Annotated in this window: 97 protein-coding genes and 3 pseudogenes (1 of these 100 running past the window's edge); 44 read left to right on the top strand and 56 right to left on the bottom strand. The window is 41.7% G+C overall.

Features of this window, described 5'->3' with window-relative positions:
* The first annotated feature begins 345 nt into the window (after positions 1–345).
* Together V7K45_RS30490 and dnaN are read left to right on the top strand one after the other, a co-directional pair.
* Entirely contained in the window at positions 346–660 is a 315-nt protein-coding gene (locus tag V7K45_RS30490) for a hypothetical protein (RefSeq protein WP_335009352.1), read from the top strand.
* A 43-nt stretch (positions 661–703) separates the two neighbouring features.
* The gene (gene dnaN / locus V7K45_RS30495; RefSeq protein ID WP_335009354.1) at positions 704–1,867 is read left to right on the top strand and encodes a DNA polymerase III subunit beta; all 1,164 of its coding nucleotides are present in this window, start codon (positions 704–706) and stop codon (positions 1,865–1,867) included.
* Positions 1,868–2,305: 438 nt separating this feature from the next.
* Here the strand turns inward: dnaN and V7K45_RS30500 are convergent, their stop codons facing one another.
* A complete protein-coding gene (locus tag V7K45_RS30500) occupies positions 2,306–2,836 on the bottom strand; it encodes a hypothetical protein (protein ID WP_335009356.1) in 531 nt (176 codons plus the stop codon).
* A 638-nt stretch (positions 2,837–3,474) separates the two neighbouring features.
* On the opposite strand from V7K45_RS30500, the gene V7K45_RS30505 reads away from it, so the two are divergent.
* The 4 genes from V7K45_RS30505 (at position 3,475) to V7K45_RS30520 (ending at position 10,007) form a co-directional block, all read left to right on the top strand.
* Positions 3,475–4,740 (top strand): AAA-like domain-containing protein, encoded by a 1,266-nt coding sequence (locus V7K45_RS30505; protein WP_335009358.1) that lies wholly within the window; start codon positions 3,475–3,477, stop codon positions 4,738–4,740.
* Positions 4,741–4,999: 259 nt separating this feature from the next.
* A complete protein-coding gene (locus V7K45_RS30510) occupies positions 5,000–5,977 on the top strand; it encodes an ABC transporter substrate-binding protein (protein WP_335009360.1) in 978 nt (325 codons plus the stop codon).
* Positions 5,978–5,986: 9 nt separating this feature from the next.
* Positions 5,987–8,650 carry a hybrid sensor histidine kinase/response regulator gene (locus tag V7K45_RS30515; protein WP_335009362.1) on the top strand — a complete coding sequence of 888 codons (2,664 nt, stop codon included), beginning with the start codon at positions 5,987–5,989 and terminating at the stop codon, positions 8,648–8,650.
* Positions 8,640–10,007 carry a diguanylate cyclase domain-containing protein gene (locus tag V7K45_RS30520; protein ID WP_335009364.1) on the top strand — a complete coding sequence of 456 codons (1,368 nt, stop codon included), beginning with the start codon at positions 8,640–8,642 and terminating at the stop codon, positions 10,005–10,007. Before V7K45_RS30515 ends, V7K45_RS30520 begins: the two co-directional genes overlap by 11 nt.
* A 78-nt stretch (positions 10,008–10,085) precedes the next feature.
* On the opposite strand, the gene aat is transcribed toward V7K45_RS30520, so the two are convergent.
* On the bottom strand, positions 10,086–10,661 hold the full coding sequence (aat, locus tag V7K45_RS30525) for a leucyl/phenylalanyl-tRNA--protein transferase (protein WP_335009366.1): 576 nt from the start codon (positions 10,659–10,661) through the stop codon (positions 10,086–10,088).
* 102 nt (positions 10,662–10,763) lie between these two features.
* On the opposite strand from aat, the gene V7K45_RS30530 reads away from it, so the two are divergent.
* Positions 10,764–11,093: a hypothetical protein gene (locus tag V7K45_RS30530; RefSeq protein WP_012410384.1), complete on the top strand. Its 330-nt coding sequence runs from the start codon at positions 10,764–10,766 to the stop codon at positions 11,091–11,093.
* Between the two features lie 76 nt (positions 11,094–11,169).
* Here V7K45_RS30530 and rpsN read toward each other — a convergent pair whose 3' ends face one another.
* The 5 genes from rpsN to V7K45_RS30555 all read right to left on the bottom strand — a co-directional run bounded on the left by rpsN (position 11,170) and on the right by V7K45_RS30555 (position 16,015).
* Positions 11,170–11,472, bottom strand: a complete 303-nt coding sequence (gene rpsN, locus V7K45_RS30535; protein WP_190939279.1) for a 30S ribosomal protein S14 — start codon at positions 11,470–11,472, stop codon at positions 11,170–11,172.
* 75 nt (positions 11,473–11,547) lie between these two features.
* Entirely contained in the window at positions 11,548–12,237 is a 690-nt protein-coding gene (gene nth / locus V7K45_RS30540; RefSeq protein WP_335009368.1) for an endonuclease III, read from the bottom strand.
* The gene (gene rseP / locus V7K45_RS30545) at positions 12,213–13,313 is read right to left on the bottom strand and encodes an RIP metalloprotease RseP (RefSeq protein ID WP_335009370.1); all 1,101 of its coding nucleotides are present in this window, start codon (positions 13,311–13,313) and stop codon (positions 12,213–12,215) included. Before rseP ends, nth begins: the two co-directional genes overlap by 25 nt.
* A gap of 311 nt (positions 13,314–13,624) precedes the next feature.
* Positions 13,625–14,905, bottom strand: a complete 1,281-nt coding sequence (gene serS / locus V7K45_RS30550; RefSeq protein ID WP_335009372.1) for a serine--tRNA ligase — start codon at positions 14,903–14,905, stop codon at positions 13,625–13,627.
* A gap of 531 nt (positions 14,906–15,436) precedes the next feature.
* Positions 15,437–16,015: a DUF3611 family protein gene (locus tag V7K45_RS30555; protein ID WP_292730500.1), complete on the bottom strand. Its 579-nt coding sequence runs from the start codon at positions 16,013–16,015 to the stop codon at positions 15,437–15,439.
* Between the two features lie 597 nt (positions 16,016–16,612).
* On the opposite strand from V7K45_RS30555, the gene V7K45_RS30560 reads away from it, so the two are divergent.
* Positions 16,613–16,960, top strand: a complete 348-nt coding sequence (locus V7K45_RS30560) for a PadR family transcriptional regulator (RefSeq protein WP_335009374.1) — start codon at positions 16,613–16,615, stop codon at positions 16,958–16,960.
* A 52-nt stretch (positions 16,961–17,012) separates the two neighbouring features.
* Positions 17,013–17,543 carry a cofactor assembly of complex C subunit B gene (locus V7K45_RS30565; RefSeq protein ID WP_335009376.1) on the top strand — a complete coding sequence of 177 codons (531 nt, stop codon included), beginning with the start codon at positions 17,013–17,015 and terminating at the stop codon, positions 17,541–17,543.
* 451 nt (positions 17,544–17,994) lie between these two features.
* Here V7K45_RS30565 and V7K45_RS30570 read toward each other — a convergent pair whose 3' ends face one another.
* The gene (locus tag V7K45_RS30570) at positions 17,995–18,315 is read right to left on the bottom strand and encodes a DUF3155 domain-containing protein (protein WP_335009516.1); all 321 of its coding nucleotides are present in this window, start codon (positions 18,313–18,315) and stop codon (positions 17,995–17,997) included.
* A gap of 287 nt (positions 18,316–18,602) precedes the next feature.
* Here V7K45_RS30570 and V7K45_RS30575 point away from each other — a divergent pair, with 287 nt between their 5' ends.
* Entirely contained in the window at positions 18,603–19,958 is a 1,356-nt protein-coding gene (locus V7K45_RS30575; RefSeq protein WP_335009378.1) for a sensor histidine kinase, read from the top strand.
* Between the two features lie 43 nt (positions 19,959–20,001).
* On the opposite strand, the pseudogene V7K45_RS30580 reads toward V7K45_RS30575, so the two are convergent.
* The 4 genes and pseudogenes from V7K45_RS30580 to V7K45_RS30595 form a co-directional block, all read right to left on the bottom strand.
* A pseudogene (locus tag V7K45_RS30580) lies at positions 20,002–20,133 on the bottom strand (transposase domain-containing protein); the annotation flags it as partial.
* Positions 20,134–20,280: 147 nt separating this feature from the next.
* Complete coding sequence (locus V7K45_RS30585) at positions 20,281–21,168, bottom strand: aldo/keto reductase family oxidoreductase (protein WP_335009380.1); 888 nt, start codon at positions 21,166–21,168, stop codon at positions 20,281–20,283.
* 129 nt (positions 21,169–21,297) lie between these two features.
* Complete coding sequence (locus V7K45_RS30590) at positions 21,298–22,137, bottom strand: SDR family oxidoreductase (RefSeq protein ID WP_335009381.1); 840 nt, start codon at positions 22,135–22,137, stop codon at positions 21,298–21,300.
* 7 nt (positions 22,138–22,144) lie between these two features.
* Positions 22,145–23,110 carry a quinone oxidoreductase family protein gene (locus V7K45_RS30595; RefSeq protein ID WP_335009383.1) on the bottom strand — a complete coding sequence of 322 codons (966 nt, stop codon included), beginning with the start codon at positions 23,108–23,110 and terminating at the stop codon, positions 22,145–22,147.
* Between the two features lie 358 nt (positions 23,111–23,468).
* Between V7K45_RS30595 and V7K45_RS30600 the strand changes: the two genes are divergently transcribed.
* Complete coding sequence (locus V7K45_RS30600) at positions 23,469–24,326, top strand: AraC family transcriptional regulator (protein ID WP_335009385.1); 858 nt, start codon at positions 23,469–23,471, stop codon at positions 24,324–24,326.
* 310 nt (positions 24,327–24,636) lie between these two features.
* Here V7K45_RS30600 and V7K45_RS30605 read toward each other — a convergent pair whose 3' ends face one another.
* The 4 genes and pseudogenes from V7K45_RS30605 to V7K45_RS30620 all read right to left on the bottom strand — a co-directional run bounded on the left by V7K45_RS30605 (position 24,637) and on the right by V7K45_RS30620 (position 32,017).
* Complete coding sequence (locus tag V7K45_RS30605) at positions 24,637–25,878, bottom strand: S-layer homology domain-containing protein (protein ID WP_335009387.1); 1,242 nt, start codon at positions 25,876–25,878, stop codon at positions 24,637–24,639.
* Positions 25,879–26,295: 417 nt separating this feature from the next.
* A pseudogene (locus V7K45_RS30610) lies at positions 26,296–26,925 on the bottom strand (S-layer homology domain-containing protein); the annotation flags it as partial.
* Positions 26,926–28,568: 1,643 nt separating this feature from the next.
* Entirely contained in the window at positions 28,569–29,291 is a 723-nt protein-coding gene (locus tag V7K45_RS30615) for a conjugal transfer protein TrbI (RefSeq protein WP_335009388.1), read from the bottom strand.
* A gap of 401 nt (positions 29,292–29,692) precedes the next feature.
* A complete protein-coding gene (locus V7K45_RS30620) occupies positions 29,693–32,017 on the bottom strand; it encodes an NACHT domain-containing NTPase (RefSeq protein WP_335009390.1) in 2,325 nt (774 codons plus the stop codon).
* Between the two features lie 162 nt (positions 32,018–32,179).
* Between V7K45_RS30620 and V7K45_RS30625 the strand changes: the two genes are divergently transcribed.
* Together V7K45_RS30625 and V7K45_RS30630 are read left to right on the top strand one after the other, a co-directional pair.
* Positions 32,180–32,374 (top strand): hypothetical protein, encoded by a 195-nt coding sequence (locus tag V7K45_RS30625; RefSeq protein ID WP_335009392.1) that lies wholly within the window; start codon positions 32,180–32,182, stop codon positions 32,372–32,374.
* 354 nt (positions 32,375–32,728) lie between these two features.
* On the top strand, positions 32,729–35,755 hold the full coding sequence (locus V7K45_RS30630; protein ID WP_335009394.1) for an SMC family ATPase: 3,027 nt from the start codon (positions 32,729–32,731) through the stop codon (positions 35,753–35,755).
* 63 nt (positions 35,756–35,818) lie between these two features.
* On the opposite strand, the gene V7K45_RS30635 is transcribed toward V7K45_RS30630, so the two are convergent.
* From V7K45_RS30635 to V7K45_RS30680, 10 genes are all read right to left on the bottom strand, one after another.
* On the bottom strand, positions 35,819–37,231 hold the full coding sequence (locus tag V7K45_RS30635) for a peptidoglycan-binding domain-containing protein (RefSeq protein ID WP_335009396.1): 1,413 nt from the start codon (positions 37,229–37,231) through the stop codon (positions 35,819–35,821).
* Positions 37,232–37,454: 223 nt separating this feature from the next.
* Complete coding sequence (locus V7K45_RS30640; protein WP_335009518.1) at positions 37,455–37,964, bottom strand: SH3 domain-containing protein; 510 nt, start codon at positions 37,962–37,964, stop codon at positions 37,455–37,457.
* A 415-nt stretch (positions 37,965–38,379) separates the two neighbouring features.
* Complete coding sequence (locus tag V7K45_RS30645; protein ID WP_335009398.1) at positions 38,380–39,891, bottom strand: AAA family ATPase; 1,512 nt, start codon at positions 39,889–39,891, stop codon at positions 38,380–38,382.
* A gap of 285 nt (positions 39,892–40,176) precedes the next feature.
* Positions 40,177–40,695, bottom strand: coding sequence for a YceD family protein (locus tag V7K45_RS30650; RefSeq protein WP_335009400.1), 519 nt, complete (start codon positions 40,693–40,695; stop codon positions 40,177–40,179).
* Positions 40,696–40,849: 154 nt separating this feature from the next.
* Positions 40,850–41,377 carry a Jag family protein gene (locus tag V7K45_RS30655; protein ID WP_289798073.1) on the bottom strand — a complete coding sequence of 176 codons (528 nt, stop codon included), beginning with the start codon at positions 41,375–41,377 and terminating at the stop codon, positions 40,850–40,852.
* Entirely contained in the window at positions 41,374–42,525 is a 1,152-nt protein-coding gene (gene yidC, locus V7K45_RS30660; RefSeq protein WP_335009403.1) for a membrane protein insertase YidC, read from the bottom strand. Before yidC ends, V7K45_RS30655 begins: the two co-directional genes overlap by 4 nt.
* A 196-nt stretch (positions 42,526–42,721) precedes the next feature.
* Entirely contained in the window at positions 42,722–43,114 is a 393-nt protein-coding gene (locus tag V7K45_RS30665) for a PH domain-containing protein (protein WP_335009405.1), read from the bottom strand.
* Positions 43,101–43,523: a ribonuclease P protein component gene (gene rnpA, locus V7K45_RS30670; protein WP_335009407.1), complete on the bottom strand. Its 423-nt coding sequence runs from the start codon at positions 43,521–43,523 to the stop codon at positions 43,101–43,103. The genes V7K45_RS30665 and rnpA overlap by 14 nt, the downstream gene beginning before the upstream one ends.
* Before the next feature lie 25 nt (positions 43,524–43,548).
* Complete coding sequence (gene rpmH, locus V7K45_RS30675; RefSeq protein WP_084227158.1) at positions 43,549–43,683, bottom strand: 50S ribosomal protein L34; 135 nt, start codon at positions 43,681–43,683, stop codon at positions 43,549–43,551.
* A 106-nt stretch (positions 43,684–43,789) separates the two neighbouring features.
* A complete protein-coding gene (locus V7K45_RS30680; RefSeq protein WP_289798079.1) occupies positions 43,790–44,302 on the bottom strand; it encodes a DUF2808 domain-containing protein in 513 nt (170 codons plus the stop codon).
* Positions 44,303–45,070: 768 nt separating this feature from the next.
* Here V7K45_RS30680 and V7K45_RS30685 point away from each other — a divergent pair.
* The 4 genes from V7K45_RS30685 (at position 45,071) to V7K45_RS30700 (ending at position 50,213) form a co-directional block, all read left to right on the top strand.
* A complete protein-coding gene (locus V7K45_RS30685; RefSeq protein ID WP_335009409.1) occupies positions 45,071–46,243 on the top strand; it encodes a Re/Si-specific NAD(P)(+) transhydrogenase subunit alpha in 1,173 nt (390 codons plus the stop codon).
* Between the two features lie 167 nt (positions 46,244–46,410).
* On the top strand, positions 46,411–46,704 hold the full coding sequence (locus tag V7K45_RS30690; protein ID WP_109009004.1) for an NAD(P) transhydrogenase subunit alpha: 294 nt from the start codon (positions 46,411–46,413) through the stop codon (positions 46,702–46,704).
* Positions 46,701–48,107 (top strand): NAD(P)(+) transhydrogenase (Re/Si-specific) subunit beta, encoded by a 1,407-nt coding sequence (locus V7K45_RS30695; RefSeq protein WP_335009411.1) that lies wholly within the window; start codon positions 46,701–46,703, stop codon positions 48,105–48,107. The genes V7K45_RS30690 and V7K45_RS30695 overlap by 4 nt, the downstream gene beginning before the upstream one ends.
* Positions 48,108–48,311: 204 nt before the next feature.
* A complete protein-coding gene (locus V7K45_RS30700) occupies positions 48,312–50,213 on the top strand; it encodes a pentapeptide repeat-containing protein (RefSeq protein WP_335009413.1) in 1,902 nt (633 codons plus the stop codon).
* A gap of 161 nt (positions 50,214–50,374) precedes the next feature.
* Here the strand turns inward: V7K45_RS30700 and V7K45_RS30705 are convergent, their stop codons facing one another.
* The 6 genes from V7K45_RS30705 to petN all read right to left on the bottom strand — a co-directional run bounded on the left by V7K45_RS30705 (position 50,375) and on the right by petN (position 55,168).
* Positions 50,375–50,824, bottom strand: a complete 450-nt coding sequence (locus tag V7K45_RS30705; protein WP_335009415.1) for a type II toxin-antitoxin system VapC family toxin — start codon at positions 50,822–50,824, stop codon at positions 50,375–50,377.
* A complete protein-coding gene (locus tag V7K45_RS30710; protein ID WP_334779745.1) occupies positions 50,821–51,099 on the bottom strand; it encodes a hypothetical protein in 279 nt (92 codons plus the stop codon). Before V7K45_RS30710 ends, V7K45_RS30705 begins: the two co-directional genes overlap by 4 nt.
* 58 nt (positions 51,100–51,157) lie before the next feature.
* Positions 51,158–51,289 carry a hypothetical protein gene (locus V7K45_RS30715; RefSeq protein ID WP_335009417.1) on the bottom strand — a complete coding sequence of 44 codons (132 nt, stop codon included), beginning with the start codon at positions 51,287–51,289 and terminating at the stop codon, positions 51,158–51,160.
* 318 nt (positions 51,290–51,607) lie between these two features.
* Entirely contained in the window at positions 51,608–54,757 is a 3,150-nt protein-coding gene (locus V7K45_RS30720; protein WP_335009419.1) for a GAF domain-containing protein, read from the bottom strand.
* Positions 54,758–54,909: 152 nt separating this feature from the next.
* Entirely contained in the window at positions 54,910–55,071 is a 162-nt protein-coding gene (locus V7K45_RS30725) for a hypothetical protein (protein WP_094350864.1), read from the bottom strand.
* Positions 55,072–55,078: 7 nt separating this feature from the next.
* Positions 55,079–55,168 carry a cytochrome b6-f complex subunit PetN gene (petN, locus tag V7K45_RS30730; RefSeq protein WP_012408302.1) on the bottom strand — a complete coding sequence of 30 codons (90 nt, stop codon included), beginning with the start codon at positions 55,166–55,168 and terminating at the stop codon, positions 55,079–55,081.
* 278 nt (positions 55,169–55,446) lie between these two features.
* Between petN and V7K45_RS30735 the strand changes: the two genes are divergently transcribed.
* The 4 genes from V7K45_RS30735 to V7K45_RS30750 all read left to right on the top strand — a co-directional run bounded on the left by V7K45_RS30735 (position 55,447) and on the right by V7K45_RS30750 (position 59,929).
* Positions 55,447–57,333, top strand: coding sequence for an ATP-binding protein (locus tag V7K45_RS30735; RefSeq protein WP_335009421.1), 1,887 nt, complete (start codon positions 55,447–55,449; stop codon positions 57,331–57,333).
* Between the two features lie 30 nt (positions 57,334–57,363).
* Positions 57,364–58,626 (top strand): sensor histidine kinase, encoded by a 1,263-nt coding sequence (locus V7K45_RS30740; RefSeq protein ID WP_335009423.1) that lies wholly within the window; start codon positions 57,364–57,366, stop codon positions 58,624–58,626.
* Between the two features lie 126 nt (positions 58,627–58,752).
* Entirely contained in the window at positions 58,753–59,187 is a 435-nt protein-coding gene (locus V7K45_RS30745; protein ID WP_335009520.1) for a hypothetical protein, read from the top strand.
* Between the two features lie 187 nt (positions 59,188–59,374).
* Positions 59,375–59,929 (top strand): 3'-5' exonuclease, encoded by a 555-nt coding sequence (locus V7K45_RS30750; RefSeq protein ID WP_335009425.1) that lies wholly within the window; start codon positions 59,375–59,377, stop codon positions 59,927–59,929.
* Positions 59,930–60,294: 365 nt separating this feature from the next.
* On the opposite strand, the gene V7K45_RS30755 is transcribed toward V7K45_RS30750, so the two are convergent.
* The 4 genes from V7K45_RS30755 to V7K45_RS30770 form a co-directional block, all read right to left on the bottom strand.
* Positions 60,295–61,659 (bottom strand): hypothetical protein, encoded by a 1,365-nt coding sequence (locus V7K45_RS30755; protein WP_335009427.1) that lies wholly within the window; start codon positions 61,657–61,659, stop codon positions 60,295–60,297.
* Positions 61,660–61,767: 108 nt separating this feature from the next.
* Entirely contained in the window at positions 61,768–62,472 is a 705-nt protein-coding gene (locus V7K45_RS30760) for a hypothetical protein (RefSeq protein WP_335009429.1), read from the bottom strand.
* Between the two features lie 1,266 nt (positions 62,473–63,738).
* The gene (locus V7K45_RS30765) at positions 63,739–64,011 is read right to left on the bottom strand and encodes a GlsB/YeaQ/YmgE family stress response membrane protein (RefSeq protein ID WP_104909288.1); all 273 of its coding nucleotides are present in this window, start codon (positions 64,009–64,011) and stop codon (positions 63,739–63,741) included.
* A gap of 428 nt (positions 64,012–64,439) precedes the next feature.
* Entirely contained in the window at positions 64,440–64,940 is a 501-nt protein-coding gene (locus tag V7K45_RS30770) for a DUF4174 domain-containing protein (protein ID WP_335009431.1), read from the bottom strand.
* 34 nt (positions 64,941–64,974) lie between these two features.
* Between V7K45_RS30770 and V7K45_RS30775 the strand changes: the two genes are divergently transcribed.
* Positions 64,975–65,172, top strand: a complete 198-nt coding sequence (locus tag V7K45_RS30775) for a hypothetical protein (RefSeq protein ID WP_335009433.1) — start codon at positions 64,975–64,977, stop codon at positions 65,170–65,172.
* A gap of 171 nt (positions 65,173–65,343) precedes the next feature.
* On the opposite strand, the gene V7K45_RS30780 is transcribed toward V7K45_RS30775, so the two are convergent.
* Positions 65,344–66,324 carry an aldo/keto reductase gene (locus V7K45_RS30780; RefSeq protein ID WP_335009435.1) on the bottom strand — a complete coding sequence of 327 codons (981 nt, stop codon included), beginning with the start codon at positions 66,322–66,324 and terminating at the stop codon, positions 65,344–65,346.
* Positions 66,325–66,635: 311 nt separating this feature from the next.
* Positions 66,636–66,782, bottom strand: coding sequence for a hypothetical protein (locus V7K45_RS30785; protein ID WP_335009437.1), 147 nt, complete (start codon positions 66,780–66,782; stop codon positions 66,636–66,638).
* 272 nt (positions 66,783–67,054) lie between these two features.
* On the opposite strand from V7K45_RS30785, the gene V7K45_RS30790 reads away from it, so the two are divergent.
* A complete protein-coding gene (locus V7K45_RS30790) occupies positions 67,055–67,237 on the top strand; it encodes a hypothetical protein (RefSeq protein ID WP_335009439.1) in 183 nt (60 codons plus the stop codon).
* An 81-nt stretch (positions 67,238–67,318) separates the two neighbouring features.
* Here V7K45_RS30790 and V7K45_RS30795 read toward each other — a convergent pair whose 3' ends face one another.
* Positions 67,319–67,507, bottom strand: a complete 189-nt coding sequence (locus tag V7K45_RS30795) for a hypothetical protein (RefSeq protein ID WP_335009441.1) — start codon at positions 67,505–67,507, stop codon at positions 67,319–67,321.
* A gap of 422 nt (positions 67,508–67,929) precedes the next feature.
* Here V7K45_RS30795 and V7K45_RS30800 point away from each other — a divergent pair, with 422 nt between their 5' ends.
* From V7K45_RS30800 to V7K45_RS30810, 3 genes are all read left to right on the top strand, one after another.
* Positions 67,930–68,166 carry a hypothetical protein gene (locus V7K45_RS30800; protein ID WP_335009443.1) on the top strand — a complete coding sequence of 79 codons (237 nt, stop codon included), beginning with the start codon at positions 67,930–67,932 and terminating at the stop codon, positions 68,164–68,166.
* 152 nt (positions 68,167–68,318) lie between these two features.
* Complete coding sequence (locus V7K45_RS30805; RefSeq protein WP_335009445.1) at positions 68,319–69,602, top strand: MFS transporter; 1,284 nt, start codon at positions 68,319–68,321, stop codon at positions 69,600–69,602.
* A gap of 299 nt (positions 69,603–69,901) precedes the next feature.
* Positions 69,902–71,002 carry an alpha/beta fold hydrolase gene (locus V7K45_RS30810; protein ID WP_335009447.1) on the top strand — a complete coding sequence of 367 codons (1,101 nt, stop codon included), beginning with the start codon at positions 69,902–69,904 and terminating at the stop codon, positions 71,000–71,002.
* A gap of 386 nt (positions 71,003–71,388) precedes the next feature.
* On the opposite strand, the gene V7K45_RS30815 is transcribed toward V7K45_RS30810, so the two are convergent.
* Positions 71,389–72,918 (bottom strand): glycosyltransferase, encoded by a 1,530-nt coding sequence (locus V7K45_RS30815; RefSeq protein ID WP_335009449.1) that lies wholly within the window; start codon positions 72,916–72,918, stop codon positions 71,389–71,391.
* A 726-nt stretch (positions 72,919–73,644) separates the two neighbouring features.
* Between V7K45_RS30815 and V7K45_RS30820 the strand changes: the two genes are divergently transcribed.
* Together V7K45_RS30820 and V7K45_RS30825 are read left to right on the top strand one after the other, a co-directional pair.
* Positions 73,645–73,986, top strand: a complete 342-nt coding sequence (locus tag V7K45_RS30820) for a GFA family protein (protein WP_335009522.1) — start codon at positions 73,645–73,647, stop codon at positions 73,984–73,986.
* Between the two features lie 258 nt (positions 73,987–74,244).
* The gene (locus V7K45_RS30825; protein WP_335009451.1) at positions 74,245–74,517 is read left to right on the top strand and encodes a Precorrin-3B methylase; all 273 of its coding nucleotides are present in this window, start codon (positions 74,245–74,247) and stop codon (positions 74,515–74,517) included.
* 8 nt (positions 74,518–74,525) lie between these two features.
* On the opposite strand, the gene V7K45_RS30830 is transcribed toward V7K45_RS30825, so the two are convergent.
* A complete protein-coding gene (locus V7K45_RS30830) occupies positions 74,526–74,987 on the bottom strand; it encodes a DUF3592 domain-containing protein (protein WP_335009453.1) in 462 nt (153 codons plus the stop codon).
* A gap of 408 nt (positions 74,988–75,395) precedes the next feature.
* On the opposite strand from V7K45_RS30830, the gene V7K45_RS30835 reads away from it, so the two are divergent.
* Positions 75,396–77,660: a glycoside hydrolase family 10 protein gene (locus V7K45_RS30835; RefSeq protein ID WP_335009455.1), complete on the top strand. Its 2,265-nt coding sequence runs from the start codon at positions 75,396–75,398 to the stop codon at positions 77,658–77,660.
* A gap of 174 nt (positions 77,661–77,834) precedes the next feature.
* Here the strand turns inward: V7K45_RS30835 and V7K45_RS30840 are convergent, their stop codons facing one another.
* The 7 genes and pseudogenes from V7K45_RS30840 to V7K45_RS30875 all read right to left on the bottom strand — a co-directional run bounded on the left by V7K45_RS30840 (position 77,835) and on the right by V7K45_RS30875 (position 83,917).
* The gene (locus V7K45_RS30840; RefSeq protein ID WP_335009457.1) at positions 77,835–78,476 is read right to left on the bottom strand and encodes a DUF938 domain-containing protein; all 642 of its coding nucleotides are present in this window, start codon (positions 78,474–78,476) and stop codon (positions 77,835–77,837) included.
* Complete coding sequence (locus tag V7K45_RS30845) at positions 78,430–78,642, bottom strand: hypothetical protein (RefSeq protein ID WP_335009459.1); 213 nt, start codon at positions 78,640–78,642, stop codon at positions 78,430–78,432. Before V7K45_RS30845 ends, V7K45_RS30840 begins: the two co-directional genes overlap by 47 nt.
* Before the next feature lie 616 nt (positions 78,643–79,258).
* Positions 79,259–79,726, bottom strand: a complete 468-nt coding sequence (locus V7K45_RS30850) for a hypothetical protein (protein ID WP_335009461.1) — start codon at positions 79,724–79,726, stop codon at positions 79,259–79,261.
* Positions 79,727–79,829: 103 nt separating this feature from the next.
* Entirely contained in the window at positions 79,830–80,132 is a 303-nt protein-coding gene (locus tag V7K45_RS30855; RefSeq protein ID WP_335009463.1) for a hypothetical protein, read from the bottom strand.
* A 605-nt stretch (positions 80,133–80,737) separates the two neighbouring features.
* Positions 80,738–82,141, bottom strand: a complete 1,404-nt coding sequence (locus V7K45_RS30860) for a glycoside hydrolase 100 family protein (RefSeq protein WP_335009465.1) — start codon at positions 82,139–82,141, stop codon at positions 80,738–80,740.
* Positions 82,142–82,212: 71 nt separating this feature from the next.
* Positions 82,213–83,124 (bottom strand): annotated as a pseudogene (locus V7K45_RS33140) (SDR family oxidoreductase).
* A gap of 370 nt (positions 83,125–83,494) precedes the next feature.
* Positions 83,495–83,917 (bottom strand): hypothetical protein, encoded by a 423-nt coding sequence (locus V7K45_RS30875; RefSeq protein WP_442942080.1) that lies wholly within the window; start codon positions 83,915–83,917, stop codon positions 83,495–83,497.
* 492 nt (positions 83,918–84,409) lie between these two features.
* On the opposite strand from V7K45_RS30875, the gene V7K45_RS30880 reads away from it, so the two are divergent.
* Entirely contained in the window at positions 84,410–86,554 is a 2,145-nt protein-coding gene (locus V7K45_RS30880) for a hypothetical protein (protein ID WP_335009467.1), read from the top strand.
* A 293-nt stretch (positions 86,555–86,847) separates the two neighbouring features.
* Here V7K45_RS30880 and V7K45_RS30885 read toward each other — a convergent pair whose 3' ends face one another.
* On the bottom strand, positions 86,848–88,356 hold the full coding sequence (locus V7K45_RS30885; RefSeq protein WP_335009469.1) for a UbiD family decarboxylase: 1,509 nt from the start codon (positions 88,354–88,356) through the stop codon (positions 86,848–86,850).
* Between the two features lie 357 nt (positions 88,357–88,713).
* Here V7K45_RS30885 and V7K45_RS30890 point away from each other — a divergent pair, with 357 nt between their 5' ends.
* The 3 genes from V7K45_RS30890 (at position 88,714) to V7K45_RS30900 (ending at position 93,857) form a co-directional block, all read left to right on the top strand.
* Positions 88,714–89,184 carry an NADAR family protein gene (locus V7K45_RS30890; RefSeq protein WP_335009471.1) on the top strand — a complete coding sequence of 157 codons (471 nt, stop codon included), beginning with the start codon at positions 88,714–88,716 and terminating at the stop codon, positions 89,182–89,184.
* A gap of 549 nt (positions 89,185–89,733) precedes the next feature.
* Entirely contained in the window at positions 89,734–92,475 is a 2,742-nt protein-coding gene (locus V7K45_RS30895) for a GAF domain-containing sensor histidine kinase (RefSeq protein ID WP_335009473.1), read from the top strand.
* Positions 92,476–93,086: 611 nt separating this feature from the next.
* Positions 93,087–93,857: a hypothetical protein gene (locus V7K45_RS30900; RefSeq protein ID WP_335009475.1), complete on the top strand. Its 771-nt coding sequence runs from the start codon at positions 93,087–93,089 to the stop codon at positions 93,855–93,857.
* Between the two features lie 139 nt (positions 93,858–93,996).
* Here V7K45_RS30900 and V7K45_RS30905 read toward each other — a convergent pair whose 3' ends face one another.
* Positions 93,997–94,857 carry a phosphate/phosphite/phosphonate ABC transporter substrate-binding protein gene (locus V7K45_RS30905; RefSeq protein WP_335009479.1) on the bottom strand — a complete coding sequence of 287 codons (861 nt, stop codon included), beginning with the start codon at positions 94,855–94,857 and terminating at the stop codon, positions 93,997–93,999.
* Positions 94,858–95,038: 181 nt separating this feature from the next.
* On the opposite strand from V7K45_RS30905, the gene V7K45_RS30910 reads away from it, so the two are divergent.
* Complete coding sequence (locus V7K45_RS30910; protein WP_335009481.1) at positions 95,039–95,947, top strand: c-type heme family protein; 909 nt, start codon at positions 95,039–95,041, stop codon at positions 95,945–95,947.
* Positions 95,948–95,956: 9 nt separating this feature from the next.
* Here the strand turns inward: V7K45_RS30910 and V7K45_RS30915 are convergent, their stop codons facing one another.
* Both V7K45_RS30915 and V7K45_RS30920 read right to left on the bottom strand, forming a co-directional pair.
* Positions 95,957–97,417 (bottom strand): serine/threonine-protein kinase, encoded by a 1,461-nt coding sequence (locus V7K45_RS30915; RefSeq protein ID WP_335009483.1) that lies wholly within the window; start codon positions 97,415–97,417, stop codon positions 95,957–95,959.
* Positions 97,418–97,582: 165 nt separating this feature from the next.
* Entirely contained in the window at positions 97,583–97,909 is a 327-nt protein-coding gene (locus V7K45_RS30920) for a DUF4278 domain-containing protein (protein ID WP_335009485.1), read from the bottom strand.
* 348 nt (positions 97,910–98,257) lie between these two features.
* Here V7K45_RS30920 and V7K45_RS30925 point away from each other — a divergent pair, with 348 nt between their 5' ends.
* Positions 98,258–98,512, top strand: a complete 255-nt coding sequence (locus V7K45_RS30925) for a hypothetical protein (RefSeq protein ID WP_190728057.1) — start codon at positions 98,258–98,260, stop codon at positions 98,510–98,512.
* A 3-nt stretch (positions 98,513–98,515) separates the two neighbouring features.
* Positions 98,516–99,775 (top strand): murein transglycosylase A, encoded by a 1,260-nt coding sequence (gene mltA / locus V7K45_RS30930; protein WP_335009526.1) that lies wholly within the window; start codon positions 98,516–98,518, stop codon positions 99,773–99,775.
* Between the two features lie 57 nt (positions 99,776–99,832).
* Here mltA and V7K45_RS30935 read toward each other — a convergent pair whose 3' ends face one another.
* Both V7K45_RS30935 and V7K45_RS30940 read right to left on the bottom strand, forming a co-directional pair.
* On the bottom strand, positions 99,833–100,702 hold the full coding sequence (locus V7K45_RS30935) for a DUF5895 domain-containing protein (protein ID WP_335009487.1): 870 nt from the start codon (positions 100,700–100,702) through the stop codon (positions 99,833–99,835).
* Positions 100,703–100,957: 255 nt separating this feature from the next.
* The gene (locus V7K45_RS30940) at positions 100,958–101,650 is read right to left on the bottom strand and encodes a haloacid dehalogenase type II (RefSeq protein WP_335009489.1); all 693 of its coding nucleotides are present in this window, start codon (positions 101,648–101,650) and stop codon (positions 100,958–100,960) included.
* A 352-nt stretch (positions 101,651–102,002) separates the two neighbouring features.
* Here V7K45_RS30940 and V7K45_RS30945 point away from each other — a divergent pair, with 352 nt between their 5' ends.
* From V7K45_RS30945 to V7K45_RS30960, 4 genes are read left to right on the top strand one after another with little or no spacing between them, the layout of a single operon-like run.
* Positions 102,003–103,757 (top strand): ScyA-related TPP-binding enzyme, encoded by a 1,755-nt coding sequence (locus V7K45_RS30945; protein ID WP_335009491.1) that lies wholly within the window; start codon positions 102,003–102,005, stop codon positions 103,755–103,757.
* Positions 103,758–103,770: 13 nt separating this feature from the next.
* Positions 103,771–104,910, top strand: coding sequence for a 3-oxoacyl-ACP synthase III family protein (locus V7K45_RS30950; RefSeq protein ID WP_335009493.1), 1,140 nt, complete (start codon positions 103,771–103,773; stop codon positions 104,908–104,910).
* Positions 104,911–104,950: 40 nt separating this feature from the next.
* Positions 104,951–105,955, top strand: coding sequence for an SGNH/GDSL hydrolase family protein (locus V7K45_RS30955; protein WP_335009495.1), 1,005 nt, complete (start codon positions 104,951–104,953; stop codon positions 105,953–105,955).
* Positions 105,952–106,707 (top strand): SDR family oxidoreductase, encoded by a 756-nt coding sequence (locus tag V7K45_RS30960; RefSeq protein ID WP_335009496.1) that lies wholly within the window; start codon positions 105,952–105,954, stop codon positions 106,705–106,707. The genes V7K45_RS30955 and V7K45_RS30960 overlap by 4 nt, the downstream gene beginning before the upstream one ends.
* Positions 106,708–106,819: 112 nt before the next feature.
* On the opposite strand, the gene V7K45_RS30965 is transcribed toward V7K45_RS30960, so the two are convergent.
* Positions 106,820–110,395: an NB-ARC domain-containing protein gene (locus V7K45_RS30965; RefSeq protein WP_335009498.1), complete on the bottom strand. Its 3,576-nt coding sequence runs from the start codon at positions 110,393–110,395 to the stop codon at positions 106,820–106,822.
* Positions 110,396–110,833: 438 nt separating this feature from the next.
* Here V7K45_RS30965 and V7K45_RS30970 point away from each other — a divergent pair, with 438 nt between their 5' ends.
* Positions 110,834–111,013: a CopG family transcriptional regulator gene (locus tag V7K45_RS30970; RefSeq protein ID WP_335009500.1), complete on the top strand. Its 180-nt coding sequence runs from the start codon at positions 110,834–110,836 to the stop codon at positions 111,011–111,013.
* A 495-nt stretch (positions 111,014–111,508) separates the two neighbouring features.
* On the opposite strand, the gene V7K45_RS30975 is transcribed toward V7K45_RS30970, so the two are convergent.
* Positions 111,509–111,655 carry a ribbon-helix-helix protein, CopG family gene (locus V7K45_RS30975; RefSeq protein ID WP_094348756.1) on the bottom strand — a complete coding sequence of 49 codons (147 nt, stop codon included), beginning with the start codon at positions 111,653–111,655 and terminating at the stop codon, positions 111,509–111,511.
* 1,029 nt (positions 111,656–112,684) lie between these two features.
* Between V7K45_RS30975 and V7K45_RS30980 the strand changes: the two genes are divergently transcribed.
* From V7K45_RS30980 to V7K45_RS30990, 3 genes are all read left to right on the top strand, one after another.
* Positions 112,685–113,185 carry a fatty acid hydroxylase gene (locus tag V7K45_RS30980; RefSeq protein ID WP_335009502.1) on the top strand — a complete coding sequence of 167 codons (501 nt, stop codon included), beginning with the start codon at positions 112,685–112,687 and terminating at the stop codon, positions 113,183–113,185.
* A 443-nt stretch (positions 113,186–113,628) separates the two neighbouring features.
* Positions 113,629–113,766 (top strand): hypothetical protein, encoded by a 138-nt coding sequence (locus tag V7K45_RS30985; RefSeq protein WP_335009504.1) that lies wholly within the window; start codon positions 113,629–113,631, stop codon positions 113,764–113,766.
* Positions 113,753–115,343, top strand: the 5' portion of a protein-coding gene (locus V7K45_RS30990; protein WP_335009506.1) for a GAF domain-containing sensor histidine kinase. 389 nt of this gene lie beyond the right edge of the window; only the first 1,591 of its 1,980 coding nucleotides appear in the window; its start codon is at positions 113,753–113,755; its stop codon lies beyond the right edge, outside the window. The genes V7K45_RS30985 and V7K45_RS30990 overlap by 14 nt, the downstream gene beginning before the upstream one ends.

Here is a 115,343-nt window from a genome sequence, read left to right on the forward strand (position 1 = left end):
TCTTATACATGGAAGAACATGTGTTGCAAAGTATTAAGCCTTTGCAGCAATTGCTTATATAATTTTTGGAAATACTTAAGCCTTTCTTATACATGGAAGAACATGTGTTGCAAAGTATTAAGCCTTTGCAGCAATTGCTTATATAATTTTTGGAAATACTTAAGCCTTTCTTATACATGAAAGAACATGTGTTGCAAAGGTTTAAATTATTACAGCCTGAAGCGTAAGAGCGTAGGCGTAGCCCATCGTAGACATCGCTTTTGCCTGTTGTCTAACAATAGAATCTTCCCTTGAACCCTGTTAACGCGATAAATGAAGTCCTGTTGGTATTAAAGCAGATAATTTATGACAGCCAGAGAGCAACTTATTCAGGAAATTGAGCAGGTTTCAGATTCTCTAGTGGAAGAAGTGTTAAACTTCTTGCTATTCATAAAAGGTAGACAGGATCGGAAAAATACATCTGATGATGAGAAAAGCCAGCCATCTGAGCAAAGCATTCTAGAGTGTATGGGAGGAATTCCCCAACATTTGCTCAGTGTTGGTAATTTATCAGACCGAGATGTTTGGAGAGGGGTTATTGCATCGCAGATAAAGCAGAGCCACCAAGCCGTTTCCTCAAATTTTTTACCCCTAAGCAACTTCGTCCGCGATCGCCTATAAACATAAGGATGTTAGGATATCTTTCACTAGCTGCATCTGACTTATGAAATTAGTTTGCTCCCAAAGCGATCTCAGTACAAACCTCTCACTCGTTAGTCGTGCAGTACCTTCACGGCCAACTCATCCAGTACTTGCCAATGTGCTGTTACAAGCGGATGCTGAAACTAACCAAGTAAGCTTAACAGCCTTCGATCTCAGTTTGGGAATCCGCACCAGCTTTAACGCAGAGGTATGGCAAAGTGGTGCGATCGCACTTCCTGCTAAGTTACTTGTAGACATCACCTCTCGTCTTCCAGAAGGCGAAATTACTTTAGACGATGAATCAGCCGTGACAGGTGCAACATCCGGTGGAGAAGGGTTAATTGTCACACTCACACCCAAGAGTGGACATTACCAAGTCCGAGCAATGGGGCCGGAAGAATTTCCCGAACTACCTATAATTGAAAATACAGAAGTAATCCATCTCACCACTACCGCATTAATTGAAGGATTACGCGGTTCATTGTTTGCTACAAGTGCTGATGAAACCAAGCAAGTACTCACGGGAGTGCATTTAACAGTTAAACAAGACACCCTAGAATTTGCAGCTACCGACGGACATCGCCTCGCAGTCGTAGAAACTAGCAACGAACGTCCTCTAGGCGGAACTACTCAACTAGAAGTGACAGTACCAGCGAGAGCATTACGCGAACTTCAACGAATGTTAGCTCATAGCGCCTCATCAGATGAACCTGTAGCTTTATATTTCGATCAAGGTCAAGTGGTGTTTGCATGGCAAAATCAACGCTTGACTAGTCGTACATTAGAAGGGCAATATCCTGCTTATCGACAATTAATTCCGCGCCAATTTGAGCGACAAGTGACAATTGAACGGCGACAATTTGTCAGCACTTTGGAACGGATTGCTGTGTTAGCCGATCAAAAAAATAATATTGTCAAACTCAGTATTGATAGCGAAGCTCAAGAAATTACTTTATCATGTGAGGCTCAAGATGTGGGCAGTGGTAGAGAGTCGATGCCTGCACAAATTTCTGGGGAAAATATTGAAATTGCTTTTAACATTAAATATTTGATGGAAGGCTTGAAAGAGTTACCATCTTCAGAAATTCAAATGCATTTAAATCAAAGCCTAACTCCAGTAATTTTTACACCATTGGGGGGTTTGAAAATGACCTATTTAGCTATGCCAGTACAACTTAGAAGTTAAAAAGAGTCAAATTATCTTATACGAATGGCACGCTTGTAAAGCCCAAAGACTTATACCATTTTGGATTTTAGATTTTAGATTTTGGATTGTGAAACATCCATTTGATAAGTGTTTCAGTTTCCCATCTGTCGCAATCATTATTCAAATTGGTATTAGTTGTATCCTTGTTCCTAGTCTCCAGGCTAGGAACGAGTTCCGAGAGGCTTTGCCTCTTGTCAAGCTCTGGAGGCGGAGCCTCCCAGAATGGGTTCCCAGCCTTCAGGCTGGGAACCAGTCAGAAAGCACTTGCAAGAGACTTCATAAGCTGCGCTCACAATGAAAATGTCTTTTCCTCCTGCCTTCTGCCTCCTGCCCCCTGCCTCCTGCCTTAAAATAAGGCAGGTCTAATGAACTACTTGACGATATGCTTTACCAGTGCGAGTTCCGACTCTTTGATCTCTACTTAACTGGAATAACTTCAAATTGGAAAGTACCGATCAAACGGTTATCAATATAGACTTCTATTCTATGCTTACCAACTGGATCGCCAGGAGCGATTGTCCAAAAATTCTCAATTACACCTTCTGGAGCCGACTGTGTGCGCCGTGTTACAGATGTCTTGCCGTCTGCTGATATTGAAAAATCTTCACCATTATCTGTACCCCAAGTTTCTGGAGGTTTTGGTAAATACAAGACTTCACGCCATTTCACTTCACCTTGGTAGTTTTTGAGTTTAATCCGCCACCCGTAGGTGTTTCCTTCCTGAAGTGGCACTCTTGTTGTCTGGAAAATGGTAACGTTTCCTTTGGAGTCAACTCTCTTCAGACCAAACTCGGTGTTACTGACAGTAATTTGTTTTGCATTCGTTGGCGCCGGAGATGATATGGCATTTTCTACCAAAACAGAAGTAGCGTTGATTGGCTTAGAACCGATGACCCCAGCTATTAGCCAAAAAGCAGCTAGCACAGCAGTAGTAGTCCAAATTCTCATTAGTATGGTTTTCCTGTCAGACTTTTGGTACTTATTCAAGTAATCTGCCATGTTTTCCGGGTCAAGGTTAGCGATGGTTAGATAAGTTTTGGGAAAAGGTTAAAGGGTAAGGGGAAAAGGGAAAAAACCTTTAACCATTACCCGAATGGCACTAAGTTAAAATACAGCCTTTGCCCCAACTGGTTCCCAGCCTGGAGGCTCCGCCTCCATAGCTTGACAAGAAGCAAAGCCTCTCGGAACTCGTTCCTAGTCTCCAGGCTAGGAACGAGGATACAACTAAGTCTTTGGACTTTACAAGCGTGCCATTCATCCTTAGAGGTTGTTTGAAAAGGGTCAGTTCGAGCCTTAAATGCAACTCAGAAAAGCGATCGCAAGTCCCCAACCCTCACTATATCGTTCAACTTCTTGATAGCCAGAGTAGTCAAATATACCTTGGATGACTTTTCAAACATCCTTTTACCCTTTTCCCCTTAACCGAGAAGTATTGGCATCGCATTTACTGCATACCCATTCCTCACCGTCTTACTCTACAAGACACTTCCCGAAGGGGATAGTGTGGCATGGATATAGTATTCTAAATCCTGAATTCTGAATTCTGACTCCTTCTTTATCTCCTCCTTTTTAATCACACTTTGCCCATGAGATACCAAGTTGGCGGTAGCCTCCACAGCGACGATCCCACTTATGTTGTGCGTCAAGCAGACGAAAAACTTTATAACAGTTTGAAAGGTGGCGATTTTTGCTACGTCTTCAATTCTCGCCAAATGGGTAAATCATCCCTACTACAGCGAATAAGTCATCGTCTCAAGTCAGAAGGCTATAAATGTGTTTACTTAGACGTAACGCAATTGGTTAGTGAAGAAACCACATCAGCACAGTGGTATAAAGGAATTATTGTCAGCATTTTCTACGGGTTAAATCTGGCGGAACACGTCAACTTTAAGCAATGGTGGAATATGCAAATAGGTCTGTCTCCTGTACAAAAACTACACCACTTTGTTGAAGAAATATTGTTGCCAAATGTCAATAGTCATTGTGAAGGAAACGGCGAAGCTAAAGGCATTTTCATTTTAATTGATGAAATTGATAGTTTGCTGAGTTTGAATTTTCCGGTCAATGACTTTTTTGCTTGGATTCGTCATTGCTACAATCAGCAGGCACACGATCCGAATTTTCAACGTCTGGGATTTGCATTGTTTGGAGTCGCCAGCCCATCTGATTTAATTGCTGACAAACACCCAACACCTTTTAACATTGGGACAGCTATTGAGTTATATGGCTTTCGATTGCATGAAGCTAGCCCATTGCTAAATGGGTTACAAGGAGCAATCAGTCAACCAGAAGTTGTGCTGCAAGAGGTAATTTATTGGACAGGGGGACAACCGTTTCTCACTCAAAAACTTTGTCAGTTAATTCTCCAAACTGCCTTAAAGACATCAGAGCGGAAAATTTTTCTACCCCCAAAAACTGAGGCCTATTGGGTAGAAGAATTGGTGCGATCGCAGATTATCCAAGACTGGGAATCACAAGATGAACCCGAACACCTCCGCACGATTCGCGATCGCCTACTTTTCAACCAACAACAAGCCGGACGGTTGCTGAGTCTTTATCAGCAGGTATTGCAAGCACAGGAAATAGAAGATGGGGGGATGGGGGGACGGGGAGACGCAAAAAGGAAAGACACTAGCGACTTTTTGCTTTTACCTCCAATATCTCCCGTGGCTACCGATGATAGTCGAGAACAGACGGAGCTTTTACTATCGGGATTGGTTGAGAAGTACAACGGCTATCTCAGAATTAAAAATCCCATTTACCGACATATTTTCAATACTGAATGGGTATTAAAGCAGTTAGACAATAGACTTCTTGGCATTGTAGGGACAAGGGGAAGGGGTAAAGGGTAAGGGGGAAAGGGGAAGGGGTAAAGGGTAAAGGTTTTGTTTGTATTTCACTCTTACCCTTTAACATGAGTCCCTTTTCCCTAAGAGTGCAAAAATATATTTTTGCAACAGACTCCACGAGCTGCGCTCACAAGGAACAATGAAAAAAAAAATCATGTTGGAACGATTTTGCGTACTTTCAGCCTCTATTTTCAAGGCAGGTCTAATTAGTCTGTTTAGCTGAATCTTTGATTAACAATAATTAAAAACCATCAAAAATTCTATGCTTAAACTACTCAGATCCATTAGCATTTTCCTCATTACCGCCTGTTTACTACTTGCTTGTAATACTTCAGCACCAACTGAAGTAAAACGCCCTCCCTTGAAAGTGATATTTGGATCTTTTGTTGGAGAGCTTCCAGGTATCATTGCTCAAGAAAAAGGATTCTTCAAAGCCCAAGGGGTAGATGTAGAACTAATTCATACACAATACACCCAATTGGAACAAGCAAACTTCAATGCAGGTAAGTATGATGGGATTACATCGTCCTTGGGAATTTTTATCATCTTGAGTGCCATAAATCCAGATATACAATGCCCGATCGTTATAGATGAATCAATAGGAGCGGATGTGGTAGTCGCCCAATCAAAAATTAAAACTGTCGCTGACTTGAAAGGTAAAAAGCTGGGTGTAAATCTAGGCGGTTTTAGCGAAGTTTTCGTGACTAAAATGTTGAAAACTGCCAATTTAACCAGTGATGATGTGAACTTAGTTCAATTAGAGGCTTCAGAAATTCCTCAACGCTTGAAAAATAATACGATTCAAGCCGGACACACTTGGCAACCCTATCTCTCTGAAGCGATGAAATTAGGAGGAAATATCCTATTTACTAGCAAGCAAACCCCTGGCTTGATTTTAGATTTGATTATCTTTCGCGGTGAGACAATCCGCGATCGCCCCGAAGACATTCGTGCATTTGTGCGAGGATGGCTGCAAGCCTCAACCTACTGGAAAGCAAATGTTGAGGAAGGAAAAGCGATCGTCAGCAAAGCGTTAAAAATTCCGTTCGATACTCTCTCTCTAGAGGGAATAAACCTAACTGATTTAGGTGAAAATCAAAAATATTTTCAATCTAGCAACCCTAACTCCATTGATAAAACTGCCAAGATATATGCAGACTTTTTTATTCGCTCTGGAAACATTATGCGTATTCCTGAACTAAAAAGTTTGTTTAATTCTTCCTTCTTGAATCCCCCCTAGTTTGAAGCCATGCAGCACTCGTTTTTGGGCGGCATCCGTACAAAATTAATCGCCTCGTTTTTGGTTGTTGCTTTGATTCCGTTGCTGTTATTGGCATTTGTCAACAAACAGACAACTGAAAAAGCACTAACTGACAACGCCCGACAGGCCCTATCTGCGGCGGCTAACGAAACCGCTAACAGAATAGATGCCTTTATTGATGGAAATCTCAATGCCGTGCGCGTAGAGGCGATTTTACCAGGTTTGGCGCGCTACCTCAGCCTAACTCCAAAACAGCGAGACGACAGCCCCGAAATGCAATTGGCGACAGAAACATTAATTCGTCTCAGTCGCAAAGATATGCTCAATATTCTCTCTTATGCTTTGCTCGACTTAAACGGTAAAAATGTATTGGATACACGTACACTGAACATTGGCAAAGATGAATCAGTTCAAGATTATTTTAAAAAACCGCTAAAAACTGGTTTCTCCTTTGTTTCTAGCATGAAGCGATCGCCGACAATTCCCGATCTTATTACCCTCTTTTTTAGTAGTCCGGTTCGCAATGCCAAGGGAGATATATTAGGTATATTGCGTGTTTCATATAATGCGACTGTTGTTCAGCAGTTAGTAACTCGACAAACCGAACGGGCTGGGGCAAAATCTTTTGCGATTCTTTTAGATGACAATAATATTTATCTGGCACATAGCACTGCACCAGAACTGCTTTTTAAATCAATTGTGCCTCTGCCTGATGATGTTGTAACTCAACTGCAACAGGAAGGTCGTTTGGCTGATTCTTCTGTCAAAGAATTGGCAACTAATGAGTCAAAGCTTAAACAAGCATTGGATAATAAACAGTCGTATTTAATTGCATCCTTAGAAGCAACAGGCGATCGGGTTAATTTAATTGCGATCGCTCGTTTGCAATATAAACCTTGGTCTGTGTTGTTTGCCCGACCCCTTGCCGTTGCCCTAGCACCTGTAGAAAAGCAAATTCGGAACACAATTTTTGTATTTGCATTTATCGCTGGAGTAGTGACAATCATTGCTTTTGCTATTGGGCAACTGCTAACAAAGCCAATAATTCACCTTACCAATATAGTTTTCCAGTTTACCGCAGGTAACTTAGATATCCGTGCCAAAAATAAATCAAAAGACGAAATAGGTCAACTAGCAAAATCGTTTAATAACATGGCACTTCAGTTACAAACATCTTTGGAAACTTTGGAACAACGAGTACAGGAGAGAACAGCAGAGTTAGCCATTGCTAAAGACAAAGCCGAAGTAGCAAATCAAGCTAAAAGTTTATTTATTGCGAATATGAGTCATGAGTTGCGATCGCCCCTCAATGCTGTTCTAGGTTTTTCTCAATTAATGTTACGCGCTAAAAACTTGCCTGCCGAGCATTATGAAAATGCCGGGATCATTTATCATAGTGGTGATTATTTACTAACGCTCATTAATAATATTCTCGATTTATCAAAAATAGAAGCTGGTAAAACTACTCTTAATCCTAGAGACTTTGACCTGTATCGCTTGCTAGATGATTTAGAAGATATGCTACATTTACAGGCAAGTAATCAAGGCTTAAATTTAATATTTCAACGTAGTGAAAATGTCCCATGCTATATTTGCACAGATGAGGTAAAACTCCGGCAAGTATTAATTAATTTGATTACTAATGCCATTAAGTTTACTCAACAAGGAACAATTAGTTTAACAGTAAATAATACTAGTGAAGAAATTACAGATATTTTCACTCTTGATTTTCAAGTCTGTGATACAGGAGTGGGGATTGCAGCCGCAGAATTACCCAAAATTTTTAATGCTTTTTCTCAAGCACAAGCTGGAAAAGAATCTCAAGAAGGAACGGGTTTAGGTTTAGCAATTAGTCACAAGTTTATTCAGTTAATGGGAGGAGATATTTCTGTTGAAAGTAAATTAGGAGTCGGGACAACTTTTAAATTTTATATTCAAGCAAAATTAGGTCAACCAACCAATAAAAATACTTTAGAAATACATCCAAAAGTAGTAGAACTTGCACCAGGACAACCTATATATAAACTATTAATAGTAGATGATAAACCTATTAATCGCCAATTATTAATTAAACTTTTACAACCGTTAGGGTTTGAGATGAAAGAAGCTAGTAATGGCAAAGAAGCGATCGCTATTTGGAATGAATGGGAACCCCACCTGATTTGGATGGATATGCGAATGCCCGTCATGGACGGTTACGAAGCTACAAAATATATCAAGTCCACTACAAAGGGGAATGCTACAGCTATAATTGCTCTGACGGCAAGTGTTTTAGAAGAAGAGAAAGCGATCGTTCTTTCAGCCGGATGTGATGACTTTCTCCGCAAACCTTTTGCAGAACATACAATTTTTGACACACTAGCTAAACATCTTGGTGTCAAATATATATTTGCTAAAAATAATTATTCAAATTGGGAATATACAGAAAAAAATCCTTTAACATCCAACAATCTAATTTGTATGTCTCAAGAATGGATTAATCAATTCTATGAAGCTGCTTTAGAAGCAAATACTAATCGGGTCATGGAATTAATTAGAGATATTCCCAAAACAGAAACTTTTTTAATTCAATCTTTAACAAAACTTGCTCGAAAATTTGAATTTGAGGAATTGGTTGATTTAGCCGAACCCCTGAGAAGCAATGAATCTTAATTCTGATAAAGAAAATAAAGGTAATATTCTCCTAGTAGATGACAGTCCCAAGAATTTACATTTATTAAGTGATTTTCTGGTCAAACTCGGCTACACTGTTCGTAGTGTCACAAGTGGACGGATGGCACTAAAAACAGTAAAGGCAAAGCGACCAGACATCATTCTTTTAGATATCAAGATGCCAGAAATGGATGGCTATCAAGTGTGTAGAACTCTGAAAGCCGATGAATTTCTCCGCACCATTCCTGTTATTTTTATTAGTGCTTTAGATGATGTGTTCGATAAAGTGATAGCCTTTGAGTCAGGGGGCATAGACTACATCACCAAACCCTTTCAGATGGAAGAAGTTGTAGCGCGTCTAGAAAATCAGTTAACCATTCAACGCCAGCAACGGCTTCTAGAACAAGAAAATATTAAGCGTAGGGAAACAGAAGAGATACTGTATCATTCCAGGGCAATGCTAGCCAGTATTTTGAATAGTTCGCTAGATGGTATAGCCGCTATGCAAGCTGTCCGCAACCCTGTAACTGGAGACATTGAGGATTTTCGTTGCTTAGTTATCAATCCTGTCATTGCTAGAGCCTTCGGAAGCAAATGTGAAGAGATGATTGGCAAATTACTATTCAAAGAATTCTTAGCTCATCTTGAACCAGAACTCTTTAATCACTTTGTTAATCTTGTCGAAACGGGGGAAGCTTTAAAACGAGATTTCTACCATCCATTAGGCAATTCTTGCTGGTATCACTTTGTTGCAGTCAAACTAGATGATGGTTTTGCTATTACCATACGCGACATCACTGGACGAAAACAAATTGAATTGGCTCTCCAAGATGCAAATCAGAAACTAGAACAACTGGCAAATTTAGATAGCTTGACTCAGGTGGCTAACCGTCGTTGCTTTGATGCACGACTAGAAGCAGAATGGAGACGCCTTGCACGAGAACAACAACCCCTGTCACTGATTATGTTTGACGTTGATAAATTCAAACTTTACAACGATTGCTATGGTCATCTTGCAGGCGATGATTGTCTAATAAGGATAGCGCAAACAGTGCAACAGACAATTCGTCGTCCTGCCGATTTAGTGGCGCGTTACGGTGGAGAAGAATTTTTGGTACTCTTGCCCAATACTGAGTTAGCGGGAGCGAATAAAGTAGGGGAAAGTATTCGGCAAGCAATTCATGCTCTGGCTATTCCCCATGTACACTCTGATGTCAAGAATATTATCACCGTTAGTTTAGGAATTACCTCTCGCATACCTATTTGGGACATCAAGCCAGATACACTCATTGCCTCAGCAGATAAAGCACTGTACAATGCCAAACAAAATGGGCGCGATCGCTATTGTAATGATTGAAACATTTTTTATGGCAATACCTTCATTTCCGCCATGACTACATCAGTTACAATCACATCCGAGGCCTTTTTTCTCAAATTAGACTAACTTACAAGCACGTTGCAACGCTTGCTCAAGTAAAGATTGATATTCTTTATCCTCAACCCGATAAGCGCCAAACCTTTCCAAATGGGGATTCATCATTTGGGCATCAAAAAACACAAATTTCCTTTGACGCAATCTTTCCACCAACTTTACCATCGCTACCTTTGAGCCTTCGGGAATGCGGTAAAACATTGACTCGCCAATAAAAGCCCCACCAATCACAATCCCTAAAATTCCCCCGGCTAATTCGTCACCCTGCCAAGTTTCAAAACTATAAGCATAACCACTCTGGTAAAGTAGCCAGTAAATCTTTTCCAATTCCGGTGAAATCCAAGTTGTCTCTCTATTAGCACAGCCAGCCACTACAGCCTGAAAGTCTCGATTAATCGCTACAGTAAACCTTTCTTGATTCAAAACGCGCTGCAAAGACTTGGGGTAGCGAAACCGCTCATCCAAAGGAATAAAAGTCCGATCGCGACTTCCGTACCAACTCAGGCGATCGCGTTCATCAGCCATGAGAAAATAACCTTGTGCATAGCCCTCAACAATAGCGGCGATATCATATTGCATAAATAAATATAAAAAACACTCTTAGAAACGCAATTTGATGCTAAAAAATCAACCTTAGCGTTCCTCTGCGTTTCTTTCCGCGTCCCTCTGCGTTTAAAAAAGATGACTCAACCAATTCCACCCATCACCCTACCACCGCCCGAAAATCCGTTGCTCGAAGGTGAATGGTTACGAGAACGCTTACAACGGTGGCTAGATACAGAATTTATCCCCGAAGCAGTCAACCAAAATATTGCTCAACGAGCCGCACAAATTTTTGTGCGTCAACGGATGGAAGGAGAAAATGACCTTGGTTCTCTGGTAATTGCCATTGTCACAGAGATGCAGTCCTATGATTTTTCCAATAGCTTCTACGGAGAGTTTGCGATCGCTAACGCCGTCAGCGATCTACTCTTAGAAAGTCTGGGAATTGATAAGTGTTGTGGTCAATAATTTTTGTCATTTGTCCTTTGTCATTAGTCCTTTGTTATTTACCAATGACCAATGACTAATGACTAATGACTCTTGACTACCAACTAGACTTAACAACTCCCGGTAAAAGACCTTCATGCGCCCATTCTCGTAGTACGTTCCGAGACAACCCAAAATCGCGGTAAACTCCTCTAGAACGACCAGTCAACCAGCAACGATTGCGGTGGCGGGTGGGCGCACTATTCCGGGGTAGCTGTTGAATCTTCCGGTGGATTTCTAATTTATCCAAAGGAGATGCTGCACTTCTGAACTCTTCCAAGAGAGCTTCCCGCTTGTCAGCATACTTTTCTATCAACTTGGTGCGCTTTTTCTCGCGCTCAATCATGCTCTTTTTTGCCATTATTCTCTAACTTATTTTAAGACACCGTTTTCCATTCTACAGTCTCTCTATCAATTCTGGGGTTACTGATGTCGCTTATCCTACAACCACTGGCTTATTTGCAGCAGGACATAAATCGGCAAGCTCACAAGCAACGCAGACAGGGGAGCGGGCTTTACAAATAGCACGACCGTGATAAATCAGCCGAATTGACCAATTTTCCCAATCAGGCTGAGGCAATAAACCCATTAAATCTTGCTCAATCCGAACGGGGTCTGTATGTTCAGTTAAACCCAAGCGTTCGCACAGGCGCTTGACGTGAGTATCTACTGTCACGCCAGCATTAATGCCATAACCATGAGCTAGGACTACATTTGCTGTCTTGCGTGCCACACCTGGAAGCTTTAATAATTGCTCCATTTGGTTGGGGACAACAGAGTTAAACTCAGTGACAATCATCCGACAGGCGGCTTGAATATTCTTGGCTTTATTGCGATAAAACCCTGTTGAACGCACCAAACTTTCTAATTTTACCAAGTCAGCGATCGCTAAACTCTCAGCATCAGGAAACTTACCAAACAAAGCTGGTGTCACCTTATTCACCCGCTCATCAGTACATTGAGCAGAGAGAATCGTTGCCACCAACAATTGTACAGGCGTTGAGTAATTCAAAGAGCAAGTAGCATCTGGATAAAGACGCTTCAGACGAGCTAAAACTTCTATCGCCCGTTGCTTTTTAGATAACGATTTGCGGGTAATGCTCACTGGAACAATTTTTGTACCCACTCCAATTGGCTAGTTAATTGGGTGGTTTCTTTGACGATCAGAAAAATCCCTAACCCTAAGAGTAACACCAAACCGGTTTGCATTACACCTTCTTGAATCCGGGCGGGTACAGGCTTACCGCGTAAACCTTCAATTAGCAGAAAAGCGAGTTGTCCGCCATCCAAGGCTGGTAAAGGCAAAATATTGATAATAGCCAAGTTAATGCTGATAATTGCCGCAAAAGACAACAAGTTTGCGCTATTATCATCAGCTAATTTTGCACCGATTTTGACAATATTAACTGGGCCAGAAACTTGTCCAGCAGTTTGTTGAAAATTGGTAATCAACTGCCCAAAACCGCTAAGTGTCCCAACAAATAATTGTTGAAACCTGTTAGCAGCAATACCAAAAATTTCAAAAGGACTATTAGGACGGCGATAAATTGCTGTAGCATTTGGACTGAGTGCCACACCAACTACACCTTTGCCATCGGCTCCCAGTTTCGGCGTTAATTTCAAGGTTTGTTGTTGTTTTTCACGCAGAATTTTCAGTTCGATTTGCTGATTGGGATGAGTTTGAATTTCTTTTGTCAGCAAAGGAGTTGATTTATCAGAAGCCGGGAGTTCTTGACCGTTAACAGCCAGAATAATATCTCCTTCCCGAATTCCTGCTTGATAGGCAACAGATTCTTGATTAACAGGCTGTACAACGACACCAGCTTGATAGTTTAACTCTTTGGGAATGCCAACAATACCCAATTGCAGAACCAACACCAAGTAGGCAAATATTAAATTTGCAATTACTCCGGCACTGATAACTATCGCCCGGTCTAAAACTGGACGGTTACGCAGCAGATTTGGGTCATTGGGTGGAACATCGCTATCGGGGTCATCATCGGGAAAGCCGACAAAGCCGCCCAAGGGAAAGGCGCGGACAGCATATTCGGTTTGCGAACCTTGGTACTTTAAAAGAACTGGGCCAAAACCCAAAGAAAAACGGTTAACAAGAATGCCTTGAGAACGGGCTGCAACAAAATGTCCCAACTCGTGTACCAAGATCAAAACAGCCAAGACTGCGATCGCTGCTAAAACTGACATAGAGTAAATTGTGAAGATATTAAGCTATAGTTATCTCCATTCTAATTGGGCATTGGGTATTGGGTATTAGTCACTGGTCATTGGGAAATAACAAAGGACATAGACGCGCTAGCGGCTTCCCGCAGGGTAGAACAAATGACCAATAGACTTCTTGGCATTTGTCGGGAAAAGGGGAAGGTGGGGCCCCCTCTGGGGATAAGGGGCAGGGGGAAGGGGAAAAAGTTCTGTATTGTCTGTCCCCTTCCCCTTTAACCTTTACCCTTTTCCCCAAGAATGCAAAAAGCACAAATGCCAAGAGGTCTAATGACAAATTATAAAACTTCACGCCCCAAGAAAGGCTGCAACACTTCTGGTATCCTCACCGTCCCATCGGGTTGTTGATAATTCTCCAAAATTGCTGCCATCGTTCTTCCTACCGCCAAACCCGAACCATTGAGGGTATGTACGAACTGAGTTCCTTTCTTACCCGCCTCTTTGAAGCGAATATCAGCCCGTCGCGCCTGGAAATCTATAGTATTGGAACAGCTAGAAATTTCGCGGTATTTGCCAGAAGAGGGCAACCAAACCTCTAAATCATAAGTTTTGGTAGAGGCAAATCCCAAATCTCCAGTACTTAAATTTACTACTCTGTAAGGCAACTTCAACGCCTGTAAAATTGCTTCTGCATTCCCTACCAATTTCTCCAGTTCATCAAAAGACGTACTGGGTTCGACAAACTTCACCATTTCCACCTTGTTAAATTGATGCAGGCGAATTAATCCCCGCATATCGCGCCCATAACTACCAGCTTCGCGGCGAAAACAGGGCGTAAAGGCACAGTGGTAAATAGGCAAATCTTCAGCAGCGAGAATTTCACCCCGATAAAGATTTGTAACTGGAACTTCCGCTGTCGGAATCAGCCATAAATCATCATCAGCGCATTTAAAGCTTTCTTCCGCAAACTTGGGTAACTGACCGGTCGCTGTCAAAGACTCAGTATTAACTAATAGAGGCGGACTGACTTCCACATACCCAGCTTGAGTATGGAGACTCAGCATAAATTGAATTAATGCCCTCTCCAATGCCGCACCAGCGCCTATCAATGTCACAAAGCGACTTTGGGCAACTTTGACAGCTCGTTCAACATTGAGAATACCCAGCTTTTCGCCAATTTCCCAGTGAGGAAGAATATTCGGATTTTGGGGAATGTACTCATCACCCCAACGGCGCACTTCTACGTTATCTTCCTCATTCTTACCAAGGGGTGTAGAGTCGCTTGGCAAGTTGGGAAGTGCCAACACAAGTTGAGCAATTTCAGCTTTGAGGTCTTTTTCTTGAGGTTCCAGTTGACTCAACGTCGCTTTGAGAGAGTTACCTTCATCCCGCAAAGCTTGAATTTCTGGGTCTTGAGGATTGATCCCAGATTTAATCTTCTGTCCGACTATTTTACCAATTTCGTTGCTCCGGGCTTGGAGTTGACTACGTGTCCCCTCAAGTTCCCGTTGTTGCCGATCTAACAGTAATATCGGTTCTATGTCGTATTTACCATTACGACTATTCAATCGTTCTTGAACTAATTGCGGATTTTCCCGTATTTGCTTGATATCCAGCACAGATTTTTCTCAGTTTTTAGCCTATTATCTACCTGCCAACACATCAGCATATACTGATTTTGGCTTTGTGTGAGCAGAAAAGCAACCATTTAAATTTAGTATTGTTCTGATTTTCTAGACTCCTGAGTGTTTGCAGGTGAGGGGAGCCAGTAGGCAAGTACGCCTGATAAACCACTCCAATAAACTGCCTGGTTTTGGCTATTATCGCGTTCCAAAAAGATTAGGAAACTACATAATCTAATCATCAATGTGCTAAAAAGTACTTGTATACCAAACTTCCAGATTTCTAGTTTTTTCATAGTGCCAGACCTCCAATAAAAATTAATTCACCCTAATAACGGTTCTAATATCACTCTTTAGATGGGTGCTAATATAAGTAACTTGTATTAGCCTTCACACTATAATTTAATAATTTCGGAAAAGTACAATCAACATATTTGAATTATTGCTATACAACCTTTGAAAAGAGGAGAAAAGAAGTCAAAAGAATTGCTGATTTTTGACTATTACCTTTTCTTCTAACTCCTTTTTCTAAGGTCGGTTAATGCGATTGAGCAACCAAAGTGATGCCACTAGCCCTGCAAAGTGAGCTGAGACAGTGTTGGTGTTTGCCTGTACTACAAGCATATCTAGACCGCTAATAATCCGGGTAGGGTCAAAAAATTGGGTAGTTATCGCTTGCGGAGATATGGATCGTGCTACCAGTGTGCCAACGATCGCTTGCGCTCCCAAAAGGGTCACTAGGGTTCCTCCTAAATTCACCCACACCCCTAAGCGTAATACTTGCACAGTCTCACTTTTCCGAGGGCGGTTGCTGGGATTGGAGGATTCCAATTGCTTGCCAATTCTCGTATAACGGTAAGCTAAATAAATCCCCCCACCCAAAACAACCAGTCCACAAATTGCTAAAAATACGCCAAAGCCAGTCCCAGGATTATTACTAGGGCTGCCAGTTCTTTGATTAAAGATGGCGAACAATAACACAATTATGCTAGAAACAACGCCTAGTACTAGCTGAATCCAGAAGCTAATCCAACCTGTAAGGCGAAAAGTTTGGGCAATTGCCCTAAGAGTTGAGGAAGATGATGGGGCATCGGGAGTTTGTGACATAGCGATCGCTAATATGCTGGGTGCTTAATAAAGGAAGGCGAGGACGAGAGGACGAAGGGAGTTTAGCGCCTTCTTTGATAAATTTACTATCACACTTGTCAAATAAGACAAAAAATTCTGCGATCGAGGAAATCAGAAATGGTCACTGCTTAAGTATGTCTACCGATGTAGCGGCTCGATCTCAGATATGTCCCCTAGCTTAATATTTTAGAATTTGCATTGGGAAAATCACTGTAAAACAAAGTGTTTATTAAGCTTTACAGACAAAATAGCATTTTACCTGTAAAATTTCTTCGATGGCATTTTATTGCTTAAGCAGCTCGGCATAAGTTAACACCAAGATAGTGACTCTCTCACTGTCTGTTCGCTCCTCACCACACCGTATCGAGCTTGAGTGGGGGTACATTGTTTTGTGCCCCTAAAACTCGCAAACTCGCCCCACAACTTCACAGGCGTGGGTAATTGTTTGATGTTTACGCAATGGATATCTAGTCTAAGTAGCTTTATTATGTATTACTCACGTAGTGGTAGCACTGTATACTGGCTACAAGGATTGTAGACTTTACCCTAAGGCATTTTTTTAGCCATTCACTAACCATGAAACTTGAGGATATATATCAATTTTTTGAGAATCCTCCGCCAACTTACCTTTGTCAGGAACTAGCAGTTTGTTACATACTGTCTGTTTTATTACAAGGTGAATCCTACGGAACCGAGTTGATTGAGCAATTAGAAACTGAGTATCCCGTCTATCGGCTTTCAGATACCGTACTTTACAGTGCAATCAAATTTCTGGAAGACCAAAAGGCAATCACTGGATATTGGAAGAAACTCGAAGGACGGGGACGCCCCAGGCGGATGTACCAAGTTTCTCCCGAATGGCAAGTTCAAGCTCAGGATTTAGCTTTTCAATGGCTTGACTACATCAACAAGAGGAAAAAGTAACGAATCATTGATAATGAATAAGTCTCCTCCAGTCAAACACTAACAATTAGTTATGGATACTGCTATTCTGCCATCTACGTTCCTGCTAACCTTGTTGTTATCGGTTGGGCTGTTTTTCTTTATTCGTGCCTCGACTAAAGACCGCATAGAAATAGCCCAACTGGTATCTGAGCAAGATGAAGCTGTTTTAATGTCTCAATTAAAAGAGTACTTTCGATCGCGGTCTTACCGAGTGGCAGCGGTAGACCGAGAACAAAATCAGGTAATTTTTGAAGGTAATGTTCGTCCCAGCTGGTTCTTAGCTATATTTCTAACTTTACTGGCAGCGACTGGCATTGTTTGTCTATCTCTGGTGACATCCCTGCTGTTTCCTAGCCTCAGCACCCTTGTTCTGGCGATGGTACTGCTGTCACCTTTAAGTGGTCTATTTTATTGGAAAAAATCTGGAAGACTTGAGAAGGTATCGCTCAAAGTAGAAACAACTCAGAGCGAACAAACCTCCTCAAGTAAAATTACTGTAGTTGCCCATCGAGATGAACTCAGCGAGTTGCAGAGGACTCTACAGCTCAAGCCTGGGAAATAATTGTTGATTGTTGCGACCATCTCTTAACTATGATATGCAGACTTCTGACCTAACCTACAATGCAGGCAATGGAAAGTAGTCAGGAGAAAATCAAGACTGCTGCTTTGTCAGTTTTCCCCACGACCAAAGTCGTGGGGAAAAATTTAAATTCATTAACTTAAATTCATTGACAGAGCAAACTTTAACCATCTACGGCATAAGAGCGCAACTTCACTCTTGTTTTTAGACGCGCTTGGCTCTATACCCACTCCCTTCTGCATCATCAAATTAGTATCAACCCATGCTAATCTAGCGTGGTTTGAAACAGCTTCACTTTCCAACTACCTGGACTAGATTTACTGGCAAATCAGCTACAAACTAAAAAAAAATTAAATTTTGCATAAACTTAGCAATTTTGCCAGTTAATAATAGTCAGGAGCCACATTCAATGCCCAAGATGACCATCTATGGTTCACCGACTACTAGCTAAAGCAAGAGGTTCTTGACCTGGTGAAGGTTCTAACACCCTCAAACTAGGAAACAAGAAATGGTTTTCCTCTACGTATTGAGCACCAAACAGTCCCTTTTCTGCCCAGAAATAACGATCTGTAGTGTGTTCATTTCGCTTTACAAGTAGCAACGCTGGTGGCAAAATCCCTTCAGCTTGAATGAATCTTCTCGCTGCTGTGACAGGCTTTTCTTCACCACTTTCGATGCTATATTGAGGCACGTGCTCCAAAATGCGCCGCCCTTCCTGACGACGACGACTCTTCCTTTTGCGTCTCCTTGCCAATCTATTGTCCTCCTCTTTCAAGCTATAGATTGTAGTGATAGCTACAAAATCCGTCGTCATTATATAGGTTCTAGTTCAGAATATCAATAGTTTTTAACCTTTTAATATAAGAAAGTTAATATCTTTGAAACATCGAGAAAATAAAATCACCTAAGAATATAATCCCCTAGTAGAAGCCATCTCTAAGAAAATTTTGGTTAAGCTTTATTAAATGAGTGAGGTAAAAATTAAGTATCCTCTCTTATCATCATGCCTCAAAATCTATAATCTTGAGCAAGAGCTAAAAAATGTTAATGTCTGCCAGTTCTGATTTTCTTGCTCTGTGTCGAGAGCAAATAGCGCTACTAACCCAAGGGCTAGGAGCAACTTTAAGTATTGTGTACCTAACACAAGAATTGGTAGATACTCCTTCTGGCGATGCCAAACTGATTCCTGTGGTGATTTACCCGGAAACAGCATTATTACCGCCAGGAGAGGAAACTATTGAGGCGACGGCATACAAGCAACTTCAACTTGAAAATGCGTTTATATTACCCAATCATCAGGGAAGGTTATTGACAGCAGGTTCAGAATCTCCAAATTCGTCACGGGAGTCTGAGATACCAGATGCCTCTCAACCCGATCTCAAAGAGGAATACCTACTTCGTGGCAACCAAATTGTTTTACCTCTGATTTATGAGGGTGTGATGATGGGGTTACTAGTGACAAGTAGGAAAGATCGGGTATGGAATGAACACGAGCAAAGTCAGATTCAACGGATAGCTCAAACATTAGCGATCGCTTGTATTTTAGATCAGCGGCGAGCATGGTTTGAGCAGCAGTTGCGCGAGCAACAAATTCTCCAAGAAAAACAGCGGGATTTGTTGGATAACCTATTGCATCAGTTTCGTAACCCATTAACGGCGTTACGGACTTTTGGCAAACTGTTATTGAAACGACTACGACCAGCAGATGCTAACCGGGATGTGGCAAATAGTATTGTCAGAGAAAGCGATCGCCTTAAAGAATTACTGCAACAATTTGAACAAGTAATTGACTTGACAGAAGCAGATTTAGCACCACTACATCTCCCGGAACATCAAGTATTTGTAGAAGCAACTATCCAAAAAGACGCTAAACCGCCGCTATTATTACCGGGAACGGGAGATAAAGCAGTTGACTGCTCCTTAGCAGATATATTAGAACCATTATTAATATCAGCCAAAGCGATCGCCCAAGAGCGAAAGCTAAAACTAATAACTGAAATTAAACAGAATTCATCCTTAGTACGTGCCAATATCAAAGCATTACGAGAGGTGTTAACTAACATTATTGATAATGCTTTGAAATACACTCCCACTGGTGGCAAAATTTTGATTCAGGCGGGACAAGAAAAAGCTAATTTTCAAGGAATACTTATTAGTGATAACGGTCCTGGCATTCCACCCCAAGATTTAGAACATCTTGGAGAACGGCATTATCGCGGAGTACAAGCGCAAACAGAAATTCCGGGCACAGGTTTGGGGTTAGCGATCGCTAAACAATTAATAGAGCAAATGCAGGGCGAAATTGAGGTTTTCAGCCCTGCAATCAACTCTAAATTCACTTCACCCAATGCGCCAGGAACTACATTTATTATTTGGTTGCCGGAAGTTGAGAATTAGTCTATTAAGAACGGGTTATCCCGTTTTCCTTTAACCTTTAACGATCGATCGGATTCTTTAGTACATCCGGCATTGAATCTCTCGACCACAGACTCATTGCTATTATTAGACACACTACCAATTGTGCTGGTAACGAGCGTGTACGTTCCTCTTCAACTTTGATTTTCGCGTAGATGCTCTTAGCGGCTTGCTGTTCGCGTAGCGTCTCGTAGAGAAGGCATTACCTGTTCAATTGAAGTTGCTGGGATGCTAACTCAAGCCGCAACTTAATTGACTTCATGAGTTCTTCGCTGAAGTGACTTAGCCTTGGGCAATAATGTTTTTACTGAACCGCAGCTGTAGCGATCGCGTCGAGATCTGCGATCGTTTGCGGTGAAAGTTGCAGATCTGCCGCTTTGGTGTTTTCGTGCAGATGACTAATGGATGACGTTCCAGGAATTAACAGGATGTTCGGGGATCTCTGAAGCAGCCATGCCAAGGCGACCTGCATCGGTGTGGCTCCAAGTGATGCTGCAACAGCATCGAGCGCTGACGATTGCAACGGATTGAACCCACCCAGCGGGAAGAACGGCACATAAGCAATTCCCTGCTTCGCGAGGTCGTCAATGAAAGCGTCATCTTCCCGGTGCGCTACGTTGTACTGATTCTGCACGCAGACGATTTCTGCGATCGTTTGCGCCTCTGCCAACTGCGTAGGTGTGACATTGCTCAAACCGAGGTGACGAATTAATCCCTGCTCTTTAAGTTCGGCTAAGGTCGTTAGCGGCTCTGCAAGAGAACCCTCCGATGGGCCGTGAACGTTACCCATCAAGCGGAGATTGACAACATCGATCGCATCGAGTCCGAGGTTACGCAGGTTGTCGTGAATCGCCTCGGTCAGATCCTGCGGCGACATCGCCGGCACCCACGATCCATCTTCAGGACGACGCGCTCCCACCTTGGTGACGATCGCTAAATCTTCCGGGTAGGGATGCAGTGCTTGTCGGATAATTTGATTCGTGATGTGAGGTCCGTAGAAGTCGCTGGTATCGATATGATTAATGCCAAGTGCGATCGCTTCGCGCAAAACAGCAACGGCTGCATCCACATCTCGCGGCGCACCCATTACATTCGGACCCGCGAGTTGCATGGCACCATAACCTATGCGCTTCACTGTTATTGAAGTGTTCGGCAGCGTGAAATTGCCACCAAGGTTCGTTTGCTCAGACATATTGCTACTTTCTCCAAAAATTTTTTAGTGATTTAACGAAAGCAATTTTGAGAGTCCATTTCTCATTGATGTCGCTGCGTGCGATCGAAGCCTTCTCCTGCCGATCGATAGATTCCCAGCGCCGATCATTCATTGTTTGTTGCGGCTCGCGAATATTTGCTCATAATCACCGTTCCTTTCAGCAAAGCGATGTGCTTTGACACGATTAACAAGGATTTCGCCGTGGGGCGGGTTGGGAGTGCTGAGAATCTGCATCACTTCAGCAATAAAGTCAGCGAGTGGCATTGCGGCAGGATCGGTCGCCTGACTAGCCCCGCCAAGCTCCGTCTGTACATAGGGTGGGGCAAGTTCAAGAACCTCCACGGAGTTTTCCCGAAGCTGAACGCGGAGCGACTGCAACCAAGAGTGCAGAAAAGCCTTGCTCGCGCAATAAGTCGGATATGGACTGATGGGAACGAAAGCCAAGCCAGAGGTGGTGGTGACGATCGTTGAATGCGGTTGCTGTTTGAGAGTCGGGAGGAGTGCCGCCGTGAGGTAAAGTACACCGACAACATTAGTCTGAATTATAGACTGCATCACGGAGAAATCGATCGGATCTGAGGTGAGGTCTTCCGTATTAGCAATTCCGGCATTGTTAATCAGAACATTGAGTTTAGGGAATTGCTCTCGAATGTGGGATACAAAGGCTTCGATGTCCGCTTGGTCTTGAACGTCAAGTTGAATCCCGTGCATACCGGGGTGAGCGGCGGTGATTTCGTCGAGGAGATGTTGACGACGACCCGCGATGATAACTTGATTACCGCGTTGATAGAACGCCTCGGCAAGCGCACGACCGATGCCGCTTGTGCCGCCAGTGATGAGGATGGTGTTGTCCGTGAGATTCATAGGTATATTTTTTTGCAAAGATGTCAAAAAGAAGGATGTCAGAATTTGTTGAGAGTAAAGTTGTTGTAAAAGCTGAAAATTCAATCAGCGCTTATTCGCCGCTCACGCGCAACACGATTTTGCCCAGATAGTGCTGTTTCATCGCATCCTGCGCTTGTGCCGCCTCTTCCAGCGCAAACGTCTGTGCGATGTGAACTTGAAACTCACCCATATCGATCAATCGGTTGAGTTGGTCTAACAACATCTGGTTAGCGAACCCATTTGCTTTCTTGAGTTCTACCTCGTCAGGCGCTTTGGGTTCGGGCATCACGCCATTAGGAAAGGCGATGATTCCGCCCTGACGCACCAAACTCAGCGTGGATTGAACGGTGTCGCCGCCCACCAGCACCAGCGCCGCATCGAAGCCATCGGGGGCAAAGGTGCGGGCACGTTGGGCAATGTCGTCGCTGTGTCCGTCCACCACTTCATCAGCACCCAATTGCTTGGCCAATGCTACACCGTCTGCACCCGATGCGATCGCGAAAACGTTCGCGCCCATACGTTTAGCCAGTTGCAGCGCGACGTGACCGACGCCACCACTCGCGCCCCACAGCATTAATTTGGTTTCGCTGCCGATCTCCAGCGCCAGCAAATTGTTTAGCGCTGTTATACCAGCAATGGGTAGCCCGCCTGCCATCAGCATATCGAGACCATCGGGCATCGGCGCGATCGTTTTTTCGGAGATGACGACGTATTGGGCATAGCTACCGCCCTTGTCGTTCATGAAGCTCTGGGCGTAAACACGATCGCCAACAGCAAAACGCTCAATGCCATCGCCAATGGCAGCGATCGTGCCTGCACATTCGCCGCCCAGCACGCGCGGAAAGTGAACTTCGTTATACACCAGTTCACCTTCACGCTCCATCGCGTCCCAGACACCAACTCCGGCGGTCTCAACGCGAATCAAAACTTCGCCCGCATCTACCGTAGGCACGGGTAAGGTGTGCAAAGTCAGCTTGTCAGCATGACCGAACTCGTCCACAGCCATTGCTTTCATTTGTTGAGGAGTATTTTGCATAAATAGGTTCTCCTGCTTATTGCTTCAGTTGTTATTGAGGAGTTCAAAGGCGTAAAACTGCTTTCAAAGTTTGTTTGGACGGATTGCCATTTTCTCCAAGAAGTTTTTAATTTCAGGAAAGAAATGCGGCATCGTTCTTCGGACTCTTTAAGGTCTTGCTTGAGATGCTTTCATCCTACGAATTCGATTCAGAGTTTCCAATGCCTAAAACTCTTCGATCCTTGCCTAATTCTCCAGCATGGATCGTTTGAAGACATTCTATAATCGTGTAGGGCATTGAATAAGTCGAGGTACCATGACTTTCGTTATTCCCAATTCTGAGGTAGTTGCAGATCGGTGCCAAGCGCTGGCGGCATTAGTGGCGCGGCACACCAAACCCAATGGCAACCTTATCTACCCAACAGCGATCGCGCCATTGAGCTTTTCGCGATCGAATGCGTCATCTGCCATCATTTACCAGGATTATGAACCGCGTCTGGCCATTCTCGTTCAAGGCAAGAAAAACATAGTGCTGGGAGAGGAAACGTATCCCTATGAGATCGGGCAATGTCTTGTTGTCTCAGTCGATCTCCCCATCGGTGGGTGTATTGTTGAGGCGACAACCGATCAGCCGTATTTAGGATTAAAGCTGACCCTAGACCCAATGCAACTTTGTGAAATGGCTGCTCAAATGAATTTTAGTTCAGCGAAGAAAGAGAACTCCGTCCGAGGCTTATTTGTGAGCAACGCCGATCCCACGTTGCTTGACTGTGCCCTTCGCCTCAGTAAGCTCTTAGATACGCCACAGGATATTCCCATGCTGGCACCGATGATGATTCGGGAACTCTACTACCGTCTGCTGATCGGGGAACAAAGTGAAGCTGTGCGTCAAATTGCTACCTCTGGCAGCAGTATGCAGCGAATTGCTGAAGCGATCAAACGGATTAAGTCTAAGTTTACTCAGCCGATGCGAGTCGAGGATTTAGCAAAGCAGGTAAGAATGTCTACTTCGTCGTTTCATCAGCACTTCAAGCAAGTGACCTCAATGAGTCCACTTCAATATCAAAAGCAGTTAAGACTGTTAGAAGCCCGTCGCCTGATGCTGACGGAAGATTGTGATGCAACCTCTGCTGCCTATCAGGTCGGGTACGAAAGTCCCTCTCAGTTCAGCCGGGAATATTCACGCCTGTTCGGTGCGCCACCGATGCGAGACATCGAACGGTTACGAACGGCTTGACCGAATAATTACTAATTCGTAATACTTTTATTATTTCCTCAATCAAAACTTTTCAGTCTACTGAAAGTACCAATCATTAAAATTATTTTTTTTAAATACCTATAAAATTAGTCTTGTCTCACCTCTAAAGCGCTATTATCACTATCATAAATTAATAAAAAACGGCATAAAAAACTTGCTTAACTTAAATTTAGTTTCAGCAATTTTCTAAAAGTTTTTAGTTTGATAAAAAAACTAGCGTAAGTACTATATACATACAATATATAGTACTTACACTATTCTTACAATTCGGCTTTAGATGTACTAATGACTATCTTAATGAAACCAACAAGTTTTGATTGATGGTCATTTGTAAATCGGTATTTGGGTCAATGGCGATTAAGTCAACACTATTCTTGCCGAAGAACAGACCAACCAACGCACCAATACCAGCACCACCTAAGACTTCTTCTGTGGCAATGGCGCGATCGCCTGTGACAGCAGATACCGCAGTTGCCGCACCTGCGCCCAATACAGTATTCTTGATAATTGAACCAAGACTAGTACCCTTCTTGACGGTTTCAGTTTTGGTAATCACGTCAGAAGTAGCGTTAAGTTGATACTCTTGACCGTTAGTCAAAACCAGTTTCTCGGCAACGAATTGAGAACCGCCTGTAGCAGGTTTTAGTTGACCAACAACTTGACTACCAGCAGGAATCACTACAGCTCCGTCTTGCGTTACCACGTTTTGGGATACTGTCAATGTCAAGGGCGATGTTTCATCCTTTGTAACGAGAATTTTTTCTGCCTTGTCATACTTCACAGGAATAGTAGTCCCTTGGGCAATTGTCACTGATGCAGGTGTTGGGGTAGTAGATCCCACAGCCACAACATAGGGTGAGTTAATTGCTGAGGCTTGATTAGAACTAACCAATGCTTGGTAGATAAAAGCTGCTACTTGGGCGCGAGTGGCGGTTGCAGTTGGATTCAGGAAGTTCACATTCGGATAGTTCACCACAATTTTCCTTTCAGTTGCTGCGGCGATCGGGCTACGGGCATAGCTAGCGATGTTAGAGGCATCGTTGAAGTATTGCAGAGTGCTTTCGGTATTACCGCTAGGAGTATATTCCAAACCGTTAGCGAGGGAAACTAAAACCTGTTCGCGGGGAATAGCTTGATTAGGTTCAAAGCGATTACCGGGATAACCAGATAAGAAACCAATGGTATAAGCTTGTTGAATCGCGCTGGATGCCCAATAGTTGCTAGGTACATCAGCAAAATTAATTGCTGGCCGTTGCTGTGCTTTTTGGAAAGCTTTGTTAACCATCGCGGCAAATTGAGCGCGTGTCACCGGTTCTTCAGGGCGGAAGCTACCATCAGGAAATCCGGCAATTACACCTCGCTGAGATAATTGTTGAATAAATTGTGCTGCCCAATAGTTAGATGAAACATCAGAAAAAGTCGTTTGAGCTAAAGATGGTGAAGCTGTAATGAAAGGCGCTACAGTACCGACTGTGACGCTTAAAGCCATGAGTGCAGCTGTTCTAGATTGCCAACGATTTAAGTTAAACATTATTTTTTTGCTCCAGTCCTATTATTTTTTTTACTGTTAATTAGTTAGACATTTACTAAAGTACAAGGTTCCTAATTTTTATAGTTTTTGTCAAAACCATTACTTTAGTCATACAGTCATAGTTAAAAAAATTTATGCAAAATGAACTAGCTAATAAAAGTAATGTGATTACACAATTACCTATTAGCAAACTTTCAAAAATATAGATGCTGAGGGAGACGATATAGAGAAAAAATAGTTGCTGTGAAATAGAAAACTTTTTGGTTAAAAGTAAAGGCGATCGCACACTCTAGTTAAAGTAGCGATCGCCTATTAAATAACTATCTAAATCAACAGATTCTAATTGTGACTGATACAGGTGTTGAAGTAGTCGATCCGACAACCATTGTATAGGGCGAGTTAATTGCTAAGTCTTAACACAACATAAGGCGAGTTAATTGCTGAGGCTTGATTAGAACTAACTAATGCTTGGTAGATAAAAGCTGCTACCTGGGCGCGAGTGGCTGCCGCAGTTGGATTCAGTAACTTCACATTCGGATAGTTCACCACAATTTGCTTTTGGGTTGCTGCGGCGATCGGGCTACGGGCATAGCTAGCGATGTTAGAGGCATCGTTGAAGTATTTCAGAGTGCTTTCGGTATTGCCACTGGGACTATATTTCAGACCGTTAGCGAGGGAAACCAAAACCTGCTCGCGGGGGATAGCTTGATTAGGTTCAAAGCGATTTCCAGGATAACCAGATAAGAAACCAATAGTATAAGCTTGCCCAATCGCACTAGATGCCCAATAGTTGCTAGGTACATCAGTAAAATTAATTGCCTGCCGTTGCTGGGCTTTTGGGAAAGCTTTGTCGATCATCGCGGCAAATTGAGCGCGTGTCACCGGTTCTTCTGGGCGGAAGCTACCATCGGGAAATCCGGCAATTACACCTTGCTGAGACAATTGTTGAATAAATTGTGCTGCCCAATAGTTAGATGAAACATCAGAAAAAGCAATTTGAGTTGAAGATAGCGAGGAGCATCCCACTACGATCTGTTTGCCTTGCAAAGGATAATTCACTGGATCGCAAACAAAACCTGCTGAATTAGCCTGTATAACAGTCCGCGTTGGCGGATTTTGTTTCTCTAACTCTGATTTCAAATTGTCAGAGATTTTTTCGAGAGTGGGATGCTTACTTAAAAACTCCGAGTCTGCAACAATATCGTGAGGCCCCTTAGCAGTTATCTTAGAGCTATTGAGATAGATATTATAATCATAAACAACGTTTTTGTTTTTAGTGTTGTTATTAATATTTTTGTCAGGAAAAGCATAGAGAATGTTCCTGAGAATTCTGACATCGGATGAGGTATGAGCAAATATTTGCCCCCCATTAATTTCTGGACTCTGATTATTTAAAAAAGCTGTGTTATTTACAATATCAACATGGTCGCTAAAAAATGCATGAATCCCTGAACCACCATTATTAAATGCAAGATTGTTTTGAACTAAAGTACGTCCTTTATATGCACTCAATTTTGAGTTGTCTTGATTTCTTGTACTATCAATAATAATGCCATTACCGTCTGTGATCTTTCCAACTGCAATCCAAGGGATGTACATACGATTGTTGTAGGTCTTGTTGTTGGTAACAAACATCTTGTATCCCTGGTTGTTATCAGAATTCCAATTATTCAACATCGAAATGCCACTGCAACCATAAACGCTATACCAGGCATTATTAAATACTACATTATTATCTATTGTCACATAGTCCGCTTGAATCGCTGAAATACCTGCTCCTCCACAGTCATGCACTTTGTTGTTCAAAATACGGATGTGATGAACATGACCATTCGTTCGACCATCAATGTTGATACAGTTTCCATTCGTCAGTGGGTTTTGTTTGTTAGTCTTCTGACTCATCGCGTAATCAAGGGTTATATTGGGATTGTTTCCCATAACCTCTAGCCCGTTGATCTCGATATATGAAGCTTTGTTTGAAATCGTGATACCATTCCATGTATTGTGCTGAATTTTTGGGAAATGCCCAGGATATGCTTTATACCTAATCCATGCATTTGCAGTTCCAGAACGTATAATATTTACTACACTCCCAGCTTTGCCTGTATTTGTGTATACTCCGTTCATTATCAATACTGTATCGCCAGGGTTGGTAAGGTCTGCCGCCTTTTGAATTGTTTTAAAGGCAGATGAAGTAGAAAGTCCGCTATTATTGTCGTTTCCACTACCACTAACATAGTATGTTTTCGGTGTTGAATTAGCGCTGATTAGCTCACCGCTAGATAGACTCACTTCCTTGTTAGTGGATACCTGACTGGCGTTTTCAACTAAAGATACTTTTATATTGTCTCCCGGAACCAAAAGACTTAATACTACGGGAATTGCAAGATATGTGCTTAAATTTAAACCTTGAATTACCATAAGAAAAAGCTCCTCGATCGCTACTACTTAATAAAAGTATCAGGATATTCCATAATTTTGAATACTCTTTTAGATACAGAATACAATAGAGCTAACTTTTAAATAAGTATTTCAATAAAAATTGATACTGATTAAGACGATATAGAGGTGGAATAGTTGCTGTTCAATAGAAGTTTTTAGGGTTAAAAATAAAGGCGATCGCACGCTCTAGTTAAAGTGGCGATCGCATATAAGGGGTGATTAAATTCACAACTTGAATGAAGTTAAATCTAGTAGCGCGATCTTGGTACTAAATTCAAGTTAGAATCCAGTGTAAGCTTTAAATCCTGTGCAGGTCTGAGGACAAAAGCATTTCCTTCTTTTTTCCGCAACAGCACGCTAGCACCTGCACCCGCAGCCGCACCGAGAACAGGTTTTAAATCGTCAATTTTGCGATTACCAGTAATTAATGAACCTAATAGACCAGCACCTCCACCAATAGCTGCGTCAGTTAAAACCTGACTGGTGTTGGGTCCCTGTTTAACTCTTTCAGTTGTGGTGTATGTCCGAGAAGTTGCATTAATCGACTGACGCTGACCGTTAGAAAATTCTAATTCTTGAGCGACAAACTTTACACCTTTTCCTTGGTTATCATCTGTATTTCTTGTATCTCTTGAATAACTATCTAAGTCAACAGATTCTAGCCGTCCATGTACTTTAGTACCAGCAGGAATCAAGACGTTTCTATTTCTGTCGATAATGTCGTTGGCTATTCTCAAGGTTAGAGATTTACTTTCTCCAGGAGCAATAGTAATTGTCTCTTTTTCGTAGGTTACAGGAAGAGCAACTCCAGAAGGAATGGTAACGTTTCCGTATTGCCCAGTTCTGTTTTGATCGATTCTGTATTGAGCATTAGCAGGAGCCAAGCTGAATAGGGGGCTAATGACGCTTGTAGTAACGGCCATTGCCATGAGTGCAACAGCTCCAGATTTCCATTGATATAGGCGAGTCATAAGAGGGTTATCCTTTGTGTATGTGATGTATTTAATGACGAGGATTCACTGAGTTTGTTTCTGACTGTTTTTAAACCTGTCTATGGGCGTATATAAGTACTTATTATGATAGGAATTCTGTGCGATCGCAAAGACGTAAACCGTCGTAGACATAGCTGTTCAGAATTTTTATCCTGTTAGTATACGTCAACTAAAATAGAGGCAAGACATTTATACGACGTAAATGAGTATTATTTTGTTCCAAAATGCTATTTTATTACTCATATTCACATATCTAAGCCATCAAATAGAGGCGAATAGGCTGACTGCGAACTCTTACTTCCATTCTAGATTGAGTTGCTAGGAATTGGAAAATATTTTCGCTTTTTTTACGAATGATTTATTATCTGCTATATGGGTATTTAAAATTGCTGCTGACGCTGTTTAATCTCTGCGATCGGTAATAGCAAAGTATCTTCTATTTGCTGTCGCACTTCACGACTGACATAACAATCACTATTTAGGCAATCTACCAGTAATTGATTGGCATCATAATACTGTTGAAGCAATTCCTTTTGCTCGTTACTGAACTGCCAATCATGACCGATATTACGATATTTAATCATTACTTCTCTTAATTCTTCACACCAAGCCTCCCCATTAACTAACCACCATTTCTGAGATTCTTGCCAGTCTTGTCTGCTTGGTAGTTGCTCTCGAAGTTTTTGTAGTAAATTCTTGAGTTCTGGGTCGAGGGATCGTGAGAGGGGTCGAGAGAGTTCGAGGGATCGGGAGAGTTCGAGGGATCGGGATTGAGACAGAGATCGGGAGAGGTCGAGGGATCGGGATCGGTCAAGGGAGAGAGAGAGGTCGAGGGAGAGGTCGAGGGAGAGGTCGAGGGATCGGGATTGAGACAGAGATCGGGAGAGGTCGAGGGATCGGGATCGGTCGAGGGAGAGGTCGAGGGAGAGGTCAAGGGATCGGGATCGGTCGAGGGAGAGATCGAGAGAAAGATCCAGGTAAAAGGCCCTAACTACTGCTAGTTTGTAAGATACCTTAACGGAAAGAGATTTTTCTTTTCCCCACAAAAGAAACTCCTGCAACTTCTGATCATCAGCCACTATAAAATCAATTTTCTCTTTGATCAACAGCAATAACCGATCTGCGCTTGGAGACATGCCAACCGCCAGCAAAAAGACTTCCCGCCAGCGTTTTTCAGTAATATGGCTAACAAGATTTTGTAACGCTTCTTCTGATGATTGTCTCACAACCACAAATTCTCTAGCTGTGAAATACTCATGAAATGTGAGGTGAGAAAATGAATAAATCCTTTTCGCTCTTGCGACAACTAGCCCATGATGATGCTCAATTGAACGCAAAACTTGCTCACTGTCAAGTTGCAATGCTTCTTCGTCAGTATTAGCACCAAGTAAATTGCGGATGTATTCTGTAATGTATTGTTCTGCTACTTTCTGCTTGAAGAAATATTCACTCCCCTCAAAGGTAGTCAACGCCATTTTGCTGAGTAAATCTTCTTTGCGTTGGACTGAGAGCTTTTTGTAAATCTGATAGCGTTGAATTCCCCGCTTGGCATCCCATTTTTTCAATAACGCATCCAGTCCTTCTTTATATAACTCAGAACGATTTGCAGGGAAATCTCCTGACTCTTCAAATGCTAAACAAAGCAATGTCAGCAGCAGCGGACTTGCAGCAAGTTGTTTGATTCGGCTATTGTCTTCAAGACGTTTGATAAAAATATCTGGTTTTACAGCTTTCTCTTTAAACCAGTTATTGGCAAAGTTAGAAATTTGCTCATCGTCAAAATCAGCAACTTCCACCTCTGTGAACTTCTCAAAGATATACTCTCGTGCTGCAATTCGGCAGGTCATCACAAACTGATTTTTTGGGAAACGATCAGAAAACTCACGAATTTCTTTTAAGATGCGGTTACTATCCTCTTCTCTAACCTCATCCAACCCATCAAGTAAAATTAATGCCTTGCCATAGGTTAGTACATCTCGAATAGAAGAGATAGAATTTATTATCTCTTCAGTGATGTATTGCAATAATCCAGGTTTGTTTGCAGCTTCCGCAAAGTTTTTGAGGGTAACAAAAATCGGTACACGTTCAGCCTGAAACTCATCTCCAAGACACTGAATTGCTAAATACTTCAAAAATGTGGTTTTGCCTGCACCTGGCTTTCCCAAAATCATTAGCTTGGAATACTTCTCAACCGCTTCCAATCCTGGAACTCGTTTTTCAGTAATTTTATTGAGTCCAAAAAGGTCAAAATCCTGACTCCCACACTGTTGTAATAATTCATCAATTCCTAGTCGTTGTCGTCCAGTAATTTTTTCCAGGATATTAACGCTGGTGTAAATGTCATTCAACCCAATGGGTTTAGTCATATCTAGTACCCGCATTGTGCCACAGCGTTGTTGAATGATGGGTTTTATCTTTTCACGTACTGTTTGCACGATCGCATCAATATCAATACTGTTATCCTGATTTACCTCTGGTTCACTAGCTGCTTCAGCAACGATCTCTTCCCACTCTAGGTCTAGCCTGTCGCAAATCTGAACAAAGAGATTGCGGTCAACAGGTTTACCTGTAAAGAACTTTCCGATCGGCTGACGAGTTACTTCTAACTCTTCAGCTAATGCCTTTTGAGTTAAGGAATAACGAATTAAAGCTTTTTTTGCTTTTTGGATACCTTCTAGAGAACAGAAAAGCGATCGCCCGGACATAAGCTAACCACTACACTTTTGCTGATTCTAACTGCCAATTTGGCTATTCATGCTCATCGCATACACAACTCACTCATATCACAAACCTGTATTTAAGCCTAGAACAAACACTCACCTGTCAAAGTATGGATGTAGTGATTCAAACAATTTGCGAGGGAGTCTATGTTATCCAAGAAATTTCCTTCAAGAGATGAAGTGCTAGCTGTTGCAACGCTGATTATGGTAATTGGTTCTCTCACTCTGGCAGTTATCGACGAAAAGAGTCGCGCTCCATTTCTAGATTTAACCAAATTTGCTGTCGGTACATATATTGGATTGTTGATACCTCGGTCAAGGTCAAGCGATCGCGATGTCTAAGACGGGTTACGCCTACGCAACTAGCCAATGACAATCCTAAATAATTCGTAAGAGACAAGATCCCCGGATTCTTTGAGAAGTCAGGGATCTGTAACTTTCAATCCTCACAAATCAAATAAGAATATTTTCTTCTCAGTCAATAGAAAAAATAACGAAAAGCCTCCAGGAGAATTTCATTTTCCTCCAAAGACAGCAAAACTTTTTCATGCAACAAGAAAAATTAACTCATAATATTGTAAATTTTTGTAAAATTGATGTCTTCAAGACTAGAAACCTGATATCTAGATAGCTAAACTAACAAACAGTGCATCTGTACTGTTAATTATTAAAAGTAGATGTGGCGCTATAGCGTGAATGATCCCAGTACAACTTATCCTCAAAAACTTCCTCAGTTACCGTGATGCAACTTTAGATTTTGGTGGTTTGCATACGGCTTGTATTTCGGGTTCCAATGGTGCGGGTAAATCTTCTCTTTTAGAAGCAATCACTTGGGCAATTTGGGGTGAAAGCCGTGCCACTGTTGAAGATGATGTCATCTATTCTGGTGCAAAAGAAGTTCGGGTTGATTTTACTTTCCAAAGTAACCAGCAAAAATATCGGGTGATTCGTACCCGAATTCGGGGAGGTACTAGTGTCCTCGAATTTCAAATAGAAATTCCATCTGGGTTTCGCTCACTCACTGGCAAAGGGGTAAGAGCAACCCAAGATTTGATTTTAGAACATATCAAGCTCGATTACGATACATTTATTAATTCTGCCTACTTACGTCAAGGTCGTGCAGATGAATTTATGCTCAAGCGTCCCACAGAACGCAAAGAAATTTTAGCGGAGTTGTTGAAACTCAATCAGTATGATGATTTAGAAGAACGAGCAAAGGAATCTTCTCGTCAGTTCAAAGCCAGGGCAGTAGAGTTAGAGCGTTCTTTAGAGTCGATAAAAATTCAGCTGCAACAACGCGAAATCACCCAAGCGCAAAGAGTGGAGTTAGAAGCTGAACTCAATCAACTGCAACAGGTGCAAGCTTTTGATAATATTCAATTGCAAAGTTTGCAAGTTGTCCAGCACCAGCGCCAAAATTGGGAACAACAACTTAATTTTATAAAGCAGCAATACCAAAATCTTACCCAAGATTGCGATCGCCTCCAACAAGAACAATCAGCTGTTGGCTCTCAACTATCAGATTTAGAAAAAATATTACACCAAGAAGCTGAGATTAAAGCTGGATACGCTCAATATCAAAGTTTACAATCTCAAGAAGAAGCTTTTGCTATCAAATTTGAAGAACACACCCGCGCCCAACAGAATCGCCAACAAAAGCAACAACAGCTTACCAAACAAATTCACGAAATCGAACGGCAACTACAACAAGCCCAAGCGCAGCTAGAAGCTTTACAGCAACAAGAGCGAGACATTCAACAAACTCTGACTAAATCAGGTGAAGTAGAAGCTGCTTTGTCACAACTAACCGCAGCACGTCACCATGTTGCTCGTTTAGATCAATTGCAAATGCAAGTGACTCCCTTGTTGCAACAAAGAGCGACTTTACAAAACCAACTCGATCGCACTCATGCTGGTTTAGTAGCGCGACTCGAACAACTCCAAAATACTGAGAACCAATTGCAACGCCAGCATGGTCGCCAACCACAACTACAACAAGCGGTGATGGATGTGGCAATTCAGATTGAGGAATTGGAGAAAAAGCGGGTTTATCTGCAACGAGTCCAAGAAAAAGGGCAAGAAAGGCGGCACTTTATCGAACGTCTGCAAGCTCATCAACGGGATTATGAAAAACTGCTGGGAGAATTAGAGCAGAAATTGCAAATGCTCCAAAATCCTGAAGCACTTTGTCCATTATGTGAGCGTCCACTAGATGAACATCACTGGAGTCGGGTGGTGGAAAAAACCCAAAGTGAGTTAGAGGATACTCAAGGGCAGTTTTGGGTAGTACGAGAACAAATGGCTGTGTCTGACCGAGAAATTCAGGTACTTAGACAGGAATATCGCGATATATCCCAACAATTGGCAGGCTATGATGGTTTACGCGAACAACGGGGACAGTTGGCAGCACAATTAGAAGCGACAACTGATGTGCAACAACAGTTACAACAAATTGCTGCTGAAAAACAGCATTTAGAGCGATCGCTCCAAGCTGGTGATTACGCTCCCGAAAAACAAGCGGAACTCCGGCAACTAGATCAATATCTGCAACAAGTTAATTATAGTGAACAAGATCATGCCCTCGCTCGGAGTGAAGTTGAGCGATGGCGATGGGCAGAAATTAAACAAGGGCAAATTAAAGATGCAACTAAGCGACAAGCGCAACTATTAGCCCGAAAACCAGAATTACAATCCCAAATTGCTCAATTACAAGCCAAAATCCAACAGGATCAAATTGATTCTGAATGTGCTAAACAAATCGCGGCTCTTGAGCGTCACATTACCGAAATTGGCTACAGTTCTGAGCAGCACAACAATTTGCGTATGGCTGCCAAGAAAGCTCAATCTTGGCATTTGCGCTATCAACAACTGTTATCAGCCCAGCAGCAGTATCCCCAACTCCAGACGAGGTTGCAAGAGTTAGAGGACTCTAGAAGCGACAGAGTAACGGAGCGGCAAAAACTCGGCGGACAAATCGAAAGCATTATTGGGCAACTACAAGCAACAGCTAACCCATCTGCCCAAATTCAAGCATTAGAGCAGCAATTAGCAATACGTAGACGGCAACTCGATGAGCAAATTGCCAAATTGGGGCGTTTAGAACAGCTGGCACATCAATTGGAAACGCTGCAAATTCAGTATGAACAACAGCAGCAGCAATTACAATCTTGTAAGCAAGAATATCGAGTTTATCAGGAATTAGCGCAAGCTTTTGGTAAAAATGGTATCCAAGCACTGATGATTGAAAATGTATTGCCGCAACTGGAAGCCGAGACAAATCAGCTACTTTCGCGTTTGAGTGGTAATCAATTTCATGTACAATTTATTACTCAAAAAGCTGGACGTAGTGCTAAATCAACCAAGAAAAATGCCAAGCTGATAGACACCTTAGATATTTTAATCGCCGATTCGAGAGGAACACGAGCTTATGAAACTTACTCAGGTGGAGAAGCCTTTAGAATTAACTTTGCCATCCGTTTAGCTTTGGCGAAATTATTAGCCCAACGAGCAGGGGCGGCGTTGCAATTGTTGATTGTAGATGAAGGTTTTGGTACACAGGATGCCGAAGGATGCGATCGCTTGATTGCCGCGATTAATGCGATCGCCTCTGATTTTGCCTGCATCCTCACCGTTACCCACATGCCCCACCTCAAAGAAGCCTTCCAAGCCCGGATTGAAGTGAATAAAACTCAACAAGGTTCGCAGTTGAGCTTGTCAATTTAATTACGAATTACGTTAGCGTAGCGGTAGCGAGTCCGCGAGCGTCATTACGAATTACAAATATAGTTAATTGTATTTTACCCGTGCATCCAGACCTAATGAACGGAGCTTTTTTGATAGCGTTTCTGCTTGGGCGCGATCGCTAAATGCTCCAGCATTTACATAATCCCCTAAATTGGATTGCTCCGCGACAGCGTTGGGTATATATTGTTGCACTTTACTCAGAGTATCATTGCTGGAAATTGGAATTATTACTCTGTAAGGATTATTAGCAACTAATGTATTGCCATTGGTAACAGGTACTACATTGTCATTGGCAGGAGGTAATGCATAGCGATTAGTGTCAGCTAATACATAATCATTATTTTGGCTCCCAACTGAACCATTTAACCCCAATGCTTCCCAAGTTTGCCAATCTACATTCCCAGTAGAATTAATTCGAGAATATTGCTGGAATGCAATCACAGATTGTCTAGTGTAATCGTTGAAAAGTCCATCAGGATTAGTATTAGAGAAACCCAACTGTGCTAAACGCTCTTGAACTAATCTGACATTTTCTCCGCGATCGCCTACAGTTAGATAATTTCTACCTGGTTGTTGAATGCTACCAGTCGAGACTCTACGCACTGAGTCCAGAACTTGGGCATTAGCAATGCCATCAACGGGTAATCCATTCTTTCGTTGGAATGCAATTACAGCTTCTCTAGTCATTGGGCCAACATTCCCAGTGGCATCAGCATTTAAATAACCTAGCTGCCGCAAACGCACTTGCAGTTCTTTGACTTGTTGAGTGGAAAGACTCGATCTTTCTGGAGTCACAGAGGAACCCATTAGTGCGTTCCAAGTTTGTCGATTCACAATTCCGTTAGCAGTTATGCGATAATTTCGCTGGAATGCAATCACAGCATCTTTAGTAATTCGTCCAAAATTCCCAGTGGGATTAGTATTAAAGTAGCCTAACTGCCGTAGACGCTGTTGTAATCTTGTAACGGCTGCACCAGTTTTGCCTTGAGAAAGAGTAGGATATTGACCAACTGGCGAGCGCGCTGCACCACCGATATTTCTATTAGAACTTCTACTTTGACACGCTCGTTGCAAGGCTCGTTGAGTACTAATACCCACAACTCCATCAGCCGATATTCTATTGGCTTGCTGGAATTTGATTACAGCATTTTGAGTCAAGCTCGCAAACTTACCTGTCACTGGGCCGTTAAAATAGCCTAACTTTTTTAAACATCTCTGATTACTGCTAACTTCAGGCCCATTACTTCCTATTTTCTGAAGTGCTAAAGCTTCTCCAGCAATACTCAGAAGCCCTGTAATCAGAGCCACAGACAAAAGACGCATTGCAGCATCAGTCGATAACTTTTTCCAATTTAAAAATTTAAAATTAACTACGATAGGAACAACCTTGATGCTTTCGGATGCCTCGTAGACTGAGGCAAGCTTGATTAAATGGCTAGCTACCCCTGTTTTCACTTGCTTTTTTCGAGTTAACGGCTATAAAAAAGTATACTACTTACTATGTGTAATAACTACTTTTCGTATGATTCTTTACAAGTAAGTGTCCTGGGGAGCAGAGGTGGGGAGATGAGGGAGATGAGGGAGATGAGGGAGATAGGGGACAAGAGGACAAGGGGGTAAATAAAACTCCTAACTCTTAACTCCTAACTCAGCACTCAGCACTCCTAATGCCCTATACCTATTGTTCATTAACTTTTTCAGTATTACCTGCTTTCACCCAACCTTCTTGTTCGCTACCTTCCAAACGAATCTTTTGCCAGGATTTGTCGTCGCTTTCTTCCAAGATAATAATTTTTTGATTAAAAGCAATTCCACCAATCTTTTCAGCTTCTTGATTTGGTTGCGATCGCAAACTCAAGCCTTCAGCCCAACTAACACGTCCTCGGTAAGCTCCCGATGGTAATGGTTTGGATGATGGGGTAGCCTTTGGTGATTCTGTAGGAGTAGAGGTTGGGCTTGGAGACGATTGAGTAGATGTCCCAGGTGTAAGAGCGGGCTTACTTTCTCCAGGCTCAGTTTTTTTAGGAGCTTGGGCTTTCACCGAAGGACTATCATTGGAATAAATGGGTTTGGCAGGGGCTATGCCGGTGCGATTCATAAAATAGAGTGCAATTGCACCACCGCCACCTATTAGCACAGCGATCGCTAAGAAAAAACCCAGTATAAACTTTGTTAAGCCAGACAACATAATAAAAACCTGATTATCAAGAGTCAAGGGTGAAGGTGAGCCAGTCATCTGCGTATTTTCCCCCCATTGAGGGGAGCGGTATTGAACTGGCTCTCAAGGGTTATACCATTTTAGATTTTAGATTTTAGACTTCGGCTGCGCTCAGTCGAACGATTTTAGATTGTGAAACATCCATTGGATAAGTGTTTCAATTTTCCATCTGTCGCAATCATTTTTCAAATTGGTATTACGAGTAGAGAAGCAAATAACCCATCAGTATAAAAATCAATAGTCCATAATAATTCATCATTAACTATTGACTTTTGACTAACTGATTATTGTAGCTATGCTGAATAGACATCTGGTGAAATTAAATATGCTTTATCGAAAACCTTTGTAGAGACGTAGCACTCCTACGTCTCTACATTTTTTGGGTTCACGTAGTACGCCGGAGGCGTTCGCTCAAAGGACTGTGTTTAGATGCTAAACGCGCTCTCCCAGCAGCAGCCCATTCTTGGAGTTGCTGAATTTGCTCTACGGCAGTTCGTGCTAAGGGTATGATCTGACTGGCTGCTTCTAAAATGTCGTCAGTAGCAAAGTCGCGATTTTGGCTAAATCCAATATGCATCGCTTCAATTAAAGTTTGCTCAATCTCGGCCCCAGAAAAATCGGGCGTTTCATAAGCTAGCCTATCGATGTCATAAGTTTTCAAGTTATGGGGGCGCAGTCGGGATAAATGAACATCATAAATTGCTTTTCTCTCTTCTTGGGTGGGCAAACCTACAAAGAAAATTTCATCAAATCGCCCCTTACGGAGCATTTCCGGCGGTAAAGCTTGAATGTCGTTGGCGGTGGCGACGACAAACACGGGTGAGCTTTTTTCGGCTAGCCAATTAATAAAAGTACCAAACACCCGGCTAGCTGTTCCGGCATCACCTTTACTACCAAGTCCGGCAAAGGCTTTATCTATTTCATCAATCCACAAAATACAGGGAGCGAGGGCTTCGGCTACTTGGATCATTTGGCGAGTCCGAGATTCTGATTCACCCACCAAACCACCAAATAACCTTCCCACATCCAGACGTAGCAGGGGTAAATGCCAATGATGAGCGATCGCTTTTGCCGTTAACGATTTACCAGTTCCCTGAATACCCACCAACATTAAACCACGCGGGTGCGGTAATCCGTACTGTCGCGCTCGATCTGTAAATGAACCTCCCCGCCGAATCAACCAATCTTTCAAGTTATCCAGTCCGCCAATATCAGAAATTTGCTCAGTGGCAGGGTAGAAGTCCAAGATTTGGGTTTGGCGGATAGTTTGGCGCTTTTCCTCCAAAACCAAATCCACGTCTTCAGGTCGCAATTCTCCGTGGGTAGCGATCGCTTTTGCCAAAACCCGGCGAATCCGTTCCATCGAAAGCCCTTGACAAGAGCGCACCAAGTCATCTAAAACTTTGCCAGAAAGGGAGTTACCAGTACTTTGGAGTAAGCGTTCCACCTCAGTTTTAATTTCTGGGGCGGCGGGTAAGGGAAACTCGACGACTGTCAACACTTCCGTTAAGTCGTCAGGGATAGCGATGCGTGGCGACAGTAGGACAATATTTTTTGGTTGCGACTTCAGGAGTCTGGACAGGTTGCGAAGTTTGCGAGCGATCGCAACATCATCTAAAAAGCGATGATAATCTCGGAGAATCAATACCGCAGGTGCGGAAGCTGGTAGTTTTTCGATAAATTCTAAAGCTTGCAACGGGTTACGTCGTCCAAACCCAACATCGTTGGGGTTTCCTTGGTAGCCATCGACAAAATCCCACGTATACACTGGGCGATTACCCTGGTTGGTGGCTTCTTCCCGGATAGCTGCTTCTACCCGCTCCTCTTCATAAGTGGGAATATAAATCAAAGGGTAGCGGGCGCGTAGGAGCAGTTTAAACTCTTCACGGAAGTTCATATTTAGCTATGGTTATTTGTTCTTCTCTCATTGTTCAGGTTTGTATCGCCTCTAACAACTAAAAAACCAACATCTACCAGTTCATAGCGGTTGCCAGTGCGATCGCTCTGTTACAGCTAAAATCATGTATTTGAACCACATCTGTCGTATGGGCGCAAGACCTTGCGCCCCTACCACGTGGTCTATTGACCTGAAAATAGCTGTAAACTAGAAACCCGACTTCTTCAAGAAATCGGGTTCTATATAAATCTCATAAATTAACTGAGTAAAGTACTAGCTACGTTACTATCCCGGAAGTTGCTTTTTCAGTGCTTCCAGAGAAGCCCAACGGTTATCAACTGGAGTTTCAGGAATCTCAGGACTATCAACAGTAGTACTTACAGGAATACCTGGACAATTGCGATCGCACAGTTGCCGTTGTGGTACTGCCAAGCACATCTGCTCATACAGCCATTCGTTTGGATAAAAATGACCATCGGGCGGTAAACTTTCCAGCAAATCTTCCATAACTACTTCCCTTTCTAAGGGCAAGTCATTTGCCTGATTTGCAGTTTCGTCTAACCAAATGATTTCTTTCGTATCAAGCCCTAAACGGCGATTGTATTGCTGCAAGCAGCGGTTGCAGGTACAAGTAATAATTGTTTCTGCCTGACTAGATACTTGTAAGTAATTACCATGATGCTGCACGCGCACGTAGCCGCGAACTGGTGTCAAAGTTTCCAGACCAGGCAGAAATTCATTAACCTGAACTTCCTCTGTCCGCTCTGGGGCTTGAGTTAGCTGCGGAATATAAATTGCGTCCATAGGATTTGTGAGACATCCTCACTAAAATTTATCTTGATTACCAGTAACTATACTGGTATTGAATTTTTATTTTATCCCTTAAGAACAAGAGAAATTTTGAAATTATATATGGTTATGAGTTTTCAATTAACTCCAAACTCATAACTCCTAACTCCTAACTCCTAACTCCTTCCAACGAAGCTGGACAGACAACCAAATGACGATGTGGCTCTTTACCGCGACTGAAGGTTTCTAAATCTCCAAATTCTTTTAAGAAGGTATGAACTTGACGCCGTTCAGCAGAACTAAGAGATTTGATTTCCACTTCTCTACCAGAAAAGCGCACTTCATCGGCTGCTGCTTCTGCCAATGCCCGAATTTCGGCTTCTCTTTTCACCCGGTAGCCATTTAACTCAATGGTGTAAGAGGCTTGTTCTTCCGGGGGCTGGCTAAGGTTTAGAACCGAATTTGCTAGATACTGAATCGCATCTAACACAGAACCATCAGCACCAATTAACACCTGAATTTGTTCTGATGTCAAATTGGTTTGGTCAATAGTCAACCAGTAGTTATCTGGTTCTGGAGAATCGCCGTCTTGAGATTGGGCAGTTTCTAAATGACCCTGAATCTCAGCAGGTATTCCAGTGAGTTCCAGCAGGGTTTTTAACCACTGCTGACCTCGCTGCATCGGAATGTCACTCATGATCCCCCTGTTGCCTTTTTCTTAGGACTTTTTGGTTCAAACGGTAATGCTTTTTGTTCTGTAACTGCTGCTTCTTTCTCCTGGGTTTCTACAATTTTTTGTAGTTCCTCCGGTAGAGGTTCGCGGGAGAGAAGATAAGTTTGGGCGGTTTGGAAAATATTACCAATCACCATATACATCAGCACCCCAGCTGGTAGGGGGAAGAACAAGAACATCCCAGAAAAGATAACGGGGGTGATTTTGTTAACTGTATCCTGCTGCGGATTGCCACCGCTGGAATTTTGCCCGGAAAGCATTTGGCTAACATAAAGGCTGATCCCAAAGAAGACGATCATGGCGACGATATCCCAGTGGATTGTGCCATCTGGATCTTGTGCGCCAACCCTGCCTAAAGCATCAATGAATAAAAAGCCTTTTTCTGCTGCTAGTCCAGGAATTGTTCCTTGAATAGTAACTTCTCCTGGTTGCAAGGCTTCTACATTGCCCTCGGCATCAATTTTTATCCTATCTTCACCCTTGGTAATTTTCCAATCAGGAATCAGCTTATTTTCTGGGTGTTCTGCTAAAAGTACCTGAAATGGTTTACCTTCAACAGTCTGATACTGTATCTTGGTTTGTTCTCCCACCGCTAATTTATTTCCGCTGGGAATAATGGCAGCTACTTTAACGTGTTCCCCATCTGCAACGTAAATATTTTGAGGAGCAGTGGCAAAGGCTTGTGGTTGAATTTGTTCGATTTGTTCTGCGGGAAGAATTTGCAGGTTAACGCTATAGTTCGCACTTGCAAAAGGTGAACCCCGCAAAGTAGCAAACAGCGCTAACAAAACCGGCATTTGCACTAATAATGGAAAACAGCCTGCCAAAGGGTTGCCAAATTCTTTTTGGACATTAACCATTTCCTCCTGCTGCTTTTGCGGATCGTCCTTATAGCGCTCTTTGATTTCTGCCATCCGCTTCTGCATCAGAGGTTGTACAATCCGCATTTTCCGCATGTTGCGAATTGAGCCAGCACTCAGGGGATAGAGCGCGAAGCGGACTATCAGGGTCAAAGCAACGATCGCTAATCCGTAGCTAGGCACAATACCATAGAAGAAATCTATGATTGGCAGCATCACGTTGTTCGAGAGAAAGCCGATACCAAAATCCATTATTCTGAATTCAACCTGAGGTACTGTAAACTGAATCTAATTTATCTAAATCATGATTTGTCTGCGACTATCTTTCGCTACGGATAGCCGCACATTTAAATTGGGAATTGGGCATTGGGCACTTGTACTGAGCGAAGTCGAAGTATTGGTTCTTCTCCCCCTGCTCCCCTGCTCACCTCTGCCTCCCCTGCTGTCATCACTTGTTAGCAGGAGCGCTAAATTCGGGATTTTTCGCAGCAATTCTTTCGTTTATGTAGTCATAGACTTCCCGAAACTTGGGAATTGCACGCAATTCCAGACGACTGCCGTTTTTTAGGGTGATTGCCATATCTCCCCAAAAGCCAATGCCACGGGGAACTTTGACGATTTTGACAATTTCTGAGTAAATTACGTCAGTGCGATCGCGTCCCTGCCAACCTCCAATCACAGTAATTCGGCGATCGGTGATGCGGAAACGCAGCCACAATGCTCTGACAATTGCCCCGACTGCTAATGGTAGCCCGACAATGGTTAGCCCAATCAGCAGGTTGACAATTAAATCCCCAATATGGGGACCACCTTCATAATAAACATCTTCACGAATTCCCATCGAACACCTCAGCTTGTGCCAACAACTGCTCTAATTCTTGCAGAAATTGTGGGCTTACGCACTTAGATTCTGCTGCTGTGGGTTTGACAATGAATACTAGCCGCCATCCTGGTGATAATTTTGGCAGCAACTTATATAAAGCAGCAGTAATTTGCCGTTTGATTCGGTTGCGAACCACTGCCCTTTTGCTGACTTTTGTGCTAATTGAAATACCAATCCGCGTGCTCGTAAGCAGCTTAAAGTCAGTTGCTTGTCTACTCTGGGTGGCAGTGTCCAAAGAAGGTTTTGTTGAACATAAAGGCTTTAAGGCTCTCAATGTTAAATAAGAGCCATGACGCCGAATTCCTTCCCGGAAAACTGCCTGGAAATCCTTTCGGGATTTTAGCCGATTTGCTTTGGGCAAAGCCACAGATGCTCTTTTAGCTTAGTATGCCCTAAACAGCCAGACGGTGACGGCCTTTTTTTCTTCTGGCGCTAATCACGTTTCTGCCGTCTGGTGTCCGCATCCTGGCGCGAAAACCAGAGGTTCTTTTTCTCTTACGGCTAGTGCCGCCCAGTGTTCTTTTCATACTCTTCTCCTCTTAGGTGATTTTTATAAAAACTCACAATCTCTAATTTTATCACTTTGTTAGGGAATTGGGAATCGCCGATTGGTTATATCCCTACTCCCTATTCTTAACTAATGCTTAAAATCCATGTTCCCATGTAGCGCAGTAGTGGTACATCGCCAGGGGAAAGCACTTGACAGTTAAAATAGTAAACTCCACCGAAGGATGGGTTTTTCACGTTAGATAACACCACTTCGACTGCACTTCCTGCTGGCACTGGCTCTTGAGGAAAAATATTGATCAGTTTACCTTCTTTGTCCCACTTCACCTCAGAAAGCGGCACTGCTTTCCCTTTGACTCGGACTTCAATTTTTTTCTGGTCAAAAGTTCCTTTGTAATAATCAGGGTAGGTAATGGCAAATTGACCAACTGCCAATTTCATTCTTTTGGCTGGAATCTTTAATATGTATCGATCCCAACCATTCGCTTGTCCGCCAAAATCTAACCGAAAGGGTAGCTGATTTTCTTGTTTGACGCCGCTAAATAGTGTAAATCCAGGTAAGCTTTGCGCCAAAGTTAAGGCTGGTAATCCAGTAACCAAAAAGCTAGTCACGGCTAAAGCAGAAAGTAAACGTCGCATAATCGGGCTTCCTCTACCAAAATATAAATGTGTTATCTAAAAATAACTGTGTGTTAGTATTCTTTACTAAACTTTACTACTGGCTTCATGACAATGGACGTTTAATTTCCAAAAAAAGTGCCATCCTGCCTGAAGTTTAGGCAACAGTAAAGTTACTGAGTGTTAAAAGCAACGCATATTAAATTTACTTCATTACCCTTATGTAGCCATGATTTGATTACTAAGTTGGGTCAAATTTGAACTAGATATAAACACAGTTAGGGGTTGGATTGTGTTTCTAAATATGTATAAGTGTATCTAAATTTGAGAATTTTGTTATAAAAATTGAGGTGTGCCATCAGCGATCGCCAGTTAAGTTGGGCTAAATTGATTAAAATAAGTTGGATTGGAATCGAACTCGTAATCATTAAAATTTGATTGGGAAATTATAAAGCTTTCAAAATTCGGTCAATATTACTCTATAAGAAAGGAATACCAAAATTTCTCAATCCCGAAAACAAGCTAAAGATAAAGATGCAAAATTTGGGAATCAATTTAGGATGTGCAATACGTAACCCTGTTTGCAACTATCTGAAAATATGACATCTGCAAGCGGCAAAGTGAGGCTTTGCCTGGAGAGCTAAGAGTGGGAGAGGAAAGATTCAAGGTTCAATCTACAAGTAAAATTCATGGCTGATGTTCCTGCCTAAGTACTATCAGTGCGGGACATATATCATCTGGACAATCGCTTACTTGGCAGAGATTAAGTATTTATCTTCAGGAGATTTCATGAGAATAGCAGTTGCTAAAGAAATTGAAGTTTGTGAACGTCGCGTAGCATTAATTCCTGACACAGTTGCCCGATTGGTAAAACAAGGTTTGGAAGTTTGGGTAGAAACAGGTGCAGGAGAGCGATCTTTTTTCAGCGATCCTGACTATGAAGCAGCAGGAGCCATAATAATCAGCGATACTGCCAAATTATGGGGTGAAACAGATATTCTGCTGAAAGTCAGTCCACCGCAAGAAAGAGAAGATGGACGCTCAGAAATTGACTTGTTAAAGGAAGGGGCTGTATTAGTTAGTTTCCTCAATCCGTTAGGAAATCCTGTTGTGGCGCAGCAACTAGCCAATCGGAAAGTCACCGCTTTGAGTATGGAGATGATCCCCCGTACCACCAGAGCGCAAAGTATGGATGCTTTGTCCTCGCAAGCTTCATTAGCAGGTTACAAAGCAGTATTAATTGCAGCAGCTGCATTACCGAAATACTTCCCGATGTTAACCACAGCCGCAGGTACGATCGCTCCAGCGAAAGTATTTATTATGGGCGCTGGTGTCGCCGGATTGCAAGCGATCGCTACCGCCAGACGTTTGGGAGCAGTGGTAGAAGCCTTTGATATCCGTCCCGCCGTCAAAGAAGAAGTGCAAAGTTTAGGGGCAAAATTCGTTGAAGTCAAATTAGACGAAGAAACCGTTGCTGCTGGCGGTTACGCCAAGGAAATTTCTGAGGCTAGCAAACAACGTACTCAAGAAGTTGTCACCGAACACATTAAGAATTCTGATGTAGTGATTACTACAGCACAAGTACCTGGAAGACAAGCACCACGGCTAGTTACAGAAGAAATGGTGGCGCAAATGAAACCAGGTTCAGTAATTGTGGATTTGGCTGCTGAACAAGGTGGTAACTGCGCCTGTACCGAACCCGGCAAAGATATTGTGTGGAATGGTGTAACAATTATTGGCCCTATCAATCTCCCATCTTCAATGCCAATTCACGCCAGCCAATTGTATGCCAAGAACGTAACATCGTTGATTCAACTGCTAATTAAAGACAAAGCTTTACAGGTGGACTTTGGCGACGACATCGTTGATGCTGCTTGCGTTACCCATGCAGGTGAAATTCGCAATCAACGAGTGCGGGATGCACTACAAGCATCGAATACTCAACAACCGGCGGTTAATTAGGGAGATGAGGGGGATGAGGGAGATGAGAGGAAGATAGGGGGACAAGGGGACAAGGGGACAAGGGGGTAAACAAGACTCCTAACTCTTAACTTTTAACTCAGCACTCAGCACTCAGCACTCAGCACTCCTAATACTCCATTTCCATTTATACAAGGAGTTTTGATTTCATGACAGAGGCATTACTTGCTGCTTTGTTTGTATTTGTATTGGCATCTTTTATCGGCTTTGAAGTCATCAATAAAATCCCACCGACTCTACACACGCCCTTAATGTCAGGCTCAAACGCGATTTCTGGCATTTCGGTACTTGGGGCAATAGTTGCCTCAGGTGCTAGAGAAACAAGTGTGTCAGTAATTCTCGGATTAATTGCTGTAGTACTAGCTACAGTAAACGTTGTAGGTGGCTTTCTAGTCACAGATAGAATGCTGCAAATGTTCAAGAAGAAGGAGATTAAGGCGTGAGCGACTTTTTACCAACTGGCATTCAGCTGACATATTTAGTCGCTGCATCCTTATTCATTTTTGGTTTGAAAAAGCTGGGTTCACCAGCTACAGCGCGAAACGGTAATGTGATTGCATCTGTGGGGATGCTGCTGGCAATTGTGGCGACAATGCTGGATCGGCATGTGTTGAACTACGAGATGATATTGTTGGGCTTGGCGATTGGATCGGGAATTGGTGCGATCGTTGCTTACAAAGTCCAAATGACGGAAATGCCCCAAATGGTGGGTTTGCTCAACGGTTTAGGTGGTGCGGCTTCAGCACTAGTCGCCGTTGCCGAATTCTGGCGATTATTGGATTCTGGCGCACCCATACCCATAGATGTGAACATTTCCATGCTGTTGGACGTGTTAATCGGTGGCGTTACCTTCACAGGTAGTTTTTTAGCCTTTGCCAAATTGCAAGGTTTAATTAGCGGTTCCCCGATTACATTTCCTTTCCAGCAACCATTTAACCTGTTGCTTCTGGGTGCTTATTTGGTAGGTAGTGTCTATTTAATCATTACGCCAGATAGCTTACCCATATTCTTGGGAGTGGTAGCTGTTTCCTTAGTGCTGGGTGTGATGTTCGTCATCCCCATTGGTGGCGGCGATATGCCGGTGGTAATTTCGCTGTTGAACTCCTTGTCAGGTGTGGCGGCGGCGGCTGCTGGATTCGTGGTGATGAACAATATGTTAATCATCGCTGGTGCTTTGGTAGGAGCATCTGGCTTAATCCTAACCGAAATTATGTGTAAGGCGATGAACCGCTCTCTCTTCAGTGTGCTGTTCAGTGCTTTTGGTACAGGTTCTAGTTCTGGTGGTGCTGCTGCTGGTGGTGCTGCAACAGATCAAACCGTCCGCAGTATCGATCCCGAAGAAGGAGCGATGATGTTGGGTTATGCCCGTTCTGTGGTAATTGTGCCTGGTTATGGTATGGCAGTTGCCCAAGCGCAACATAGCGTCCGGGAATTGTCAGATCAGTTAGAAAAAATGGGCGTTGATGTCAAGTATGCCATTCACCCTGTTGCTGGGAGAATGCCGGGGCACATGAACGTCTTGCTGGCAGAGGCAAATGTGCCTTATACCCAGTTGTACGACATGGATGATATTAATCCCCAGTTTGAACAAGCAGATGTGGCTTTAATAATTGGGGCAAATGATGTGGTAAATCCGGCGGCGCGGAGTGATAAAAGTAGCCCGATTTATGGTATGCCGATTTTGGAAGTAGATCGGGCGAAGCAGACGATTGTGATTAAGCGCGGGATGAGTACGGGTTTTGCCGGTGTAGATAATGAGTTGTTCTACAAGGATAAAACGACGATGCTTTTTGGAAGCGCGAAGGATATGGTGGCGAAGTTGGTTTCGGAAGTGAAGCAACTTTAACGAACCGCCAAGACGCGGAGGGCGCGGAGTAAAAAATTTAAAGAGTTGGCTTGCCTTGGAGGTGTGATGCTTCTAAGGCAAGTTTTTTGTTGGAGAATTACCTAACGCAAAGAAGCACCTAAAAACTGTGAGTGTTGATTGTTAATCTAAGCTTTAAATTGGGCAATTTATAAATACAGCCACAATATAGTTATTGATAAATTTATGAATAGCCCTAACTTAGAACTCACTTTAGAATCGTTGGCATCACGGATTTCACACTTAGAACTGGAACAGGATCTCCGACGAAAAAATATTGCTTGGCTAAAACAGTATTTTGATGACTTTAAACAGGAATTTAACAATAGGACTGAATTACAGCAAATTGAAATTCTACAACAAGATATCGCACAATTAAATGTACATTTTGCCGAATTACAACAGCCCATCAATCATCTGTCTAAGATTAGCGAAGATTTGGATAATAGTGAAGTATCAATTAACAAAGCGAATTTAGATGATATTGAAGTAGTAAATCAGGTTCTTGAAAGGGTTGAACAGCAAGAAAGTCAAACAAATTTGGAAAACCCAGTTACTAATCCTGAAAATATTGATATTGCTGAAAGTGAGCAAGAAAAAGAAATTGATGTAGTTGAGGAAGAGACACAAAATAGCACTGCTTCCAAAGATTTAGAATTTCAGATTGACAGAACAATGTGGTTAGTTAACAGAATTTATGCAGCAGAGGAAGACAGTACTAAGTTCCCTATTGATGCAGAAGAATTTTGGAGACTGTATAAGTCAGGACAACGAGACTTTAGTGGGATTAACTTAACTGGAGTTAATTTTAGTGGTAAATCTCTAGCAGAGGGAGTGAACCTCAGTCATGCAAATTTTAGAAATGCTAATCTAACTAATGTCAACTTTAGTAAGGTAAATTTGAGTGATGCAAATTTGAAGGGTGCAGATATAAGTGAAGCCAACTTATCTAATGCCAACTTGAGTAAAGCTAATTTAGATGAAGCGTATCTTCACAAAGCACAACTTAAGTCAGTGAATCTAGAGAAAGCAACGCTCAAAAAAGCTAATCTCAGTCAAGCTGATTTGAACGGGGCAAATTTGAGGGAGGCAAACTTCCGTGAAGCTAACCTCAGTAGTTGTCAACTATATGGAGGAGTGAATCTAAGCATGGCTAACCTCCAAGGTGTCAATTTAAGTGGATCAAATATGAGACAGGCCAAGTTGATGAGGGCAGACTTAAGTAATGCTAATCTGAGTCGAGCCAAACTTATAGAAGCTAATTTTGAAGGAACAAATCTTCAGGAAATCAATTTGCAATATAGCTATTACGACATATTAACTATCTTTCCAACACATTTTGATCCCTGTTATGTTGGAGCCTATTTAATTACTCCAGGTGCATCGCTACAGAATGCTAATTTGGCAGGTGCAAATTTAATTGGTGTGAATTTATCTGAAGCAAATTTAGAAGGAGCAGACTTGAGTGAGGCAAATTTAGAAGGAGCTAACTTAAGTAACGTTAACTTGAGTGAGGCAAAACTCACTAAGGCAAATTTAAAAAACGCAAACCTCAGTTATGCAAATATGAATAAAGTCCACCTAAGTGGAGCGAATTTGAGCGACTTAAGTATGGTTGCTGCTAATTTAGAAGGAGCTAACTTAAGCCAAGCAAATCTTAGTAATGCAAATTTAACTGCTGCAAATCTGAGTGGAGCAAATCTAATACAGTCAAGGTTGGCTGGAGCTAAACTAACTGCTGTAGACCTGAGTCAAGCAAATCTTAGTGGTGCTACAGTGGCCATTGGCAATTGTATTTCTAGTTTGAATTTAGCGGGCGCTAACTTAACTGATGCTAATCTGACAGCAGTATACATTTATGGAAACCTCTCAGGAGCAAATTTTACTTCTGCAAACCTTAGAGCAGCAAAGCTTGAGAATGCTAACCTTAATGAGGCAAACTTCTCTTTAGCAGATTTAAGTGGAGTAAATCTGAGAGATACAAAGTTAGAAAAAGCCAACTTAAAAGACGCAAATATGAGTGGAGCAGATTTATACCGTGCAGTTCTAACTGGTGCTATTATGCCAGATGGTACAACTCACGATTAGACTTGATACCAAGTTGTCTTAGATCGTATTATTTGCTTGAAAGCCAGTCCAGTGGGAGCTTGATTCCAAACAATCCTATCTTTGGCAACTTCGTATGATACATTTGACGAAAAAAGCGATCGCTGCAAAATCTTCAGCGTTCGATCGCTCTGGCAATATATTTAAGACTGCGGTGTAACACTGCGTGGATCAACAACTACAATTTCAGAAAAACGTTTAAAGTCATCAATATTAAATGTAAGTAGATGTGTTATCTGATGTGTTATCATCGCCGCAACTAAACGTGCATCATGCACCTTTTTTCCCATGACTTGGTATTTAACAATTAGAGATTCCCACTCACCAAAAATTGCAGGTGTATCAAGGTGTAGTATAAATATCTTCTTAAGTTTATTAGTTTCTTCTACTGCTTGAGCCGTGGATAAACCTAAACCATTACTATTAATTGGTCTTGTAGCGACAGCCCAAAACTCAATGATATTCTGTGGAATTATATATAATAATTCCCCTTGTCTCTTGAGTATCAAGATGGCTCTTTGAGTATCAAAGTGCATTGGGCTATTCTTCTGCACCAAACGCAGTAAAATATTAGTATCCACCAAATAGCTCATAACATTTCATTCTCTCTGGTGTAAATACTCTCTCGACTAATCGCTTCATCTGAAAGCGCTGGTGCTAATGAAAAAGCAGGACTATTTATTAAATCTGTTAATATAGCTTCCCATTCTTCCTGAGTTGATACTTGATAAAAAAAACTTTCTTCATGGCTGGTTAAACTGTTTTCAATCAGAGATGCAAGATAAGCTTCTACCGATAAACCTTGTGCAGCAGCTTCAGCAATGAGACGAGCCTCTATTTCTGGTTTCAATTGTAGCTGTATGGTCATTTTTTATCTCCTAATTCCCTGAGTTGTAGAAGTCTTCATCTGGATAATCGCAAAAGTTTTATCCCTCTAACTCTGAAAATATATTTAATTCACTACCAGGTGCATAATCTGCAATAGCTGTCATTGCGGCTAGTGTTAATTGGCTTTTTTGCTCATCTTTGGTAAGTGAATGTTTTTCTTGAAGAACCAATTACAGGGCTGATTAAGCTATCTTTAGGCGCTCGCTTATGCTTAGACTGGGGAGTGCTTGGAGAATTTCTTTAGTTTCCATATTAATTCATAGAGCAACTTATATTACTAATGTTAGTGAAATTTTTGAAGCGATCGCCTAAAAAATTTCCACTGTGCGTAGGCAAAGCACGCCAAAGGCATCGCCTGTAAAAAAATCTTTACCGTGCGTAGGCAAAGCCCGCCAAAGGCATCGCTCTCCTCTTGCTTTGCGTCTCTGCGTGAGATGAAAAAGCGATCGCATAACCTACTTCATAGAGAATGCATCGCCTATTTTTTCCTAACTAATTGTCCTTTTCATCGGAATTTGTATCCAGAACTCACAGCCATTAGCAGGTTCAGAAACACATTTGATATTACCGCCGTGTTTTTCTACAATAATTTGGTAACTAATAGATAATCCCAAACCAGTCCCTTGTCCAGGTTGTTTGGTAGTAAAAAAAGGTTCAAAAATACGCGATCGCACAATCTCTGGAATCCCACAACCATTGTCAGCAATCCAAATCAGAACAGTATTCTCTTCTATAAGTTCTGTACGTATCCAAATTTTAGGATTGTCAATTTTCTTCCCACTAATTGCTGAGTTTTCCAGTGCATCAATCGCGTTGTTGAGAATATTCATAAACACCTGATTCATCTGGGCTGCATAGCAGACTACTGGAGGCAATTCACCATATTGCTTAACTACCTCAATAGCAAAAGAATTAGTTTGTGGTTGCAGGCGATGTTGTAAAATTAGCAAAGTACTGTCGATACCTTCATGAAGGTCAACGGGCTTCATTCCTGATTCGTCAAGCCGAGAAAAACTTCGTAACGACAAGACTAATTGAGAGATCCGCTCTGCACCCATCTTCATTGAAGCAAGAATTTTGGGCAAGTCATCATTAATGAAATCTAAATCTAATGCTGCTATTTGCTTTTTAATTTCTTCTGTTGTCTTAGGATACTGTTTTTGATAAAGGCGCAGTAATTTAAATAAATTTTCGGTATGTTCAGTAACATAAGTGATATTCCCGTAAATGAAACTAATCGGGTTATTAATTTCATGCGCTACACCAGCAACTAACTGCCCTAACCCTGCCATTTTTTCACTTTGAATTAACTGGCTCTGAGTGTCCTGTAATTCTTTCAAAGTCTGGGTCAGTTCTTCTTTTTGACATTGAGTTTGTTCTAGTAATTCCGCTTGCTGAAGCCCTACGCCTAACTGAGTACCAATTTGCATCAACAAATCTACTTCATCTTCTTGCCAATCACGGGGTTTGATATTTTGATAAGCTGCTAGTAATCCCCAAAGTTTCTCACCCTGAAAAATCGGCACAATCATATATGCCCTAGCCTCCATGAGTTTAATCAGGGCAATATAAGAAATAGAATCGTCGGTGCTGTAAATATCGTTAATAACAAGAGTTTTACCATTAGCAAAATCTCCGCCTTGGGTTTCTTGCAAGTAATTACTTGCATAGGCGTAGCCCGTCGTAGACATTGCAGGTACAATTTCCTTTACTGGTGTCCAACCTTCGGCTAAAGACTCAGCAACAAATTTCCCACTCCAATCAGTTCCGAATCGATAGATTGTCACTCGGTCAACTTCCAATAACCGTCGGACTTCTTCTGTACTGGTCGCAAAAATGGTGTCAATATCAAGAGAGTGGCGGATTTTCTCCACCGTTGCGGCTAGGGCCTTCTGCCTTTCGGCTGCTTTCCGTTCTCGCTCGGCGGCTTGAGCCAGTTTTTGGGCTTGCACCTGCATCTGTTTCAAGGATTCAGCTTGCTGTAATGCTACCCCCAATTGAACGCCAACTTGGGCTAGTAAGTTGATTTCTTCATCTTGCCAATAACGGGGTTGGGAGTTTTGATAAGCTACTAGCAATCCCCACAGCTTTTCACCCTGAGAAATTGGTACAAAAACTTCATTACGTGCATACTTACCTGCTTGTTTTCCTTGCACAAGAACGCGTTCTGTTACGGGCTGCGGCTTAACAATTGGTGTCCAACCATCAACGATGGAATCAGCCACAAATTCGCCACTCCAATCAGGATAGAAGCGATAAATTGCGACTCGTTCCACTTCTAATAGCCGACGAACTTCTTGAGTAGTGGTTTTAAATATGGCTTCAATTTCAAGAGACTGACGAATTTTTTCTACTGTGTGCGCCAACGCTCTTTGTCTTTCAGCAGCTTTGCTGATATCTGCTGCTTGAATCTGCATTTGTTGGATAAATTCCGCTTGCTGTAAAGCCACACCTAGTTGGGTGCCAACTTGAGTAAGCAAGTAAACCTCATCTTTTTGCCAATCACGGGTTCCAGTATTTTGGTACGCTGCTAGTAAGCCCCAGAGCTTCTGACCGTGGTAAATAGCAACGATCGCATAAGCTGTTGCTTGATATATCTCTAAAATTTTAATGTAGCAATCGCTAAAGCCTGAATTGTAAATATCATGACAAATTCGGTACACTTCACACTGAGTGAAGCTCCCACCCTCTGTATCTTGTAAATAGGTATCAGCGACTGGGGGTTTAGCTAAATCTTTGGCACTACATTCGCTGACATTCTCTTTCAATTCCGGGCGTTGCGACTGTTGCTCTATGAGGGAAACCCAACCCTCTGCCACTGATTCAAACACGAATTCACCACTCCAATCGGGATTGAAGCGATAGATAGCCACGCGATCGGCATTTAACAGCTGCCTTAGTTCTGCGGTGGTTGTGTGGAAAATACTTTCCAAGTCTAGGGACTGGCGAATTTTCTCAATGGTGATAGCTATGGTTTTCTGCCATTGGGCTGCTTTTTCTCTGGCTTTTGCTTGTGCTAGTTCTGCTGATTGTAGTTTTGCTTGTTCCAGGTAATCTGCTTGCTGTAAAGCAACTCCTAAATGTTCGGCGATTAATTGCACAAACTCAATTTCTGATGCTTCCCATTGTCGAGGATTACCACACTGATGAATACACAACAATCCCCATAAATCTTTACCTTTGATCAAGGGGGCAATTATACTGGCACGTACTTGGAATTTTTCCAGAATCTGGATATAGCAATCACTGGCATTAACTTGATAAATATCAGTTATTGCTCTAATTCGACCTTGCTGATAAAGGCCTGCGAACTCCTCACTAAAGCAGTGGTCGCGCAGTTTGGCTGCTAATGCCGAATTCCATTCGGTTGCCACATCTTCATAGATAAATTCTCCTTCCCATGCCAATTCAGGATAAAAACGAAACACGCCAACCCGATCGCTTTTCAGAAGTTGGCGGACTTCAGTGACTGTAATTTTGAAGATATTTTCTATGTCTAGAGACTCCCGAATGCGGGCAATAACTCCAGATAAGGCTTTTTGTTGCTCATTCTGATGCAAGGAGCATGTTACATCTGAATGAGATTCTTGCCGTTCTGAATTTGGTTGTATGGGTTGAGTAGTAGAGGAGTTTTCCATTCCCAGTGGGACTTTAAATGTTGAAAGTCTTCTATTTAATGATTCCCGTTGCGATCGCAAAGGTAACAATTATTTCCTGGGAATGTCATAAAAACAATGTAGGGACACGATTGTATCGCGTCCCTACAAAAAGATTTTCAATTACGAGAAAACTATCGCCGCTTGGGAGTGGCGCTGCGAGTGGTGCGTTTTTCTTCATCTCGGCGACGGCGATCGCGCCAATCTGCCAGGGTTAAATAACCAATACCACCAGTGACTACTACGAGCAGCACTACAGCAAATAAAGCCAAAATACTCAAGAATGGACTTTCCACAATGCCTCTATAGTCCGTTACGTCCCCACACTACCATTGCAATTGACCAAGTAAACACAACTAACAACGATACCCAACCTAGTGTCAAAATCTCCATAGTCCCACTTTTCAAATAATTACAAAAGGTTTCTAATACTTATCATACAGGGATTGGGCAGGCTGAGATTTTTTTATCAATCAGATTGTAAGTTTGGCGTGCGATGTCTACGATGGGGTACGCCTATACACAAAAGACACCAACTTTTCTTGATACGTTAGAACTTTAAGCAACGATAAACACGAATGTAAAAAAGTAGCGATCGCGCTTTCTAAATTGATACTTTGGGAATACTAGGGCTATGGGTATATATTTCCAATCCAGCAACCCCTAATATCATGCCGACATTTTTCAACTATCCTTTCCAATCCAACGGTTTTATTCCCCACGGACATTGTTATCTCTGGCAAACTGGATTAGTCTGGCTGCACATTATTTCTGATGCCATTATCGCTCTAGCCTATTATTCTATTCCTTTCCTACTGATTTACTTTATTTCCAAGCGTAAAGATGTTCCTTTTAATGGAATCTTTTTGTTATTTGGTGCTTTTATCATTGCCTGTGGTACTGGACACCTGATGGATATTTGGACGCTTTGGCATCCAAATTATTGGGTTGCAGGTAGTTTAAAAGCTTTAACTGCCATTATTTCGATATATACGGCATTTGCGTTATTTTATCTCATGCCTCAAGCTCTAAGCCTACCTAGTCCTGCTCAATTAGAAGTTATGAATCGAGCGCTTTCAACTGAAATTGTCGAGCGCAAGCGCATCGAAAAAGAACTACGCCTTGCAGAAGAAGTCGCTCAAAGCTCCAGCCAAGCCAAGAGTGAATTTCTCGCCAATATGAGCCATGAACTACGCACACCTCTTAACGGTATTCTTGGCTATACACAAATTCTCCAACGTACAGAATCTTTGAGTGAGAAAGGACGTAAAGGAGTAAGCATAATTTATCAATGTGGTTCTCATCTTTTAACCCTAATTAATGATGTCCTCGATCTCTCCAAAATAGAAGCCAGGAAATTAGAATTGTATCCTGTTGATTTCTACTTACCTGCCTTTATAGATAGCGTGACTGAAATTTCCCGCATTCGGGCAGAACAAAAGGTGATTGCATTTCACGTCCAACTCGATCCTGATTTACCAACGGGCATTCATACTGATGAAAAACGCTTGCGGCAAGTGCTAATTAACTTACTCAGTAATGCAATTAAATTTACTAATCAAGGCAGTGTCACCTTCAAAGTTAAGGTCATTAATCAACAATTAAATACTAATGGACAAACTAACTACAAAATTCGTTTTGAGGTAATAGATACTGGTGCGGGCATAATCCCTGAACAAGTGCAGAAAATCTTCCAACCATTTGAACAAGTAGGAAATCAAAAACGACAATCTGAAGGTACAGGCTTGGGATTAGCAATCAGCCAAAACATTGTTTTATTGATGGGTGGTCAGATTCAAGTACAAAGTCAATTTGGCAAAGGTAGTACTTTTTGGTTTGAGGCAGAATTTCCAGAATCTAAAGACTGGGCAAAGGTTTCTAGAGTGGTTGAGCGAGGAACTATTATTGGTTATCAAGGACAAAGCCGCACCATTATGATTGCGGATGACAAATGGGAAAATCGATCGGTAATTGTAAATTTACTAGAGCCAGTTGGGTTTACTGTTATAGAAGCTAGTCAGGGTCAGGAAGGATGGGAAAAGGCTTTAGCCCACAAACCAGACTTGATTATCACTGACCTCGTGATGCCTATATTGAATGGATTTGAGTTGATCGATCGTTTACGTAAATCTGAGCAATTTAAAGAGATTGCTGTCATCGCTTCCTCAGCCAGTGTGTTTGCAGCCGACCAGTACAAGAGCATTGATGTAGGTGCAAATGCATTTCTACCAAAGCCTGTAGAAGCTGAAACGCTGCTGGAAATGCTACGACAGTTTTTGCAACTGGAATGGATTTTTGACTTGAAGATAGATGAAATCAAAAAAACCAATATAGATGCTTTGGATCGATCAAATGAGATGATTTATCCTGCGCAAGAGGTTTTACAAGATTTACTCGAACTAACGCAAGACGGTGATATTCAAAAAGTTTTGGAACTGACCGAGGAACTTTCTAAATCTGACGAGCATTTAAGCATTTTTGTCCAGCAAATCGTCCAGCTTGCTAGTAATTTCCAACTCAAACGTTTGGAAACTTTTATTCAACAATACATCAATTAATTTAAGTCAAATTTCAATTGCTAATTCATCATGCTTAAGACCTCAGATACCGGATTTATTTTGATTGTGGATGATAATCCCACAAATTTATCTCTCCTGTGTGAAGCACTCAATAGTGAGGGTTTTCGTTTTCGGGTTGCAGTCGATGGAGAAAGTGCGATCGCCCAAGCCGAACGCAATCAACCAGAGTTGATTTTGCTGGATGTACAAATGCCTGGTATTGACGGATTTGAAACTTGTCGCCGCCTCAAAGCCAATCCTGTTACCCAAAACATTCCGATTATTTTCACTACTGCATTAGCAGATACAGAGAGCAAAACGAAGGGATTTTCCCTTGGCGCAGTTGACTATATCCCAAAACCATTTGCCCAAGAAGAAGTGATTGCAAGAGTGCGCGTACATTTACAACTCAAACAATTGACTGAATCTTTGGAACAACAAGTTAGCGATCGCACCAGGGCTTTGCAAAAAGCCCAAGTCCAACTAGTACAGCAAGAGAAACTATCAACACTCGGAGAGCTAATTGCTGGTATTGGTCATGAAATCAATAACCCTATCAACTTTATTTCCAGCAATATTCCACCCTTGCAAGAACATATTACAGCAGTAACCGAGTTGCTTATACTATATGAACAAGAATATCCCAACCCAACAGCCAAAATTACCAAAACTATTGAGAACTTGGATCTAAATTTTGTTCTCGAAGATATGGGAAAAATCTTGAGTTCACTCCACATAGGAAGCGAACGAATTCAAAACCTTTCTAATTCACTCCGTAGCTTCTCTCGCTCGGATAGTGATGCCAAAATACCTGCTGATTTGCACCAAGGAATAGATAGTACACTGGTGATTTTACAACACCGCCTTAAGGCTAATGGCAATCGTCCCGGCATTGAAGTTATTAAAAGTTATGGAATATTGCCAGAGGTGAATTGCTATTTAGGGCAGATGAATCAAGTATTTATGAACATTCTTGCAAATGCAATTGATGCCCTTGATGAGGCTATAATGGAAGGCAAAATGAGCAATCTAATTCCTCAGATTAAAATTGCCACAGAAATAGATTCTGAACAATCAGTTATAATTCGGATTGCTGACAATGGGATTGGTATTCCTGAACGGCTGAAAAAACGCTTGTTTGAGCCGTTGTTTACGACAAAAACTGTTGGCAAAGGTACTGGACTTGGCTTGTCAATCGCATATCAAATTGTTGTAGAAAAACACAAAGGTGTATTAGAAGTGAATTCTCAACCTGGTGTGGGAACCGAATTTATCATCAAAATTCCTACTTGAGAGCGGTATTTAATCAATGACAAAGCTGCTCAAGCATTTATCATACTGGAGAGTAAGGAAAATTTCCCTAATACCTAATCCTTAACTTCTATATATAGAGTGAACTCAACTTTAGATCCTCAATTAATGGCAGAACGCATAGAATCCCTCAAGGCTGGAATAGTTGGGGGGTTATGTGTGTGCTTGGCTTTTGCGATCGCTAGTCTGTTGAATACTTTCGTACTGGCAAAGTATTTTCAAACACTTGCAAGCCTGCACAGTAATATTAACTGGCACTTGTGGGGGAGTGGTGCAGTTGCAACTTTTACTGGTTTCCTATTTGGTGTCACCTACCGCTATATCATCCGCTCCGATCGAAATCCTCAACTCAAAGCTGGTGGCGTGTTAGCCTTTGGCTTGGTGCGCGGACTAACTCAGATAGAACTTGGATGGAATTGGCACAGCACAATTTGCCCTTTTTTGGTGTTGGCGGCAGAAAGTTTGTTATGGTTTGCGCTGGCTGCGATCGCTCTCGATCTCGCTATTCAATTCCGTTGGGTTAAACCTTTTTCATCAATCTAAATTCTTTTTACCTAAGTTGTGGTGAAGTCGTGGTCTTACAGCTAGCTATAGTTCAAATAAATCAAAAAGGCTGTAAGCATCACATTTTTGTAGTACAATAAATACAATAAGATTACAAAAAATTGTGTAATTATTCAAAACCACGTATAAATAACTACTTATATCAAGTATCATTACTCTATATAATATGAAAACAAAAAGATCCCACTATTATTTGATAGTCGATTTGGAAGCTACGTGCTGTGACAGTGGGACTATTCCCCGTCACCAAATGGAAATAATTGAAATCGGTGCAGTGATGCTCAATCGAGCAACATGGGAAATTGATTCCGAGTTTCAGCAATTCATCCAACCTGTGAGACATCCGCAACTGACAGGTTTTTGTACAGAATTGACTAGTATTCGCCAGCAAGATGTTGACGAAGCACCAAAATTTTTAGAAGCAATTTCTCGCTTCAAAGAATGGATTGATTTGTTTCCCAATTATATTTTTTGTTCTTGGGGTAATTACGACAAAAAACAATTTATTCAAGATTGCGCCTTTCATAATTTTCCTTATCCTTTTACTTCCGAACACATAAATATAAAAGAGGAATTTTCAAAATATCTTGGCGTATCTAAAAAATTTGGTATGGCACAAGCTCTCAATGAGTTGGGGATAGAATTAAAAGGTATACACCATCGTGGCATTGATGATGCCCGTAATATTGCAGCGATATACAGACAGATGAAAACCAAATAAATCAACTGAATAAATAATATAAAATTTCTAGTAGCGTAGCCTAGTTAAAATAGTAAATAAAATCTAGATATTATGCTGTAAGCAAGATTTCATACAGGTAAATGAGACTTCCATAATCTAATTAAATTAGAATTTATATGAATAGTTATTATTCTTATTCCAAAGAATTTATTATTTACAAGGTTTGGATTCTCGGTTTAAAAAATAAAATTTCCGCTATATCCATTTTTGTTTGAATTAACTGACAACTAATGAGTTGTTACACGGGTAGGGTAGCACAGCTAGCTGTGTTACCCTAATTAGTTAATTAATTATTTCTTTCTAAGCCTGATGCTCATAGGCATTGCTGGAAATTAGCGTAACAATTACGAATGACGGATTTTTAACGTTCGGTATTTGTTACCGACTATCCATAGTAGAACAATTAGCAATACAAGCGCTTTGATCGTTGATGGCTCCACTACCTTCTTCACTTCCGTGGGGGTTTGAGGAGTAACATTACACGGAATCTCAACGATTTGTGTGTGATTAGAACCATTACCACTAGGGGTCAGATCGCATTCACCTTTATTGGTGAGAGACAAAGGTGCATTTTCTGGAGAAACAGGTGCAGGTGGTTGAGGAGATAAAGAAGGTGGTTGAGGAGATAAAGAAACAGGTGGTTGAGATGAAGAAATAGGTGTTTGAGCTGAAGAACTATCGCCACTCAGTAGTAAAAGCAGAATTAAACCAAGACCCCCAACGCCGATTATTGGCCAAAGTGGAAAGGAACTAGAACTGTCTGGTACCAAGACATCTCCCGTAGAGCCAGGGAAAGCATCAAAAGCGATTGTTTCTCCATCTAAGGCCAGTGGATTGTCACTTAGCAAAGTCTCTCCTGCGATATCTTCTCCTAAGAGCTGATTAAATTCCGCTGGAATCGCATTGTTGGGGCGTCCGAGTTCTCCACCATCTTCGGAGTATGGAAAGGATAGTACTTCAAAAATCTTCTGTTGGAGTTGATTCTGATCTCCAGAACTCAACGCATCCAAGCCTGTAGAGATTTTATCTAAATAAAAATTTGTCATCTCTGGCGACAGACCTAGAGACTGAATCTGCTCTTGAATATTAGAAATTTTTGAGGCCTCTTCAAACAGCAGTCGTCCGTATGACAATTTCAGGTCTAGTAATCCATTACGAAGGCTAACAGAGTCATTGACTCCTGAGTATGGTGCCCAGTAGAACTGCTTGGTTACAAGTCCGAGTCCTTCTACTGGATTGCGACCAAAAGGTTGTCCAAGAAGGTATTGAGATCCATCCATGATTGCGGGAGATGCGTTTCTCCAAAAAGAGGCGTAAGGCACCGCAGAGAGATTGGGATTATTGCCGTAGAAGCTAGCGAAATTCTGAAAGTTTTTCTCCCCACCGGCTGCTCGGATCAGAAGGTTTTGATAACTAGTCCCATTGTTTAACTCCACTAATCGTTGGATTACCGATCCAGTTTTATTGCAGGTCAGACCAAATCCCACATCACATCCAGGAATGACTCGCATCCGGCTTAAATTCTGGTTATTAAGTTGGTACTGGAGATACTCAGACTCCAATCCTTGTTGGATGCCATAGCGTCCAACATTTAGCTGTGCAAAAGCAGACTGACACGTAGTGAGTACTACTGCAACAGATGAAAATGCGATCGCTGCAAAGCGAACTATCTTCGGCATCGCAATTCTTTGAACAATTGATTTAGACAAGATGCACCTCCACTAAACGACAGCTATTTAATTGGGGATTGGACACAAGAGACAGAGGGGAAAGACTTATTGCTACTTCTCCCCTGCCTGCTCCCCTACTTCCCCAATTCAACTCTTAGGTAAATAAATGTTGATCGTGATTCCCGTACCTTTAAGGTTTCCCGATGAGAGTGTGTGATACAAGACCAGCGCCCGGTTTGGTTGGTCAAAAAGATACCCACGACGTGTAGGTTTGATCTTCCCTTCTTTGACTAAGGAAACGAAGGCTTGTAGATATCTACGTATACCTTGACGGTTCTCTTTAGTAGTATTCGTATGACGCTCAATCAGCATCATAAAGAAGTCCAAGCTACGATTTTCCTGCCCTTGAATCAGACTGCCTTCATCTAGGAAAGAACTTGCTATGAGCCTGCTATTAACTTGTTTGACCTTAAATAAAGTAAAGTAACGTCCTTCTTTTTTAGGATCGTTGGCATAACAGACCCAGGAACCCTCTTTATTTTGTGTAAAACCCTGTTCAGCAAGGTAAGAAAGCAAAGAATTACTTGTTTTAGTTTGTGGTGGAGGTAATAAATCTTCAATGGGATCTAAAGAGCAAATCCTCTGTGTTGTTTTTCGTGGATAAACAGCAGGAGCCGGAGCCTGCTGGGTATTGACACGAAAAGGCTGTGTTGTTTTTTGTGGATAAACAGCAGGAGTCTGCTGGGTATTGATGCGAAAGGGCTTGTCATCAGACATTGCCATGCTAGACATTGCAGCCAACGCAGATACTTGGAGAACGATCGCTCCAAACAAACGAACTATGATATTCATGTTTTTCCTGTTACTCTTACTGACTTTGTGAATAATCGAATTTTTACTAGATCGATCTCGATCTAGTAGTCCTAATGTATTTGTTAAATTTAAGTGTTTGCCTGATTTGATCGAGGGTAGCTTAAGTTTTCACTAATCAAATAGGACTTTTATATAGTAGGTAACTAAGCACAAAGAGAATCAATATCTAAATAAAACACACAATGTTAATGTCTTCTTGACAATACAAATTAGGCTTTTTGATATTTTTACATATACAAAAAACTATTGACATTGTGTCAAAACTTTTCTATTTACTCTTGTCTAATTTTTTGCCATCCTAAGAGGGTTTTATGCCTTTCTTGCTGGCTATGATGATTCCTAAAAAAGAGCTTTAGTTAGCTCTTTAGTACCTTATATAAGCAGACTTTCAAAAGCTCCGTGCCTTGCACTTTAGGGCTTTTGTTGATTTCCTGGGTAGGTTGAATAATTTTTTGTTTTTTGGAGTTAGCACACCTAACTAGCTGTTCCAGCATGGTTACAAATTGATGTATAAATAGTATCTCCCTGACAGTAAAATAATATTACCATGAGCTTGAGACATGCAACAGTATTGTGGACAGTTGTCAAAGTTGTACACTAGGAATCGTAACTACCTCTCGATTAAATTTCATCGCAAATAGGTGAGAGGCAAACTTAATCTATATTACACACTACTAGTATTCAATTATTAAATAATAACAGTATGCAAAACACTACTTTATGTCTTAAATATAACTTTAATCTAAACAAAACACGTATAAATAATATAGGACTCCTATTTGATTTTTGAACAAGACTCAGTACGGATCTATCCTTTCTTTCCTATTCCCTGTTCCCTACCCACGCAAGTGAATTCAGGAATCAAACCGGATTTCTATAGATTGCGATCGCTAACCTAAGTTTTTAATTATCCTGCCAAGTAATGCCTATGCACCAAACAAAGTTAAGTTAGATTACAAGTATAAAATTTGTGATTTAACGTGTTGTTGCTGTTGTTGCCGCAGACATTATAAGTCTGTAGGTAGAAATTTACGACTTATCTAATACCAATTCAAAAAATGTTTGCGACAGATAGGGCATCCAAAATAAAATCATAGCCTCAACATTATTCAGGTTGATAATGTTGAGGCTATGAGCATGACAAGCGGCAAATTCTGTCAATAATTGTTGATAAACAGAACTTACGCATTGACAGTTCGGACAAAAAATGCGTAAGTTTTAAATTAGTTAATTCAATTTAATTTATTACAAAGCACTGCGGCTAGTTAACGCATTCCACAAGAATACTGCAACAATTGCACCCAGAACTGCTACTGCAATACCGGGAATACTCAAAGAGGGAGCCGCTAGAGCAAAGCTTCCTGTACTGAAGAATACACCCAAACTACCACCAATAAAAGCACCAACGATTCCTAATAAAATTGTTGCTAAAATTCCGCCGCCTTGATGACCGGGGTAGATAGCCTTTGCGATCGCACCAGCAATTAGACCTAAAACAATCCAAGCAAGAATATTCATTGTTTTTATTTGATAAATGTTTTTTAGTGACAAATACACAATAGCAATCCAAATATTGACATTCAATCTACCAACAGAAGCAATGATCGATAGCCTTGAGGATGAACGCGATTACTTCTTGTGATGAACTCTCTTAATTGAAATGGACAATAAAAAAAGCTCCTAGTAGGTATAAAACCAGGAACTAATAAATTCATTGCTTGATAATTGCACTATATGCATTTTTAATGATTGTTCTCATCTACTTGAAGAATTAAGCTCAGGTTTGAAAGCAGCTACTTTTGTAGGTTCGCACTTAAGTTTATTCAACTTGTAGTATTCTGGGGCTTAAGAGGTTTGTGCTTAGGGATTGGCGTAGCGTTTGTAGTAAAGGGCAATTACCTGTACTTGCGGTAGTGTTAAACAGTAAAATTAACTGCTGTACCAATTTATCGTTCTTGCATTTCTTGCTGACGCATCGGCATAGCGTCAATTTGCTCAAAAATTGCTGTCGCTTGCACTGGTGTAGTTTCTTGGCGCTTAATACCTCCATCTTTGCCAATCAAAATGACGCGAAAATTTTCTTTATTAACTCCAAAGCGATTTCGCAAATTGGCGGCAGAAGACTCATCTATTAACTGTCCGTTGGCATAGCTTTTATCTGTTGCCAAAACTTGAACGAGAACTAAATCCCGATCTTTAAAATCGTTTTGGTGCTGGTTAAATAACTGCATCTGTTGCTGATAGTTATGGTTATCAACAGATGGTGCAAAGAGTAGCAGCACGCGACTTTGCCATTTTTGGGAACTGAGGTTAAATGAAGACATTTTGATCGTATGGGTTGAACCTTGGACAGTACCAGCAATGCTGACGGGTGATAGGGCTATAGACGCGGAAAGAGCCAGGGCGATTAATACTGAGTTATTCACTTCGGGGCTTGTTAGGCTCATAATGTAGACTATGACATGAATAAGGTTTGATGAAATGTCAGAAGCTTTTCCAGACTCTTTTCAACTGCAACAATGGCATCAAGGTATTGAAATGGCTAACCGCAATAACATTCTCTGTCATTGTCGTAGTTGCAACTATGAATGGGTAGACTCTGTGAGTGATGCAGTCTGTAGTAAATGCAACAGCAAAGATATTGAACATATCTCGTGCTGGCAGTTTCCAGATGATTGAATGAGTATCCAGATATATAGCCGATAAAATAGCGATGTCTACGACGGGCTGCGCCTACGCTACTTTTGACATTTCCTCTGAGAATTCTGGGTGATTACTTTGTTAAGCTGCGGTAATGTCTGCTTGTGCATCTAAAGCAGAACTTGAAAAAATACTCCACCACCCAGAGGATCAACGGTTAACAGTACTCATATCAGGATAGCGATCGCCAGCTGCCACATTTTTTGGTGCAACTGTTTCCAGTCGATTCAACTCTTGTTCAGTTAGGATAATTTCGGTAGCTGCAACATTCTCCTCCAAGTAAGTACGGCGTTTTGTACCAGGGATTGGGACAATATCTTCTCCTTGAGCGAATAGCCATGCTAAAGCAAGCTGACTAGAAGTTACTCCTTTTTCGCTGGCGATCGCTTTGACTTGCTCTACTAATTGCAGGTTTTTATAAAAATTCTCACCTTGAAAGCGAGGAGAATTTCTTCGATAGTCATCAGGTGCAAGATCGTCAGGGCTAGCGATCGCACCTGATAAAAATCCTCTTCCTAATGGGCTATAGGGAACAAACCCAATTCCTAATTCCCGCACGGTAGGTAAAATTTCATCCTCTGGCTCTCGACTCCAAAGAGAGTATTCTGTTTGCAGTGCAGTAATCGGGTGAACTGCTACAGCCCGTCGAATTGTCGCCGGGGCAGCTTCCGAAAGCCCCAAATAACGCACTTTTCCCAGCTTGACTAACTCTGCCATTGCCCCAACAGTATCTTCAATGGGGACAGTTGGATCTACCCGATGTTGATAATAGAGGTCAATTACTTCCACTCCCAGACGTTTTAACGAGGCATCGCAAGCTTGATGTACATATTCTGGTCTACCGTTAACCCCTTTAAAGCCACCATCTTCAGTACGGACATTGCCAAATTTAGTTGCCAAAACTACTCGATCTCGGCGATCTTTAATTGCTCTGCCTACTAGTTGTTCGTTGGTAAACGGCCCATACATATCAGCAGTATCAAGAAAATTAACTCCAAGTTCTAACGCCCGATGAATTGTCGCGATCGCCTCAATTTCATCACGACCGCTATAGAACTCAGACATTCCCATGCAACCAAGTCCGATAGTTGAAACTTCTAAGCCTTGTTTGCCTAGCTTTCTGGTTCTCATAAAATAATTTCCTACTCAGTAATTGGTCTTAGAATATGACACCTTTCAGCATTATCCTTTCCCTTTCACCAAGTCATCTATTATTAGAAGTATTTACTGATATAAGTACGTTGATTTGCGGGTACATTTTATCAGCCGTGTTCAGACAGCTTTCTAGCCTACTAGTTCGCCAAGTTCACTTGGCGGGGTAAAGGGTAAGGGGGAAGGGGGAAAGGTTTTAAATCCCTTAACCTTTCCCCTTTCCCCTTTCCCCAGACCTCACCTAGCATTTTTGGGTTGGCAGACCACTACGCACTTTTACTATGGGTTTTCTAGTGAATTGCTAGCCAGTTGTAGCGTTCGCGCAACGTCCCGTAGAGAGGCGATGACCAAACGCTATAAATTGGTTGCTGAGTTATTTTACAGCGTTGGGTCAACAACTGGCGATGTGTGGTTGTTCTGTTCTGTTGATATCTCATTTAAACTGCAAAATACAGAGTTGTGATGCCAAATTGCCAGAACCTCTGAACATGGTATCATCACTTCAACTTTGTCTTAAAGGAGAAGTGGATAAAGTTGACAACAGTTTGGTCAAATACCTCCACCAATTCAAGAGAGAACTTTTAGCAAAAGTTCGTTAAGCACACACAATAATGGTCGGTTGTTACATACACCAGTCTGATTGTGATTAGTCAGAATATAGTAGTGCGAGATATTGCACTCTTACAAAAGTTAAATTTAGAGGTAAACTATGTTTTCTTTTTGGGGTAATCCATGTTATGGAAGCGAACCCATTTCGCACAAAGCTAGCTTAGAGCGGAAATTAAAATTCTTGATTTGGCTACGAGATGATTTAGAGTCTAAACTGGCTGGTATTAATGCTTCTATTGATACCGTTCGTCAGCAAATAGAACGTTCAAACTCATCTACTTAAAACCTAGCTAATACAGCAATTCATCTCATCACCTGCTTATTGGGTAGGTGATGAGATGAATTGCAAGTGAATTGACGACTATTAACCAGTCAACTTAATGACACCTTGGCTAACTAGAGATTCAAGCTGAGAATGATGCTGTGTCTGGTCTCGTAGCAACTTGAGTTGCTGGTAACTCAGAATGTGTAATCCTGGCCGGACTACATAACCTTCAATGGTAATGCTTTGTGGCTGCTGGCTGTCGGTGCGATTATAACTAATTGAAGGCATATTTACAAAGGGTAAGTCAGAACTGATTAGGAGAAGAGAGTTTGATTCTTCACTCTCTTACAGCTTCACACAAGTTCCTCTTAAAGGGTGACTCAAGGTTGCGTTTGCCTCCCGTATTCAAAGAAACACGATATCCCCAAGCTAATTGGTATGCAAAGCAGGTAAAGCTGACTTGATTAGAAGGGGGTTCCTTTTTCTTCGAGATCCTGGGGGTCAACAAACTGATAGACAGACTTCCGGTTTTCCCTTAACCCAAAGAATTCCAGCTTCAAATCAACCTTTCTCAATAAATTTTGTGCGATGCCTACTAGTTCGCCAAGTGAACTTTGCGGGGTAAAGGGGAAGGGGGAAGGGGTAAAGGGTTTAAATCCCTTAACCTTTTCCCTTTTCCCTTTACCCAACCTCCACCTAGCATTTTTGGGTTGGCAGACTACTACAGTGGGCTACGCCTACGCTTTAGCTATTTTACTGTCAAGTCAATCTCTGCGATTAATAAGCGTGAACTTTGTGAGGGCATTCTCTACACCACTAACAGCCAATCACAGACGTACACCTTCAAAGTTACCCTATACCTGCCACTGACTCAGGTATCCGTTGCAGTAAGGCTCACCATCAAAAATTGGGATATTTTACAAAAATATTTTTCAACGGTGATTTAAGTACAGCATTTGGGAACAATTTATGGAACTCAGATTTTTGTAGGTACTTAGGTAATTTCTAAGTATCTACAAAAAGAGAATAAACCTGTTTAAAATGCAGCCTGAGTTTCCCCAAAAGGGAATAAATCACCGAACTTGCAATATCTATAAAAATGCTTAATTCTGAAATTCAAAAAGACCTTCGCCATAACTTTACTGTCAATGTTATTGAAAGTGGATTTTTTGGTTTTGGGTGTGGTTTCGCTTCATTTTTCACAATTCTTCCTCTATTTGTTAGTACTCTTACTGATTCTGCATTACTTATCGGTCTGATCCCAGCTATTCCACGCTTAGGCTGGCAACTACCTCAGCTATTAACAGCTAGTAAAGTAGCTCGTCTACAGTGTTACAAACCAACTGTAATGTTATTGACAATCCATCAGAAGCTTCCATTTTTGGGATTAGCACTGGTGGCTTTGTTACAACTAAAATTCAATCACCAAACTATCTTACTGTTGACATTTGCCATACTCATTTGGCAATCGCTAGGCGGTGGGTTTAGCGCTACTGCTTGGCACAGTATGGTTGCTAAAATTGTTCCCTCCACAAAGCTTGGTATTTTTTACGGTACTTTATCAGCGTCTGGTAATCTGATGAGTGTTTGTGGTGCTGCGATCGCTGGTTTATTGCTTAAGGAAATTGCTCAACCATTTAACTTTGCTCTGTGTTTTTTGTGTGCCAGTTTAGCAATGGCTGTATCTTGGTTTTTTATGTCTTGGACGCGAGAGCCGATAAGTATTGCACCATCAGCCTTTGAAAGTAGACGTGAATTTTGGGACAGTCTGATTGTGATTCTCCGCCGTGATGAGAATTTCCGCTGCTTTACGATCGCACGGATGATCTCACAGTTAGCACTGATGCCGCTTCCCTTCTATACACTCTATGCCGTACATCAATATGGGATGGGAGAAGCATCTATTGGGTTGATTACGACTCTATTGATGGTTACACAAACTATTGCTGGATTGGTTTTGGGTTGGTTAGGCGATCGCATCGGTTGCAAGTTGATTCTACAAATTGGTTGTGTAGCTTGTGCGTTCAGTTCGGTTTTAGCTTGTTTAGCATCAAATGCTAACTGGTTTTACTTGGTATTTATAGGAGAGGGAATAGGTATGATAGCTCTGCAAAATATTGCTGCGGTTATGACCTTAGAGTTTGGCAACCAACACCAACGACCAGCCTATATTGGTCTTGGTAATACCCTTATTGCCCCTGCTAGCATCCTTGCTCCTCTACTAGGTGGATGGATAGTGGAGAATATTGACTATAGAACTACCTTCTTGGTAGCAACTATCGGTGCATTAGTTACAGCAGTGATTTTGCAGGTAGGAGTAAGCAATCCACGCTATCTTGAAGAAAATTTTGGTCACGATTCAGTTAATGTTTTGCCTGAGTAGTAAGCATTTGATATTAATTCGTCATCCCTAATCCGAATGTGCTAGCGTGCTGTAGCTCATACATCTGTCACTAAAATATCCCTACTGAAGAGTTGTTAATTAATCAAAAGCCGGGGGGAGAGAGAATATTTTTGATTAATAGTTATTGCCAATTTATATTGTCGATCGATTAACCCAGCATTTTTATCACTCCAACATTGTATAAATCACTCTTGGGAGTGAAAGTTGGATGATTCTAACTATGGTATGAAGCTAAAAGCAGTTAACAAAGCATTGCAAGGTTTAGGCTCATGATATTCATGCCTCATAATTTTCTACTTGTATGGCTGTTTCAACTGCTGTCTGTTGGGGTACTTGGCGGGGGAATCTACATTCTCTATGAATGGTACGAACGAGAACTTGTAGGAACGCCCTATTTGGTGGCTGGACTAGTAATGGTTCTGTGGACTTTTGGAGGTGGTTTTATCAGTTTGCCACTGCTGCGCCGTCCTGGACAACAGGAACCCAAGTTTATGCGTAGCAAAACCGTGCAGCGCTTGTCACGCCCAGATGGGAGCGTGTTGCAAGTAGAGTTTTTTGGCCCTGAAGATGGTCAACCAATTATCTTGTCACACGGTTGGGGGCCAAATAGTACTATATGGTATTATGCCAAACGACAACTAAGCGATCGCTTCCGAGTAATTGTTTGGGATCTACCAGGGTTAGGAAAATCCGCTAAACCGAAAAACAACGATCACTCTATAGAAAAATATGCCCGTGACTTGGAAGCTGTTATTGCCATAGCAGGGGATAAACCTGTTATCTTGGTGGGACACAGCATGGGCGGCATGATTAACCTGACATTCTGTCGCCTGTTTCCAGAGCAATTGAGGAGTCGAGTAGCTGGCTTGATTCTTGTAGATACTACTTACACCAATCCGGTAAAAACTTGCATTTTTAGCAATCTGGTACGTAAATTGCAGAAACCTCTACTCGAACCTGTGTTGTACCTGACTATCGTGCTGTGGCCGATTTTTTGGTTGATGACTTGGCTCTCGTATTTAAATGGTTCGCTGTACATCACCGTCGAACTATCTGGATTTACGGGTACTGAAACACGCGGTCAACTAAGTTTTGCAGGTTTATTATCAGCATTGGGTTCGCCTGGTGTTCTGGCTCGTGGCACACTGGGAATGTTGAAGTTCGACGAAACAGACACACTTGCAACTATTAACGTTCCTGTATTGGTAATGTGTGGGGCTTCAGATATAGCGACAAAACCTGTAGCGAGCGATCGCATGAAAGCAGAATTACCTTACTCTGAAAGAGTCACCCTAAAACCAGGTGGACACATGGCATTGATGGAACAAAACCAGCAATTTTCTGAAGCAGTCAGCACATTTTGCGCTGGCTGCTCATAGCTACCTAAATCCCACATTTAGCATCCATCAAAAAATATTGCTCCAGGGTTGACGTTTCGGTGTTTCGCGCAGGCTGTAGCGACTTCCGTCTTCCCTGCAAGAACTTCCGCTTTGACGTTTCGGTGTTTCGCGCAGGCTGTAGCGACTTCCGTCTTCCCTGCAAGAACTTCCGCTTTAACGTTTCGGTGTTTTGCGCAGTCTGTAGCAACTTCCGTCTTCCCTGCAAGAACTTCTGCTTTGACGTTTCGGTGTTTTGCGCAGTCTGTAGCAACTTCCGTCTTCCCTGCAAGAACTTCTGCTTTGACGTTTCGGTGTTTCGCGCAGTCTGTAGCAACTTCCGCCTTCCCTGCAAGAACTTCTGCTTTGACCCCAGTTTTGTACTTTATTTAATCCACATTGCTTAGTACCTTTTGACTAGATCCAAAGTAGAGTTCGCTCAATTCTTCCAAAAAAACATCGGTCTGCGATTCTGGATTACGGAAGTAGGGATGGATAGGAAGGAGTTCAGCGCGAGGGCGAGTTTCCGGTGAAGATACAATTTGCTCAAGCAAAGACAGGTAGTTTTCACCAGTAGATTCCCAAGTGTACTTCTTCAGCACCCGTTGCTGACCAGCTTGGGCAAAATATTCCCACTCTTTAGCATCAGATAGCAACCGCTCCAAGCCCCGTGCAATATCAGCAGGATCTTCTGGATCGACGAGTACGCCATATTCCCGATCTCCCTGTCGCAAGCTCTCGCTAGGGCCACCGTTCTTGGTTGCTACCACTGGTAAACCTGCTACTGCTGCTTCTAAGGGAGCAAGCCCAAAGGGTTCGTAGAGTGCAGTCAGCGCAAATACTGAGCGGCGTTTAACCATAAACCTATAGGTTGCTGCCAGTGACTCTTGAGATTGATGTAACAAGCTAAATGCACTGATTTTGCCCCACAAGTCGTTTTCTTTGACCGCTTCCCGAATAGGGGCTAATACTTCTTCAGTGATTTCGTCGCTAGTCTCTTCTCGTAAAGGATTGTCCAGCGCCCCTGTAATTATCACCAAGTTAGCTCGTTCCTGAAGTGTTGGACTGATTGCGAAAGCTTGTACTAGTCCCAATATGTTTTTTTTCAGTTCTAATCGACTGGATGCCAAGATGACGGGCAAATCTCGACGGTCTTCTGCAATGTCCCGTGCCAATCGCTCCTGAATGAACTCGTAAGTAGCCTCCTCATTTTCGGAACGCGCTTCTGCACCAAAAATCGAGAAATCTGCTCCCGGTGGAATCACTGCAAAGCGGTTGTCGTTGTCTACATCCACTGCACCACTATAGACTCGATGAGAATACTGTTCAAAACGTTCTTGTCGCGTGCTGGTGATATTAACTGCCGAGCGATTCATGCTCAGGCGTTCGGCTAAAATGCGATATCTAAAATTAAATTGCTCGTCTATCCCTGTGAGATTTTCTGGGGTGACTTCCAATTTGTCGATCTTTTGAGCGCCGAGAGAATGAGCAGTAAAAGTAAAAGGTATGCCTGTCTCCTCTTCAATTAGAACGCCACACAGCCCTCCATCAGCGTAGTGAGCAGTCATAGCATCGGGTAAGTTATCTTCCTGTTGATAAAATTTTAAGATGTTCGGTATCCAATCAACGACAAGATGAGGCCATAACAACTCTTTAGAGAGAAATTCTTTTGGCCCAGCTGGTAAGCGGATAATGCGGACATTATCGATCCCTGGATAAGTGTCAATCGTTTCGGCAAACTCTGGCCACTCCGGGTCAATAATTTGACGGGTGATAATATCAACTTTATGACCCATTTGAGCTATGGCTATAGCGACTTGCCTAACGTAAATTAGCTGACCCCCAAAATCTGGGTGTTTCGTTATATGACTATTGCCTGAATCAAAATTGCCTTGAGGGTTGAGAAATCCAATATGCATAGCCCACTTCCTAATACAGGTTAATTTCTACCAGAGATTTTTGCTTGAAGACGGCAGCATAATAGCTTAGTGAGCTTGTTAAAAACTCCCAAGGCTGAAAAACGCAAGCAGTGAGGCTGTATATTAAATGGCCAATTCACGCATTTATCCTAATGTTTAAGTTAATCGCTACTGCGGCTGGCGCATATATACCCGATGACATAAATAGCATGGTAACTCTGAAGAAACAAGGCAGGAGGTGAATAGCAAGTGGTACGCCGTCGGCTGCGCTGCTCTTAGAAAATACAAAGCAAAATTACTTAATCTACCTGACAACACTACGGTTTAAGGCTTAATATCAGATAAATTAACTATTGTTTCCAAAAATGGAATTGAGTGTAGTGTATCTAATCGGATTTTTAATTGCTGTCTTTTAATTTTTATCATCAATCGATAACAAATAATCTTAAGTCATGTCAAAGACAGAACATGAATCTTGCGCTGTAGAAAAGGCAAAAACTTGTAAGACTAGATAAAAGTGCGATCGCTACCGTATAAATCAGGATGCACCGCAAGTGTAATGAATAAACCCGCGTCCTCGCAAAGCTGTCTTCAAAAATTGTTCTTGGGGGAGACCCCGACGATCGGACTTTTCGCTTCCAAGGAGATATTTTTATGGCAATAAAATTTACTGGCGGTTGTCTATGCGGCTCTGTCCGCTACGAATGTTTAGCCGAACCCATTAGAATGGTGAATTGCCACTGTCGTGATTGTCAACGGGCCACAGGAGGTGCCTATGCATCTGGACTTCTTGTACCGCAGAGTGCAGTCACCGTCACCGGAGATATTAAATACTATGACGTGATTGGTGACAGCGGAAGCCTTGTTGGCCGAGGTTTTTGCCCAAACTGTGGTTCCCGATTATTTAGTAAGCCCCCGATCCCTGAGCTTCTCGGCATTATGGCAGGGAGTCTTGACGACCCAAGCTGGTTCCAACCTGCAATGGATATTTACACAGCCAGTGCCCAGCCGTGGGATTGCATGAACCCAGACCTGCCCAAGTTCGCTAAGATGCCACCCAGACAGTAAGCTGTTAAGTACTTAATTTACACGTTGAGACCGCAGGGGAGCAGGGGAGCAGCACTTCGGCTACGCTCAGTGACCGGTGAGCAGGGGAGCAGAGGAGAGGGTTTGAAGTTCTTACCCACAATTTAAATTGTGCAACTTGTATGCACAACAGCTTAGTAGGATGCGTTATGAAAAGCTGAAATCAGCCAGCTTGGAATTGGAAATGTCAAGATAAATCTGACTCGTTAGGATGGCATTAGAAATTTATCGCATTTGAGTATGAGCAAGCAAGATACTCCACTTACAGGAGACGCGCTGATTAAAGAAGTCTGTCGGCGGATTCGAGTAGCCCGCAGCTATTGGGATGCTCACAACAATGCTGCTTGTCGGGGCGAACGCGATCGCGCTTTAGCCCTTTACAATACTCTGACTAAGGAACAAAAAGACCAGATTCCGCAAGTGTTGCGGGTGTGGTTGCGTTACCGCAGTGAGAAATATTTTGGCGCACACCGAACGCCGCCAAAGTCAGCACGAAAATCAAAACATATTTAATGCTATATTTATCCACCTGAAGACCAGCGTATAGGCAACAGTGTACCGACGCTAAAAACCACAGCTAACCCACCCATACCAAACATTGCCCAAGGTACTAAACTTTCCAGCGGATTCACCACGCGCGCAGTACTTATCGGTTCTTTAGGATTGTAACGTATCACCACCATCTGTCCGTTGCTGGAGCGATAGGACTCATAATTGCCTGTAAAGCGAGTGCGTTTACCGTTGGCTAGAAACTCGATAACTGGCGCATAGGTTTCTTTTTGCTCATTGTTATTTGTACTGCTGCGATCGCGACGACTGATGCTGTCTACCACCGTACCACGTGTTTCGTTTAGCGTTGCACCTTCGTGGGCGATTATGTTACGTACCCAAAAACCACCCCCAAGAAACAGCAATCCAATAGCCAGTCCAATACTTGCACTTAGTTTATCGTCAAAAGTATTTTGGTGAGGTTGGAAATTCATGGATTTAAGGATAGTACAACAATTAATACTTGTCGGGTTAAGGGGAAAAAGGGAAGCGGAAAAGGGAAAGAAAAAACCTTTAACCTTTACCCTTTAACCTTTACCCTTTTTCCCAAACCCAATTCCGAGTTAAAAATGCACAAAGCGAGCGGTATTGGCACAACAACATTTTGGATTTTAGATTTTGGATTGTGAAACATCCATTGGATAAGTGTTTCAGTTTCCCATTTGTCGCAATCATTTTTCAAATTGGTCTTACATTTGAAACATTTCTATTTGGCACTACTAACCTTATAACTGCGTCAAATATCTTGCAGCTAAATTACTGCATCAGTTTTCTGATGTAGTAATTTAACATTTATATGGTATTAAATATAACCAATTAACATCATTTAGTAAGCAGAAGTAATGACAACTCAGTTTTGGGAAAAAAGTAGAGAAATTAATGCAACTCTAACTAACTTACTATTTAAGCCTGTACATAGACGAGTACTAGTGGGTCTAAGCAAGCTACAGGTAACGAGTCAACAGACATCGCCGGGGATTTTGAAAAAGCCTCTGCTGCCATTATTATGTCTGATATCATTCTTTCTAGTATTGCTACTAAACAGCTTTGCCCCTGCTGTTGCCCAACTACCTCCTCAACCTCGTCAAGAAATTCGGGGAGTGTGGCTAAGTGGTAACGATTTTAGTGTTTTTAGAAATCGTTCACAGGTGCAAGCAGCCATGAGCCAACTGCGGCAGTTAAACTTTAATACTGTTTATCCCGTAGTCTGGAATGATGGTTATACACAATACCCCAGCGCCATCATGGAGAAAATGGGTATCCCCTTTTTCTTCAAAGGAACAGATGGACAAGATGTAATTGCAGACATTATTACTCAAGCCCGCAGCCAAGGTTTACTAGCAATACCCTGGTTTGAATTTGGTTTTATGGTTCCTCTAACTTCGGAACTCGCATCGCAGCATCCAGATTGGCTAACACAAAAAGGGGATGGCACTCAAACTTCAATTATTGCTGCGGGTGAAGTAGCGTGGTTGAATCCCTTTCACCCGGAAGTGCAAAATTTTATCAGGGAACTTGTCATGGAAGTGATCGCTAAATACGATGCTGATGGCGTTCAATTTGACGACCACATGAGTTTACCTGTGGATTTTGGTTATGATAAGTACACGATAAGTCTATATACTCAAGAAACCGGCAATCCTCCTCCACCCAATCCCCAAGCCCAAGCATGGATAAAATGGCGGGCAGATAAAATTACTGCCTTCATGGTAGACCTCTACCAAACTGTGAAAGCCAGAAAACCGAATGCCATTTTCTCAGTTGCTCCCGATTATTATAATTTCGCCTATAAGCTGCAACTGCAAGACTGGCTCAACTGGGTACGGTTGGGTATTGTTGATGAATTGGTTATGCAGGTGTACCGTAATGATTTGGAAAGTTTTATCGCTCAAATTACCCGTCCAGAAATTTTAGAAACTCAACAAATTATTCCAACTGGTATCGGGATTATGGCGGGGTTACGAAATCGTCCAGTTGGCATCCCACAAATCCAATCTCAAGTAGAAGCAGTGCAACAACGCGGTTTAGGTATCGGCTTTTTCTACTACGAAAGCCTTTGGGATATTGCCCCTGAACCAGCAGCGCAACGCCAGTCGGCATTTGCGGCTCTTTTCCCCAATTCAGCATTGCGCGATATCTCGCAAAATACACCCCGCAAGCCAACTTTTAACACCGTAAGCTTACCTTTATATCCAAAACCTTCCCTTGGGCAACGTGTTCGCGGCTATTTTTTGGAAGTTGCGATCGCAAATGGTCAACCAAAACGTATTTTATTAGATACAGGGTCAGCAGGGCTAAGAGTTCCCAAAGAGTTTTTAGGTAATTCTCCGATCCAAAGAACAGGTCAAAATATCAAGGAAGTATTAAGTGATGGTACTATCCTGGAAGGAGAATTAGTTTACACTAATGTCCGATTTGGTTTGATTCCCACCGCCGAACCTGTTCCTGTACAGATTGTTACTAGTCGCCAATGTACTGCCCAAAAACCTAAATGTTCAGCAAATAGTGGTGTGCCATTTTCGGGAATTATCGGTGTTAACTATTTTGAAAAATCACTTCCCTATAACCCGTTGAGAAAATTATCAGGCAATCTGAGTAACGGATTTATCGTCGTTGGCAATGGTGGTAGTAATAATAATGGCAGCCTAATTCTCGGTTTAACTGCCGAAAATCAAGCAGGTTTCAAAATGGCTTCTTGGAGTCAACAACCCGAAATTAATGGTGTACCTGGTAAAAGATGGGATTCTCGACTAACAAAAGTTTGTTTAACTCTTGCTGGGAGTTCTGCAAAAAATTCGTGTAATAGCAGAGCGATCGCTGATACTGGAACTATTAATGCTTTGACTGAATTCAAGTCAGCTTCTACAGCAGGTAAACTCAAACCCGGAGTATTAGGGTCAGCAAATGCTGTGAAAGTAGGAATTAATGGCATTTTTGATTACAGTTTGACACCAGGAACCCGTGACGGATTTAATCGCTGGAATTTGAGTATCTCGCCACAATCAGAATTGGGTATATTTGTAAATCCTGGAATCGCCTTATTTGATAAATACGATGTACTCTTTGACCAAGTTAATGGTAAACAGGGTTTTCGTAGTCGTCGATGAGAAGAAAGTAAAAACTTGCTTATTCAGATAGCATTCAACTAACCCAGGATTTACGCAAACATTGCCGAAACCCTGATGTAGAGACGCGATAAATCGCGTCTTGAAAGACCAATTATTTACACCAATAACCCTTGACTTAAGCGTATTGGCTTTTAGCCCAGTAAAAATCAATCACTAATTAGAACGTTGAAATACTACTGAAAGATTATTAGCTGGCATTTGGTAAATCTGTTGCAATATCAGATTTTGGGCGCTAGCTACTGCTATGACATCATCCAAGTTACGCACACCCCACTCTGGGTTTTCTGTGCGTAAATATTCGTCAAAAGCTGCATTACTCGCAGCTGTATGTTCTCCACCTTGTTTGAAGGGGCCATACAAATAGAGGATACCTCCTGCTTTTAGGATACGACCTGCCCCTGCCATTAACCCCAGACAGGCTGACCAAGGTGAAATGTGAATCATATTGATGTTGACGATGGCGACAATTGGCTTCGTATTTAGCCAATCAAATCCACCATTTTCCACAGCCCAAACTGGTTCTCTTACATCTAGTTCAAGCGGTGCATAAACGTTATCACATACATTGTGTTCAGTCCATGAAATAATGCTGGCTCTTGATTGTGGATTTACATCGGTTGGAAGCCACAGATAATCTTTGAGCCTAGATGCAAAAAAGACTGCGTGTTCACCAGTACCACTTGCTATTTCTAAAATAGTGCCATTCTCCGGCAACACTTGTAAAATTACTTCTAAAATTGCTTCGCGGTTACGCTCGGTTGCTGGTGCGTATTTTCGTGCGTCTTTTGGTGTCATCTGGCTCGTTATATTTATAATTAATCTCAAATATCAAACTAATACCAATTTGAAAAAAGAATGCGACAAATAGACCATTTGTAGAGACGCGATGAATCGCGTCTTTACCCAAGGATGTGTTGCAACCATTAATTGAATTGGTATAAGAGGATGTTTGAAAAGTCATGATTGATGTATCAAATATTTACCCCACCCTAACCCTCCCCTTATAAAGGGGAGGGAACCGGATTTTCTTGTTTCCACCCTTTATAAGGGGGGATTAAGGGGGGTAATAATTCGATTAAAAACATAACATACCACTTTTCAAATATCTTCTAAGAACTCGACAAATTTTTATAAAATATTTGCACAAGTTTGAGCAAGTCACTTTTTGCAAACTCACCGCTATACAACCATTTTATTCAATCATCAGGGTAACTTCTCGCCTTGTGCATTTTGATTCGGAATCAGGTTTTGGGAAAAGGGAAAGGGTTAAAAGTTTTTTCTTTACCTTTTCCAGTTAACCGAAGAAGTAAGTATCTAGGCATAAATAAATTTAAAGTTTGTAGTAAGGACTTTAGTCCTGATAATCCTTGCTCTGAGCGATAAATCGCTCACTACAAACTAGGAGTTTATTTTATATTTAATTATGTCTACCTACTTATTGGGAATGCATTGCTTTGGAGTGGAATGCCCAAAAAAGTCAAATCGAACGATCGCCACGAGACGAAGACGAAGATAAATAACTTTTAACTACAATCTTTAGTCTGCTTTTAGCGAGAGCCTTTCATAAATTTGGCTCTCTAGCTCAAGAAAAATTTTCCAGAGATTGGATCTTGTTTGAGGGATTCAATAAAATCTCTCAAAGTCATCATGCTGCCTGTTAACGTGAACTTGGGAGTGCCATTTTGAGCAACGATTCTCACTTCATTGTCTTGAATCTGAATCTTATTTTTAATAATATTCCATAGAGCATCGAAGCTCTCATCATCCTTACAACCATTGGCTTCCAGGAATTTTTGGCGTACTTCTGTTTTTAGTGCCAGTGCTTCTGCTGCTTGAGTACGCGCCTCAAAGTGCTTAACTACATCTTCATAAGCACTTTCTCTCAGAGTTTTGTTTTCAGCCAGAACTTGTTCTAACTGAGTTTTGATGGCTTTCAGTTGGGATGCTAAAGCGGCTGATTTTTGATATTCAACTTTTAAGGCTTGCTTTGCATTAACTAACAAGGCTTTATAATCTAGCTGATCTTGATTTTTTTCGGATTGCATTTTTATCTCTCAATTAACACATTTTCGGCGATAAACTCTCGTCAGTTATATAACAAAACTGGCGAGAGCCTGGTAAATATTGTCTGTGTTATCTGAGTTTCAGCTATTGCACTAATAATGGTGATTCAGAGTGAGGATTCTCCTGAATACTACTCAAACTAGAACTAATGTGGGAGCGGATAGCTCGTTCGTAAACACTAGTCTGCTGAGTGCGTACCCCTACAGCCTGATATATTAAGTTAACTTCTGGGAATTCAGACCAATACATCAAAAAAATGTCTTTAGCTGGAGTAATAATTTCATAATTATTCTCTTGTCTTTTCTTTCTAAGTTTACAATTATTAAGTTGTAATTTTTGTCTGAATAGTTTTTCAAATTCTGGAATTAAATCTGAAGTAGTTTTCATGGTTAATACACGTTAAAACGTGTTAATTATGCAAAGACTATCTGGTGATATTATTAAGTATGACACTTCAGATACCTCTTATAACTATAGTGTATCAGTTATCGGGTATTTGAGAAGGGTATTCAGAGACAGGGTAATTAGTTGGTGTAAACTTTCATAGAGAACTAGGCTGTGCGATCGCTGGAACCTTTTAATCAGGATTTTTATAGTACAAATACACTATTTACTAAAATATACTTATCAAAAGTTTGCTCGCTTGCAATGTTATGTCGGTATAGCTAGTACAGCCAGAAGTTTACGTACCTTTAACCAGTGGCTCATAACAACTTGTCTGGTGAATTGAGATGGTAGCTAGATTTACGCGTCGGCTGTACTAGTTAGCAGAAACACCCTGTATAATTCCACTAATCATCTTTGGAGTAAAACTTTGCGAGGTATTGACTACTCAATACTGTTCGGTTCAGAGAAGAGATGCGATGAATCGCCGTCTCTACAATAGACTTCTTGGCATTTGTCAGGGTAAAGAAACTAAAATCCTTTCCCTTTAACCTTTTCCCTTTTCCCTAAGAGTGCAAAAATATATTTTTGCAAGAGGTCTAATCTACCTACAGGCTACAGCCTGGGACTTCAAGACCCTCTGCAAAACTGATTAATTCCAAGTACTCTGGATTTTCCACAAGCTTTTTAGCAGCTAGCAATCCGGCAATGCTCCAAGTTTGATAAATTCGGGCTTCTTTGCCAATTAAACGACCATTATTGCCATCGTAGTATTCCGGGAATTTATCTCTAAATAAACGCTTTTCGGCAATAGCGATCGCTGCTTGAGCAAGTTCTGTTCGACCGGCTTTCAGTGCCGCAGCAGTAAATAACCACAGTAAAACGGGCCAGTTACCGCCGTTGTGATAAGACCAAGCCCTGTTTTTAGAGTCACATCCTGTAACAATTCTCCACTCTAAACCTTCTAAAGCGGGAAAGCAAATTTTAACAGGCATATAGCCGATTAAGTCTTGCCAACGTTGGGCGAATAAATTCATAATGCTTTGAGATTCTTTTTCGCTTGCTAAGGAAGTTAAAATTGCCATCAGATTTCCCAGAGCAAAAAAGCGAAAATCTATCCGTCCCGGCCCCAGATTTCCCGCTAAATATCCTCCGGTTTCAGGCAACCACTCGGTCAACCAACTAGGAATTGATTCTGAGTTGATGTTGAATTTATTAACAATTTCTTTACCAAATTCGTTATCTTTGTAACGATAGATTTCCCCCAATCGCTTCAGGTCTAGCCAATAATAGTTGCGGATATGATATTTCAAAGATCCCAATCGCCTATTGACTTTGCCGAGGTAAGCATCGCCATCCCCATCTGGTAACAGCAATTCACCAGCAGCCCTCAAGGACGCGTAGAATAACACCTGAATTTCTAAAGGATGTTCGTAAACTCCCATGCGACGGTCAATCATAAACGCGCCATCGGGAACTAACATTGTTGGGTACATGGAAAACCGATGTACTAAGCAAAGATCCAAAATTAACTTGATTCCGGCTTGAAAATCTGGCTGACGCGCTAGTGACAAATCGCCTGTAGTTTTTTCATAAGCGCGTAGCAAGAGAATCCACCACATACAAGAATCAATTGGAGGAACACGAGCGATCGCTAGTTCACCAAAATCAGCGACCAAAAATTCCTCATTCCCCTTAGAATGAACCTTGAAACTGGCAGGCATTAATCCCGCTCCCGGCTCAAAGCAGTCTATGTGCTTTTCATGACTTTGCAATTTAAGTGTCTCTACTAAGAAATTACGCACAATCTCTGCTTTGCCATACATGAGAAACACCAAGGCAGAAGGGACAAAATCGCGGAGGAAGCACTGGTCATAATTGAGTGCATCTGACTCCGGATCGTGGGCGGCTACAGTCCCAATGGGTTTTCCTTGGTAATAAATTACGGAATCTTCCAATAATTCCCAGGCTTCTGCTTCCATCTGACTGTTCTTATCGATCGCGCTAGTCATGGGCGTTGAATTCCACTAATGGTATGTCTAGGCTTAATTGTGGAAAGTACGCCAGCCTAATCTCAAGCTGACTAAGATTCTCGAAAGTCAGCATATAGAGTCAATCCACCATCTACAAATAGCGTTTGTCCGGTGATGTAGGCGGCTTCATCCGAAGCTAAAAAAGTTACTGCGGCTGCTATCTCCTCTGAGGTGCCAGCACGCCCCATTGGGATGTGACTTTCCACAATCGCCTTTTTTTCAGGATCGTCTATCCAAGCTTGATTCATTCGCGTGATTGTTGCTCCGGGGCCAATGGCATTGACACGAATACCAAGGCTTGCATCCAATACGGTTCGGTTAAAGGGGAAAGGGGAATAAAAAACCTTTAACCCTTACCCTTTTCCCCAAACCTTATTCTGAGTTCAAAATGCTTATCCGAACCGGATTGTTGCATATTCCAATGCTAAGTTTTGGTGAGGTTTTCTATCCCGCCTTTGCTAATGGAATAACTGATATACATCGGTCGAGGAATAATTTCGTGAACGCTGGAAATATTAATAATCTCTCCTGGACGATTAACAGACAGGAGGTGTTTAATAGTTTCACGAGCGCAGAGATAAGCACCTCGGAGATTGACTGCAATTAATCGATCAAAGTCTGCTGTGGTGACTTCGTGGGATCGATTTTCTGTTTGAATGCCAGCATTATTAACTAGAATATCTAAACTGCCAAATTCCTTTACTACGGTGTTAACCATCTCAACAATGTCTGATTCTTGGGAGACATCTCCTTGAAGCAGCAGCGACTCCACACCACAATTTTCGATATTTCCGCAGGATTTTTTGCAATGCCATCTCTTCTGTGTCTGCCGCGGCATCCGAGTATGAGCGGTAATTGATGGCGATGTTGCACCCTTCTTGAGCAAGTCCGATCGCGATCGCCTGACCGATATCTGAAGTTGCACCTGTAATTAAAGCATTCTTTCCTTTTAAGCCTATCATATTTCCTCCTTAAGCTGCCCTGATTTGAATTTGCACTAGTCAAACAATTTTGGATTTTAGATTACTCCTTCTTATATTCCAGGCTGTTACTGTCAACCCCCATTGGAGGGAATTTAAAGTTAAAAATAAGTATTTGATAATTTTGAATTTTTGAAAACAATTCTCAAAAATCAGGCTACAGATTCAAGATATGGAAACTTTATACCATTTTGGATTTTAGACTTTCCTGCGGAACGCTACGCGAACGGCTACGCTCAGTCGAACGATTTTAGATTTTGGATTGTGAAACATCCATTGGATAAGTGTTTCAGCTTCCCATCTGTGTGTTGTTAATTAATAAATAATATATTGGCTTTTTATTCTTAATTCTTTAGTATCTGCTACTGGGAAAAAGTAAAATGTCTATTACTTCACCTACTACCAAACCCAATACAGCTAGGACAGTTATAATCCAAAATGAATCTAGTTTATTGTAGCCAGAAAAACGCATTTCTAAATCAGCTAAAAGTGTAGTGGATAAAGGTATAAGAAAGAGCCTTAATAGTATCGACCAAGTTGCTACCAAAGCAATTGATATACTTAAAAACAAGATAACAACTAAAGTTTTCGAGCCAAACTCAACTAAACGCTCTAACCAAGAAAAACTTTTTCTTGCTACAGCTATAACCATAGCAACAACAAAAGCTCCTACTAACCAAATAATATGATTAGCAGCAAGATACCATCCCAGGAGAATGTAAGCCAATAAGAGTAATACTAAAGGCATCAAAGGAATCCTGTTAAAAAATTCCATATTTATACTGCCAAGGCTCGTAAAAATACCAGGTTAATCTCTTAATTCTATTCAAAAAATGTTACTACTAAAATTTGTAAATATACCAGCTTTGCTCAGGATATTTCTCTATCTATAGATCCAATTGAAGCAGATACTCTTTCGTCATGACCTCTTTCGTCATGACAATGTAAGCAGAATTCTGAAATTCAGGATTCAGAAGGCAGAAGGGAACCCACGTTTAAAAACGTGGGATTGAAGTAAGGACGCCTTGCGTCTCGTGACGCTTTTTGCGACGCTCTATGACTCGCTAACGCTGGGCTATAGACACAAATCTTTTTATACTAGTGGGCAATCACCCACAACTAAAGTTTTTATTAATACTTCTTTCCTTCTGCCCTCTGCCTTTCTTTGTAAAACACGCTTTATACTTGAGTAACGTTTTTATTATCTGGGAAATTGCGGAGTTTTCGAGTATAAAACTTAGTATTTATGACATATATAAATATTTTCATGATCCCAAAAATTGTGCAACAATTTAAGCGATCGCTACCAAAGTTTTTTCTGGCAATTGCTCAATTTACCTTGACTTGTTTGCTTGTATTTTACCTATCCCCAGTTAACGCTACAACTATAAGATACTTAAGCGAACAAGGAGAATTATTTCGCCAAGCACTAGCTGCTGCTAAGTTAACTCCAGAGGATGTCCGCTTGGAGATGAAAGACATGGATCTCTGGGGTAGCGATCGATATCGAGTCAAGTTGCTAGATATATTTTTCGATAATCCTTGGAAAATCAGTCCTTACACCCGCACCATTACTCAAGATTTACTTGCAGCTAAATCAGATTTAGCACAACTTGCTGCCAGTGCTTACAAAAGAATCGATGGGGGTGTGAATCCCCAATTAAACAGAGATTTGCTGACAAAATACAAACAGCAAGTACAAAAGCTGGGTGATGATGCCTTAGCTGTTGCTCTTGGTAAACTAAGCACTCAGCCTGTTGATAGTTTTAAGAATAGTGAATACAAGGCTTTGCCACCACAGCTACGTTCTGCGATCGCGCAGTTTTTATTCACAGTACCAGATGCACTGCATTACAGACAGGTGGGATTGTTGCGATCGCTAGCTAAATTGCAACTAGATGGCGATCGCACCTACACCGAAGTATTTAACTACGCAGTTAAAACTGTGGAGGAAGAAGCCGCAGAAGAAGTAGATGCTAGCCCAGAAAAGGTACTGTTAATTGAATCTCTTTTAGACAACGTTGATTTTAAAATGCTCAACACAGGAGCAATTTTAACAGCAGCTGCTACTGATGAAATGCAAAGTCAATTAAGTAAAATCCCAGTTAATTTGTTGCAAGGAAATTATAACTACAGCATAAATACACCCCAAGGTCGAATTATTCTCAGTGGTAAAGGCGATCGAGTCTATCCCCCTGACGATTATCTATTGATCGTAGATGTTGAAGGTAATGATACTTACTCTGGCGGTGCTGCTACTAAAAATATTGCTCATGGTGTTAGCGTCACCCTAGATTTGGCTGGCAAAGACCGCTACTCTAGCCCACCGGGGAAAACTCCTAGCTTTGGGGCTGGTATCTTCGGCTACGGATTGCTGATAGATTTACAAGGTGATGACAGTTATGAGGCAGAATACGCCAGTCAAGGCATAGGTATTTTTGGTACTGGCATTCTCTACGACGCACAAGGTCAAGACACTTATCAAGGTATTAGTAATTTACAAGGCAGTGGTACTTTCGGTTCAGGACTGCTGATCGATAATCAAGGCAGCGATCGCTATTCTCTCTATAGATACGGTCAAGGCTATGGCTTTACTAAAGGAGTGGGGCTGCTATTAGATAGTCTAGGTGACGATAAATACATTGGGCTAGAAGACAAGTATCCCAACGGCGGCCCATTTGGAGCCAAAAGGCACGTCCATTTTATCCAAGGTGCAGGTTTGGGAAGACGTGCAGACTATACAGAAGGTCACAGTTGGTCTGGGGGTGTAGGGATGCTAGTCGATGGCGCAGGAAATGACCGCTACGAATGTGAGGTTTACGGACAAGGTACAGCTTACTGGTATAGCTTGGGCTTTTTGGTAGACAAGGCGGGTGATGATTACCACGATGCAGGATGGTACAGCCTGGGAAGTTCGCCGCATTTTGGCGTGGGAGTTTATCAAGATGATGGGGGAAGCGATCGCTATACAGGCATAATTATGCAAAGTTTAGGCAATGGTCGTGACTGGAGTATCGGCTGGTTTGAAGATAGTGCTGGAAACGATTGGTATAACGGCAGCTTAATGACTTTCGGTACCGGAGATATTAACGGTATCGGAGTTTTCTGGGATAAGCACGGCGATGACACTTATCTATCTTTATTAGAACCAGCTTACGGACAATCCCGGTTAGAGGGTGTTAGCGGTTTGCGAGAGTTGATGCTGACATTAGGCTTATTTGTTGATGGAGGCGGGAAAGATAATTACCTGCTATTGCCAGAAACAGACCCTCAAAAAAAATTGCCAGATACAGCGCTCAATACTCAATCTTTGGCAACTAATCCCGTTGCTGGTAACGATAGGACTTGGTGTCGCTCGACAAAACCTCGTTATGTCAAAATGGCTTACGGCTGCGGCATTGATGCTCAATAAGTTCGACTAAAATATGGTTTAGTTAACGCCACCAGTAATTTCAAATGTCAGCAAACATTTATTAAGATATTACTCAAAAGATTTCATTTTGATATTTTATTACAGCAGGTTTCATGTATTTAAATGATATCTGTCGTAATAGTACAGCATTGCTGTGCTATTACTGCACGATCTATAACAAGATACGTTTTAGTTAAGGGTTATTGGTGTAAATAATTTGTCTTTCAAGACGCGATTTATCGCGTCTCGATATCAGGGTTTGTTGCTCTATCTAAACTGTATTGAGCTATCGACTACTTCATATCATAGCCAAACAAATTCGGGTCTACTTCTCCTAACTGCAACTCTGCCAAACCATACTCCGCCCATCGTCTCTCTACCATCGCCGCCACATCTGGGTCGGATTCCAAAGGCAAACCCCATTCATGGTTTGTTTCCGGCGGAATCTTTGTAGTTGCATCAATTCCCATCCGTCCACCTAAGCCAATCTTTTCACTAGCAAAATCTAAGGTATCAAAAGGTGTATTCGGCAAAATAAAGACATCTCGCACTGGGTCAACTTTGGAACTAATCGCCCAGACAACTTGACGCGGATCGCGAATATTTATGTCTTTATCCACAATAATTACAAATTTTGTGTATGTAAATTGTGGTAAAGCACTCCAAAACGCTAAAGCCGCCCGTCGCGCTTGTCCCGGATATGCTTTATCAATAGAAATAATCGCCGCTTTGTAACTCAAAGCTTCCATTGGTAAGAAGAAATCAACAATTTCTGATACTTGTTGCCGCAGTATAGGCGTATAAATGCGATTTAGCGCGATCGCCATCATCGCTTCTTCTTTAGGTGGACGACCGCTAAATGTTGTTAAGTAAATCGGATTTTTCCGGTGCGTCATACACTCAAAGCGTACCAACGGCGAATCCTCCACTCCACCGTAATAACCCATGTGGTCGCCAAAAGGCCCATCTGGTAAAACTTCCCCTGGTGTAATCGTTCCTTCCAAGACAAATTCCGAATCTGCGGGAACTTCCAAATCTACAGTTTTACATTTCGCCAACTGCACGCCGGAACCGCCATAAAGTCCTGCAAACAGCCATTCTGATAAATCTACAGGGATGGGTGTTGCTGCTGCCATAATAATTAGAGGATCGACACCAAGTGCGATCGCAACTTCTAATTTTTTCCCACGTTCGGCCGCTTTTCGCAAATGCCTCGCCCCACCCCGCACCGATAACCAGTGAACCGTCATCGTATTTTTAGATTGTAGTTGCAAGCGATACACACCTACATTTGGAGTACCCGTCTCACAATCCTTGGTAATTACCAGTCCCAGTGTGATAATCTTGCCAGCATCACCAATATAAGGACGTATCAAAGGCAACTTATTTAAATCTAAATCATTACCTTGAAGCACAACTTGCTGACAAGCGGGGAAAAAGTCTCGTCCTGGTTTTGCCTTCACCACATCAAACAGCACTTTTCCAAAATCTATCGCCTGGGAAATCTTCTTCGGTGGTTTTGGCTGTTGCAGCATACTCAATTTTTTCCCCAGAGTTTCCAACTCCTCTGGATGCTGCATATTCATCGCCCAACAAATCCTTTCCACAGTTCCCATCAAATTCACCGCCACCGGGAAGGAAGCGCCTTTGACGTTTTCAAACAACAACCCCGGGCCACCTTTTTGCAGCATTCGGTTGGAAATCTCAGCAATTTCCAAGTCTGGGTCAACTAAAGCTGAAATTCGCCGTAATTGCCCTCTTTCTTCCAAAATTTTCATGAATCCCCGCAAGTCTCTCGCCATTGTTCTAATAAAGCTGATTATTTAAGAAGTGTGAAGCGCTTTCTTATATTATGGGGCATTGGGTAAAGAGGACTTGGGGACAAGGGAAAAGACTTGTTGTAAGTTCTGACTTATGTCTCCTTATCCCAAAGTCCCCTGTGTCTTGCTCATTCGGGAAATTGTTGGTTTTAATTCAATACAGTTCAGATAGAGCAACAAAATCCTGATGTAGAAACGCGATTTATCGCGTCTTGAAAGAGTTGTGTAAAATTACTCCCCCAGAGTGATGTTACTAACCCTTTATATAAATGAAGGGTTTTGAAACCTAAACTTTCAGTTACCCTGAAATTGATATATATATAAAAGAGCAATTTTCAAATGACCATTTACTTTTATAAGGTTTGGCAGCCTTATGGCTGTTTTTCTAACTTTTCTCTCCACGGAATCCACATTGAGGGCGCTTACTGGCCAACGGTTGAGCATTATTATCAAGCGCAAAAGTTTGTAGGCAGCCCAGATGCGGTGATTATACCTTTCATTCATGCTGCCGCCACCCCAGAAGAAGCTGCGACTTTGGGAAGATGTAGCACTCGCCAACTCCGTCGAGATTGGGATTTGGTTAAAACTCAAATTATGCGAGAAGCTGTACTCAAAAAGTTTCTCACTCATGCTGATATCAGAGAAGTTCTCTTGAAGACAGGTAATGAAATGTTGGTTGAAAACTCCCCAACCGATTCTTTTTGGGGCTGTGGTGCTAATAAAAGCGGTCAAAACCATCTCGGTAAAACTCTCATGAGTGTGCGTGAAGAAATTCGTAATTTACTATCTTTAACGGTAATTTACGAATAATTTAATCAAAATAGTTACATTCAATATCAAGTCAAGCAATTAAACGGGGAATAGTCAAATTCCCCAGCCAAAAACATTTTAAAAAATTACTAATAATTTAATTAGGGCTTTGAAAAATGTTTAATTAATTGATTAATGGGCAAAAACTTTAAAAAAATATTTTTAATTTCAAGAAATTATTCCAGTTCTAAATTAAGTAAAATTACTGGAATAGTTTAATGATTGAGAATATAAAATTAGTAAATGTAAATGATTAAAATTTTCTTAACTTTAGACTTGAGATGATAAATGAAAAGTATTTAATGATACAGCGATTTTATATCTCCCTGAAATCCACTTTACAAGGGCTACAGGGAACAAGCAAAATATCTGTTACTTTTCAAACATCTTCTAATCCATTTCCAAAAATATTTGTAATACATGTATACCCTTGGCAATGCATTATTAGCAAGAATTTCTTGAAATAGGATGAAAATCAAAGCATTGTAAGTTGAAAATTCCGATCGGGACAACTATAAAAATTATACTTAAATAAAATAAATACAAGTAATGGCACGTAGGTATCAACCAAACGAGTTGCAGCAAAACTTCGATCGAGAAGGTTTACTGCACTGGATGACAAAACAGATTAGGCGATCGCTCGACCTTCAAGAGATATTAACAACAACTGTTAGCGAAGTGCGTTTATTTTTGGGTGCAGATCGGGTGAAAATTTATCGCTTTGATGCTGATGGTAGTGGTGAAGTAATTGCAGAATCTATTCATCAACAACGTCTGCCATCCTTATTGGGTCAACGCTTCCCAGCTGATGATATTCCAGAAGCCGCCAGAGAAATGTTTTTGTTAGTGGGGCAACGTTCGATTGTCGATGTGGCAAATGAGAAGATCGGGCTATCGCCTCTACAGTCAAAAGAAACTGGCAAACGTCTAGAAACTAATATCTACTATCGGCAAGTAGACAAGTGTCATATTCAATACCTAAAAGCAATGGGCGTGCAGTCTTCGTTGGTAGTACCAATTTTAGATTGCGACCCACAAGAACTATCGGCAAAGCCTAAATTGTGGGGATTGTTGGTAGCTCACCACAGCGAACCGCAAAAGATTTTGAAGCGGGAACTAAAAGTATTACAGCAAGTTGCTGACCAGGTAGCGATCGCGATCGCTCAAAGTAATCTACTCACTGAAGCCCACGCCAAGCAAAAGCGAGAAGCTACTATTAATCGAGTCACCACACTATTGCATAAACTGCCGACAATCCAATTACAAGGAGCGCTAGAAGAAGTTATTACTGCCTTCTGTGGAATCGGTGGCAGGCTTTACATTGCAGAGAATCGAGAACTATACACCTGGGGAGACCAACCGATACTCCCCTACGAGTTAGATAACACTATTATCGAACAGCATCCCATCTGGCAAAACTGGATGGCTGAGTTTCAACAAGGTAATATTTGGGCAACTACTGACCTTTATAAAGAACCGCGTTTGCGAGTTTTGGCTTTAGCATTCCGTTCTACTCAAATTCGCGGACTCATGGTGATTCCGCTACATTACCGCGAAAAATTTCTCGGTGTATTAAGTATTTTTCGCTCTGAATTTGAAACGGAAATCTTATGGGCGGGACGATGCGAACAAAATCGGCGACAACTTTTACCCCAGCTTTCCTTTGAGGTTTGGCGAGAGCAAAAAAAAGGGCAAGCACCTGAGTGGAAGTTGGAAGACATCTTTTTGGCACAAGCCTTATACGATCATTTCTCAATGGCAATTCAGCAGCAGCAAATGTATAAACAAGTACAATCCCTGAATGCCAACTTAGAACGGCGGGTGCAAGAGCAAACCTCTGAACTCGAAAAATCATTACTGTTTACCAAAGTCATCAAGCAAGTCACAGAGCATATTCGCCGCACATTGGACTTGCAGGCAACTCTGCAATCCATCGTTCGGGAAGTCCGTCCCTTGCTAAATTCAGACCGAGTGCTGATTTTCTACTTGAAGACTCAATCGGTAATTGTGGAAGAGATTAATGGTGATTGGCAGTCAGTTTTGGGAGTGAATGCACCACCAGAATGCTTTCCTGATGAATATACCCGCCTATACTGTCAGGGTAGGGTACGGGCAATTAACAACCTTTCAACGGCTTCATTAAGTGATTGTCATCGAGAGTTTTTGCAGAGTCTGCAAGTGCAAGCAAACTTAATAGTTCCGATTAATATGGGTATGGAACTATGGGGCCTACTAATTGCCCATGAGTGTGAGGCTCCTAGAAATTGGCAGGATACAGAAATTGATTTATTGCAGCAGGTGGCAGATCAGGCTGCGATCGCAATTCAACAAGCACAACTCTACCAACAAACCTCTGAAGCCGAAACTGAAGCCAGAAATCAAGCCACTCAGTTAGAGCAGACCCTACATGAACTCCAAGAAACACAGACAAGATTGATTCAGACCGAAAAAATGTCCGGTTTAGGACAGTTGGTGGCGGGTGTCGCCCACGAAATCAACAACCCCGTTAACTTTATTTACGGTAATTTGTGCCACGCCAATGATTACACCGAACAACTGCTAGAAATTTTACGTCTCTACCAGCTACACTATCCCCATCCCCATAGTGAAATTCAAGCCGCGATCGAAGCGATCGATTTTGAATTTTTGGTAGAAGACCTGCCAAAAATCATGACCTCAATGCAAGCAGGAACCGAACGCATTCGCTCAATAGTGTTGTCGTTACGCAATTTTTCTCGCTTGGATGAGTCTGAAAACAAGCGCGTTGACCTGCATGAAGGCATTGACAACACCTTATTAATTTTGCAACATCGGTTGAAAGGAAATGCCGAATTTCCACGCATTGAGATAATTAAAGATTATGGCAGCATTCCACGGGTGGAATGCTATGCCGGCCAAATGAATCAGGTATTTATGAATATTTTCAGCAATGCCATAGATGCTCTGGAAGTAGGGCGTCGGGAGTGGCGGAATCGGGGCGATCGGGAGAATAACTCATGCTCAATTCCAACTATCGAGATTTCTACTAAAGTCTCAGCGGACAACTCTCGTCTATTAATTCGGATTAGTGACAACGGGTCCGGAATGACTGAAGACGTGAGAAAGCGAATTTTTGACCCGTTTTACACTACCAAGCCTGTGGGCAAAGGTACAGGATTGGGACTAGCAATCAGCTATCAGATTATTGTCGAAAAACATGGTGGAATAATGGAGTGTATTTCAGAACCTGGCAAAGGTACAGAGTTCTGGATTGAGATTCCTGTCAAGCCTCCAGCCAAAATAGTTAACTAGCAATGGGGAGTGGGAGATCAGGAAGCTGGTCATTGACCAATGCTCAATTGTTAGTTTCAAAACTTAAAAATTGACTGAGCAATTTTTAAATTCATCCACAAGATAGATGATAATTTTCTTAACATATAAGCTAAACAAATAGCTATCAGCGATCCAGAGTGTGCAATATATTGAATTTGATTAAAAATCATTTAAAAGTAAAGTTTAGTTGCAAAATAAATCCCTCCCAGCTACAAGTGATAATCTAATAGTTGAAGCTAAGAAACAAGCTTCCGGTGGCAGATATAACAGCTGCATTTGAAATGTTAGTAAGAGGTATAAGACGCTGTTTAACTTACATCTGTCTCGTCCAAATACAGCAACACCCAACACGAAAACTGCTATTTCCTCAAATCTAGAAGATTAGGGGGCACTGTAACTGATTTTCATTACTTGTTTACAAAAGCAATGGAAGTTAGTATATCCCTAACTGCGATCGACAAAAAGAGGAAAGAGTTCAGCGAGTAGAGGCTTGGGTGTTGTTGTGTTTAAAGAGAAGTCTGAAATAAAGACTCCTCTGGGTGTAAGATTATACGAAGTTAAATAGCGAGAAACAGTTAAAATAGCGCCTTATGTCAATAATTGCGCTCAGAGCGTGGTATCTACAGGATTATGAGCCGATTCCAGAGCTGGAAAAACGTCAGCCAGACATTCGCTTAAGCAAAAAAAGCCTGCTGAAATCAGCATTGCGAGCAGACTTTTTGGAAGACAGTGACGAAGTGAAAAAATCAACTTGGTTTGGGCGCTATTTGGAAGGGGAAAATATTGAATTTTATATTGAAGGTAGCGGTGGCTATTGCGTCTCTAACATTGACTTAATTAGTCATGAAATTTATTTCACCAAGCAGGCGGTGTTGGCTCAGTTAGAACCAACGATTTTTTTATCTTATCAAACTGAGTATGGCGCAGCAACGAATATTCTCAAAGAAGAACTGCAAAAAAGTTTGGACAATTTAAACTTGCGATCGCGTCTTCCCCTAACATTAATAGAATCCTCTCGTCCTAGCGGTGCTACTTTCCGAATTAACCGCACAATCATGCGGAAAATTCGTAAGAGTTTGTTATTTATAGCTGACACCACGCCCATTGCTAGTATTGATGGTAAAGAAACGCCCCAATTAATTCCCAGTCCGAATGTCTGTATTGAGATTGGCTATGCCATCCAAAGTAAGAAGTCTGAACAGATTCTATTAGCGCAAATGCAACGCCCGGATTTTGAAGGTGAATTTCCCTTCGACTTACCAACACAGCAAATTTTACAATTTCAAGACACTACAGAACTGGATAAAATCTTGACAGAGACGATTAAAAATCAGCTAGCACGATTCAAATTGTTTTTTTGACCTTATTTTCCAGTCAGACTTGCTGGCTGTTTTTTGTTCTTAGTTTATACTTTACAAAATTTAGAAATAACAATACCCTCTTTAACAGGAGGTTTTTTTTTAGAGAAAGCAAAGACTGAAAGTATTGTTATTGCTTTAATTAGAATAAACGAACAGGCTTCTTTTGCAGCTTGGAACTAATTGAACTTACCCGATCGACCACAGAAATCATGTATTTGTAATCTGGTACTTGTCCATTGGGTACATACCCCACTTCTTGAGCTAAACCTGAAGGCGAATCACTCATTACTTTGCGGATAAATTCTTGACGGTTACGTTCTACATTCGGCCCAATCAAGACCACACCTAATGGTACATAATGAGGGTCTTTAAATAATATGCGGAATTCGGTTGGCGCCAACTGCGAACTGTAGAGACTTAATTCCGCCTCCGAGACGGCACAGGCGATCGCTTTTCCTTGAGCGACCAATTCCAATGCCGCTTTAGGTGTGGGTGCAAATAGTATCTCAGCTAATGTTGTACCATAAAGATTGTAAAGAGGAAAATAATATCCTGTTGCTGAACCTAACTGTCCTAAAGCCACTGTTTTGCCTTGCAACTGTTTCAATTCAGTTATCGGATTATCTTTGCGAACAACGAAGATTGAACGTAAATTACTAATACCTATTAAAGGAAATAAAGGAACATATTGGTGACGTGCGATCGCAATAGCCGCTAAACCCGGTGGAGCAAATACCAATGACCAAGCACGAGCATCAAGGCGCTCAACCGCTCTATTTTCATTAAAAACAGGCTCTAACTGAATATATGAGTTTGTTTTTTCACCTAAGTAACTATTAAATTTAGCATATTGATTAATTATCTGTTCGCCTCCACCATAGTTAATTACACCAATAGTTAACGTGCCCTCAACCCCATCTCCATTTTGTGGTTTGCAGGCAGCAAATGTAAAACCTAGTAGATGAAACAGAAATAAACGACGGGGAAATCGCACAAACATCACTAATTATGGTTAAGGAAATAATTTGGCTTTCAGGACTAATTTAGATAAATTTAACTGCTGCCTAAAGGGGTTATATTGCAGTAAAAAATTAATATTTATTTAGATATTGTTGAGATGCTTTCTAACAGGTATAAATAAATATTAGACAAACTCACAGACCACCTTCGTTGCTTAGGTTATGTTAAACAACATTACGTTAAAAAACTTAAAAATAGGTGCTAAATTTAACTTGCTTTTAATATTAGTTTTCATTATCAGTATTTTGGGAAGTGGCGTTGCCTTATCCAGTGTACTTCAAGAGAGAGCGCAAAATGAAGTAAGTTCTCAAGCAGAGATTCTCATCCAAATGGTGAATGGAGTTAGAGATTATACACAAAATCGTATTGCTCCCCTATTAGAACCTAGATTAGATACTAACCCAACATTCCTGCCTGAAGTAGTACCAACTTTTTCCTCTAAAGAGGTTTTCGAAAATTTTCGTAAAAAGCCTGAATTCAAAAACTTTTTTCATAAAGATGCAACACTTAACCCAACCAATTTAGCGGATAAAGCTGATAATTTTGAAACTCAACTTGTCGAGCGTTTTCGCAACGAACCTAATACTCTAGAAATTACAGGCTTTCGTAAATTGTCAGAAGGCGAAGTATTTTACATTGCACAACCACTAAAGATTACACAAGCAAAATGTTTGCGATGTCATTCTACACCAGATCAGGCTCCTAAAAGTCAGTTGCTAAATTATGGCTCTGAAAATGGTTTTGGCTGGCAACTCAATCAGATTGTTTCTGCCCAAATAATCTCTGTTCCTTCTCAAGATATTTTTGCTAAAGCCAAACAGACTTGGATATTGATAATGGGACTTTTAATTACGATTTTTGCGATCGTAGTTTTCTTAATTAACTTCTTAATTACAAAATATGTGATTCAGCGCATCAGAAGAATAGAGAAAATAGCTCAAAAAGTTAGTGTTGGTGATATGAGCGCTGATTTTGAAGAAAGTTCTCATGATGAAATTGGCGGGTTAGCAGAAGCATTTAATCGGATGAAAGCTAGCTTGAAAATAGCTTTGGAGATGCTGAATAATTAATCGAAAAAATCAAGAAAGTAAGCGTTGCTCAAATTGCAAAGCTTTTTGAGGTTCAGGAATTTGTGATGCTAAAATTTTCACAAATTCTGCACGAGAGATTTGTCCAGAAGATTTTATAGCTTTTTGAACTAGAAACTTAGCTATTGGGCCAATTAAATTAGCTAACTCACGTTCGCACTCTTCCAGAAATTTTTCACTGATGACTTTAGATTCTTGGTTTGCTAAATTATTTGAGTTAATACCAGCTTGGTCGGATTTTACAGTAAGTTCTTGTAATAGAGTAGGTTTCTCTAATAAAAATGTTGTTTTCTTCTTAAAATCAATTTGTTGATTTTCTCGAAGATGAAGGGCTAATTGACTAATTAATTCTTCCAAATTGGACGCTGATGCCGCAACTTGTCGTAGTAATCTTGAGGCGATGGGGCCGACAAATTCTAAAAGAATTGTTTCTAAGCGGTTGTAACTTTCCCCAGACAGAATAGAAGCAGTCGGATACCCAATTGAGTTTTGTTGAATAAGCGAAGCTTGAGGCGGTTGTGTAAAATCTGGTAGTTGAAGTGATTGCGCTTCTACCTGGTAATCTTTACGATAATATTCTTGCTCTTTGGGTGTCAAAGATGGTAGCTGGAGCGATCGCGCTTCTCCTCTAGTATCGAGATTCTTAAGCACGTGTAAAACTTCAGCCGCAGACTGATAGCGCTGTTTAAAGTGATGTAGCACCATTTTCGATAGCACAGATGCCAACTCAGAACTGACGTTAGCTTGATGCTGCCAAGAAATTTCTCCTGTATCTGGATCTTCTTCAAAGTTTATCGGATGTAACCCTGTCAGCGATTGTATACCAATAATGCCCAAAGAATAAATATCGCTGTTGGGGCGGGGCTTACCTTGCCCCTGCTCTGTAGACATATATCCAGGAGTACCAATGATAATAGTAGCTCCCGTGTGCCCTGCAATTGTGAGCAATTGAGTTTGGACTTGTTTAACAGCGCCAAAGTCAATCAGCACTAACTTACCGTCTTGTTGCCGCCTAATTATATTGTCCGGTTTGATATCTCGATGAATAACGTTGTGGCTGTGAATAAATTGTAGAATACCCAGAGCCTGTTGGAGTAGTTGAATTACTCGATCTTCTGTCCAACGTTGATTGGGGAATAATTCTGCTTTTAGGGTATGTCCTTCAATGAACTCTTGCACCAAGAAAAACTCTTGGTTTTCTTCAAAATAGGCTAAAAGCCGAGGAATCTGGTCATGGTAGCCCAGTTTTTCTAGTGTTTCTGCCTCACTAGTAAATAGCCGTCTGGCAGTTTTGAGAAATTCAGGGCTACGAGTGACGGGCTTAAGGTGTTTGACAACGCATTTTGGGAAACCTGGCCGATGGGTATCTTGGGCTATGTAGGTTTGACCGAATCCACCTCCACCTAATATCTGGAGGACTTGGTAACGTCCGTCTAATAATTGTCCTAACATTGTGTCACAAGCCTTAATTCCTCAAATTCATCTTGGCACAACTACCAGCTTTGGTAAGGTTTATTGAGAAAAAAAGTAGGTAGTGCCAAAATTTCCAGCAAGATTTTTTGAGGATTATATTACAAGTTTATGACTAACTAAACTCCAGATCGGCTTGCAGGCATATTATTGTTGAAGCTTTAATAATTCCTCAGAAATCGCCAGTGCCTCAGCTTTTGAAGTAGTTGTTGGTTGAGAGACTACGCTAACTTCTCCTAATTGAGTTTTATTGACAAAATAGGTTATTCCCCGAAAGCTCAATTTATAGACTACTGGTGCTAGAGGAACTTTCGCCAATTTAGAATTTGGATCGACACAATAGTTAACACCACGGTACATCAAATTATAAGCTGGCCCAATTTGAGAAACTGGTTGAAACGGCTGTTCTGTTTTTTTGCTGCCAACTTTGTTTTGATTATATTCGTAGCTCAGGCCACGATAGTAAAGTTTCATAATTTTCGCCTCATGAATAGCTGTTTTTCAACAATGGCAATGACTTATCAGAGGTTGATTGGAATGTTATGCAAGAGCTAAAGCAAACTTACACTTTTTAAGGAACTGCTTAAAGGATTAGGCGTCTAGAGTGAAGAGTCATTGGGCATTAGGAGTGCTGAGTGCTGAGTTAAGAGTTAGGAGTTAGGAGTTTTGTTTACCCCCTTGTCCCCCTATCTCCTTCATCTCCCTGTTCTCCTGCTCCCCTGCTCCTTCTCCCCTGCTTCCAACCTCCCGTATGCTTACCCTTTTCATTCGGGGGTTACGTGGTTAACAATAGGTTGAATGTTTTTTAAATGATTCAACTTTATGGCTAGAACCGCAAATGAATATGCCGTATACCTCCTATTGGAAAGCGGCCACCGAGAAGAAGTACGTTTTCCTACTATTCAAGAGTTTCAGAAATGGTATAGCGGCGAACTTGTGCCAAAATCTGCTTCTAATGACTTTATTAGCGTGCCGATCAAAAATATTCAAGGGGAATATATGGTAGTACGCCCTTCTCGGATTGTGGCAATCCGAGTAGAACCGATTTTTAGTTCCAGTGTTGAAAGATTCAACTAAATGATGAGAAAAACCCTTGCTTTGCTTTCCTTGAGTCTAGGAATTGCCCTCGTAAACCCTCTCTGGTCGGCTGTTGCTCAGGTTCCTAACTTACTGCCGTTGCCACTACCGACTACTCCCGATCTTCCACCTATACCAATACCGATCGCTCCTGAATTAACGCCGCCGCTAAAACCAATCACTATCGAAAGCGATTGTACAATCCGGACGACTTGCTTGGGTTGGGATGAGCAAATTTGGAGTCAAAGAGGTAAAACAGGCGATCGCAAAGCGCTGTTGGCTTCCATAGATAACAGTCTGCTTTACCTAACAAAGGGTGACGCGATCGCAGCATATCAAAACTATCCAGTTCGGGAAATTACCCTCGATCGCGTCCGTCGGAGTTTGCTACGTTTCCGCCAACTGCTTGTCAGTTCTAAGTCAGCAGCACAACTACAAGCCGCTGTTAGTCGTGAGTTTGTCTTTTACCAATCTGTGGGCAACGATGGCAAGGGTACTGTTAAGTTCACTGCGTACTACGAACCTGTTTACACCGCTAGCCGTGTGAGAACTGCAATCTATAAGTATCCCATTTATCGGCTACCACCAGATTTTAGCCAATGGCCTAAACCTCACCCAAAACGAATTGATTTGGAAGGGAAAGATGGTTTAAAAGGGAATAAGAGCAAGTTACGCGGTTTAGAATTGCTTTGGTTTCGCGATCGCCTAGACGCATACATGGTACATATCCAAGGTTCTGCCCAAATTAAATTAACCAATGGCAAAACAACATCAATTGGCTATGCAGGTGGAACTGATTACCCCTGGACTAGTATCGGTAAAGAACTGGCGAAAGATGGCAAACTTCCACTAAATGGATTGACAATGCCACGGATGATTGCTTATTTCCGACAAAAACCTCAGGAGTTGAGCAATTATCTACCACGCTGGGAAAGGTTTGTTTTCTTCCAAGAAACTGGTGGTACCGGAGCTACAGGCAGTATTCATGTGCCAGTGACAGCAGAACGTTCTATTGCTACAGATAAGTCTCTCATGCCTCCAGGAGCGCTAGCGCTGATTTATAACTCATTTCCCTATCCTGCTGGTGGTGGCAAACTAGAGAATCGTACTGTTAGCCGCTTTGTACTTGACCAGGATACAGGAAGCGCCATTAAAGGCCCAGGCCGGGTGGATTATTTCATGGGGTCTGGTAAACTAGCGGGCGATCGCGCCGGTGTCACAGGCGGTAATGGTTCATTATATTATTTACTGCTCAAAGAATAAAGTTAGAAATTAGGAGTTAGGAGTTATTAATTCAAAACTCATAACTCCTCACTCTCCTTAATACGGCGGATAAGCAAAATCATCTTCATCAGCATAAACGTAAGAGTTGGAAACTCCTGCCATTGCCAATTTAGGGGTTTCTGATTTTATAGGTTCCTTGCCAAAATCTTTGTATTCTTCAAAAGTCTTACAAATCATTGCAGACTCAAGAGCATCGGAAGCAATTAAATATTGCGTTAAAGTTCCTACGGTAGGATGTTTATAGTCCACAGTTGAAGCTACCAAAACTGTATTTGGTTCAATACCTCTTTCTTCACACTCAATGATGGGACAAAAAATTCCGTGAGCGTGGAACAAAGGCCCTTTTGGTGTCAAAGGTTGCTTGCGGTAGATAGCATAAGCTTTTTCTAGTTCAGCAACGAATCCACTTACTACTCTGCCTTGTTGATATTCGCAGTAGGTTTTGCTGAAACTCGCTCCGGCTGCACCATTGAGAGTTAGTTGTAGTGGTGATTCATGTAAAAACTTTTTATTCTCACCTACTATAAAAATTAGATAGCGAGTAAAGGTTTTAAATTTAAGTTTGTCGGCTAAAAAAGCATCATAATTATCTTTGAGTGTACCCAGTTTTAGACCACTTTCCCGGTCTTTGACAGACAATGGCCCGCGACGCACTATGACCAAGCGTGGAGTAGCGCTAATAAAGACTGTTTCTACTCCAGAGCTAAATTCATGCTCAACTTGCTGCCAATTATCATCTGGCACAAAGCCGACAGCATTGGCATTATCCAGCTTAATCGCCAAACCGTGAGATTGTATCCCATCTGTGCCATACCGAGGATTAATCATCTGACACCAGGGAAGGACTTGAGAAGGCGGTGCATTGAATTTCTCGTCTTCAAAGTCAAAATTAGCAGATGCTTTCATCGTTTTAGGCTATCAAAGTGTTTTATTGAAAAAGGTTATCGGCAGGGCGCACAGGAAAGGAAAGCCAGTTATATGCTGTGGTTTCCAAAGTTTAAGAAAATTAAACTGACGTAGTATTTTTTCTAGAGTAAGGCAGAATCAATCTATCTTGCAATCTCTATTTAGTTTTTTAACAACAAATTCTTTCTTTGGCATCTCTCTATCTAAATACGATCTACTTTTTGTTCCTCTCGTGGTTAAATTCAAATCAGCAAATTACTGTGAACTTAAAGCAGCGAGAGTCTTCAAATCAGGCACTTCTAAGTCAGGTTGAGTGACTGCTGGTAAACTCGCACTAACCCCTTGCTCTGCTCGACGATTTACCCATACTGTTGATAATCCTAGAGATTTGGCTGTGACGATATCATGATATACACTAGCAGCAACGTGTAATATCTGCTCTAGCGGCAAATCAATTCTCTCAATAGCCAGTCTGAAGTTGTTGAAGGAAGGTTTGTAGCTTTTTGCCTGTTCTGCTGTGATTACCTGGTCAAATTCCACCTGCAAGTGCTTTGCTGAGAAAGCAAAGAGATCGTCATCTACATTTGAGATAATTACCAGCTTAAACTTTTGCTTTAAAGTTCTAAGTGCCTCAACTGTATCGGTGAAAGGCAGCCAATGCTGAATCGAATCGGCAAGTGAATTTAGTTCGTCAGCAGTTGGCTTAAAGCCAAATCGTTCACCAAATTTCTGAACTACTCTTTGCAAAACTTCTCGATATTTGATATATTCTCCAATTTCGAGTTCTGCTTCAAATTCAGCAAAAATATCAAGAATTTGATCGTTATCCAAATTAGTGTTGTGTGCCAGCAGAAGTGGCTTTAGCACCCCTAAGATGCCATTTTCCCAATCAATTAGGGTTCCGTAACAATCGAAAGTTAAAGCCTTATACTGATTTAATTGAATCACCTTTTATACTCCCGATCTTGATTAATAGTGTTCAGTTTTCACAAACCAAAAGACGGGTGAACCCATCTGTGTTGGCGCAGCCCGCCGCAGGCATCGCCAGATCCCTGTTCTTGAAGTCTCTGAACATTTTTCTATATCAGGGCAACGCGGAACTTATAGGTTACTCAAATAATTGACAAAGTGAACCGCCAAGGTCGTTTACCGTTATACCTGCGTTAGAGAGCATTGCCAACCGAAGTTGTATGGGCGTTATCCAAACAAATTTATATTACATTGATATTACAATATTACTAAGTTTAGGTGTGGGATAATAGTTATTCCAAAAAGGAAATTATTCCTAAGTATAGTTTGTATGGATGTTAAATTTCAGTATACACAAGCGAATAATACTAAACAATTATCAAGTAAACAGCCATCTGATAGCAAGCCATCGAAAACTTTTTCGGTAGCGGAGGCAGTGGTAAAAATCCTGGAAGATATGGGAGTGCAGTATGCCTTTGGTGTTTCGGGAGGTGCGATCGCGCCAGTATGGGCTGCATTACATCAAAGTTCTATTCAGGTGTTACACTTTCGCCACGAAGCAGGAGCCGCTTTTGCAGCCATTGAGGCGCACTTTGCTAGCGAACGCCCGGTTGTGGTATTCACTACTACAGGACCAGGGATAACCAACGCTTTAACCGGGTTATTTGCTGCACGTTGGGAAGGTGCTAAAGTTATTTTTCTGTCGCCTTCAACATCGGCACCGCAACGTGGACGGTGGGCATTCCAAGAAACCAGCAGTTACACCATGCCTAGTGTAGGGCTGTTTACCTCAGAACCAGTATTTCATTATGCGACGACTATCGAATGCTGTGATGAACTGTCAAAGGTTCATCGACGGTTGACACTTGGTATAGCCCGACCAGATGGCTTTGTAGCACACTTAAATATCTCCACTAACATCCAAACTAGTTCACTTAACACATCATTGCCACGAGTGGCTTTCTCTTTTGCTCCCGCAGCCGTAAATGAGGAAACTATTGCAGAATGTACGCGCTTGCTTTCAGAAGGGCCATTTGCCATTTGGGTTGGCTTTGGTGCGCGGGGTGCAGCAGCAGAAATTCGTCAGCTTGCAGAAGCGACGGGAGCGGCGGTAATGTGTTCGCCTAGAGGCAAGGGCATTTTTCCCGAAAACCATCCTCAATTTGTTGGTGTTACAGGTTTTGCCGGACATACGTCAGTTTTAACGTATATGCAAGAACAACGACCTTTACGAGTGTTGGTGCTAGGAACGCGCCTCAGTGAGTGGACTTCGTTCTGGAATTCCGCCATGATTCCAAAACGAGGGTTCGTGCATGTCGATATCGACCCAGAGGTTCCAGGAACTGCATATCCATCTGCCGAAACGTTTGCCATCCAGTCCGATGTGGGAATGTTTGTAAAGGCACTAATAAAGTACTTTTCACAACACCCAAATCAGTTAACAGAAATGTTGCTGCCTGGTTCTAAGCCTGTAATACTTAATCCACGTATAGAGGGCCTAGTGCGACCGGAAGTACTTATGGATGCAATTCAACGGCAAATAGTTGAAGGAAGCGATGCGGTTGTCATGGCTGAAGGAGGAAACTCACTAGCTTGGGCAATTAACTTACTGCGATTTGCCAAACCAGGTCGTTTTCGAGCCAGTACCAGGTTTGCATCTATGGGTCATTTCGTTACAGGCGTTGTGGGTGCTTCACTGGCACGCAATGGTAAGACCGTCGCCATAGTTGGAGATGGTGCCATGCTAATGAACAATGAGATCAGCACGGCCGTAAGATACCAAGTTGCTGCCGTTTGGATTGTACTAAATGATGGGCGCTATAGTATGTGCGATCAGGGAATGGCTTTGCTAGGGTTCAATGATGTAGATGTAGAGATTCCGCAGGCAGATTTTGTCAAGATAGCTTGTGGAATGGGAGCTGACGGCATCCGTGTTGAAACGGAACCGGAAATCCAGGCAGCTTTGGAGAAAGCGATGGCCTCGACCTGTCCGTATGTTGTTGACGTAGTAATCGATCCAACCCGGCTTGCACCAATTAAGAGTCATATTCACAATCTGATTGCACAAGGTGCTACGAATTACTAAGAGGAGATTTGTCATGGTGCATCACCCAGTAGGTATTCGCGCGATCGCAGTTAACTTTCCCAGCGTCAGACGCACGCAGGATTATTACAGAGAGAAATACCCAGATATAGTTGCTCAAGTCGAGGAAAAAAGCTTGGGAAGGCTGTTTTCGCTTGCTGGTACCCCCAGCAACGAGTTTGACTTGGAGATGTTGCCATATCTGTCAGATCCTTTTCGTGGTACTGTCGAACAGCGGGTACTTGCTCCAGGTGAATCATCGCTGATGCTGGAAGAGCGCGCAGCTCGTGATGCTCTCAAAGCGGCGAAGCTGAATCCTGAAGAAGTCGATCTCATGCTCGTAGCCTCGATTTGGCCCGAACAAATCGGATTTGGTAATGCCGCCTTCCTTGCTCAAAAACTGGGACTGCAAGGTGCTGCATGGAATCTTGATGGAGCTTGTGGTGTTACCCCAGTAGCATTGCAAACTGCCTGTGCTTTAATACGAGCAGGTGAGTACCGCAATGTACTGGTAGTAATTTCGTGCACTTACTCTCGCTTTGTCGATGAGGAGGATACCGTTTCCTGGTTTCTTGGCGACGGTGCTGGAGCCTTTGTTATCGGTTCAGTCAAACCTAATCAAGGAATACTCAGTACAAAAACTGTTAATACGAGTTGTTTCTGTGACTTATTAACTTTAAATATTACAGAAAACAAGCAAGGCAATCCACGAATTCGTATGCAGTTGAACAAGGACGCAAAAAATGCGCTCAGTGAAGAATCGGCGCAGCTTTTACGTACCTGTTGCGAAGGTGCTATCTCGGCTGCCGATTTAACTCTCGATCAAATTGACTTTTTCCTTTTCAATACAGCCACAGCCTGGTTTTCAAGCTTCTGTGTACGTGTACTTGGTATTGACTCAGAGCGCACCCTTAACCTCTATCCTCTGTACGCTAATATTGGGCCAGTACTTACCGTGGCCAATCTTTATCACGCTGCACAGATGGGTAAAATTCGTGAAAATGATTTGGTTCTCATTTATGGCTTTGGTGCAGCAGGAGTCGCCTCTGCAAGTGTGATGCGTTGGGGTAACGTAGCGCTAGGTCTTTTTCCACATCTCAACGAACCTGAATCAGCACTGAAAAGTTCCTTAGATCGTAGCTTCGTTCCTTGTTAAAGTTATCTATCAAGATTTAAATCATACTCAGTAGTTAATCGTGCAAAAAGAAATTCTGGCGGCGGGCTTTTACCTGTTATCTTTGATATTTCCGCTCAAAGTCTCGGCAAAGGATTATGACGAGATTTATGTTTTTGGAGATAGCTTTTCCGATACGGGTAATGTATTTAATGCAACTAACGGAATCGTTCCCCAAAAGCCACTTTACTTTAATGAACGTTTTTCCAATGGTCCGGTTTGGGTGGAATATCTCGCCTCCGATCTAGGGTTAACTTTCAATCCGAACACCAACTTTGCCTTCGGTGGTGCAACTACAGGATTCAAGAATATAGGAATCAGCACTCTACCAGGATTACAACAACAAATCAAAAGCTTTACAACAGCAAATCCGTATGCCGATCCCAACTCCCTCTATATCTTGTGGGCAGGTGTTAATGATTATTTAGATTACTTTTTCCAAGGCACTCCCAACCCTACTCAGAGTGTTACAAATTTATCAACGGCGGTCAAATCGCTTGCTGCTGTTGGAGCTAGAGATATCATGGTATTGAATGTGCCAGATTTAGGAAAGTTTCCAGTTACAGGTGGCAATAGTCAAATTTCTAGCTTACTTAGTACTTTTACCAGTAAACATAACTCTAGCTTGACCACAAACCTCAAACTTTTGAGTCAAGAACTAAACCCTAATGTCAACATTATTCCTCTTGATGTTAATTCTCTTTTTAATCGGATTATTGCAGATCCAGAGGAATTCAATCTCACGAATGGAACTGACTCGTGCATCGGAGATTCACCAGTAGTGCCGATCAAAGTTACCACACAAGCAGTTATATGTATTCCAGACAAGTTTTTATTCTGGGATGAAGTCCATCCAACGACTGCTACTCATAAGCTAATCGGAAAATTAGCATTTTCAGCGCTTGAACCAGTGCCTGTCCCTGAACCTTCTGCGGTGTTAGGAGTCTTAGCTTTTGGTGTAGGTGCAGTATCGAGCTATCAGTTGGTGCAAAACAAAGCAATCAAAAGGGAAGGAACACACCTATGACAGGTCAATTAGATGGGAAAGTCGCGCTGGTTACAGGGGCCTCATCAGGTATTGGTCGGGCAACAGCGATCGCATTTGCAAAGGCTGGAGCAAAAGTTGTGGTTGCTAGTCGTCGGCTTGCCGAAAGTGAGGAGACTGTAAGCCTGATAAAAGAGACAGGAGGTGAAGCTATTTTTGTCAAGACTGACGTTTCAAATGCTGCTGAAGTGGAAGCACTGGTAAATAAAACTGTAAAAACTTATGGTCGTTTAGACTGCGCTTGCAATAATGCTGGGATTGGGGGCAATCCCGGCTTAATCACCGATGATATGTCAGAAGAAGACTGGGATCGTCTGGTTAATATAAATCTTAAAGGAACGTGGCTCTGTCTCAAGTACGAAATCAGGGCAATGCTGAAACAGAACAGCGGGGCGATCGTAAATGTTGCTTCTATTGCTGGTGTTGTAGGTATTGCGAGCGTTGCAAACTATAGTGCTACCAAAGGTGGCGTCATTGCTTTAACCCGTGCGTTGGCAATGGACTATGCTAAGGAAGGTATTCGGATCAATGTTGTGAGTCCCGGTGTCATCGAGACTGATATGCTGAGTGCTTTGTCTAGAGATGCACTTGCTCAACTTAAGGCAATGCATCCTATAGGACGCATTGGAAAGCCGGAGGAAGTGGCAGAAACAGTAGTGTGGTTGTGTTCGGAAGCAACTTCCTTCATCACGGGGCACAACATGATAATTGATGGAGGATATACTGCACAGTAAAGCAAGGCAGATGGAGGGAAGGTTTATATGTGATAGATATTACTTGCTTTCCGAATATCGCTTTTGCCAAAAACAAGCGCGAAATGTAAGAGCAGGGTTTACAACTGTAATACTACTCCTTATATTCAACTGCTCCTAAAGCTTTTAGAGTGGCAATAGTTGCAAAAGTTACACCAGTAATGCCCGTGATATTAGTGCCCTCGTAAGGTCTAGAGCTAAAAAGAGTTTTCAGGCATTCACCTTTTAAAATATCCCAAAGCTTAATCGTCCCATCTTCACTGCTACTAGCTAAAGTATTGCCTTTAGAACTAAAAGCAACTGACCAGGTTAACTTGGTGTGTGCTGATAAAGTTTTCTCGCAGTTGCTTGTGCTGACATCCCACAGTTTCACCGTTTGGTCTCCGCTACCACTTGCTAATGTACAACCATCCATACTAAAGGCAACTGAATATACGGAATTGGTATGCCCATACAAAGTTTTAAGACACAGTCCGGTGCTGACGTTCCATAGTTTCACTGTTTGGTCACTGCTGCTACTTGCCAATGTGGTAGCATCAGGGCTGAAGGCAATTGACCAGATCCAGTCAGTATGACCTTGCAGAATCCGGAAACATTTACCATTGCTGACATCCCAAAGCCTTACTGTTTGGTCATGGCAACCACTAGCTAGCGTATGATCGTCTAAACTAAAAGCGACAGACCATATCCGCTGGGTGTGCCCTTGTAAAGTCTTTAAGCATTTACCAGTGCTGACATCCCACAACTTTACTGTTTGGTCATCACTGCCAGTTGCTAGCATTGTACCATCGTGACTAAAGGCAACTGATAAGATCCGATTACTATGTCCATGCAAAGTTTTGAGACACTGACCGATGCTAATATCCCATAATCTCACTGTTTGATCTTCGCTACCACTTGCAAGGATGCTACCGTCTGGACTAAGGGAAACTGATGTAACCCGATTACTATGCCCCTGCAACGTTTTAAGACATTTACCTGTGCTGGTATCCCATAACCTGATCATTTGATCGCCACTACCACTAACAAGCATCGTGCCTTGAGGATTAAAGGTAACTGACCATATTCCATTACAGTAACCCTGCAAAATCTTAAGGCATTGACCTGTACTGACATCCCACAGCCTTACCGTTTGGTCATCACTGCCACTTACCAGCATCGTAGCATCAGGACTAAAGGCAACTGACCAGATCCGAGTGCCATGCCCCTTGAAAGTCTTGAGGCATTGGCTTGTACTGACATCCCATAGCTTTACCGTTTGGTCATCACTGCCACTTGCCAATATCATACTGTCTGAATTGAAGGCAACCGAATTTACTAAGTCAGTATGACCTTGCAAGGTATGAAGGCATTGGCTTGTAGCAACATCCCACAGCTTTATTGTATGGTCATGACAACCACTAGCCAATATTTGACCATCTGGGCTGAAGGCAACTGACTGTACTCTATGGGTGTGTCCCAGTAAAGTGGCTAGGCATTGACCAGTGATGACATCCCATAACCTTACCGTATGGTCGTCACTTCCAGTAGCAAGCATTGTATCATCAGCACTAAAGGTAACTGCCCACACCCGACTACCATGTTCTAGTAGAGTCTTTAGGCATTGCCCGGTACTGATATCCCACAACCTCACCGTTGTGTCCTCACTGCTACTCGCTAGTATATTACCATCTGAGCTAAAGGAAACAGACCAGATTCCACCGCTATGACCCTGTAAAGTGGCTAGGCATTGACCACTGCTAGTATCCCACAACTTCACTGTTTGATCGTCACTGCCACTAGCGAGAACACAACCATTGGGACTAAAGGTAACTGGCCAAATCCAACCCTTGTGCCCCTTGCAGGTAAGCAGTTGTTTTCCATCTACAACCTGATACAGGCGAATCTCATTATTAGTATCTCCTGTCGCTAAAAGCTTTCCATCAGGGCTGAATGCCACTGAGTGAATACCCCCTATGGTTTCAGCAAAAACACATTTACTTAGATTGGCATGAGAAAAATTTACATTGTGAAAATTTACGTTGCGTAGGTCTGCTTGCCAAACAGTCAGATAAGAAAAATCATAGCCACTTAGATCCGTCTCTAAATAACAAAGCAGATTGAGAATATTGCCAGCCGTATACCCTGGTTCTAGCGGAGATTCTTCTCGCAGTGTTGCAAGAATTTGAGTTAACCGACTTTCAATATTTTTTTTGCTTCTTAAGTCGTAAAGCAACCCATCTATGACTGGTTTAAGGATAAGGCGAACCTGAATATCTTTAACATAGTCTTTACCAGTCGCCTTTATCAAAGCATGACGCCTAAACAAATCAAAATTCTGAGTAACAATTTCTTCACAGACTTGTTCTATCAATCTACTAGTCATATACTCCATGACTACAGGCTGAAGTGTGAATAGTGCTTTACTTTTTTCAATCAGCGTAGGTGTTGGCATTAGCCCAGCGTCTCGTAGAGAAGCCTTCTCAATTAGCGATCGCCTTCCTAAAGATTCCAGAGCCTCTAGTAATTTTGCTTGTGGTATTGGTGATATAATGTCATCTCGCAATTCTGGAAGCGCCATTGGCTCACGATTAATCGCTAGCCAATACATTATTTCCTTTTCTAAATCTGACAAGCGCTCAAACTGCTGCTCTAGAATATCGCGAATATCTCCAAAAACAGCCGTGTCTTGTTGTAAAAATCCAGTCACATTACCATCAAAAACATCTTGAATGGTTGTGGCAACTATCTTTAAGGCTAATGGATTGCCTGCATAACGTTCAATCATTACTTTCCATTCATTTTCTGCCGCCGATAGTCCCTTGAGTTTTAAAATTTCTTGCCCTTCCGCCACCTTCAATCCACTCAGTGGCAATGAGCGAACAGGTAGTGCTTGTCCTTCGAGTAATGCCACTTCTTTCGGTTTTTCACGACTAGTCAGCACTAAGCAGCTTTGGTGAGTTGCTTCTCCTACCCGTCTTAAAAGCTCACCATATTCCTCATATCCTTCTCGATAAAGTCCAGCGCGGCTACCACTGCGGAGAATTGATTCTGCATTATCAAGGATCGCTAAACAGCGATAATTTTGTAAATAATAGAGTAGTCGCGATACGCGATCGCTAAAACTTTCTGATAAGTTACTTTCTGTTTCCTGTTCGTCAGATAGAAATTGGATTAAGTTACCTAGAATAATTTTAACAGGCGGTGCTTCTCGTAGCGATCGCCAGATCACATACTCAAAGTTGTCCTGAATTTTTTGAGCAAACTTTACAGACAGTGCTGTTTTTCCAATACCTCCTATTCCCAATAGTGCAACCAATTGGCAATGCTCATTGAGAATCCATTGCTCTAGTGTAATAAGTTCTTCTATACGCCCATAAAAAGCGGAGTTAAAGATAGCCTCTCCCCAATCTAGACGAGTGTTTGAGCTTGAATAGTCACTTTTCTCTATTTTTAAGTTAAAAACTGAAAAAAGCTTCTCAATAGTCTGTTTGTCAACTCCTCCCTCCCGATTCAATACTTTCGAGATGGTAGCGGAATATAAACCAGAACGTACACTCATTTCTTCAAGAGTATACCGATTTCCAAAATTTTCTTTTGCTTCTGACTGATGCTTTGCTTCTTTAATTTTTTGTAAACCCTTCGTAGTAAGTGCAACGCCACGCTTACGTCTCCAATTCTGTAAAGTCATGTATTAACTCACTGTTCGTTTAATCACTTTTTATTAAAAGGAATTATCTACTAGGTTGTTATAGATATAGGGTAATAGCCATAACAAACGAATAATCTCATGTTGCAGAAGATTTAAAATAGGCATATTACCAAAACATTTAGTAATAAATACTACCTTTATTATCCATTCATCTCGGTAATTCAACGCCGCTTGCTCAACAGACTATCTGGACTGTAGGACATTGCTAACATCATTTCTTTAGCCGAAAGCTTCTTACATTTGGTGATGGCAGATTTATTACGTAGGGTATTAGTGATTTAATACCTCGTATTCTCAGTAATATTTTTGGGAGTAAAGCTTAAGTTCAATCTCAAAATCTCGATTTTCACTGGTAAATACAGCTCAAAATTGGCAATCTTGATAAGGAAAGTTTCTATATATCTAGCTTATCAATCAATGAATAAAACTGCTGCACTGAAATTTCCCCGTTTGACCACCTCCAGTCAAAAAAGAGCGCTTAAGCGAATCACTATCAATTTGACAGCAGATGAAGCTCAAAACCTTGAAAAGTATTGTGAACAGACAGGACAATTAGCAATAGACGTGATTCGAGAACTTATTCAAGCTTTGCCTTGAGCTGCTGAACGTTGACGCCAAGTCTGAAAAGCGCCAGTCCAGAAGAGTTATAGTTAAAGTAGAAGTCAGATTTGGATAAAGGTTTCCAATTTTACTCTGACATGAGTAATTGCAAGAGCAGTAATCTATAAGATTAGATCCTCACGACTGTATATTTGCTACCTCAATGCTATTGTTTGTGGCGAAAATTTTAAACAATATGGGTTAGAGATTATTTTCTGACGCAGATGACGACACCATAAGGATAGCCACCGAACCAAAAAGATATTCTCTCACTCCTCATTGTGCAACTCTATAATAAATAGCGCTCGTATCATCTTCTTTTTGGCTGCGCTCGCGGTAAATGAGCGCAGCACGCCAGAAACTAAATTTTTACGTTCTTGTCAATCATCACAAAAAATTACTACCTCTGAATTATAAGACCTCCAATTAAACCAAATTTTAATAGTTATATCTTGAAAATCAACCAGGGTAAAATAGTTCGCAAATCTACTTTTATTTCGTCAGTGGCAAGGCTCGAATAAGTTCTCTGATGACATCCGTTGCTGGCCTGCCTGTCTGTTCACAATATTTTTCAAGGTTTTTGGCTTCATTTGATGCCAGGTTTATAGTGATTCGCTTGACCGCCCATTTTTTGTTCATACTGAAATAGATAAATCGTGTAATCATAACTTCAAATCTTGATTTTACCTTCCAACTGGAAAGTAACCTAAATTTTGGATATACTGAGATACCCTTTTTATAGGACACGTTGTAAATAAATATTGCAGGTGTGCTTTACTGATTTACTAACTTGTCTATAAATGATAAAGGAAGAATCAATATTTGGTATTCTAGCATTTAATTTTTTACGCTTTTTAGCTTAGGCTGTAGTCTAATGCATACCCCGTTCGCTGTGCGTTGCAAGCTATGTACAGCAGTAACCACAGGACAAGGGTGAAACATAAAGTTGCCAGTGTCTATAAATTGAGCGAACGAATGGTCTAGAGTAAGGAAATCCAAAAGCACTTGGCAAATAAAGATAAATTATAAAATTATCCCTATCTTTTTAATGTTTATTCATCATTGAAAGTGTAAATTAAGAGCGATATTATTACTCGATTTATAGAAAATATCTATAGCATCTAGCTAATTCTAGATGCTCCAAATTTTATAGTTTTTCAGTTAAACTATAAACCAAATTGGTTTACCTTAATAACTCAATTAATATTGGCATAATATCTATTTAGATCGTTCTAAATCGAGTCATCATGCAATGCTTAATTGCAATAAATTTAGAATTAACAATATTGCAGAAATCCTTAACCTAAATTTGTACCAAGCTTAACTCAACCTTTGCTTACGCTGTATGGCTTAGTAAGAAGATTGTGTAGTAACTTTGGTAAAATACTGTATTTACATCGGGTTTTAGAGGTATTAATACCATTAACCCAGAGCTAGAAGTCAAATTGGAGGTTTTTACAAGTTGCTGTTGACTGCATTAAGGATCGGAGATTCATTGAATGAAACTGCAACTGATCCAATTACATATACTCTGAGCCAAATTAACTGGAGGGTAGACTCATGAGATACACAAGTGCTACTTGCATAGCGCAAAACAGGTGTCTACGCCTACAGCATGACATTTGCATATTTTCTGTGGAGTTTTCTTATTAAACTTGAGGAGTACAAATGCTTGAGGCTATCGCTGTTGCTTGGTTGTTACTGTTTGTTGGCGATTTTCTATCTACATTCTTTTACCACGTACCCGAGCACGTTTTTGGTAGCCTTCATTTAAAAACGCACCACTCCTGGAAGAAAGACTTCCGCCACTACGCTATTTTGACTTTTAATTCCCAGGTTCTTTTAGATGGTATCTTGGGAGCTTTGCCTTATCTACTTATAGCAGTAGTCCTGTGGTCTTTTTCTCCTATTGGCGTGATTTCTGGATTACTACTTGGTCAATTACATGTATGGTGGAGACATATAAGTGTACTGGGTTGGCAAACTTCAAAGCCTGTAAATATTTTATGCCAAATTCTATTTATTACTACTCCTGAAAGACACTGGTTACATCATCACAAAACTAATTTGGGTTTCGGTGATATTTTTACTTTCTTTGAACAACCTGCACAAATATGGTTACGCTGGCTACGGCTACTCAGACTTCGTTTTCGCTACTCTCGGATCTAACTAAAACTAGCACCTACCTAAATACTTTTTAAAATCACCAAAAGAAGCGGCGATCGCCGCTTCTTTTGGTACACTAAAGGCAATTATTTTACTTTCAAAAATCCGCTCACCTATATACTCAAAAAAGCTGATTCCCAACTTATGAGGAGTAGCAACAAGAAATATTAATTTACCATAGATTTTAATCTATGGTTTTATCCAATTAAAAGTTGTTTACTTATAGTTTTTCTAAAACTCATCAAACAGCAAGGAAGTTCTAATGGACGGAAGAATGCCTCTGGCAAAGGGTTTAAAGGTATTTGCTATTGCTCGACTTCGCTGTTATATCGCTAAGGTTTTTGGGAAAACTAGTCTTAATTAGTAAACAGTTATATCCCTAGATTTTTATGACAATTCCTCTCTTTTCGGGAGATGGTAGCTCTAGCTTGCTTATGCAAAGGAGTATGGATAGCGACGTTGAAGGTGGCAGGAGGTTGCAATACACTGTATGTTTCTGTTTGAGAAACTACGCCAACGAACCAACACTGATTGTGAAAAATTTGCAACCTGCTCTAGATGAGGTGTTTCATGCCCGCAGTTAGCCTCAGAAAGATGCTCAACAAAAAAGAGTTGCCATCTCTTATTCATAACTTAGTCTACCAGTTCAACATCGCGATTGATGTTGAACTAGCAGACGGCACGAAACTAATTAGCATTGGAGAACAAACTGTAGAAAACCGTTATCCAATCGATGTTTCAGGAGAAATCATCGGTTGGGTTGTTGGAGAAGAACAGGCAACTATACTTGCAAATTTGCTCTCATTGCTGGCAAAGCAGGAAGCTGAAAAGAAAGTACTCGCCAAAGAATTGTTAGAGCGATATCAGGAAATTGATTTGTTTGACGATATCTCGACTCAACTGACAACAAGTTTAGATACGCGACAGATTGCCCAACTTGTACTTCAAGAATTGAGTCAATTAATTGAATCATCTGCGGGGATGATTCTGCTTTTGAATCCAGATGGAACTGCGTTTGAAATCATTGCGGAATTTGGAGTGTTTTTTGATCGCAATCAGCCAGAACCCGGTAAGGGAATTATCGGCAACATTGTGCAATCCAATCGGGCCGAACTCGTCAATGATGTGCAAGCCGATCCGCGATTAGAGGGGCAAAAAAACGTTAGTGCAATGATTTGTGTACCGTTACGAGCCAAAGAGCGGGTACTGGGAGCGATCGCTATTGGAACGGTCAAAACTGACTCATACAAGGCTGAACACCTGAAACTGGTGAGTATCTTTGCCTCTCAAACAGCGATCGCCATTGACAAAGCTGTGCTTTACGAGCAGAGCACTCAAGCAGCCGTCCAGGCAAAAGCCCAGACACAAAGGCTTCAGCAAGCTCTCCATGAGTTGCAATTGGCCCAAACTAAATTGATCCAAAGCGAAAAAATGTCCAGTCTCGGGCAACTCATTGCCGGAGTTGCCCACGAAATCAATAACCCGGTTAACTTTATTTACGGCAATTTAAAGTATGTTGCCGAATACGCCCAAGACTTGTTGCATCTGTTGGAAAAGTATCAGAAATTTTTACCTGTTGCTCCTCCAGAACTGGAATCAGAGTTAGACAATATAGACCTGGAATTTATCATGCAGGATTTTCCCAAACTGCTAGATTCGATGAAACTGGGCACAGGTCGCATCGTCGAAATTGTCCAATCCCTGAAAAACTTCTCCCGCCATGACGAAGCTGAAATGAAAGCCGTGAATATCCACGATGGCATCGATGGAACGCTAATGATTCTTCATCATCGTCTGAAAGCAGATGTTCATCGTCCGGCAATTGAAATTGTTAAAGACTATGCAACACTTCCTCTGATTGAATGCTATCCCGGACAATTGAATCAGGTGTTTATGAACATCCTGGCAAATGCCATTGATGCTTTGGAAGAAAGCATGGAAAATTGGAAACTTAAAAATAATCCTCAATCTCCAACTCGCAATCCCCAAATCACTATTCGTACCATAGCCATTGACCACCAGTGGGTTGTAATTCGCATTGCCGACAACGGCCCAGGCATGAAAGAGGAGGTAATTCGCCGCATTTACGATCCCTTCTTCACCACGAAAGATGTTGGGAAGGGAACGGGGTTAGGTATGGCAATCAGCTACCAAATTATTG

It is taken from the genome of Nostoc sp. (assembly GCF_036917375.1).
In the GTDB taxonomy this organism is placed as follows: domain Bacteria; phylum Cyanobacteriota; class Cyanobacteriia; order Cyanobacteriales; family Nostocaceae; genus Nostoc.

Coding starts and splice junctions, on each gene's coding strand:
- V7K45_RS30735 (WP_335009421.1), top strand. CDS start 55,447: ATGCCGACATTTTTCAACTATCCTTTCCAATCCAACGGTTTTATTCCC.
- V7K45_RS30630 (WP_335009394.1), top strand. CDS start 32,729: ATGATCCCAGTACAACTTATCCTCAAAAACTTCCTCAGTTACCGTGAT.
- V7K45_RS30665 (WP_335009405.1), bottom strand. CDS start 43,114: ATGGGAATTCGTGAAGATGTTTATTATGAAGGTGGTCCCCATATTGGG.
- rseP (WP_335009370.1), bottom strand. CDS start 13,313: ATGTCAGTTTTAGCAGCGATCGCAGTCTTGGCTGTTTTGATCTTGGTA.
- V7K45_RS30760 (WP_335009429.1), bottom strand. CDS start 62,472: ATGAATATCATAGTTCGTTTGTTTGGAGCGATCGTTCTCCAAGTATCT.
- mltA (WP_335009526.1), top strand. CDS start 98,516: ATGAGAAAAACCCTTGCTTTGCTTTCCTTGAGTCTAGGAATTGCCCTC.
- V7K45_RS30985 (WP_335009504.1), top strand. CDS start 113,629: ATGGATAGCGACGTTGAAGGTGGCAGGAGGTTGCAATACACTGTATGT.
- V7K45_RS30700 (WP_335009413.1), top strand. CDS start 48,312: ATGAATAGCCCTAACTTAGAACTCACTTTAGAATCGTTGGCATCACGG.
- V7K45_RS30790 (WP_335009439.1), top strand. CDS start 67,055: ATGTTTTCTTTTTGGGGTAATCCATGTTATGGAAGCGAACCCATTTCG.
- V7K45_RS30965 (WP_335009498.1), bottom strand. CDS start 110,395: ATGACTTTACAGAATTGGAGACGTAAGCGTGGCGTTGCACTTACTACG.
- yidC (WP_335009403.1), bottom strand. CDS start 42,525: ATGGATTTTGGTATCGGCTTTCTCTCGAACAACGTGATGCTGCCAATC.
- rpmH (WP_084227158.1), bottom strand. CDS start 43,683: ATGAAAAGAACACTGGGCGGCACTAGCCGTAAGAGAAAAAGAACCTCT.
- V7K45_RS30705 (WP_335009415.1), bottom strand. CDS start 50,824: ATGAGCTATTTGGTGGATACTAATATTTTACTGCGTTTGGTGCAGAAG.
- V7K45_RS30555 (WP_292730500.1), bottom strand. CDS start 16,015: ATGTCACAAACTCCCGATGCCCCATCATCTTCCTCAACTCTTAGGGCA.
- V7K45_RS30680 (WP_289798079.1), bottom strand. CDS start 44,302: ATGCGACGTTTACTTTCTGCTTTAGCCGTGACTAGCTTTTTGGTTACT.
- V7K45_RS30655 (WP_289798073.1), bottom strand. CDS start 41,377: ATGAGTGACATTCCGATGCAGCGAGGTCAGCAGTGGTTAAAAACCCTG.
- V7K45_RS30770 (WP_335009431.1), bottom strand. CDS start 64,940: ATGAGCCTAACAAGCCCCGAAGTGAATAACTCAGTATTAATCGCCCTG.
- V7K45_RS30560 (WP_335009374.1), top strand. CDS start 16,613: ATGAAACTTGAGGATATATATCAATTTTTTGAGAATCCTCCGCCAACT.
- V7K45_RS30595 (WP_335009383.1), bottom strand. CDS start 23,110: ATGCAAAATACTCCTCAACAAATGAAAGCAATGGCTGTGGACGAGTTC.
- V7K45_RS30945 (WP_335009491.1), top strand. CDS start 102,003: ATGGATGTTAAATTTCAGTATACACAAGCGAATAATACTAAACAATTA.
- V7K45_RS30970 (WP_335009500.1), top strand. CDS start 110,834: ATGAATAAAACTGCTGCACTGAAATTTCCCCGTTTGACCACCTCCAGT.
- V7K45_RS30565 (WP_335009376.1), top strand. CDS start 17,013: ATGGATACTGCTATTCTGCCATCTACGTTCCTGCTAACCTTGTTGTTA.
- V7K45_RS30625 (WP_335009392.1), top strand. CDS start 32,180: ATGTTATCCAAGAAATTTCCTTCAAGAGATGAAGTGCTAGCTGTTGCA.
- V7K45_RS30765 (WP_104909288.1), bottom strand. CDS start 64,011: ATGAATATTCTTGCTTGGATTGTTTTAGGTCTAATTGCTGGTGCGATC.
- V7K45_RS30835 (WP_335009455.1), top strand. CDS start 75,396: ATGACAACTCAGTTTTGGGAAAAAAGTAGAGAAATTAATGCAACTCTA.
- V7K45_RS30935 (WP_335009487.1), bottom strand. CDS start 100,702: ATGAAAGCATCTGCTAATTTTGACTTTGAAGACGAGAAATTCAATGCA.
- V7K45_RS30720 (WP_335009419.1), bottom strand. CDS start 54,757: ATGGAAAACTCCTCTACTACTCAACCCATACAACCAAATTCAGAACGG.
- V7K45_RS30915 (WP_335009483.1), bottom strand. CDS start 97,417: ATGTTAGGACAATTATTAGACGGACGTTACCAAGTCCTCCAGATATTA.
- V7K45_RS30820 (WP_335009522.1), top strand. CDS start 73,645: ATGGTGAATTGCCACTGTCGTGATTGTCAACGGGCCACAGGAGGTGCC.
- V7K45_RS30850 (WP_335009461.1), bottom strand. CDS start 79,726: ATGCAATCCGAAAAAAATCAAGATCAGCTAGATTATAAAGCCTTGTTA.
- V7K45_RS30620 (WP_335009390.1), bottom strand. CDS start 32,017: ATGTCCGGGCGATCGCTTTTCTGTTCTCTAGAAGGTATCCAAAAAGCA.
- V7K45_RS30855 (WP_335009463.1), bottom strand. CDS start 80,132: ATGAAAACTACTTCAGATTTAATTCCAGAATTTGAAAAACTATTCAGA.
- V7K45_RS30645 (WP_335009398.1), bottom strand. CDS start 39,891: ATGAACTTCCGTGAAGAGTTTAAACTGCTCCTACGCGCCCGCTACCCT.
- dnaN (WP_335009354.1), top strand. CDS start 704: ATGAAATTAGTTTGCTCCCAAAGCGATCTCAGTACAAACCTCTCACTC.
- V7K45_RS30825 (WP_335009451.1), top strand. CDS start 74,245: ATGAGCAAGCAAGATACTCCACTTACAGGAGACGCGCTGATTAAAGAA.
- V7K45_RS30840 (WP_335009457.1), bottom strand. CDS start 78,476: ATGACACCAAAAGACGCACGAAAATACGCACCAGCAACCGAGCGTAAC.
- rpsN (WP_190939279.1), bottom strand. CDS start 11,472: ATGGCAAAAAAGAGCATGATTGAGCGCGAGAAAAAGCGCACCAAGTTG.
- V7K45_RS30845 (WP_335009459.1), bottom strand. CDS start 78,642: ATGACTTTTCAAACATCCTCTTATACCAATTCAATTAATGGTTGCAAC.
- V7K45_RS30925 (WP_190728057.1), top strand. CDS start 98,258: ATGGCTAGAACCGCAAATGAATATGCCGTATACCTCCTATTGGAAAGC.
- V7K45_RS30650 (WP_335009400.1), bottom strand. CDS start 40,695: ATGGACGCAATTTATATTCCGCAGCTAACTCAAGCCCCAGAGCGGACA.
- V7K45_RS30605 (WP_335009387.1), bottom strand. CDS start 25,878: ATGTTTAACTTAAATCGTTGGCAATCTAGAACAGCTGCACTCATGGCT.
- V7K45_RS30795 (WP_335009441.1), bottom strand. CDS start 67,507: ATGCCTTCAATTAGTTATAATCGCACCGACAGCCAGCAGCCACAAAGC.
- V7K45_RS30690 (WP_109009004.1), top strand. CDS start 46,411: ATGACAGAGGCATTACTTGCTGCTTTGTTTGTATTTGTATTGGCATCT.
- V7K45_RS30980 (WP_335009502.1), top strand. CDS start 112,685: ATGCTTGAGGCTATCGCTGTTGCTTGGTTGTTACTGTTTGTTGGCGAT.
- V7K45_RS30880 (WP_335009467.1), top strand. CDS start 84,410: ATGATCCCAAAAATTGTGCAACAATTTAAGCGATCGCTACCAAAGTTT.
- V7K45_RS30885 (WP_335009469.1), bottom strand. CDS start 88,356: ATGGCGAGAGACTTGCGGGGATTCATGAAAATTTTGGAAGAAAGAGGG.
- V7K45_RS30530 (WP_012410384.1), top strand. CDS start 10,764: ATGACTCAACCAATTCCACCCATCACCCTACCACCGCCCGAAAATCCG.
- V7K45_RS30960 (WP_335009496.1), top strand. CDS start 105,952: ATGACAGGTCAATTAGATGGGAAAGTCGCGCTGGTTACAGGGGCCTCA.
- V7K45_RS30815 (WP_335009449.1), bottom strand. CDS start 72,918: ATGCATATTGGATTTCTCAACCCTCAAGGCAATTTTGATTCAGGCAAT.
- V7K45_RS30490 (WP_335009352.1), top strand. CDS start 346: ATGACAGCCAGAGAGCAACTTATTCAGGAAATTGAGCAGGTTTCAGAT.
- V7K45_RS30975 (WP_094348756.1), bottom strand. CDS start 111,655: ATGAACAAAAAATGGGCGGTCAAGCGAATCACTATAAACCTGGCATCA.
- V7K45_RS30515 (WP_335009362.1), top strand. CDS start 5,987: ATGCAGCACTCGTTTTTGGGCGGCATCCGTACAAAATTAATCGCCTCG.
- V7K45_RS30875 (WP_442942080.1), bottom strand. CDS start 83,917: ATGGAATTTTTTAACAGGATTCCTTTGATGCCTTTAGTATTACTCTTA.
- V7K45_RS30740 (WP_335009423.1), top strand. CDS start 57,364: ATGCTTAAGACCTCAGATACCGGATTTATTTTGATTGTGGATGATAAT.
- V7K45_RS30900 (WP_335009475.1), top strand. CDS start 93,087: ATGTCAATAATTGCGCTCAGAGCGTGGTATCTACAGGATTATGAGCCG.
- petN (WP_012408302.1), bottom strand. CDS start 55,168: ATGGAGATTTTGACACTAGGTTGGGTATCGTTGTTAGTTGTGTTTACT.
- V7K45_RS30710 (WP_334779745.1), bottom strand. CDS start 51,099: ATGACCATACAGCTACAATTGAAACCAGAAATAGAGGCTCGTCTCATT.
- V7K45_RS30890 (WP_335009471.1), top strand. CDS start 88,714: ATGACCATTTACTTTTATAAGGTTTGGCAGCCTTATGGCTGTTTTTCT.
- aat (WP_335009366.1), bottom strand. CDS start 10,661: ATGCAATATGATATCGCCGCTATTGTTGAGGGCTATGCACAAGGTTAT.
- V7K45_RS30500 (WP_335009356.1), bottom strand. CDS start 2,836: ATGAGAATTTGGACTACTACTGCTGTGCTAGCTGCTTTTTGGCTAATA.
- V7K45_RS30745 (WP_335009520.1), top strand. CDS start 58,753: ATGGCAGAACGCATAGAATCCCTCAAGGCTGGAATAGTTGGGGGGTTA.
- V7K45_RS30895 (WP_335009473.1), top strand. CDS start 89,734: ATGGCACGTAGGTATCAACCAAACGAGTTGCAGCAAAACTTCGATCGA.
- V7K45_RS30920 (WP_335009485.1), bottom strand. CDS start 97,909: ATGAAACTTTACTATCGTGGCCTGAGCTACGAATATAATCAAAACAAA.
- V7K45_RS30785 (WP_335009437.1), bottom strand. CDS start 66,782: ATGAGATATCAACAGAACAGAACAACCACACATCGCCAGTTGTTGACC.
- V7K45_RS30575 (WP_335009378.1), top strand. CDS start 18,603: ATGTTAATGTCTGCCAGTTCTGATTTTCTTGCTCTGTGTCGAGAGCAA.
- V7K45_RS30685 (WP_335009409.1), top strand. CDS start 45,071: ATGAGAATAGCAGTTGCTAAAGAAATTGAAGTTTGTGAACGTCGCGTA.
- V7K45_RS30805 (WP_335009445.1), top strand. CDS start 68,319: ATGCTTAATTCTGAAATTCAAAAAGACCTTCGCCATAACTTTACTGTC.
- V7K45_RS30810 (WP_335009447.1), top strand. CDS start 69,902: ATGCCTCATAATTTTCTACTTGTATGGCTGTTTCAACTGCTGTCTGTT.
- V7K45_RS30505 (WP_335009358.1), top strand. CDS start 3,475: ATGAGATACCAAGTTGGCGGTAGCCTCCACAGCGACGATCCCACTTAT.
- V7K45_RS30520 (WP_335009364.1), top strand. CDS start 8,640: ATGAATCTTAATTCTGATAAAGAAAATAAAGGTAATATTCTCCTAGTA.
- V7K45_RS30910 (WP_335009481.1), top strand. CDS start 95,039: ATGTTAAACAACATTACGTTAAAAAACTTAAAAATAGGTGCTAAATTT.
- V7K45_RS30830 (WP_335009453.1), bottom strand. CDS start 74,987: ATGAATTTCCAACCTCACCAAAATACTTTTGACGATAAACTAAGTGCA.
- V7K45_RS30640 (WP_335009518.1), bottom strand. CDS start 37,964: ATGTTGTCTGGCTTAACAAAGTTTATACTGGGTTTTTTCTTAGCGATC.
- V7K45_RS30905 (WP_335009479.1), bottom strand. CDS start 94,857: ATGTTTGTGCGATTTCCCCGTCGTTTATTTCTGTTTCATCTACTAGGT.
- V7K45_RS30585 (WP_335009380.1), bottom strand. CDS start 21,168: ATGTCTGAGCAAACGAACCTTGGTGGCAATTTCACGCTGCCGAACACT.
- V7K45_RS30950 (WP_335009493.1), top strand. CDS start 103,771: ATGGTGCATCACCCAGTAGGTATTCGCGCGATCGCAGTTAACTTTCCC.
- V7K45_RS30860 (WP_335009465.1), bottom strand. CDS start 82,141: ATGACTAGCGCGATCGATAAGAACAGTCAGATGGAAGCAGAAGCCTGG.
- V7K45_RS30615 (WP_335009388.1), bottom strand. CDS start 29,291: ATGACTCGCCTATATCAATGGAAATCTGGAGCTGTTGCACTCATGGCA.
- V7K45_RS30750 (WP_335009425.1), top strand. CDS start 59,375: ATGAAAACAAAAAGATCCCACTATTATTTGATAGTCGATTTGGAAGCT.
- V7K45_RS30510 (WP_335009360.1), top strand. CDS start 5,000: ATGCTTAAACTACTCAGATCCATTAGCATTTTCCTCATTACCGCCTGT.
- V7K45_RS30775 (WP_335009433.1), top strand. CDS start 64,975: ATGTCAGAAGCTTTTCCAGACTCTTTTCAACTGCAACAATGGCATCAA.
- V7K45_RS30780 (WP_335009435.1), bottom strand. CDS start 66,324: ATGAGAACCAGAAAGCTAGGCAAACAAGGCTTAGAAGTTTCAACTATC.